Source organism: Marisediminicola sp. LYQ134 (assembly GCF_046599635.1).
Classification (GTDB): domain Bacteria; phylum Actinomycetota; class Actinomycetes; order Actinomycetales; family Microbacteriaceae; genus Marisediminicola.
This window is the reverse complement of the sequence record NZ_JBKIWP010000002.1, coordinates 501817-615207: the sequence shown is the minus strand read 5'-3', so window position 1 is coordinate 615207 and position 113391 is coordinate 501817. Positions and strand designations below refer to the sequence as shown.

Sequence of the window (113391 nt, the reverse complement as noted above, 5' to 3'; positions counted from 1 at the left end):
GGGGCGTCGCCTAGGGACGGTGCGCAGGTCCGCGCGTCGGTCGGCCTCTCGTAGGTCGGCGCGCTCTTGCGCGATCAGCGACCGGTGCCCGAGCTCGCCCTACCGCCCCGCGGGCACGACCGAGACGGCGGCACGCGGCAACCGCACGGTGACCGAAGACCCGACCGCGACGCCCTGCCCGGGAGGAAGCTCGGCCCCCAGCCGCACCTCGCCGGCGGGGCCGAACGCGATCGTGAGGATGCGCCGCGGGCCCAGGTGCCGGATGTCGGCGACCGTGCCCTCGACTTCGTCGCCGCCGACCGCGCCGTCGCTCGACCGCACCCCGAGTGCCTCCTGACGCACGACGAGCACACCCGGGCCGTCGTCGACCGCGTCGCCGAGCTCGACGGCGCCCAGTGCGCTGTGGTGCACTCCCCCGCGCACCTCGCCCGCAACCTCGTTCGCACCGCCCATGAGTCGCGCCACGCGAACCGACGCGGGCCGGTTGTAGATGCGGTCGACGGTGTCGTGCTGCAGCAACTCGCCCTCGTGCAGGATCGCGATCTGGTCGGCGACCGCCGACGCCTCGTCGCGGTCGTGGGTCACGAGAACGATCGTGGGGGCGAGCGCCTCCCTGATGTCTCCGATGAGCACGTGCATGTCTTCGCGCAGCGCGGGGTCGAGCGCGCTGAACGGTTCGTCGAGCAGAAGCACGTCGGGTTTCGCCGCGAGCGCTCGGGCGATCGCGACCCTCTGCTCCTGACCGCCCGAGAGCGCCGTGATCGGCCTCTTGCCGTAGCCCCCGAGCTGGACCATCTCGAGATACCGCTCGGCGTTCGATCGTGCCGTCGCTCGCGGAACACCCGCGACCCGGTCTGCAAAAGCGACGTTGTCGAGAACGCTCAAGTGAGGGAAGAGGAGGGGGCGTTGGAAGACCATGCCCATTCCCCGGCGCTCGGGGGCGAGGCCCGCGACATCCTTTCCGTCGACGAGCACTTGACCGTCGCTCACGTGATCGAGGCCGGCCATCACGCGCAGGATGGTGCTCTTGCCCGAGCCGCTCGGCCCGAGGATGGCGGTGCACGACGACGCCGCGACCGTGAGCGTCACGCCGTCGAGGGCGGGAGCGTGGGCGTCGGAGAACGACTTCGAGACGCAGTCGAGGGTGAGGTGAGCGCTCAACGCGGCTCCTCCGTTCGGTCGGTGCCCGCGGGCCGGCGGCCGGCGAGGCCGGTGAGCACGAGCAGTGCGAGCGGCGGCAGAACCGCGGCGAGAGACAGGATGGCGGTGTTGGAGTCGTTGCCGATGCCCGACGCGGTCGAGGCGATCACGAGCGGCAGCGACACGACGGTGCCGCCGCCGATGATGACGGTGACGATGTAGTCGCTCCACCCGACGAGGAACGCGAGGAACGCGGCGCGCGCGAGCGCGGGGGCCACGAGCGGGATGTGCACGCGCCACAGCACCTGGAACGGCGAGGCGCCGAGGGTGCGCGCCTCCTCCTCGTAGTGGATGTCGTGGGCGGCGTAGGCGACCCGCATCGCGAAGGTCGTGTACGGCAGCGAGACGACCACGAGCACGAGCACGAGCCCGACGAGGGGCGGGATGTAGGCACGCAAGAGGATGACATTGAGGCCCATGACCGCGGCGAACGCGGGCAGCGCGATCGGCGCGAGGAGGATGACGCTCACCGCGCGCGGCCACCGCACGCGACCGAGGGTGAGCGCTCGAGCGGCCATCGCGCCGATCGGTGTCGCGATCGCCGCGACGAGGAGCCCGAGCATGAGGGAGCGGCCGAACGCGGGCACCGCGCCCTGGGCGAGCGCCGTCTCGAGCCCGCGCGTGCCCCAATCGGTGGGGAAGACGGCGGGAAACGACCAGCGGTCGGCGAAGGCCCACAGCACGAGAGGCGCGAACGGGAGCACGAACCACACGGTCAGGAGCACCGCGCCCGAGATGCGCGCGACACGACCGGCACCGCGCGAGACCGTGAGTCTCGTGCCGGGGTCGCCGGGGAGCCTGAGGGTGCCGCGGGGGCGGTCGGGGACATCCGCCGTGAGGGAGCGAGTGGAGAGCGTCATGTCAGCGCCACACCGCCGTTCGACGGAGGGCGAAGAACGCGAGAGCCACGACCACGAGCGAGATGAGGGTCGTGACGACGGCGACGGCGGCCGCCTCGGGGCGGGACGCGAGCGAGATGGACCCGAAGAGGCGGAGCGCCATCACGGGCAGAGGCTCGGGGTAGGTGCGCCCGAGTAGCCACGCGACCTCGTAGGAGCCGAGGGTGAAGACGAAGGTGATCGTGCACGAGATCACGAGGGCCGGCATAGCGAGGGGCACCATGACGAAGCGCAGACGCTTGGCGCGACTCGCGCCGAGGAGCGCGGCCGTCTCGTCGTATCGGGCCACGCGTGTCGCGAGCGTGCCGGCGACGACGAGGGCGACGAACGCCGACTCCTTCCACGCGTATTCGGCGATCACGGCGACCCACCACGGTCCGCCGACGAGGCGGGGCCACGCGTCGGACGGAATGCCGAGCAGGCGCGGCAGAAACCCGGAGTCGGCGAGCAGCAGGCCGATCGCGGCGGCGCCGACAAGGTGCGGCACCGTGACCGACGAGGCGCTGATGAGGGCGATGAGCCGGCCGCCGAAACGCCCGGAGACGATCACGAGGGCGGCCGCGAACCCGACGACCGCCGAGATGAGGGTCGACGCCGCGGCGATACCGAGAGAGACCCCGATCGCGGTCGGAAGGGCCGACGCCTGCGCGGTGTAGGCATCCAGCCCGAACGTGATCGGCCCGATGAGCGGCATGAGACCGAGGCTCTGGATGATCGCGGCCCCCGTTCCTCCGACGACCACGAAGAGCGCGGGGATGAGGGCGGGCATCACCATGAGGGTGCCGACGACGCGGGACTTCGCGCCCGCGGCCCGAGCGGCGTCGGAGCGGGTGGGCAGCGGAGCGAGGCTCATCCGTTCGCGGGCCCGACGACCGGGGAGCGCCCCGTCGCGAACGACTCGAGCACGGTCCAGAGGTCGTCGATGATGGCGCGCTCGTCGACGTCGACGCACACGTCCGCCGATCGTGCCGGTCGGGAGTAATCGGGGGCGCCGGCCGCATCGAGGGTCGGCAGGTCGCGGTGCTCGAGGGTGACCCACGCGGGGTTGCGCAGAATCGCGACGTTGACGACATCCCACAGGATCTTGTGGCGCTGCGCCTCCTCGCTGCCGAGCCACCACGAGCTGCGGGAGGCCGAGTACTCCTCGATGATCGTCGCGAGGAACTCGCTCAGCTCGCCCCCGAGGTCACGCAATTGCGCGGAGTAGTCGCGCCAGGGCACCGCGACGCGCGCGATGGCGGGCCAGCCCGGCAGGAGCGTGAGCCGGATGTCGCTCGAGTAGAGCGCTCTCCAGGCGGCGATGTCGGCGCGCGCGTTGAGTTCGCCGAGCCGGAAGCGGTTCCACGTGGCCTCGTCGGGAAAGGCACCGGCCCACACGACGTGAACGCGCTCGACGAGATCCGGTCGCTGCAGAACGAGCGATGCGACATCGGTGATCGGGCCGGTCGCGAGGAGGGTCAGCGGAGCGATCTGCGCGTGCTCGACGATGAAGTCGAGCCCGGCACTGCCGACGGGCGTCGACGGCGTCTCCATCGGGGCGCGGGCACCGGGCAGGCACGGCAGATCGGGCCGACCGCACAGGTCGGCCACGAGCCGCGCCTCCGCGGTGTAGACGTCGACGGATGCCACACCCGACGCGGTTGTGTTCTGCACCGAGACGACGCCGAGCACGTCGAGCTCGGGGCTTCCGAGCGCATAGGCGATAGCGAGCTGATCGTCGATCTCGTTCTTCGTGTCGCAGTCGAGGATGACCCTCATGGCGTCCGACACCTCGAGCTACTCGGCGCCCAGGACGCTCGAGCGCCAGCCCTCTTCGATCTCGGGCACCCAGCCCGCCGACAGCTCGGGGTTGGCGTTCTCCGAGAGCACCTCGAACGACGGCACGACGGGCGACTCGGGGAGCGCGTCGAACAGAGCCTGCTCGTCGGCGGTGAGCGAGTCGTAGTCGAGCACGGTGAACGGCCCCCACACGTCGGGGTCGGCCTTCTGCACCTGCTGGTCGACCGAGAGCGCCACGTTCGCGACGACCATGGCGCCGGCCGCCGACTCCGCGTTCGACGGGATGCCGAGGAAGCTCACGTTGCCGACGGTGCCCTCGTCGAGGGTCAGGATGCGCGTGCCCTCGGGGTAGGTTCCGTCTTCGACGAGCTCCGTGAGCGTCGACGGTCCGTAGGTCATCGTCATGTCGATCTGGCCGTCGGCGTAGAGCTGGTTGAGCTCGTCGGCCGTGGTCGGATAGGTGTCGCCCTCGCGCCACAGCGACGGCGCGAGCTCGGTCAGCCGCTCGTAGAGCGCCGGAGTCAACTCGTCGTATGCGGCCTGGTCGAACTCGAGCGGCACGTTCTCATAGCCACCCGAGACGCTGTAGAGCACCTCGCGAGTGAACACCGATCCCGTGAAGTCCGGCGGTGCCGGGTAGGTGAAACGGCCGGGGTTCTCCTCGGCCCACTCGAGCACCCCCTCGAGGGTCGAGGGCGGGTCGTCGATGACGTCGGAGTTGTAGACGAGGCTGAACTGCGCCTTCGACCACGGCGCCTCGCACCCGTCGACCGGTGTGCCGAAATCGCTCGTGAGCAGCGGGTCGTCGGGGTCGGTGCGCTCCATGTTGGGCAGCATGCTCGTCCAGTCGCACAACCACGCCCCCGCCTCCTTGCCGGTGCCGAAGTTCTCGCCGTTGACCCAGATGAGGTCGACGGAGCCGTCGTCGTCGCGACCGGCCTGCAGTTCGGAGAGCACGCGGTTGAGGGCATCCGCGGTGTCGGTGACGGGCACGCGCTCGAGGGTGACCCCTTCGTCCGCGACGGCGGGAGCGAGCACGTCGTCGATGTAGGCGTTGGCCCGGTCGTCGCCGCCGAACATCCACAGCGAGACCGTCTGACCGTCGGCCGCCTCGACGACCTCGTCCCAATTCTCGAACGCCGACGTGGCGCCGTCGGGCGACGGCGCCGCACACCCCGCGACCGTTGTGGCGAAGAGCGCTGCGGCGACCCCGGCTAGAGCGATTCTTCGTGTTCGCGGTGATCGACGGAAGATGGTCACGGGCAACTCCTCGGTGAGGTGTCATCGACGAGGTCGATGAGCAGGGACGTGAGTGGGCGGTGCGGTCGACAGGTCACAAGTGGTGCAAGACTTCTGACCCTAGATCACTCTGTCCACCCCCACGGTCTGTGCCGCGCGATGTACGAAAAACGAAAGAGGGCCGACGCCGATGGATGCGGAAAAGACGGGCGCACGTCGCCGGGCGCTCATCAAGCTCGTCATCCTCCTGGTCTTCGTAGCCATCGCCGTGGTGGTTGGGATCATCATCGACATCCCTCCCGTCGACGTCATCCGTGACACGGCAGCGCAGGCCGGAGCGTTCGGGATCGTGCTCTTCGTGCTCGCCTACGGGGTCGTGACACTCACGCCCATCCCCAAGAACCTCGTGGGCATCGCGGCGGGCGTGATCTGGGGGTTCGGCCTCGGGTCACTCGCCGTATACCTCGGCGCGCTCGTCGGCGCCGCGGCCGGATTCGTCATCGGCCGGGCTCTCGGCAGGGACGCCGTCGAGCGGTTCACGGGCTCGCGCGTCGCGCGCGTCGACGCGGTGCTGCGCGAGCGCGGGCTCGGCGCCATGATCGGCATGCGACTCATCCCCGTGCTCCCCTTCACCGTCATCAACTACAGCGCGGGGCTCACCGGGGTCAGCCGGCGCAACTACGCGATCGGTACGGCCGTGGGGATCATCCCCGGCACCCTCGCCTACGTGGCGCTCGGAGCGTTCGGCCTCGAGATGGGGTGGCAGCTCTACCTGTCCCTCGGCATCCTCGGCGTGCTCACGATCGTGGGGGCCCTCTTCGGCGTGCGGGCGCGAAAGAAAGCCCACGAAGACGACGATGCGCCCGCCGGCGGCGCCCGCGTCGCCGACACCTCCGCAGATGGCGTCACCTCAGCGGATGCTTGACGCTCCCGTTCGGCGCGTGCTCGACCCTGTGCTCGCCGGGGTTGCTGCCGCGATCGACCGTCCCGGCATCACCCCCGATCGGCTGACCGTCGCGGGACTCGTGCTCGGACTCGGGAGCGCGGGCGCGGCTGCCGCCGGTCTGTGGCCGCTCGCCCTCGTGCTGTGGCTCGTCTCCCGCGTCGCGGACGGACTCGACGGCACGCTCGCCCGCCGCCGGCGAGCGACGATCGCGGCGACATCCGCCGGCGTCGTGGGTTCGGAGTCGGGGCCGGGGTCGGCGACGGTCGGGCGCGCGAGCGAAGCGGGCGGTTTTCTCGACATCGTCGCCGACTTCGTGGTCTACGGCGCGACCGTCGTCGGAGTCGCCGTCGGCGTGACCACCGCGTTCGACGCCCCGTGGTGGCCGTTTCTGCTCGTGCTCTTCGCCTACTACGTCAACGGCACCGCTTTTCTCGCGTTCTCGTCGATCGCGGAACGCACGGGGCGCACCCTCGACGACGGCCGCTCACTGTCGTTCCTCGGGCGAATCGCCGAAGGCACCGAGACGATCGTCGTGCACAGCGCGTGGCTCATCCTGCCTTTCGTCGCGTGGCAGATCGCCGCGGTGTGGGCGCTCTTCGTCGTCGCGAGTGCCGTGCAGCGCATCGTGAGCGGCTACCGCCGGTTGCGGTGAGCGCGGCCTAGGGGCGCAAGAGATCCACGATCGGGTCGAGGAGACCGCCGAGCAGGCCGCCGCCCTGACCGCCGCCACCCGGGGTCGAGTCCTCCGGGTCGGGTGCCGGCGAAACAGGCGACTCCCCCGCGGGAGGGTCGGTCGGAACCGACGGAGTGGTCGGGGTGCTCGGTGTGGTCGGGGTGCTCGGCGTGTCCGGTGTCGAGGGTGGTGTGGGCACCGCCGGCACGGTCGGTGTGGAGGGAACGCTCGGCGACGCCGGCCGCACGGGTGGCACCGGGTTCGACTGCGGCGGCCGCGAGGGTGCGGGCCGAGACGGTGTCGCGCGCGGCGGGGTCGGTGTTCTCGTGGCGTTCGGCCTGCGATCGGCACTCGACGACGGGGGCGACGATGCCGAGGGCTGCGAGCCCGGCTGCATGCCCGGGAAGAATCGTGCGGCACGCTGCTCGAACGCGTCGAGCGACCCCGATCTCTGCCAGGAATCGGTGCCGGAACCCGAACCGTGTGCCGCGTCCCCCGCGGAGGGCGCATCGGAGCGCCCATCGGAGTCGAGCCGGTCCTGCGCGTCGCCGTCGCCCGGCCCGGTGCCACCCCGACCCGAGCGGTTCTCGCCCGCGGCGTTCTCACCGACGCCCTGTCGGGTGCCGTCACCCGTCGACCCGGAGCGCGACGGGTCGAGGGTCGACGACGAACTCGAGGCACCCGAGGGGTCGGGTTGCATCTCGACGGCGCGACCGGAGAAACCACCACTCACCCCCGCGATCACGACTGCGGCGAGCGCACCCCCGGCGAGGATCGCGACGGCGAGACGCTCTCGCGTCGCCGTCATGAGCACTCCCCTCGCAGGCGGCGGAGGTGTGAGGGGCACGGGCGCGTTCGCGACGGGAACCGCGGGCCGATGGGCGACACGCGGCGGTGCCGCGGTGCGGTCGGCGCGAGGGGGGACCGGCGAGGGCTCAACAGGGTCGGAGAAAAGCGCTGCCACCGCGTCGACATCCGTGAGGGCTTCCCCCGTCGATTCCGGACCGGAGGTCGACTCTGATTCCAGCCCCGAGTCGGCGCCCGACACCGGAGGCGAAACAGCCTCCGAGTCCGCGGCCGAGCCCGCGGCAGCCAGTGGTGTGGCGGCGCGCGGACGGGGTCGCGAAGCCCGCTCCGGCTGCGGCGGAGCGCTCGGGATCGCAGGCGACGACCCGTCGGAACGCGGCGCGGGTCGAGACGCGGGGCGCGACGTCTGGCGGGGGGTGCGGGCGCGCGGCGCAGCGCCGCCGGACGTGGCACCACCCGACGGTGCGGGCGCGCGCTTGGCGGGCGGGGGTGCGAGCGGCCGGGTCACTCGAGTCGTGGCCTCGTCGCGTGGCGCGGCATCCGTACTCTCGCTCTTCGTCGTCGTCGACGGCGTGTCTGGCTGCTCCGCACGAGATTCGGGTTCGTTGCGGACCATACCTCGACGGTACGTCGCCGTGACCCTCGAACGGGGGTGACTGGAGGGCGAAAAGGCTGACAGTCCTCCGCCGCGATAGCGTGGGACCATGCGTGTCGCCACCTGGAATGTCAACTCGATCCGCACGAGAGCGGCCAGGGTCGTCGATTGGCTCGTGCGCGAAGACGTCGACGTTCTCGGCATGCAAGAGATCAAGTGCAAAGAGAGCCAGTTTCCGTTCGAGGTCTTCGAGGAGGCGGGCTACGACGTCGTTCTGCACGGACTCAACCAGTGGAACGGCGTCGCGTTCGCGAGTCGACTGCCGATGGATGACGTGCAGCGCGGGTTCGCGAACGCCCCGGGGTTCGGCAAGCCCGACGACACCGGCGCACTGCCCGTCGAGGCTCGCGCGATCGCCGTGACCGTCGACGGGGTGCGTTTGTGGAGCCTCTACGTGCCCAACGGTCGAGAACTCGACAACCCCCACTACGCCTACAAACTCGAGTGGCTCAAGACGCTCAACGACGAGACCACGGCGTGGCTCGCCGCCCACCCCGATGCTCCGCTGGCCCTCATGGGCGACTTCAACATCGCCCCGTTCGACCACGACGTCTGGGACAGGTCGGTGTTCGAGGGGCGCACCCACGTGAGCGAGCCCGAGCGCGACGCCTTCCGCGCGTTCGAAGCCTCGGGGCTCATCGACGCTCTGCGCTCGCGCGGCATCGAGGGATACACCTACTGGGACTATCAGCAGCTGCGGTTCCCCCGCAACGAGGGCATGCGCATCGACTTCATCCTCGGCTCGACAGCGTTCGACGAGCTCGTGACGTCGGCCCACATCGACCGCGAGGAACGCAAGGGCGACGGGCCGAGCGACCACGTTCCCGTCGTCGTCGATCTCGCCCTCGAGGGCGACGACGACGATCGCCCGATGATCTTCTAGCGCCGCACACTCAACTCAGCAACGCCGCCACGACGAGCAGAACCGGTAGCGACCCGACCGTCGTGATGAGCACGATGTCGCGCGCGATGATCTCGCCGCGCTCATACCGCTGCGCGTAGTTGAAGACGTTCTGAGCGCTCGGCAGCGACGCCATCACGACGACGGCGAAGAGCGCCTGGCCTTCGAGCCCGAACACGAAGTGGCCGAACACCCACGCGAGCACGGGCATCACGAGGAGCTTGATCGCCGATGCGAAGAGGATGTCGCGACGCCCCGACCCGGCGACGAGCAACCGCTGCCCGCTGAGCGACATGCCGAACGCGATGAGCACCACGGGAACGGCCGCGGCACCCACGAGGCGGAACGGCTCCATGACGGGTTCCGGGATCTCGAGCTCGAACACCGAGACGAGGGCACCGAGAGCCGAACCGATGATGATCGGGTTGCGGAACGGTTGCGAGAGCACGCGCCCGACAGAGGTGCGTCCGCTCGTGGCGAGGTCGAGCATCGTGAGCACGATCGGGGTGAACACGATGAGCTGCACGAGGATCACCGGCGCGGCGAACGCGGGGTCGCCGATGACGTAGACGGCCACGGGGATGCCGATGTTGTTCGAGTTGACCCACCCCGCACCCGCGGTGGCGATGAGACCCTCCGGCAGGGGGCGTCGCCAGACGGCGAACGCGACGATCGCATAGATCGCGAACGAGGCGACGGCCGCGACGATCGACACGACGAGCAGGGAGGAGAAGAGCACCGAGACCTCGGCGTCGGCGAGCACGGTGAAGAGCAGAAACGGCGAGAGCACGAAGAAGACGATGCGGCCGAGCACGAAACCGGCGTGCTCGCCGAGCACCCCGCTGCGACCGACGACATACCCGAGGGCGATGACCGAGCCGATGATCGCGAACCCGACCAGAACTCCGCCCATCCGTCCAGTCTGCTCTACGCAGAGGACGCCATCGACCGGAGGGCGGTCGGCTCCGGCGAGCGGCGGTCAGCCGAGGTCGGCGTGAGTCGACTCAGATGCTGTCGAGGATGCGTCGTCGCGCTTCGGCGTATTCGTCTGCCGTGATGGTGCGTGCGACAAGGAGCTGCTCGAGGTCGGCGAGGCGCGATTCGACGCTCTCATCCGGCGCGAGAGCCTTGCTCTCCATGGCCCTCACGGCGAGGTCGCTGTCGAGGGTCAGGGGGTCGTGACCGGCGTCACGCACCTTCTTCGCAGCCCGCACCCGGGAGACGATGACGAACACGAAGACGAGCACGATGAACGCGGCGACGACCGAGAACACGTAGGGGAACACTGCGGAGAGTCCCGCATCACCGAAAACACTGGACGCCATGGCGCACCTCCTGAGCGGCCCAGTCTGTCACGCGTTCCGGTTGCGGGCCCTGGCTCTCGGCAACCTAGATGTCGGCGATGAGGATGTCGGCGAGCGCGAGTCTCGTGCGAGGTGCACCCTCGCGCGCTCGCGCACGCTCGGGCAGCGCGTCGGGGGATCCGAGCGAGCCGACCGCGATCACCGTGAGCGGCTCGAAGCGGTCGTCGAGCGCGAACGCGGCGCTGACGCGGGAGCGATCGAATCCGCCGATCTGGTGCACGTGCACACCGTCGGAGTGCGCTTGCACCGTGAAGTGGGCCACAGCCTGGCCGACGTCGTAGTGCGACCAGACGGCGGGCTGCCCCGCAGCGTCGAGAGTGTCGGCCACCGCGACGACGAGGGCACCCGCGGCACCCGCCCACTCGGCGTTGAAACCGACGAGCGTCTGCATCACCGCGCCGAAAGCCTCGGTGCCGCGGCGCGCGACGATGAACCGCCAGGGCTGCGAGTTGCCGGCGGACGGCGCCCAGCGTGCCGCTTCGAGCGCGGCGGTGAGGGTCTGCTCGTCGATCTCGACGGTGCTGTCGAACGCGCGCGGGCTCCAGCGCTCGGCGAGAACGGGATGCAGGGGCGTGCTCGTCTCCGCGGATCGGGATGCGGCGGGGGTCGCCGCCGTGGGGTCGGCCGATCCGTGCTGTCGAAGCGGGGCGAGAGAGCTCACGGGTGACGTCCTTTCCGAGCGTTCACCGGCGGCGGACGCACGACCGGTGCGGCCACGCTGCCACCGTCGAGCAACCGCGACGTCGCCGCAGACATTCCCGCGACGCGTGACGCTCGGGCGGTCGGCGCGCGCACGCGTTTCGCGGCGACAGCCCCCCGACGCGGGAAATCCGCGTGAGCGACAACTTTTCGGCTGACCGGCGTCGTTAGGCTCGCGATGAGCGCACCCTTCGCGCTCGCGGCACCCACGGCACGGTTCTCGCTCGCCGCGCGCACCGCACCACACGCATCACCCGCACCACACGACGAACGGAGGTCGACCCATGTCACAGCTCACGAACCCCGTGCAGCCCACCATCATCGGGGAACCCGAGGTCGTCGAAGACGCAGCAACCGCCGCAACCGCCCCCGACCACGCCGCAAGCGCAACCACGGCCACCGCGGGCACGGCCACCGCGGGCACGGCCACCGCAGGCACCGACCTCGCCGCGCACCCCGCGTGGCTCGACCTCAAAGCGGCGGCGACCGCCCTGCAGCAGCACCAGTCGAAAGACGGCAGCGTCGCGGATGCCGCCGACCACGGTGATGCGCGAGCCCGGGTCGATACGATCCGCGCGAGCATCCGCGCTCTCGCCCCGCTCTTCGCGCACGACGCCGACTATCTCGAGGCGCTCGACCGCGATTTCGCGCGGTGGGCCACCGCGGGCTTCGGTGTTCCCGACTTTCTCGACTCGCTCGTCGCCTTCCAACCGCAACGCGCTCGGCAGAACGGGGTGCGGCACCTCGTCGTCTTTCCGATGGTCACCCAGAACGGCTCGCCCGACCGCCTCGTCGAGGCGGTTATCGTCGAGGTGATCTGGCCGCAGTTCGTCGCCGACCTCGAGGCCGGCGCCTACTCGAACGCCCTCTTCGTGCCCATCCGCTTTCTCGATTTCACGCCCGGCTACGACACCAACTCGGCCGTGCTGTTTCCGGAGACCGTCGCGATGCGCGAGATCCCGGCTTTCACGTGGGGGGCGATCTTCGCCGACCGCGAGGCGGCGCGCTTTCGGCGGGTGGTGCGGGAGGCGGCATCCATCACGCGCCTCGCTCTGCCCGACGACGCCGCGGCGCTTCTCGACGACCAGCGACTCGCCGAAGAGACGTTCGTGCTGTGGGACCTCATCCACGACCGCACCCACATGCGCGGCGACCTGCCGTTCGATCCGTTCATGATCAAGCAGCGGATGCCGTTCTTCCTCTACTCGCTCGAAGAGCTGCGGTGCGACCTCACCGCCTACCGCGAGGCGGTGCGTCTGGCCCGTGACGAGCAGACCGACGCCGTGACGCGCGAACGCGCGACGCTCGTGCAGTACGCCGTGCTCTTCGATCGCGTCTTCCGGTTCGCCCTCACCGGGTCGCGCGTGCGCAACTACGACGGTCTCGGCGGACAACTGCTCTTCGCCTGGCTGCACCAGCATCGGGTGCTGCACTGGACCGACACGCGTCTCACGATCGACTGGGACGACGTGCCCGACGTCGTGATGGCCCTCGGCGCGCAGATCGACGAGCTCTACTGGCGGTCGATCGATCGGCCGAAGGTCGCGCACTGGCTCGCCGCCTATGCGCTCGTGTCGTCGACGGTCACGCCGCACCCGGCATCGCGCTGGGCGACGGGCGACCTGCCCCTCGACGGTCCGCCCAAGCTCCTGACCGATGCCGTGATGGACGACGAGTTTCCGCTCTCGATGTTCTACGAGGCCCTCGCGAAGAAGCTCGCGCCCGTGATCGAGTCGACGGAGGGGATCACGGGGGCGACGGGGTGACGGCGTAGCTGCCGCATCCCCCGCCCGACGGATGTCGCGACGCGGCGCCCTCGCTAACCTGGGCGCGTGACCCCCACCGAGCCCTTCCGCGCCATCTCGGGAGGGGGCGACCCCGAAACCGAGTGGCGTCGGCCGGCGCCGTCACGCCGGGAGTCGCGTCGCGACATCCTTCTCGCGGTCGTGATGTTCGCGGCGACGCTCGTGAGCACCGCGCTCTACTCGACGATCTCGTACACCGACGACACGGCCGAACCGTGGGTGATCGTGCTGTGGGCTGCAGCCCTCAACCTGCCTCTCGCGGCGCGGCGACGCTACCCCGAGGTCGTCGCCGTCATCGCGTCGATCAGTTTCATGGGCATGGTGCCGCTCGTGATTCCCGAGCTGCTCTTCAGCACCATCAGCCTCTTCATCGCCTTCTACTCGATCGGCGCATGGAGCACCAACCGGCGACGCGCCCTCATCGTGCGCACCGTCATCGTGATCGGGATGTTCGCGTGGTTGTTCGGTGACCTCTACTTCAGGTCGCTCGACCCCGAGATGCTGCCGATGCTCTCGCGCGTCGGAACGGTGTCGCCCTACGCCGCGTTCGGCCTCATCAACGTCATCGTGAACCTGCTCTACTTCTGGGGTGGGTGGTACTTCGGCGACACCGCCTACGCGGCCGCCCGGCAGCGACACGAGCTCGAGCAGCGCACCATCGAGCTCGCCGACGAACGTGAACGCACCGCGGTTCAAGCGGTCACGCGCGAGCGACTGCGCATCGCGCGCGAACTTCACGATGTCGTCGCCCACCACGTGTCGGTCATGGGTGTGCAGGCCGGGGCGGCGAGGCGCATCATCGACCGTGACCCTGCCGGCGCGACGACCGCGCTCACCGCGATCGAGGGAAGCGCTCGCAGCGCCATCGACGACCTGCACCGGATGCTCGGAACCCTCCGCGACGAGGGCGCTGTCACGAGTGGCGGCACCGGCCGGTCGGCCAGCGGTTCAGCCAGCGGCGCGACCGGTGACGGCGTGCCCGCGGGGAGCGCCTCCGACGAGTCGAGCACGCGAGGGATCGAGCAGCTGAGCGAACTCGTGGACGCGGCCGTCGCGGCGGGGCTGCCGACATCCCTCACGATCGTCGGAGTGCCCCGCGAGGTTCCGACGACGATCGGTTTGACCGTGTATCGCATCACCCAGGAGGCCCTCACGAACGCGCGCAAGCACGCCGGTGCCGCGGCGACCGCCGAGGTGAGGGTGCGCTTCGAGGCCGACGCCGTCGAAATCGAGGTGAGCGACACGGGTGTCGGTGCGCGGGCGGCGAGCAGGGACACGAGCCGGGGTTCGAGCGGCGGGCTCGGGCTCGTGGGTATGCGCGAGCGTGTGGACGCGACGGGCGGCACCCTCGAGACCGGACCGCGCCCGCGCGGTGGGTTTCTCGTGCGCGCACGCTTCGCGACCGCCGACGCGGCGCGCGGCACGGCGGGCGGTGCGGCGTGACCGACGAGCTCGAAGCGACCGTGACGGATGCCCCCGTGCGCGTGCTCATCGTCGACGATCAGCACCTCGTGCGAGCGGGGTTCCGCGTGATCCTCGGCAGCGAGCCCGGCTTCGAGGTCGTCGGCGAAGCGGGAACCGGCGGCGACGCCGTGACCCTCGTGCGCGAGTTGCGCCCCGACGTCGTGTGCATGGACGTGCAGATGCCCGGGATGGACGGCCTCGAAGCGACCCGCCTCATCGTCGCCGACCGGGATGTCTCGACCCGCGTTCTCGTGCTGACCACGTTCGATCGCGACGACTACCTCTTCTCGGCACTGCAGGCCGGGGCGAGCGGGTTTCTGCTCAAGAATTCGAGCCCCGAGGCGCTCATCGACGCCGTGAGGGTGGTCGCTCGCGGTGACGCGCTCCTCGCGCCCGAGGTGACGCGGCGCGTGCTCGAGAGGTTCGCGATGCCGGGCGGCGACCCCGTGAATGCGCGGGAACCGCACGGCGATGTTCCAGATGCCGACGCGCTCGAGCAGCTCGAACGCTTGAGCGCCCGCGAGCGCGAAGTGCTCGACCTCCTCGCCCAGGGCGCATCGAACGCCGAGATCGCGACGCGGCTGTTCGTCGGCGAGGCGACCGTCAAGACCCACGTGTCGAACGTGCTGCTCAAGCTCGCCGTGCGCGACCGCATCGAAGCGGTCGTGTGGGCATACGAGCACGGCATCGTGAAGCCGGGTCGTCGCGACTGAGGGTCGTCGCGACTGAGGATGGGCGCCTGGGCCAGAGACTGGGCCAGGCGCTTGGCAAGAGACCCCGCCCGAGACCTCACCCGAGCGCCGGAGCGGGAACCCGTCTGCGGGGGGAGGCCGCGAACATCCTCGCGCTCCTAGTGTGAGATCGCGGGCCAGAAGACGCCCGCGCACCACGGAGGCAGTCCACACGAGAGGGGCACGAGTTGCTCGAAGTTCAAGGGGTGAGCAGGTCGTTCGGCGACCGTCGCGTGCTCGACGACGTGACGTTCGAGGTGAAACCGGGTCGCATGACCGGTTTCGTCGGAAGCAACGGGGCGGGCAAGACGACGACGATGCGCATCATCCTCGGCGTGCTGAGCGCCGACACCGGGTCGGTGTCGCTCGACGGTCGACGCCTCGGCGCCGACGACCGACGTCGATTCGGCTACATGCCCGAAGAGCGCGGCCTGTACCCGAAGATGAAGGTCGCCGAACAGCTCGTCTATCTCGCGCGGCTCCACGGGCTCAGTGCTGCCGACGCGAAGAGCAACACCGCCGAGCTTCTCGAACAGTTGAGCCTCGAGGCGCGCGCCAACGACACCGTCGAGGCGCTGTCGCTCGGAAACCAGCAGCGAGCGCAGATCGCGGCGGCGCTCGTGCACTCCCCCGAGGTGCTCGTTCTCGACGAACCGTTCTCCGGACTCGACCCCGTCGCGGTCGAAAGCGTTCTCGCGGTGCTCAAGTCGCGCGCCGCTGCGGGAGCTCCCGTGCTGTTCTCGTCGCACCAGCTCGACATCGTCGAGCGCCTGTGCGACGACCTCGTCGTCATCGCCGACGGGAGCATCCGAGCGCGCGGGTCGCGTGAGCAACTGCGCAACGAGCGAAGCGGTCAGCGCTACGAACTCACCGTCGCGGGCGACGCGGGGTGGGTGCGCGACATCCCCGGAGTCACCGTCGTCGACTTCAGCGGGGGCTACGCCCTCTTCGACGTCGACAGTGAGGCGACGAGCCAAGAGGTGCTGCGCCGAGCCACGACCACCGACACCGTCACCGGTTTCCAGCGCCAGCAGCCGTCGCTGGCCCAGATCTTCAGAGAGGTCATCGAATGAGCACGCCACGCACCGCAACGCCCACAGCCACCGCCACCGGGACCGGGGCGGCCGGGTCGGGGCCGCACGCCATCTCGTCGAGCATGGCCGTGCGCCTCGTCGCGATGCGCGAGGTCACCACGCGGTTGCGCAGCAAGAGCTTCGTCATCTCCAGCGCGATCCTCATGCTCATGGTGCTCGCCTCCATCGTGATCGGCAGCATCGTCACCGCCAATGCCGAACTGCCGAGGGTCGCCGTCGAGCGGTCGGTGTCCAACGGGTTGCCGACGGTCGAGACCTACGAGACGGTGCTCGTCGACACGGCCGGTGAAGCCGAAGACCTCGTTCGAGAGGGGGATGTCGACGCCGCCGTTGTCGCCGGGTCGACCGACTCCGAACTCGGCTTCACCGTCATCGGGTTGGACGAAGCGCCCACCTCGATCGTCACCTCGCTGAGCACGCTCCCGGATGTGAGCATCCTCGAGCCGACGAGCACCGACCCCCTCTTGGCGAGCTTCGTCGCGCTCGGGTTGGGTCTGCTGTTCTTCATGTCGTCGATCACCTTCGGGTCGACGATCGCGCAGAGCGTCGTGGAGGAGAAGCAGACGCGCATCGTCGAGATTCTGCTCGCCACCATCTCGGCTCGCCTCCTGCTCGCCGGCAAAGTGATCGGCAACTCGCTGCTCGCGTTCGGTCAGATCCTCCTGCTCGCGGCGATCGCGGCGATCGGGTTGCTCGTGACCGGGCAGAACGTGCTCTTCGGCCAGATCGGACCGGTGATCGCGTGGTTCGTCGTGTTCTTCGTGTTCGGGTTCGTGCTTCTCGCGGCACTGTTCGCGGCGAGCGCGTCACTCGTGTCACGCGTCGAAGACGTCGGAACGGTGACATCCCCCGTCATGACCCTCGTGATGATCCCCTACTTCGCGGTCATCTTCTTCTCCGACAACGACCTCGTGCTCACGATCATGTCGTACGTGCCGTTCGCGGCCCCCGTCGGCATGCCCATGCGGTTGTTCCTCGGGACCGCGGAGTGGTGGGAGCCGCTCGTGTCACTCGCGATCCTGCTCCTCACGACGGTCGGAGCGATCGTGCTCGGTGCCCGCATCTACTCGAACGCGCTCTTGCGCACGGGAACGCGGGTCAAGCTCCGCGACGCGATCGCGGGCTGAGCGAGGCGTCGAGGGCTGGCGACTGACAGCGGCCGGCGCCGGGCGGCGGATCGGAGCATCCGTCGCCCGGTGTCAGACTGAGGGCATGACCGTCTTGCATGACACCGGATACCGCGGCTTCGCTTCAGACAACTACGCGGGGGCTCACCCCGAAGTGCTCCAGGCGATCGCCGACGCCAACGGCGGGCACCAGGTGTCGTACGGCGAAGACGCCTACACCGCACGGTTGCAGCAGGTCATGAAGCAGCACTTCGGCGATCAGGCCGAGGCGTTTCCGGTCTTCAACGGCACCGGCGCCAACGTGCTGAGTCTCCAGTCGATGCTCCCCCGGTGGGGTGCGGTCATCTGTTCGGCGAACGCGCACATCCACCTCGACGAGAACGCGGCGCCGGAGCGTGTCGGCGGACTCAAGCTCCTCCCGGTCGCGGTGCCCGACGGCAAACTCACTCCGGCCCTCATCGACACCGAGGCCTGGGGGTGGGGTGACGCGCACCGCGCCCAGCCGCTCGCCGTGAGCCTCACCCAGTCGACCGAACTCGGCACGGCATACACCGTCGACGAGATCCGGGCGATCACGGAGCACGCTCACGAGCGGGGCATGCGGGTGCACATGGACGGCGCTCGGCTGTCGAATGCGGCAGCGAGCCTGGGCAAGAGTTTTCGCGAATTCACGACCGACGCGGGTGTCGACATCGTCAGTTTCGGTGGCACCAAGAACGGCCTCGTGTTCGGTGAGGCTGTCGTCGTGCTCGACCCCGAGGCATCCGAGGGGCTGCACTTCTTGCGCAAGATCGACATGCAGCTCGCGTCGAAGATGCGTTTCGTGTCGGCGCAGCTCGTCGCGCTGCTCGAAGGCGACCTGTGGTTGCGGTCGGCGCAGCACTCCAACGCGATGGCGCAGCGTCTCCGGGCTGCCGTCGAGGGCATCGACGGGGTGACGATCACGCAGCCGACCGAGGCGAACGCGGTGTTCGCCATCCTTCCCGCGGGGGTCGCCGACCGTGTGCGGGCGCAGTTCCGCTTCTACGACTGGGATGTCGCGACGGGTGAGGTGCGGTGGATGTGTGCGTTCGACACCACCGAGGCAGACATCGACGCGTTCGCCGACGCGATCCGTCGCGAGATTGCGGCCGCGGCCTGACCCGAGCGGGTCGCAGCGCGCACTCGCACTCGACCCGGATCGCGGTCGCATTCCGCGCGAATGCGCGCGGCGGAAGTGCGGATCGCGACCGCGATTCACCACGCGGGCGATCGGGGTAGCCAGCGATCGGGGCAGCCGGCGATCGGGGCAGCCGGCGGTCGCCCCTAGCGGCTGATGGCCGCCTCGAGCGCGTCACCGATGTAGGGCGCCATCGTGCCCGCGAAGGTGACCGTGAGGTGGTCCTGGTCGCGATAGACGTTGGCTCCCGAGATGACGACGGCGCACTCGTCGGCGCTGCAGAACGTGTCGGTGAAGTCGAGCAGGGTCGCCCCCGTCTGCTCGGCGGCGAGCGCGAGAGGGTCGGTTTCGGCGAGAACGTCGCCGCGGTCGACGGCGCAGTCTGCGGCATCCGAGGTGCGCAGGCATTTGTTGGGGTCGTCGAGGAGGTCGGGGTTGTCGACGATGGTCACGACGGGCGCCCCGCCTGCCTGTGTGGTCCACGCTTCCGCGTATCCGGCGGCGGCAGCCTCGACGGGGTCGTCGGCCACGATGGGGGTCGCGGCGAGACCCGCGGTGAAGATGGCGTCGTAAGGCTCTGCCTCGTCGAGCTCGTCGGCGAGGTTGCTGCGGAACTGCGCACACGAGTCGGTGAACGCGGCGCTCGGACCGCCGACATCCGCTGTCGTCCACGGGCATGCGCCCTTGAGGTAGGTCGTGAGGGCCCACCCGTTGGTGTCGGCGAGGTCGATCATCGCCTCGACGTACTGGTAGGCGTGGCTGTCACCGATGAGTGCGACCCGGGGTGCAGCGGTGTCGCTAGACCCGAACTCGCACGCGACGACCTCCGAGCCGTTGAGCTGCACGAAACACTCGTCGCGGTCGGGTTCGTCGGCGTTGCCGAACCCGGGGCTCGGGATGATGACGTCGGCGAGTTCGGGGTTGTCGCAGCCTTCAGACACGGCGGCACCGAAACACTCCGGAGGGTTCTCGGTGATCTGGGCGAGTTCGGTTGCGGCCGCTTCGTAGCGGGGGTTCTGGATCGCGAACACCCCGGCGACGAGAACGACCGACAGGGCCATCGATCCGACGACCCACGCGTAGGTCGTGCGGGGGCGGCGGGTGGTGAGGTAGGTCCAGGTGCGCGCCGGGTCTTCGACGAGTTTGGCGGTGAGCCAGGCGAGCACGAAGCACGCGGCGAAGAGGGCGAGCCGGTGGGCGGTGCTGAGCCCCCACCAGGGCACGTAGGGCGCGATGACGATGAGGGGCCAGTGCCAGAGGTAGAGCGAGTAGGAGATGTCGCCGACGAACCGCTGGGGGCGCCCGCTCAGGGCCGTGCCGATGTCGAACCAGCGCTCGCGGCGGTCGGAGACGAGCACGGCGGCCGTCGCGAGCACGGGGAGCAGGGCGGCGTATCCGGGGAACGGTGTGCTCGCGTCGTACAGGTAGCTGCACGCGAGGATGACGAACACGCCACCGAATCCGAGGATGTTGGTGAACACCGCACCGCGCGGGCGCAGTCGGGGCAGCAGGGCGAGGATCGCGCCGACCCCGAACTCCCAGATGCGGGTGAAGGTCACGAAGTAGGCCTCGGCGGGGTTGGTCGCCGTGTAGACGACCGAGGTGACGAGGGAGAGGATGCTCACGCCCACGACGACGGCGAGGAGGAAGGTCCACTTGCGTTCCGCGAAGTACTTCGCGCCGAGCCAGACCGCGCCGAGCAGGAGCAGGGGCCAGAAGATGTAGAACTGCTCTTCGAGGGAGAGCGACCAGTAGTGCTGCACCATCGTCTCGTCGCCTGCGGCGAGGTAGTCGACGGAGCTCGCGGCGAGCGCCCAGTTCTCGACGTAGAAGGTGGCCGCGAGGATTTCACGCAGTGACGCGACCATGCCTGACAGCGGCAGGAATACGAGCGTCGCGACGGTGGCGAAGATGAGCACGACGAGTGCGGCCGGAAGAAGTCGGCGCGCTCGTTTGGCCCAGAACGCGGGGAGGGCGATGCGGCCCGACCGGTGAAGTTCTCGCGCGAGTTGACCGGTGATGAGGTAGCCGGAGATGACGAAGAAGATGTCGACGCCGATGTAGCCGCCGCTGAGTCGGCCGGGCCAGAAGTGGTAGACGACGACGAGCAGAACGGCGATGGCTCGGAGGCCCTGGATGTGGGGCTGGAAGTGTGCGGGTTCGGCTATCCGCGCAGCCTTGCGCTCGGCGGCACGGGTCGTAGACATCGTTGGTCAGGCTACCCCACCGGTTGCCCGAGCCGGGTGAGGCTCGGCTCGCTCGTCGGAACGCGATCGCCCCCGGGAACGTGGTGTTCCCGGGGGCGATCCGTTCGTTCGGGCCGATGCCTAGACGAGGTCTCCCCGTCGGGCGATGCGCGAGATGCGGGCACTCAGGATGCCTGCACCGGCGAGCAGCAGGGCCAGGCCGAGCGCGAGGATCCCGGGAACTGCGGAACTCGCGCCCGTGTTGGCGAGGGCGCCGCCGGTGCTCGTGCCGTCGTCGTCGGTGGCGCCGGGAACGGCGACCGGGGTGGTGCCGTCGGAGTCTCCTCCGGTGTCGCCACCGGTGCCGGGCGCGGGTGCGGGGGTCTCGCCGTCGCCGGGTTCGGGCTGGGGCTCCGGCTCGGCGGCTGCCGCGTTCACGAGGTAGAGACCGTCGGCCCGGTAGTCGAGGGCGGCGTCGAATCCGGCGGGGAGTCCTCCGGCCACGATCGAGGTGAACGAGCTCCCTTCGGCGAGTGAGCCGTACTCCACGAGGAGCGTCTCGTCACCGGGTGCCGTGTCTCCGTCGAACTGCAGCGCGAGCGTTCCCCCGAGGGTGGCCTCGCCTGCGACGGTGACCGCTGCGGTCGAAGCGTCTGAGGTCAGCGAGAGCGTGCTGTCCTCCGCGATCTCGAGGTCGCCTCCGATGGAGAGTGCGGTGTCGGCGTTCTCGTAGAGCTCGCCGTCAGCGATCTGCAGGTCACCCGCGCCGAGAGCGGTCGCGTTGGCAGCGACGAGGGCTCCGCCGTCGACGACGGTGCCGCCGGTGTAGGTGTTGTCACCGGAGAGGATGAGTTCACCCGAACCGTCTTTCGTGAGCGAGCCTGCCCCGGTGATGTCGTTCGACCACTCGTCGAGCGCGCTGAATCCGCCGGCTGCGGCATCCATGGTCACCGCGACGTTCTCGTCGAATGCGGCGTATCCTTCGGCGGCCGCGACGGTGTTGAGGCGGCCCCAGCCTTCGGAGTCGTCGAGGAGGGCGTAGCCCGACTCGATGCCCGTGCTCTGCAGCACCCAGCGGCGCTGATCGTCGGTGAGGTACGGGAAGCGCGACTCGATGAGTGCTTCGGCACCCTTGGGCACGACGACGGGGAGTGTCGTGTCTCCGACGCGCGGGAGCCCGTAGGTGAGGCGCTCTTCGAAGAGGGCGCGGTTGGCGTCGGCATCGGCGAAGTCGTCGGCGCCCGTCTGCGGCTGCTCGAGAACGTTGAGCGCTTCGGCTCGCGCCTGCTCGAGGAGGGCGTCGTTGGCCGGGTCGTTGAGAACGGATGCCGCGATGGCCGTGGCGAGGATGCGTCCGCCGATGACGTCGGCGGGTGAGTGCATGCCGGCGACGATGCGGCTGTCGCCGAGGTCCGATGCGCTCGTGACCAGTTCGCTGTAGCGCTCGGGGAAGGCGGCGGCGAGGGCGTAGGAGGCGAGGTAGGCGGCGTTGGTGTGTCCGCTCGGGTAGCCTCCGTCGGTTTCGGCTTCTTCGACGGGCTTCATCACGGGCATCAGGGTCGGGAGGACTTCGACGTCGTCGCTCCAGCGGAACGGCCGTGCGTAGTTGTAGTAGGCCTTGGCGTTGTTGGATGTCGCGTAGCTGCCGCGTGCGGTGTTGACGAGGGTGACGATGCTGCCGGCATCCGAGTCGACGTCTGCCCAGGCGCCGTTGGAGTTGCCGGCGTCGTCGTATCTGACGGTGGTGGCGTCGGCGGGGATCGTGTCGGGGATGGTCGTGCCGGCGTTGCTCGCGGTGCGGAACGCGTCGGCGTGGGGGCCGAGGCCGTTGATCGACGAGTAGCTCTGGTGGCGCCGGTCGATGAGGTAGGCGTGTGCGGCGTCGGCGTCGGACCGTTCGCGTGTGGTGTCGATGCTGCGCTGGATGTTGGCGTCGAGCACGGACGGCATGAGGATGGTGCCGGTGTCGTAGGTTTCGCCGGGCGTCCAGTAGTCGAGCATGGTGTCGAGCACGCCGATGGCCGGGTTGGTCTCCGGCGTCTGGAGGGTGCTCGTGTTGGCCCGGTAGGTGTCGACGTAGTAGCCGTAGACGCCCGGTTGCGGGGCGATGGTGTCGCCGGGTGCGGCGTTCGCGGGAACGGCGGCGCCGCCCGCGAGTACGGCTGCGACTGCCGTCGAGGCTCCGAGGGCGAGGCGGCGTCGTCGGGCCGGTCGCGATGGTGTGGAGCGGAGGGGTGTGGTTCGATGCACGTCGTTACTCTTCCCGAGGGTGTTGGGTGTGGGTGTGGGTGTGGGCGGCTCAGGGTGATTCCCGGTCCGCCGACGGACGCTAACGACGGCGCGTGGCGGGTAAGCATCGAGAAGGTGAACAACGGGCGGAATGCGACGCTCGAGGCGCGACGCGGCTCTCGCCGCTACACGGCGATCTCGTGGCTGACCGGGCTCCGGGACGGCATCGGAATGAACACCAGCCCCGGATCAACCGCGGGTGGTGGTTCCAGAAAGTAGTCGGCTCGGTCTCGGTGCACCTGCCACCGGTTGTCGTGGATCAGCAGATGATGCCTCCGACACAGGAGTACTCCGTCGGCGATGTCGGTGCGGCCCTCGACACCAGCCCACGGGTTGATGTGGTGGGCCTCGCAATACGACGGAGGTCTCTCGCACCCGGGGAACCGGCATCCGCCGTCTCTGACCGTCAACCCGATGCGTTGCCGTTCGGTGAACAGGCGCCGGTCCCGTCCGACGTTCACGCACTGGCCGTCGCGGTCGAAGCCGACACTGATGACTCCGGTGTTGCAGATCGCCCGTTCGATCGTCGGAGCCGACACGGTGTCGGTGCGGCCCTCGAGGAACCCTGGACCTGTCCTGCCCTCGAGCCGGTCCGCGGTCACCACGATCCGCACGGCCGGGCGGCGCCCGCCGAACAGGGTTCCCGGATCCGCATCGACCGCGAGGCGCACCAGGTCGACGAACGCGTCGGCACTGACCTGCTCGTCGGTGCGGCCATCGTTCAGCAGCTCCTCCGCGGTCGCACGCGCGGCCGGGTCGACGAAGCGGGGACCACCCCGCCGCGGTGACAGGATCTGAGCGAACGCGTCCGCAACCAGAGCCCCGTCTTCGGGGGCGAGCCGCCACGACCCGCAGTGCATTCCGGTCGCAGTGTCCCACCAGGTGCGCACCGTCCTCAGGTCGCGGTGCTGTTTCTCCCGACGCTCGATCCCGTCAGCATCGAGGAGATCACGCACCTGCCTCGCACGGCGGTGGACCTGGTCCGGCGTCAACCCGGCAGCCGCCAAGACGAGTTCTGCCGCCGCAGCGCGAAGAACACCGTCGTCGACATGGGTGATATCGGAGAACACCCGCCGGATCGCGTCGACAGCATCGAGCGACAGGGTTCCCTCCCGCACGGCTGATGCGAGAACCTCGCGCCAGCGCTCTCCCGGCACCGGTGCGGTGTGGTCGGCGGAACCCGCAGAGGCGGCGAGCTCGGCCGCGGCTTCGGCCTCGGCGAGGAGCGCGCCCGTCTCGACAAGCCGGGTCGCTTCGATGCGACTCACGTGCGCAACCCGCTGAATCATCGCAACAGGGCTCACGAAACCCGCCTGTTGGGCCAAACCCTGGTGACCGAGCTCCGGGCGCGACCGGTGCGCCACCTCCCCCGCGATGACGGCAGCGAACTGATCGACACACTGCCTCAATGCGGTCACCGCCTCGACAGCCGCCGTCAGATCAGCGTGGCCGAGAGCCGCGATCGACTCCGCCGTGCCACCGAGATCGGCGACCACAGCGGCCCGATCGAGGAGGGAGGCGGCGAGGGTGGGCATGTATCGATTCTCCCGAATCGAACGCGTGTTCGAAAGAAGAACGAATCGTCTGCGGAGAGTGGGTTCTCCACACGGGGTGGGGAGGAGACGACGATCGTCAGGAGAGGAGAAGAGGAGAACGGCGCGGCCAGACAACCTCAGCGACCGACCTAACCAGCCGCCCCGAACCGCCCCCTAATCCGCCGTGTCGTTGTACCCCGGGTCTTCGTCGCTGCGCCAGCTCGTGGGTACCGTGGCGGTGATGACGCTGCCGTCGGCTCGCCGCCCGCCTTCGATGTTCTTCTGGCTCGGTGCTCCCACCCGGCGGGACCCCTGGTGGGCGAGGGCGATCGTGACCGGTTCGTCCGCCGTCACGGTCACGGCCCGGCCGCGCACCGAGAACGACACGCTCGAACCGGTTTCGATCGTGAACGTGACGATGTCCTGTTCGAGGTCGACGCGCATCCGGCTGCCCGAGACGGTCAGTTTGAAGCTGATGCCGTCCCACCCTTCGGGCAGTCGCGGGTCGAAGGTGAGATCGCCGTTGTGGTCGCGCATCCCCCCGAATCCGAAGACGACGGCACTCCACATTCCCCCGGTCGACGCCACGTGCACGCCGTCTGCGGTGTTGTGGTGCAGGTCGGCGAGGTCGACGAAGAGTCCGGCCAGGAAGTATTTGAGGGCGAGCTCCTGGTAGCCCACCTCGGCCGCGATGATCGACTGCACGACCGCGGAGAGCGACGAGTCGCCTGTGGTCAGCGGGTCGTAGTAGTCGAAGTCGGCGAGCTTCTGTTCGGGCGTGAAGAGGTCTCCGTGGAGGAACAGGGCGAGCACGACATCCGCTTGTTTGAGCACCTGGAAGCGGTAGATGACGAGCGGGTGGTAGTGCAGGAGGAGGGGGCGCTGGTCTTCGGGCGTCTTCGAGAGGTCCCAGAGTTCTTTCTCGAGGAAGGCCGCGTCTTGGGGATGCACGCCGAGCGCTTCGTCGTAGGGGATGAACATCTTCTCGGCGGCGTCGAGCCACTCCTGCACTTCGCCGTCTTTGAGGCCCAGTCGACTGACCATGCGCTCGTAAGCCCACTCGTTGGTCGACTGCAGGTTGAGCACGGCGTGTGCGGCCGCTCCGAGGTTGGAGCGCGCCATGACGTTCGTGTACATGTTGTCGTTGACGACGGTCGTGTACTCGTCCGGCCCCGTGACACCGTGGATGTGGAACGCCGACTTGCCGTTCGCCCGCCAGAACCCGAGGTCGGCCCACATGCGTGCGGTCTCGACGAGGATGTCGATGGCCCCGCGGGCGACGAAGTCCCGGTCTCCGGTGGCGAGCACGTATTGGCTGAGCGCATAGGAGATGTCGGCGTCGATGTGGTACTGCGCCGTGCCCGCCGCGTAGTACGCCGACGACTCCTGCCCACTGATGGTGCGCCACGGGAAGAGTGCGCCGTCTTGGTTGAGTTCGGCCGCGCGCGTGCGCGCTTCACCGAGGATCGACTGTCGGAACCGCAGAGCATTGCGCGCGGCGATGGGCGACGTGTAGCTGAGCACGGGGAGCACGTAGATCTCGGTGTCCCAGAAGTAGTGGCCGCCGTAGCCCGTGCCGGTCACCCCTTTGGCGGCGACGCCTTTGCCGTCGGCGCGCGCCGACGCCTGGGCGAGCTGGAACAGGTTCCAGCGCATGGCCTGCTGCAGTTCGGGCTGGCCGTGGATGACGACATCCGTGCGATCCCAGTAGGCGTCGAGCCACTCGGACTGGCGTTCTTTGAGCACCACGACGCCGTCGGCCCGGGCACGGTCGAGGGTGCGGTCGCAGCGGTCGGCGAGTTCGCGCGTGGGGATGCCCCGCGAGGAGTGGTAGGTCACGGTCTTGACGACACGGATGGGCTTGCCGCGCTTCGCTTTGACGCGATACACGTGCTTGGCGAGGTCGTCGTCGATCTGCGACGACTCCTCCCACTGGTTCTCGGTCTCCATCGAGTGCTCGGCGCCGACCGCGAGAGACATCCCGGAGTGGGTGCAGCGGTAGCCGAGCATGTATCGCCCGCCTTCGGCACGCTTCAGCCGCGGCTGCAGCACGCGTTCGGTGAGCTCTTCGGCTTTGCGCGGGTCGAACGCGCCGGGGCCGGATGACGGCGCCACGTCGTATTCGTCGATGCCGTCTTGGCGGTTGATGATCTGGCTCGAGATGACGACGGAGGCGTCGTGGTCGGGCAGGGTGACGGTGTATTCGATGACGGCGAGGTGACGGTCTTCGAACGACACCATTCGGGTGGCGTCGATGATCACGCGCTTGCCCGACGGCGTGATCCATTCGAGCTGACGCGAGAGCACCCCGGTGCGGAAGTCGAGTTTGCGCTCGTATCCGGCGATGTCGGCTTCGGAGAGGATGAACGGCTCATCGTCGACGTAGACGCGCACGATCTTGGCGTCGGGCGCGTTGACGATCGTCTGGCCGACGCGAGCGAAACCGAACGCCTCTTCGGCGTGACGGATGGGCCAGGTCTCGTGGAGCCCGTTGATGAACGTGCCGTGCACGTGGCCGTCGCGGCCTTCGACGACGTTGCCGCGGAGGCCGAAATAGCCGTTGCCGACGGCGAAGAGGGTCTCGGTGCGACCGAGGTCGCCCTGCTCGAACTCCTGCTCGACGAGCGCCCACTCGTCGACGGGGTAGCGGTGGCGGTCGAGCGGGTCGTCGAACCCGGGGGCGTTGGAGCTGCCTTCGCCGGTCAAGCGGATGACGTCGGGTGCCTCGGTGTCGGGAGCGTCGGTCGCCGAGGCGGTGCCGTTCGGCTCATCCTCGACGGGCGAGCGCAGGGGTGACGACTGACTCATCGGCCGGCCTCCTCGGTGTTCGTCGCGCCAGTGTTCGTTGCGCCAGTATTCGTCGCGCCGGTGTCGGTCGCACCCGCGGCGCGCACGTAGGGAATGAGGGTCGCGAGGTCGTCCACGACGAAGTCTGCACCGGATTCGAGCAGTCCCGCTGCTCCCACCCCGCGGTCGACGCCGACGACGAGGCCGAAGTCTCCGGCCCGGCCCGCCTGCACGCCGGAGTGAGCGTCTTCGACGACGACGCACTCGGCGGGGGTGAGTCCGAGGAGCTCGGCACCGCGGATGTAGGTGTCGGGCGACGGCTTGCCGGCGATGCTCTCGTCGGCGGCGACGACACCGTCGACGACGACGTCGAACCGGTCGGCGATTCCGGCGGCCTCGAGCACGGGGCGCGCGTTGCGCGAGCTCGACACGACCGCCACCTGGAGGCCCGCCGCGATCGCCGCGTCGAGAAAGGCGAGGGAGCCGGCGTATGGCGCGACTCCGTCGTCGGCGAGCACCTCGTTGAAGGTGAGGTTCTTGCGGTTGCCGAGGGCCGCGACGGTGGCGTCGCCCGGCTCGTCTGTCACGTCGCCGTCGGGGAGGTGGATGCCTCGCGATTCGAGAAGCGACCGCACACCGTCGTATCGCTGCTTGCCGTCGATGTAGGCGAAGTAGTCCGCCTCGGTGTATCTCTCGGTCACTCCGCGCTCGTCGAGGAAGGGCTCGAACAGGCGTTGCCACGCGTGCATGTGCACGTCGGCCGTCGGGGTGAGCACGCCGTCGAGGTCGAAGAGGATGGCGCGCACGCGGGCGAAGCGGGCGCGCTGCTCTGCGGCGTCGAGGGGGCTGGGTACGTCGGGCACGTGTCGGTCCTTTCAGGACGGAGTGGGTGGCGACGTCGTCGGGCCGGGTTCGACACTAGGGCCTTATGCGCGCGCATGCATAGCGGCTCGGCAAACCCGTGAGCACACCGAGCATCCGCGCGCGCCGACTGAGCAGAACTCCGTTCTCAGACGACGATGGGCGGTGCTTTCGACACGGCGAGGCCGGTGCCGGCAGTGTCGATGTCGACCCTCACGGTATCCCCGTCGAGGATGTCGCCCGCGAGCAGTGCGGTCGCGAGTTTGTCGTCGATTTCGCGCTGCATGAGCCTGCGCAGTGGGCGGGCACCGTAGAGAGGATCGTGGCCGCGCTCGGCGAGCCACGACCGGGCGTCGGGCGTGACGGCGAGCTGGAGCCGGCGCTCCGACAGTCGGCGCGAGAGTCTGTCGATGTTGAGTTCGACGATCTGCCCGAGGTCGTCGGTCGAGAGGGTCGAGAACACCACGATGTCGTCGAGCCTGTTGATGAACTCGGGCTTGAAGGCCTGGCGCACCATCGCTCCGACGGCCGCCTCCTTCTCGACCTGGCCGAGCTGCGGGTCGACGAGAAACTGGCTGCCGAGGTTCGACGTGAGGATGATGATGGTGTTGCGGAAGTCGACCGTGCGGCCCTGCCCGTCGGTGAGCCGGCCGTCATCCAGCACCTGCAGGAGCACGTCGAAGACCTCGGGGTGCGCTTTCTCGATCTCGTCGAGGAGGAGCACGGAGTACGGGCGCCGACGCACGGCCTCGGTGAGCTGCCCGCCCTGCTCGTAGCCGACGTAGCCGGGCGGGGCTCCGAGCAGGCGCGACACGGAGTGCTTCTCCCCGTATTCGCTCATGTCGATCCGGATCATCGCTTTCTCGTCGTCGAAGAGGAACTCGGCGAGGGCCTTCGCGAGTTCCGTCTTGCCGACGCCTGTCGGGCCGAGGAAGAGGAAGGAGCCCGTGGGGCGATCGGCGTCGGAGATTCCCGCGCGGGTGCGGCGCACGGCATCCGCGACCGCGCGCACCGCGGGCTTCTGACCGATGAGGCGGCGACCGAGTTCGGCTTCGAGGGCGAGGAGCTTCTCGGTCTCGCCCTGCAGCAGCCGGCCCATCGGGATTCCCGTCCACGCGGCGATGACGGCGGCGATGTCTTCGGCCGTCACCTCTTCGCCGACCATGGGTTCGTGCTCGGGAACGTAGTTCTCGGCCTCCTCGAGCTCGCGCTCGATGAGGGGGATCTCGCCATAGAGCAGCCGGCTGGCTTCGGTGAGGTTGCCGTCGCGCTGGGCGCGGTCGGCTTGCACTTGCAGCGCGTCGACCCGCTTCTTGAGGTTGCCGACGCGGTTGATCGCCGTCTTCTCCTTGTTCCACCGCGTCTCGAGCTGGGCGAGGTCGGCCGCGCGATCGGCGAGGTCGGCACGCAGTTTCTCGAGTCTCGCCTTCGAGGCGTCGTCTTTCTCACGCTTGAGCGCGAGCTCTTCGATGCGCATGCGGTCGACGCCGCGCCGCAGCTCATCGATCTCCACGGGCGCCGAGTCGATCTCCATGCGCAGTCTGCTCGCCGCCTCGTCGATGAGGTCGATCGCTTTGTCGGGCAGTTGACGACCGCTGATGTAGCGGTTCGAGAGGGATGCCGCGGCCACGAGCGCCGCGTCGGAGATGGGCACTTCGTGGTGGCTCTCATATCGCGGGTTGAGCCCGCGCAGAATGGCGATGGTGTCTTCGACCGTGGGTTCGCCGACGTACACCTGCTGGAAGCGGCGTTCGAGAGCGGCATCCTTCTCGATGTACTGACGGTATTCGTCGAGCGTCGTCGCGCCGATGAGGCGAAGCTCCCCCCGCGCGAGCATGGGCTTGAGCATGTTGGATGCGGCGACCGAGCCTTCGCCGCCGCCCGCGCCCATGAGCGTGTGGAGTTCGTCGACGAACGTGATGATCTCGCCGTCGGCGGCGTTGATCTCGGCGAGCACGGCTTTGAGTCGCTCTTCGAACTCGCCGCGGTATTTGGCTCCGGCGACGAGCGCCGCGAGGTCGAGTGACACGAGCCGCTTGTTCTTGAGCGAGTCGGCGACGTCTCCGGCGACGATGCGCTGCGCGAGCCCTTCGACGACGGCGGTCTTGCCGACGCCGGGTTCTCCGATGAGCACGGGGTTGTTCTTGGTGCGCCTCGTGAGCACCTGGCTCACACGGCGGATCTCGGCGTCTCGCCCGATCACGGGGTCGAGCTTGCCGAGGCGGGCGATCTCGGTGAGATCGACGCCGTATTGCTGGAGCGCCGTCTTCTGGTCGCTCTGCGATGCGGGTGCGCCCTGCATGTTCGCCATGTGTCATCCTCCGAAAGACTTGAGTCTTGCCGACTCAAGTTTACGCTCCCCCGTCGGCCGACGGTGACACAGCGCTATCGCTGTGAGCGAACCCCGGCTCCGCGAGCGGCACCCGGTACCGGGGTACTGGGCACTCGAGAAGTCGGTACCGGGGTCTGCTGTCGCGCGCGTCGCGGTTCCGTAGCGTCGCCCTCAGACGAAAGGACAGCACATGATCTACGCACGCTCGCTCACGAAACGCTACGGAAAACGCACGGCCGTCGACTCCCTCGACTTCGACGTGCTTCCGGGAAAGGTCACGGGATTCCTCGGGCCGAACGGCGCGGGAAAGTCGACGACGATGAGGATGATCGTGGGGCTCGACCGCCCGACGAGCGGCCGCGTCGAGGTCAACGGACTCCCCTACCGCGAGCACCAGGCGCCGCTGAGGCAGGTCGGGGTGCTGCTCGACGCGAAGGCGGCCCACCCGGGTCGCACGGCATACAAGCACCTGCTCGCGATCGCCGCGACACACGGCATCGGTGCCGCCCGAGTGCACGAGGTCATCGGATTCTCCGGTCTCGATGCGGTCGCGGGCAGAAGGGTCGGCAAGTTCTCGCTCGGGATGGGCCAGCGTCTGGGAATCGCCGCGGCGCTCATCGGCGACCCCGCAACGGTCATCCTCGACGAGCCCATCAACGGCCTCGACCCCGAGGGCGTGCGCTGGGTGCGCACCCTCGTTCGGAGTCTCGCCGCCGAGGGCCGCACGGTCTTGCTCTCCTCTCACCTCATGGCCGAGATGGCGCAGACCGCCGACCACCTCATCGTCATCGGGCGCGGGCGCGTTCTGGCAGACGCGCCGCTCGTCGACGTCGTCGCGCGCAACGCGTCGCTCGAAGACGCCTATCTCGCGCTCACGTCCGACGACGTCGAGTACCACTCGTCGTCTCCCGCGACGGAGGCCACCCGATGAGCGCGACAGTGCTGCGACGCAGTTCGCACATCCCCACCCCCGCGCCCGCGCGATTGCGGCTCTTGCACATCGTCCGCTCGGAGTTCATCAAACTCGCGAGCCTGCGGTCGATCGTGCTCTCGCTCGCCACGATCGTGGTGACCGGCCTCGGAATCAGCCTCGCCCTCGCGCTCACCATGGAGTCGGCGGGCGTGCCGTCTCAACCGAGCGCGGAGTTCCTGCTCTGGACGGTCACGTTCGGGGCGTACATGCTCGGTCAACTCGTCGCCGCGCTCCTCGGCGTGCTCGCGGTGAGCGGCGAGTATTCGGCGGGAACCATCCAGCCGGCGCTCCTCTCGGTGCCGAGCAGGCTCCCGGTGCTCGCCGCGAAAGCCCTCGCCGTCTTCACCGTGTCGACGGGCGCCGGTCTCGTGGCGACGGTCGGGTCGTGGGCGGTCACCTATCCCCTCTTCGACGAGCTCGGCCTCGCCGTCGGCCTCGGCGAACCGGGGGTCGCGCTCGCTCTCGCGGGAACAGCCGTCTACCTCGGCCTCGTCTCGGTGTTCGCGCTCGGGGTCGCCACGGCCGTGCGCTCCGCCGCCGGGGGTATCACGATCGTCGTGATGGTGCTCCTCATTTTGCCGGTCGCGGTCGGAATGCTCGGCGGCGCCGTGCAGTGGGTGAGCGACGCGACCCCCTACCTCCTGTCGAACGCGGGCGAGTCGATGACGTTCATCGCCGACACCGCCGCGACGTCCGACCCCGACTGGTCCGGCCCGCTGAGCCCCTCACTCGGCGCACTCGTGGTGTTAGCGTGGAGCGCCATTTCGCTCGCGATCGGCGCGGCGCTGCTTCGGGGGAGAGACGTCTGACACTCGCATCATCGGGATCATCCGGCGGCTCGATCGAGTCGCCGGATGCTTTCGTGGCTCCGCCCCCTCCGGGGTTCGTCGGTCGGCTCCTGCGCCGCCTACCGTGGCTCACCGACGCCATCGTCGGCACCGTATACGGCTGCGTCGCCGTGCTGCTCGCCACGATCTCGGCCTACCCTCCCCTCCGCACTCCACTGTGGTTCACGCTCGCGCTCCTCGCCGGGGGGATCGTCGTTGTCACGTTGCGCCGTCGCTACCCCGTTCCCACCTTCATCGCGGCGCTCGCGCTCTTCGTGCTCTCCGCGCTCGCGGGCACGGGGGCCGAGAGCATCGTCGCGGTCGTCACGATCTTCACGGTGGGAGCGCTCCGGTCGACCGCCGTCGCGTGGGCGGGCTTCGCGCTCGCGACGGGAGTCGGATGCCTCGCCGCGGTCATCCTCGTGCTGCGGGGCCGTGACGGACTCCCGCTGTGGGAGCCGACCCAGCTCGCCGTGACAGCCGACCCCGTGAACGACTGGTTCAACGCCGCCATCCTCATCCTCGTGCCGTTTCTCGTCGCCGCACTCATGGGGGTCAACGCCGGGCAACGGCGCCGCTACGTCGACACGCTCGTCGACCGCGCGGCCCAGCTCGAGCGCGAGCGCGACCAGCAGGCCGAGATCGCGAGCGCCGCCGAGCGCGAGCGCATCTCGAGGGAGATGCACGACGTGATGGCGCACAGCGTCTCGGTCATGGTCGCGCTCTCCGAGGGAGCGCGCGCGACCGTCACCGAGCGGCCCGCCGAGTCGAGCGAGGTCATGTCTCGCGTGGCCGAGACCGGTCGACGCACCCTCGCCGAACTGCGGCGGCTGCTCGGGGCCGTGCCGGAAGCGGCAGATTCGACGTCGCCCGCGCACTCGCCGCAACCCGACGCGTCGCACGTGCCCGACCTGGCCGCCGATTTCCGGCACGCCGGACTGCCCGTCGAACTCACCGTCGAGGGGACTCCGGCAGCCGACCCCGCTCTCGGACTCACGGTGTTCCGCATCGTGCAAGAGGCACTCACGAATGCCCTGCGGCACGCGGAGGGGGCGACGGAGGTCACCGCGACGATCACCTGGTCGTCAGAGGATGTCACCATCGTCGTGCTCGACGATGCGCCGCACTCCGCGCGCACGAGCCCGGCCGGGGCTTCGGCGGAAGCCCGGCAGACCGCGGCGACGACCGGCCGCGGGCTCGTCGGCATCCGGGAGCGGGTCGCGCTCTACGGCGGCTCGGTCGAATCCGGACCCGCCGAAGGACGAGGGTGGCGGGTCGCCGCGAGGCTGCGCTGGGCGGAGGAGCAACGATGAGCGGCGACATCCGTCTGCTGATCGTCGACGACCAGGAGCTCGTGCGCTACGGGTTCCGGCTCGTGCTCGACGCCGAACCCGACATGACCGTGGTCGGCGAGGCCGCGGAGGGCGGTCACGCTCTCGAGGCCGCGCACCGATTGCGGCCCGACGTCGTCTTGATGGATGTGCGCATGCCGGGAGTCGGGGGCATCGAAGCCACTCGGCGCATCACGTCCCTTCTGCCCGACACCCGTGTGCTCGTGCTCACGACCTTCGACCTCGACGAGTACGCCTTCGGGGCCCTGCGCGCCGGGGCCTCCGGTTTTCTCCTCAAAGACACCCGACCGGCCGAACTCACCGGCGCGATCCGGGCGGTGAACGCTGGGGACGCCGTGGTCTCCCCGCGCATCACCGCGAAACTCATCGAGGTGGGCACCCCTCACCTCGCGGGCGATCCCGCACCCGCCGCAGCGAGCGCGCTCGACACCCTCACCCCGCGGGAACGCGAGGTGCTGCGTCTCATCGGGCTCGGGGCGACCAACGGCGAGATCGCCTCGACCCTCCACCTGAGCGAGTCCACCGTCAAAGCCCACGTCGGGCGAGTGCTGCTCAAGCAGGGCCTGCGCGACCGCGTGCAAGCCGTGATCCTCGCCTACGAGCTCGGCATCGTCGGGCGCTAAGTCGCCGCGGCTCGAGCGCGACGCCCCGGGCGTCGGGATCAGACCCGGGCGATCCGGCCGGCGTGGTCGGGGACGAACTGGTAGAGCTCGCGGGCGGGTCGGTCGTAGTCGTCGGACGTCGGCCGGTCGGGGATCTCGATGGCCTCGGGCTCGCGGTGCTCGTAGGGGATCTGCGACAGCAAGTGGGCGATCGCGTTGAGGCGCGACGAGCGTTTGTCGTCGCTCTCGATGGTCCACCACGGTGCGGCGGCGTGATCGGTCGCCTCGAACATCGCGTCTTTCGCCCGCGAGTAGTCCTCCCAGCGCGTGATCGAGAGCACATCGGTGTCGGAGAGCTTCCAGCGGCGCATCGGGTCGTCGAGACGCGACCGGAACCGATCCTCCTGAACGTCGTCCGACACGGAGAACCAGTACTTGATCAGGGTGATGCCGTCGTCGACGAGCATCCTCTCGAACTCCGGCGTCTGCGTGAGGAAGAGTCGGTACTGCTCGGGCGTGCAGTAGTCCATGACCTTCTCGACGCCGGCGCGGTTGTACCAGGAGCGGTCCATGAGAACGATCTCGCCCTTCGTCGGCAGGTGCTCGACATACCGCTGGAAGTACCACTGGCCTTTCTCGCGCTCGCTCGGGGTCGGAAGCGCGACCACGCGCGTCGACCTCGGGTTGAGGTACTGAACGATGCGCTTGATCGCCCCACCCTTGCCCGCCGCGTCGCGGCCCTCGAAGATGACGACGACGCGCGCGCCGGTCTCGATGACCCAGCGCTGCATCGCCACGAGCTCGATCTGCAGGCGCTCGAGTTCGGCCTCGTAGACCTTCTTCTTGATGCGCTTGGGAGTCTTGGTGGTGCTCGTGCCCGACTTCTTCTTCGACATCGTTCGCTGTCCTTGCCGCTCCCCGGGGAGCCTCGACGGACGCCGACCCGGCGCACACGCCACACCATACGCGCGCCCAGGCAGATTCTCGCCGGGGTTGCAATGGGTCGTGTGAGCCCCGTGCCCCGCCGCATACTCGTAGTCGCGCCACCCCGGCACTCCGCGGGCGGCATCCGACACGAGGACTCCTACATGACCGACCAGCCCGCGAAGATCGCCGCGATCATCTACAACCCCATCAAGGTCGACCTCGATGCCCTCCGGGAGGCCATCACGACCGAGGCGGATGCCGCGGGCTGGGGCGAGACGCTGTGGTTCGAGACATCCGTCGAAGACGAGGGGCAGGGTGTCACGCGCGAGGCTCTCGACAAGAAGGTCGACCTCGTGATCGCGGCGGGCGGCGACGGCACCGTTCGCGCGGTCGCCGAAGCCGTGCGCGGCAGCGGCACACCCGTGGCACTGCTCCCGTCGGGCACCGGCAATCTGCTCGCGCGCAACCTCAAACTGACGCTCGACAACATGCCGAACTCGGTGCGCTCCGCCTTCACGGGCGTCGACCGCGCGATCGACCTCGGGGTCATCGACATCGAGCGTGCCGACACCTCACGTGACCGCCACGTCTACGTCGTGATGGCGGGAATGGGCATCGACGCGAAGATGATCGAGAACACCGACGACGACCTCAAGAAGAAGGCCGGATGGGTCGCCTACGTCGACGCGATCGTCAAGTCGCTGCGCGACCCGAACGAACTCCAGATGCGCTTCAAGCTCGACGACGGCCAGACCAAGCGCGCGACCGTGCACACCGTCATGCTCGGCAATTGCGGATCACTGCCCGCCAACGTGCTCCTCATGCCGGACGCCGTCGTGGACGACGGATTGCTCGACCTCCTGCTCATGCGCCCCGGCGGGGTGCTCGGCTGGATCCGCGTCTGGACCAAGATCGTCTGGACCAACGGGGTGCTGCGCCGCACGAAGGCGGGCGAGATGGTCGCCGGCGAGCGCCGCAACGACGGCGACCTGCACTACGAGACCACCAAGCGTTTCGTGGCCCGCCTGTCGCGGCCCGAGGTCATCGAACTCGACGGTGACAGCTTCGGCAAAGCCGTGGCGTTCAAGTCGTGGGTCGAGCCCGGAGCCCTCACCGTGCGAGTGCCCGCCGACGCCTGACGGCGCGTGACCGCGCAACAGGCCGCGCGGTGCAGAGAACGAGGGGGCGCCGGACATCCGGCGCCCCCTCGTCGTTGCGGGGTGTTACTCGATCGCGCCGTCGTGTGAGCGGTTGCGGCGGCGGGCCACGAGCAGGCCACCCCCGAGCACGAGCATGAGCGCGGCGGCGACGATGAGCCCGACGGGCACGGTCGAGCCCGTGAACGCGAGGTCGTCGCGGTCGCCTCCACTGTCGCCGGCTCCGTCGCCCCCGATGACCTCCGACCCGGTGTCGGCCGGTTGGGCGGCGGCCACGATGTCGATCATCGACCACCCGATCACCGCACCGTCGGCATCCTGAACGACGAGGCGATACTCACCCAGGGGCAGATCCGAGGGGATGACCGCGTTGATGAGTCCATCGGTCGAGACGCGAGTCCAGGTTCCGAGGGCCACGTCGCCGGGCTGGAGCCACGCTTGCACCCAGTCGCCCGCGCGGCCCGCGTCCATGCCGATCGTGATCGGGTCGCCCGGTCGAGCCGAGTCGGGCGCGGTGATGCCGCCCTCGAGCGAGTCGTCGAGGTCGTCACCCGGAACCGGCTGCGACGGCACCGTGGGTGCGCCGTCATCCGGAACACCAGGGTCGGTCGGATCGGTCGGATCGGTCGGGTCGGTCGGATCGGTCGGGTCGGTCGGATCGGTCGGGTCCGTCGGATCGGTCGGCTCTTCGGTGGCCTCGACGAACGTCACCGAGCGCACCTCGGAATAGGAGGTCGCTCCGTAAGGGTCGCTCGACGACACGAACCAGGAGTGCTCTCCGAGGCCCGGCGCCCAGGTGGCGGTGGGCTCGGAGCCGCTCTCGAGGTCGTCGAACGTCTCGATCGCCTCCGTCGTGAACACGTCGGCACGGAAGGCGTCGGTCGCGAGTTGCTTCACGACGGGCACGATGCCGGCTTGCGCGAACGGGATGTCGAACTCCTGGTGCTCGATGGCGAGCGTCGGGTCGTCGGCGTTGTAGTCCTTCAGGTAGTCGGAGTACGTGCGCACCATGATCTGCTCGGCCTCGGTGTCGAAGTGGAGGAGACGCAGGTAGCCCTCGCCGCCGTTCGGCAGGCCCTGGTAGTCGAAGAGCATCTGCGTGACCGTGCGGTCGTCGACGCCGTCGCCGTCGTCGTCGAACGAATCGAGTCGCGTGAACGCGTCGTGGTAGTGGCCCGAACTCACGAACTTGACGTTCGGATTCGTCGCGATGACCTCGTCGTACATGCGCTGCGGGATCGGGCCGAGGCCACCCGTCGTGAGCATGTACTCGTGCAGGTTGAGGAACGCGGTGCGCTCGGGGTACTGCGCGAGCACCTCGTTGAGCCACTCGATCTGCTCGTCGCCCGGCGCCCACCCCATGTAGATCATGAGGAAGTCGATGCCGCCGGCGGTGATGAGGTCGTAGTGACCGCGGTTGTCGAGGTGACTGCCGCCGTACCAGGGGTTGTCGGCGAACCGTGCCTCGCCGAACCACTGGCTGAACTCGGTGTAATCGTCGGTCTGCTGGTCGACGTCGTGGTTGCCGGCGAGCACGCCGTACGGCAGCCCGGCGGCGTCGAGCGTCGCGTAGGTCGGGTCGGCCCGCAACCACTGCTCGGGATCCTTCGACTGGTCGACGATGTCGCCCGTGTGCGTGACGTACTGCAGGTTGAGGTCGGCCCGCTCGCGCAGGAAGAACTCGTGGATCGAGGTCTGGCGGTCGTAGATGTCGGGGTCGCCGTTGTAGTACTGCGTGTCCGACTCCCACCCGAGTGTGAAGTCGTACGCGGAGCGCACGACGTCGTCGGGGTGGTTGGGCTCGACGACGGTGTCGCGCGTCGACAGGTCGTCGCCCGCGAACCCCTCGGAATGCTGCACGAGCACCGTGATCTCATCGTTCTCGGCGTAGTCGGCCGCGGCGACGAGAGCCTCGAGCGAGAACTCGGTCTCCCCGCCGTCGGTCGTGAGGTGACGGTCGAGTTCGACCCACTCGGCCGCGTCGGGATCGAGCGCGTAGAGCAGGATCTTGGCCTCGGCGTTGGCCGAGCCATCCCATCGCACTCGCACCGTCGCGTCGTCGGCGCCCGCGGGCACCGCCACGGTGAACAGCTGGTACGGCAGCTTCGCGTCGCTCTCGGCCACGACCGAGTCGTCGTCTTTCGAGCCGAGCTGCGCGACCTCGTCGTCGTCGAGCAGCACGGCGTCTGCTCGGTCGATGTCGAGCGAGTCGGTCGCCGATCCGGTCGCCGCCTCGACGCCGTCGCCGGGGGTCAGCTCGTATCCGCGCCCGAAGGTCACGTCGAGACGGTCCCCGCTCGGGTCGACCGCTCGCGCGGTGAGGTCCACGGACTCCTCATCGGTCTCGAAGCCGTCTTCAGGGCTCATGAGCTCGTTGCCGGGCTCCTCGACGGGCGTCGTGAAGCGGATCTCGCGAGTCGCCTCGTTGCCGGCGAGGTCGGCGGCGGTGAACACCACGACGTGCTCGGCCGCATCGAGCTGCAGCGACGAGGTCGCGTACGGCAACTCGATCTCTTCGCCGTCGAGCGTCGCTGTCACACCGTCGTCGGTGAGCCCGGCCCCCGCGTCGGAGGCGGAACCGTCGATCGTGAACTCCCCCTGATACAGGCGCTCTTCGAGAGCCGTCTCGATGACGGGGGCGGTGTTGTCGACGATCACGTCGGCGCTCGCGCTGCCCTCGGCGGATGTCGCCACGATCGAGTGCGCGCCGTCGCTCACCGCCGTGGTGTCCCACGGGCCCGCGACCGCGGTGAACGCGTCGTCCGGAACCGTGAACGTCGCCTCCACGAAGTCGACCGCGTTGCCGCTGTCGCCGAGCGCGATCGAGGCCGTGGGGTTGTATCCCTCCTCCGGCCGCAGGGTGCGACCGTCGGGGAGGATGAGCCTCATGTTCGAGAGCGAGAAGTTGTCGTTGTTCTCGTCGAGGTCGATCTCGGGGGCGGCCTTGGTGCCCGCGTAGACGCGCACCGAGAACTCCTGACCCGGGTTGACCCTCTCGAGGGGGACGTCGCTCGGCACGGTGACCGTCGCGCCGTAGTAGCCCTCGTCGAAGACCGTGAGGATGTCGCCGGCCTCGCCGTCGTCGACGAGACGCACGCCGTTGCGGAAGTACGCATCCGTCGCGGTCGCCTCGAACGCGAACACGGGGGAGGCTTCGAGCTCGGGCTCCGCCGCGAACGGGGCACCGTCGATCGTGAGGCCGAGGGTCGGCGGGTAGACATCGCCCGCGGCCGAGACATCGACCGTGTCGGAGACGTACTGCCCGCTCTCGAGGTTGAGGCGCACGTCGTCGGCAGGCTGCGACGTCGACACCGTGAGCTCACCGGAGTCGCTCACCTGGCTGCCGTCGGAAGCGGTGAGGCGGTAGGTGAAACTCTCCTTGCCCGCCGTGTCGACCGCGGCGACCGAGACGCGGTAGAGGCCGTCGGCCCCCGGAACGAGGTTGCGCGTGCCCATGTCGCCGTCGACGTCGTTCTCGAGCTCGATGGCGACGGTGCGCACCTCGGCGTCGTCGGTCACGGCCGCGACGAACTCGATGGCCTCCCCCGGCTCGAACGTGCTCGGCGTGCGGTTGTCGATGACGGGCGCGACGGTGTCGTCGGGAACATCCTTGAGGGCGAGAGGCACCTGGGTGTCGCTCACGGAACCGGGCGTCGGTGCTCCGACGGATTCGATGATCTGGAGCGTGGGGTCGCCCTCGGTCGAGGCGAAGTGGATGCCCTGGTTCTCGCGGACATCCGTCGCGCCGGCGAGGTTGTAGTAGGCCCGGTTCTGCGAGATCTCGGTGTTGGTGATGATCTCGATGCCGCGCGGGGAGCCGTTGGCCATTCCGCCGACGAAGAGTTCGAGGAGGTCGTCGCCGAGGGTGAGGTCGGTGCCGAACTCGGTGTTGAAGTCACCCGCGGTGAGGGCGTCGTTGCCGCCGTTCTTGACCCACAGAACGATCGTCTCGCCCGCGCCGATCTCGGCGTCGCGCGGAACCGACGGCCACAGCGCGGTCGACGAGTTGGTGAGGTCGGCGAGCGGGTAGAGGTAGCGGATCGTGTAGTCGGCCCACTGCACCGGCGCGTCGCTCGCGTTGTAGACCTCGATGTACTCGTAGCCGTCGCCACTGCCGACGTTGCGCGAGTTGACCATGAGTTCGGTCACGTGCAGGGTCGCGGTGTCGAGATCGGGGTCGGACGGACGCGTGAGGTCACTCTGCAGGGCGTCGGGGTCGACGACACCGGGGGTCGGTGCCGCGAACGTCGTGAGCACCGACATCGAGAGCTCGCCGCGCACGTCGGGCACCGCGTAGTCGTTGCCCGAGCCGCCCGAGTACGACCCCGCCGCGTAATACGACCACCCGACGGTCTCGTCGTTCTCGTCGACGACGCGGATGCCGCGGTCTCCCCCGTTCGCGAAACCGGCCTGGCCGGTCGCACGCACGAGGGTGTAGTCGCTCGATCCGCCGTAGAAGGTGCGGAACTGCTCGTCGGTCATCGTCAGCGAGGTGCCGTAGGTGAGCCAGAACACGGTCACGCCGTTCGCCGCGATGACGGTGCCCGCGGGCACGGTCAGCGGCACATCGCGCGAGCGGTCGTTCGAGTCGACGTAGGTGTAGGCGAAGCGGTAGCCGTCGGCCCCCACCACGATGTCGTCACCGGTCGTGTTGGCGACCTCGAAGAACTCGTAGGTGTCGGCCCCCGTATTGTCTGGCTGGATCTCGGTGACCACGAGGGGCCACTCGGCCGCAACGCCCTCGGAGGGTGCCGACGGGTCGGTGGGGTCGGGGGTCGGCTCGGGGTCGGGAGTCGGCTCGGGCTCGGCGGGCACGGCGGGCTCGAGAACGGCCGGGTCGATGGCACCGGGGGTCGGTGCCGTCGTCGCGCGGAACTCGGCATCCGTTCCGGTCGCCGCGACGCCGAAGTTGGCGCCGCGGTTCTCGCCCACCTGCGCCGCCGTGTAGAACGATTCGGTGATCTCGGCGCCGGCGCCGTCGACCGCGCGGATGCCGCGAGCCGACGCGTTGGCCATGCCCGCCTGACCGGTGATGCGCACGATGTCGTAGTCGGTGGCGCCGCCCTCGAATTCGGCGCGGAAGTCGTCTTCGGTGTAGGCGAAGCTGTCGAGGGTGCCGCTGTCGTTCGTGTAGCTCAACCAGAACACCGTCGAGGCGCCGGGAGCGATGACCACGCCAGGCTCGAAGTCGAGGAGCGGCTCCGACGCGACACCCGTGTAGCGGAAGCTCACCCCCTCGGCGTCGAGGTCGATCGCGTCGCCCGAGGTGCTGGTCACCTCGAAGAACTCGAAGTTGTCGTCACCGACCGTGTTCGGCACGATCTCGCTGATGAGCAGCGGCGGTGCATCCGCGGGCAGCGGGGCAGCGGTCGCGGCGGTCGCACCGAAAGCGGGTGCTGCGGCGAGAGCGACGATGACGGTGGTTGCGGCGAGGGTGCGGGCCGACCGGGTGGAGCGCATGGTGAAGCTGCTTTCGTTGGGGGGACTCAGCGAAACTAAGCGGCGCTCACGACCAGATGACGACGACGAGGTGAACGGCAGACGGCGAAATCCGCCCCGCGGCGAACCCGGTCTCACTCACCCCCGCGTAGGGGCACTGCGCCGCGAGCGCAACCCCCATGCCTCCCAGCCAGCACGCGGTTAGCGTGGACAGCGCTCGTGACGAACTCACGGGCCACCCCCAAACGAGAACAGTCCGCCGACGCGCGGACGGGATCGAGCACACCATGGCTACTGACCAATACGCATTCACCAACCCCGCCGAGATGTACAGCGACTTCGAGCCGAGCGCGCAGTACCAAGAGGGCGCCGGCCTCGACGCCAACCTCCGCGACAAGGCCGACCTCGGCGAAGACACCTACCGGGGCACCGGTCGCCTCGAGGGCCGCAAAGCCCTCATCACCGGTGGTGACTCCGGCATCGGTGGCGCCGTCGCGATCGCCTACGCCCGCGAGGGTGCGGATGTCGCGATCTCCTACCTGCCCGAAGAGGAAGAGGATGCCCAGCGCATCGTCTCGCTCATCGAAGCGGCCGGCCGCACCGCCGTCGCCCTTCCCGGCGACATCACCGACGCCGCGTTCAGCCGCGAGCTCGTCGCGACGGCCGTCGAGAAGCTCGGCGGACTCGACATCCTCATCAACAACGCGGGCAAGCAGCAGTTCCACGAGGACATCCTCGAGATCAGCGACGACGAGTTCGACGCGACCTTCAAAACCAACATCTACGCGATGTTCTGGATCACGAAGGCGGCGCTCGCGCACCTCAAGCCCGGCTCGACGATCATCAACACGTCGTCGATCCAGGGGTACTCGCCGGCACCGCACCTCGTCGACTATGCGACCACCAAGGCCGCGATCAACACGTTCTCGAAGGCGCTCGCGCAGCAGCTCGCACCGAAGGGCATCCGCGTGAACGTTGTCGCACCCGGCCCGATCTGGACTCCGCTCCAGACCGCCGGCGGACAGCCGACCGACCAGCTGCCCGACGCCGGCTCGCAGACGCCGCTCGGCCGCTGGGGCCAGCCCGCCGAACTCGCCCCCGCCTACGTGTTCCTCGCGTCGGGTGAATCGAGCTACGTCGTCGGCGAAACGCTCAACGTCAACGGCGGAATGCCCACCCCGTAATCACCGCCGCTGAGCACAGCGCGCTGACCTCGGTCGGCCTCTGAACGTGCCAAGCGGAGGAGATCGCACCCGACGACCACCGTCTCCCAGAACGGTGGACCTGCGGGTCCCGATCCCCTTCGCTTGGCACTTCTGTGTTTGCGGGCGGGGCGGGGTCGGGCGGATGTCGGCACGCCGGCCCGCATCGCGGTCGCGAACGGCTGTTCCGGCGCGCGCGAGACGACACATCGCGACCGCGACCGCGCGAAAACGGGTGCTCGGTGCTCGGCGCTCGGCGCTCGGTGCTCGGTGCTCGGTGCTCGCGTCAGCTGAGCGTGTGCGCCCCGATGACCGAGAGCAACCGGAGCTTCTCCGCGCTCTCGCTGCCGGGAACAGCCGTGTAGATCATGAGCGAGTGCGCGTGCCCGGGGTCGACGAGGCGCTGGCAGTGCAGCTCGAGTGCGCCGACCTCCGGGTGCACGAAGTGTTTGACGTCGTGGGGCCGGATGCCGACCTCGTGCGTGGCCCAGAGCTCCCGAAACTCCGCGCTGCGCTCGAGCAGCAGCTCGGCCAACCGGGCGGCGCGTGATTCGGGGCCCCGGAGCGCCGCGATCTCACGGAGTCCCGACGCATACATCCGACTCAAGAACCGGTGCTCCTCGGGGGCGTAGAAGTTGCGCGCCGACGGGTCGGTGAACCACCGGTAGCCGAGGCTGCGCTCGGGCCCCTGGAGCATCGACTTGTCGCCCGTGAGCGCGGCACCCAATCGGGACTGCCGCAGCGTCTCGCCGATCTCGGTGACGATCTCCGCCGGGGTGTCGTCGAGTCGATCGAGCACGCGCAGCAGCCCCGGGCTGATGTGCTCCGAGCTCGTGCCGCGCGCCGGCGGGGTGTGCCCCGCGAGGTGGAAGAGGTGGTCTCGCTCCTCATGCGAAAGGTGCAGACCCTGCGCGATGGAGGCGAGCATCTGCTCCGACGGCTGAGGCCCGCGCTCCCGTTCGAGCCTCGCGTAGTAGTCGGTCGACATGTGCGAGAGCACCGCGACCTCCTCCCGGCGCAAACCGGATGTGCGGCGCCGAGACCCGCGCGTCAGCCCGACATCCTCGGGCTGCAGGGCCTCGCGGCGGTGGCGGAGGAACTCGGCGAGTCCCGGGCGGTCGATCACGGCGGTCTCCTTCATGGCGGGTGAACACATGTCTACCGCGTGCGGGTGGGGGGAGCCACGACCCGCCGATCCCCCTCTCGCGCAGCCACGGATCGGGAGGCCGTGGCTCCTGCGGCCGACACCCGCGACGGTGGAGGAACACACGACATCCGAGGAGCACACCATGGCACGCAGAACATTCGACATCACCATTCCGAACCTCCGGGGCACCCGCGCCCTCGTCACCGGCGCGAGCGACGGGATGGGCGTCATCATCGCTCGGCGCCTCGCCGCGGCCGGGGCGGAGGTCGTCATCCCGGTGCGCAACCGGGCCAAAGGAGACGCGGCGGTCGCCGGCATCCGCTCGGCTGTTCCGCACGCCGAGATCTCGGTTCGCGACCTCGACCTCTCGTCGCTCGAGTCGGTCGAAGCGCTCGGTGCGACGCTCCTCGGCGAGGGTGACCCGATCCACCTGCTCATCAACAACGCGGGCGTCATGACGCCGCCGAGCCGGCAGACGACCGCCGACGGCTTCGAGCTGCAGTTCGGAACCAACCACCTGGGGCACTTCGCCCTCGTCGGCCACCTTCTGCCGCTGCTGCGCGAGGGCCGCGCGCGAGTGACCTCGCAAGTGAGCGTCGCGGCGCGGTCGGGCCGCATCAACTGGGACGACCTCAACTCGGAGCGCGCCTACGACGGCATGAAGGCCTACAGTCAGTCGAAGATCGCGTTCGGCCTGTTCGGGCTCGAACTCGACCGTCGCAGCGAGGCGGGCGGCTGGGGCATCACGAGCAACCTGTCGCACCCCGGTGTCGCGCCCACCAACCTGCTCGCGGCGCGCCCCGAGATCGGGCGCGGAGGCGACACCCCGCAGGTGCGGGTGATCCGCTGGCTGTCGGCGCGCGGGATCCTCGCCGGAACGCCCGAGACCGCCGGGCACTCGGCACTCATGGCCGCGACCGACCCGAGCGCCAAGCGCGGTGTGCTCTACGGTCCGAGCGGACTCGGAAACACGAGTGGCGCTCCGGCGGAGCAGCGGATGTACGCGCCCCTGCGCAGCGGCGACGACGCCGCCCGCCTCTGGCAGGTCTCGCAGCAACTCACGAGGGTCGCGCTGCCGGCCGTGTGACCCCGCGCACCCCGCCGGCCCCGGCGCACCCCGCCCCGGCGCACCCCGCCCCGCCAAAGTACGCAGTTTCCGCGAGGGTGCGCCGGATCCCGCGCACCCTCGCGGAAACTGCGTTCTCTCGGGGTGGCGGTTAGGCCCGGGTCGAGACCGTCACGGTGAACTTGGCGTTGCGGCCCGCCTGCCTCGTGGGCCCGACCGTGCGGGTGAGCGCTGCACGGTAGGCGAGGTGCGAGTTGAACACCGTCCACAGTTCGCCGCCCGGTTTGAGCACGCGCGCCGCCTCCTCGAAGAGGCTCCCCGCGAGCCCGGAGTGCACGGTCGCCCCGGTGTGGAACGGCGGGTTGAGCAGCACGAGGTCGGCGCAGCCATCCGGCTGCTTCGACAATCCGACGTCGCGCTCGACCGTGAGCGCGATGCCGTTCGCCTCAGCCGTAGCGCGGGCGGATGCCACGGCCGCGGCCGATTCGTCGGATGCGAGCACCGCGACCCGCGGGTTCGTTCGCGCGAGAACGCACGCGAGGATGCCGGTGCCGCACCCGAGGTCGACGGCGGTCGCGGCATCCGCTCTCATCTCGGGCAGGAAGCTCAGCAGGTAGCGCGTTCCGATGTCGACCTTGGTGCCCGCGAAGACGGCGCCGTGCGCGCACACGGTGAGGTCGAGGTCGGCGTGATGCTCCCGTCGGGGAAACGCTCGAGCATCGCCCGCCTCCTCGGCGCGCGGTCCGCGCGCGGTGATCACGCGGGACTTCTGCCTCCCCAGGGAGGCGCGCACGTCGCCGAAATGCTTAGCGAGCACCTCGTTCATGGCCCTCGACATGTGTTTGAGACGCCCGCCGCCGACGAACACGACGTCGGGGTTGGCGTGCCGGGCGACCGCCGCGGCGATCTCGTCGAGCGCGTCGAGGCTGCGCGGCAACTGCGCGAGAACGACTCGGGCTCCGGCCAGCAGTGACGCGTCGAGCGGATGGTGCGTGAACGACTCGATGCCCTGGTCGGCCGCATTGAGCGCGAGCGCCCGCTCCCCCGTGAGCGGATCCTGGTGCACGCGCACGTCGAGCGCCCCGTGCACGGCGATCGCGCCGAGGGTGAGCGCGCCGTAGTGGTCGCCGATCACGACCATTCCGCGCGGTCCGGCGGCCGCGACATCCGCTGCAGCCTCGTCGAGGATGAGCCGGTCGCTCGCGTCGACGGCGAAGAGGTTGTCGGCTTCGACGTCGGGGCGTCGGCGCAAGGCGTCGAAGGAGAACGGGGATTCGGGCACAGTCGAGGGTACCCGCGACACGGGCGCGGATCGCGGTCGCAAACGGTCCTTCAACGATGGGCGGTGCAGCGTTTTGCGACCGCGATGCGCCGAGTTGCCGGATGCGCGCACGCGCGCCCGCCGGCCCGCGCCCGCGCCCGCCCTCGCAAACAGACCTACTCCTCGAGCTCCCGCCACCGCGGCCGCCACACGACCACTTCGGTGCTGCGCTGGGCGCGTGTGCCGGCGCGCAGCGAGATGACGTCGCCCGATTCCCGCGCCGCGAACACGCGTCGCCCCGGCCGGTTGAGCATCTCGTCGGCGAGCGCAGACTCGAGTTGGCGCACGCGCCCCGAGAGCTCGGTCACCTGGTTCTCGAGCTCGAGGATGCGGCGGATGCCCTCGAGGTTGAGCCCTTCGGCGCTCAGCCGGCCGACTTCGCGCAGCTGTTCGACGTCACGCATCGAGTAGCGCCGCGACTTGCCGGCGGTGCGGTCGGGGCTCACGAGCCCGAGTCGGTCGTACTGCCGCAGTGTCTGCGGGTGCATTCCGGCGAGCTCGGCTGCCATCGCTATCGCGAAGATCGGCGTGTGCTCGTTCATGCGCGCTCGTTATCCCTTCGCGCGATCCAGCAGGTCGAGCCGCGGGTTCTCGTCGGGCAGTTCTGCGGCGAAGGCTTCGAGCGCTTTCTCCGCCGCGGGGCTGAGCCTCGACGGCACCGCGACGAGCACGGTTGCGAGCAGGTCGCCCGTGCCCTTGGATGTCTCGACGCCGCGCCCTTTGACGCGCAGTACGCGCCCGCTCGGCGTTCCGGGGGCCACGCGCAGGCGCACGGGCTCTCCGCCGAGTGTCGGCACCTCGATCGTCGCGCCGAGTGTGGCCTCCATGAAGGTCACGGGAACGTCGACGCGCAGGTTGATTCCGTCGCGCTCGAACACCGGATGCCTGCGAACGGCGACGGTGAGCACGAGGTCTCCCGCGGCACCACCGTCGATGCTCTGCTCGCCTTTGCCGCGAAGACGGATCTTCTGGCCGTCGGCGACGCCCGCAGGGATCTTGACGCTGAGGGGGCGCCCTTCCGACGGCTGCAGCCGGATGGTGTCGCCTTTGATCGCGGTGATGAAGTCGAGGGTCGTCGACGCGGTGTAGTCGCGCCCTTTCGAGGGGGCACCCGAGCCCCGGAACCCGCCGGTCGACTGCCCGAAGCCTCCGCCACCGAACATCCCACCGAAGAGGTCTTCGAATCCGGCGCCCTGCTGGGAGTAGGTGGTGCGCTGGTTCGCGCCGCCACCTCCCCCGCCGAACATGCCGCCGAAGACGTCGTCGAACCCGCCAGGCTGACCGCCCGCGGCGAAGCGCGCTCGACCGGCACCCATTGCTCGCATCTGGTCGTACTCCGAGCGCTGCTCGGGGTCGCTCAGCACCGCGTTGGCTTCGCTGATCTCTTTGAAGCGCGCCTCGGCCGCAGCGTCACCCGGGTTGGCGTCGGGGTGATACTTGCGGGCGAGTTTGCGGTAGGCCTTCTTGAGGTCGGCCGGGGTCGCGTCTTTCGCGACCCCGAGCACGGCGTAGAAGTCCTTGTCGAACCAATCCTGGCTGGCCATCCGGCGCCTTACTCTGCAGGAACGTGGACAGCGACCTTGGCGGCGCGGATGAGGCGGTCGCCGAGGGCGTAGCCCGGTTCGATCACGTCGGCGACCGTGTTGGTCGTGACGTCGGGCGACGGCAGCTGCACGAGGGCCTCGTGGAAGTTGGGGTCGAACGGTTCGCCCTTGACCCCCACCGACCGTAAGCCGTATTTCTCGAACCCGCCGCGCAGTTTCTGCGCGACGAGGGCGAGGGGCGACCCCTCGAGGTCGCCGTGCGTCTCGGCGCGCGTGAGGTCGTCCATCGCCGGGAGCAGCGTGCGGATGACTTCGGCGATGACCGCGTCGCGGTTGGCCGCGCGGTCGCGCTCGACCCGGTTGCGGAAGTTCACGAGCTCGGCTTGCGCGCGCAACATGTCGGTGCGCATGTCGGCCACGAGGTCGCGTTCGGCGTCGTCGAGCATCGCCTGGTCGGCTTCGCTCAGCGGCACGGCTCCGGCCGGCGGCGCGTCGTCGAGGGATGTCTCGACGTCGGCGTCTTCGGCCTGGATGAGGTCTTCGGCGCCGCCGTCGATGTCAGCCGTGTCGCCGTCTTCCGACGGAACGCCCGTCGACTCGGCGTCGGTTGCACCGCCCGAGGCGGGCGAGGAACGAACCTCGCCCGTCTCAGGGTCGATCCGGCGGTTGTCGCGCACGACGGGCTCGTCGCCCGCTTCGTTCGGAGTGTCTGCCATGGTGTCTTATTTCTTGGTGTCGTCGGTCGGCTCGTCGTCGACAACCTCGGCGTCGACGATGTCTTCGTCGTTGCTGTCGGTGCTGTCGCCGGTGGGGGCGTCGGTCGGGGCGCCCTCGGCGCCTTCGGATGCCTGCGACTGGGCGTAGATCGCCTGGCCGAGTTTCTGCTGCGACTCGTTGAGCTTGTCGAACGCGGTCTTCACGGCTGCGTCGTCGTCGCCGGCGAGCGCGGTCTTGAGGGCGTCGACGTCGGCCTGGACCTCGGTCTTGACGTCTTCGGGCAACTTGTCTTCGTTGTCCTTGATGAGCTTGTCGGTCGAGTAGGCGAGCTGCTCGGAGGTGTTGCGGATCTCCGCGGCCTCACGGCGCTGCTTGTCTTCGGCGGCGTGCTCTTCGGCTTCGCGCACCATGCGCTCGATGTCTTCCTTCGGCAGCGACGAGCCACCGGTGATCGTCATCGACTGCTCCTTGCCCGTGCCCTTGTCTTTCGCAGACACGTGCACGATGCCGTTGGCGTCGATGTCGAAGGTGACCTCCACCTGCGGGATGCCGCGCGGCGCCGGGGCGATGCCCTGGAGCTCGAAGGTTCCGAGGTTCTTGTTGTCGCGAGTGAACTCGCGCTCACCCTGGAACACCTGGATCGCGACCGACGGCTGGTTGTCGTCGGCGGTCGTGAAGGTCTCGCTGCGCTTGGTCGGGATGGCGGTGTTGCGCTCGATGAGCTTCGTCATGATGCCACCCTTGGTCTCGATTCCGAGGCTCAGGGGGGTCACGTCGATGAGCAGAACGTCTTTGCGCTCACCCTTCAGCACGCCGGCCTGGAGTGCGGCACCCACGGCGACGACCTCGTCGGGGTTCACACCCTTGTTGGCGTCCTTGCCGCCGAGGAGCTTCTTGACGAGCTCGGCCACGGCGGGCATACGGGTCGATCCGCCGACGAGAACCACGTGGGCGACGTCGTTGACCGAAACGCCGGCCTCCTTGATGACGTCGTTGAAGGGCTTCTTCGTGCGGTCGAGCAGGTCGGCCGTGAGCTCTTCGAACTTGGCACGCGAGAGGGTCTCGTCGAGGTTGGCGGGGCCGTTCTCGGTGAGCGAGAGGTAGGGAAGCTGGATGCTCGTGCTCATGTTCGAGCTGAGTTCCTTCTTCGCCTGCTCCGCAGCCTCTTTGAGGCGCTGCTTCGCGATCTTGTCGCCCGAGACGTCGACACCGGTCGAGTCCTTGAAGCGCTTGATCAGGTAGTCGACGACGCGCTGGTCCCAGTCGTCTCCACCGAGGCGGTTGTCACCGGAGGTGGAGCGCACCTGGATGGTCGAGAAGTCGTCGTCTTTGCCCACTTCGAGCAGGCTCACGTCGAACGTTCCGCCACCGAGGTCGAAGACGAGGATGAGCTCGTCTTCTTTACCCTTGTCGAGGCCGTAGGCGAGAGCCGCGGCGGTGGGCTCGTTGATGATGCGCAGCACGTTGAGACCGGCGACCTCACCGGCATCCTTCGTGGCCTGGCGCTCGGCGTCGTTGAAGTAGGCGGGAACCGTGATGACCGCGTCGGTCACGGGCTCACCGAGGTACTGCTCGGCGTCGCGCTTGAGCTTGGCGAGGATGCGGGCCGAGATCTCCTGAGGCGTGTAGTTCTTGCCGTCGATTCCGGTGGTCCAGTCGGTGCCCATGTGGCGCTTGACGCTCGAGATGGTGCGGTCGACGTTGGTGACGGCCTGGCGCTTCGCGGTCTCACCGACGAGCACCTCGCCGTCTTTCGTGAAGGCGACGACCGACGGGGTCGTGCGGAGGCCTTCGGCGTTGGCGATGACGGTGGGTTCTCCACCTTCGAGAACCGAGACCACGCTGTTGGTGGTTCCGAGGTCGATTCCTACTGCTCGAGCCATGTGCTCAGTGCTCCTTCTCAAAAACGTGTCGAGACCCGGTACTTGAGCCTCGTTGGGTCAAGTCTGCGATCTGAGTCGGGTCGTGTCAAGTTGAGTCGGCGCAAACTTGAGTCAGTCAGGCTCAACTCTCAGTTTCGGCCGGAGATACCGACAAATATTCGGCTCGCCACTCGATGCGGAACTCGGAATTCGATAGTTCGAGTCCCGACTCACTGATCGCGTCGGGCCTCGCGCACGTCCACGAATAGCCGGATTCCCCTTCGCTCGTTTCGAGAATCAGGCAGTACCGCTCGCCCCGGCCCTTCGCCATCCACGCCTCGTCGACATAGTCCATAGTGTCGAGCGCTCGGGTTGACTCCGGATCGATCAACGGCAGCTCGGCGCCGAGCTCGTCCGCCGGCATTTGCTGGCCCTCGAACCAGAGATCGAAGCTGTCCTCCACGGAGGTGGCACTGTTTCCGGCGATCTCGGATGTCGCATCCTCGGCTGACCGGTCCGCGAAACCCGCCGCCACGAGAGAGCCACTCGCCGCGAGCTCAGGAGGGTGCCCACGGCCATAGGCAACGCGTTCGAGCTGCTCGTCACTGCCGGTATCGAAGTCCATCGACCGTGAGTCTTGCAGTGCCCGTCGCGGATGCGCAGCCGACCCGCCCTCCTGCCCGATCACCTTCCCCGAGGTCCGTTGAGCACGATCCCCCCGGCGATGAGGATGCACACCCCCACGAACATCACGACCAGCGCGCCCTCCATCACCGCGGCATCGGCGGGAAGCATCGCGCACCCTGCCGGCACGTCGTCGTAAGGGCATGTGCGCCACGGCTGGAGAAAAAACACGACGGCGGTGATGAGGCCGACCATCGTGACGACGCCGCCGCCGGCAAGAAGGCCGACACCGATTCCTCTGCGAGTCATGACGTCGACCTCACGCCCCCGCGCGATCCCGCGTGGATGCGCGCCGCCTTCCACACCCCGTCGGAATACGTGGGATACGGATGCGTGGCGCTCGCGAGATCCGCCGTCGTCACCCCGAGGCGCACCGCGAGACACGCCTCCCCGAGCGACTCCCCCGCCCGGGGCCCCACGATGGTCGCGCCGCGGACGCGCCCCGACCCGTCGACGATAATCGAGGTGTAGCCGCCGACATCCGCCTCGCACACCGCCCGGTCGAGGTCGCGGTGGTCGACCGTGACCACGTCGAAGCCGTGCGTTTCGGCGTCGTCGCACCGGATGCCCACGGCCGCGACCTCAGGCCTCGTGAACGTGACGCGCGGCACGACACCGTGCGCGTTCGACCGCCGCTCGCCTGTCGCCGCGTTCGCGGCCGCCACCCGACCGTCGACGTTGGCGATGTGCGTCAGTTGCGGCCGACCCGTGACGTCGCCGGCAGCCCAGATCGCCGGGTTCGTGGTGCGCATCGTGTCGTCGACGCGCACGAAGCCGCGGCTGTCGAGCTCGACCCCCACGACCTCCAGACCGAGCGCCGCCGTGTTCGGGGCACGGCCCACCGCCACGAGGATGCGGTCGGCCGTGACGGCCTCGACGGCGGCCGCACCGGAGTCGCCGATCTCGAGCGTCACCGTCGCGCCGTCGACATCCGCCACGGTGGTCGCGAGCCGCACATCGACACCGTCTGCGGCGAGCGCTGCGCGCACGATCTCGGCCGCGCGGGCGTCGTCTCTCGGCAGCAGACGGTCGCCGCGGTGGACCAGCGTGACGGCCGACCCGAGCCTGGCCATCGCCCCGGCGAGCTCGCATCCGACAGCCCCGCCGCCGATCACCAGCAGACGCTCGGGGAGCTCGGTGAGCGACCAGAACGACTCGCTTGTGAGCACGACATCGTCGTCGTCTGCGTCAGCGTCAGCGTCAGCGTCAGCGCGATCGGTCAGACCGGGGAGCGCGGCGGGCGACGCTCCCGTCGCGATGATGGCGCGCGCGAATCGGATGCGAGCGCCCTCGACCTCGAGTTCGCCCGGCCCCGTGAAGCGTGCTCGGCCCTCCATCACCACGACCCCCGCGCGCTCGAGCGACTCCCGCGAGTCGTCGGGCTCGATGAGGGCGATGGCCTGGCGCACGTGCCCCATGACTTTTGCGAAGTCGATGACGACCTCGGGGCTCCGAACACCGAGCGCCGCGGATGTGCGCGCGGTCGCTGCCGCGAGCGATGCGGCGATGAGCGCTTTCGACGGCACGCATCCGGTGTTGAGGCAGTCGCCCCCGAGCCTGTGCGCCTCGACGAGCAGCACCCGTCGCCCCTCGGCGGCGGCCGCGCGGCTCGCCACGAGCCCCGCCGTCCCCCCGCCGAGCACGACCAGATCCCACGGTTCCGTTGCATCCATAGGCCGAGGCTATGCGCTCGCAGTGCTCACATCGCGTTCCGCACGGGGGTGCCTACTATGGGCGGGACCCCCAAGGAGACAAATGGCACTCGACCGCCGCACGTCCGCTTCACCGGGGCGCACCACCGCCCGCATCGCGCTCGGCACGATTCTGGTGTTCGCCGGGGTGAGCCACCTCACGTTCGCTCGAGACGACTTCCGCGCCCAGGTGCCGGAGTTCGTTCCGCTTCCCGAAGACACCACGGTCGTGCTGTCGGGCGTGGCCGAGATCTCGCTCGGGTCAGCCCTCCTGTTCGCGCCCATCTCGCTGCGCGCGAAGGTCGGCCTCGTCGCCGCCGCGTTCTTCACCGCCATTTTTCCGGGCAACATCGCACAAGCCGTGCACCGTCGCCCCGCGTTCGGTCTCGACACCGACCGCAAGCGCATCGGCCGGCTCTTCGGCCAGCCGCTGCTCATCGCGTGGGCCCTCTGGTCGACCGGCGCGTTGCTCCGACGCGGGTCGCGCGGCTGATCGCCGCTCCTTTCAGGGCTGACAACGGGGCGGCGGGGGCCACTCTGCTGCCAGCGAGCCCGCCGAGCTCCGGATTCTCTCCGTCATCACGCACGGCCGCGAGGCGAGGCTCGACGGCGAGACCCGGGAGGCGAACGGCGAAGCGACCGCGATCTGCCACGTCGTCCACTTCGCCACCACGGTGAAGACCGCGCGAGCGACTCGCGTCCGCACCGATCGCGCGACCCTCGACCGAGCGACGAGAACCACCGTCGGAGCGGGGTTCCTCATCGCGCGGGAGTTGTCGTCGCCCGCGCCTCGATGCCGCTCCAGGCCTGTCGAACTGCGTCGATCACGTCTTCGAGGTCGTCCGCAACGCATCTAACCTCGTCGACGAACGCCGAAGCCGCCCGACTCATCTCGTCGCCAGACGCCCATCCTTCACGCACGACCGTTCCCTGCGATCCGCGCGTGGCAACCATTCCGGCTTCTTCGAGTTCTCGGTACGCGCGGGCGACAGTGCCCGGGGCAACGCGCAAATCTCCAGCAAGCTGCCTCACGCTCGGAAGACGGTGGCCCGCTGAGGCTCGACCCGACCTGATCTCGCGAGCGAGACCCGCACGGATCTGCTCATAGGGCGGCGTCGGGTCGTCGGCGTCGACGTGAATCACAGCACTGACCCCAGGCTGACCACACGCGGAGCACGCGGGAGGCGAACGGCACCGACCACAGCGATGACCGCCAACACCGCCCCCCACAGAAGCTTCGCCACCGTCACGGCGAACAGCAGCCACCCAACGAGGGGCGCGATCGTTGCGACAGCCGACATTTGACTGTCTCCGAGTGCGGCCGCGTTGATGAAGGGGAACGCCGCCACGCCGAGAAACATCGCCCCCGCGAGCACGAATGCCGAGGTGGTCACGCGATAGACGAGTCTGATCGCGCCGACACGAAGGGCGCCATCAGCAGAGCTCAGCTCCGGCCAAGATGCGGCTGGAGCGTCGACGATCTGCCTCAGCACCGCACGCATGCTGAGGGCGACTGCCGCGCTAAGCACGAGCGCAGGAACCCCGAACATCCACCCCGGGAACAGAAGTGCACCTCCCCCGGCACAGGGGGCGGAGATGAAACTCGGGCAGATCCATCGTCCGTCCAGCGAGGGTCTCGATAGAACGCCGCACACGACCACGATGAGCACAGTGGTGACTGCGGATGCTTGGAACACTCGGCGTTGCGCGGCAGTCGAGTAGTCCTGAAGCGTTCGCCGGTCGACGCTGGCCACACGACGCCGGGTCGGCGCGTCGATGGACGGGGTCGGCATGAGCCTGAATGCGATCAGGCCGGCGGCCGCCGCAACGAGAGGCCCGAGTACGTAAGGGATCGATTGGAGCCGCGGGTCGAGACGGTGCGCGAGCACAGCGAGCGCGAATGCAGCCAGGGCAACGCCAACCGCGACCAGCGATCTCAAGGCGGATCGACGTCGAGCCCGGTTCACCACGAGCGGATGCCGCGACGTTCCCACGAGCGCAAGGCCCGCCGCAGCTAGCGCGATGAAGGCGAGAGAGCCGACGACGACGAGCGTGATGTCGGTCAAGCTGACGTCGAGCACTCGAACCTCCTTGTATCAACTGAACGGTACAAAGGATGTGTGGTGCTGTCAACGCCCCGACGCGGACGGGTTCGGTCAGCTCGAACGTCGACGCCGAACGATGATCACGAGGTTGATGACCGCGATCCCGATGTAGATCGCGCCGACCACCCACGCGGCGAGCGCCAGGAGCCCCGTCGAGAACAGAGCGATGATGCCCACCACGAGGATGACGACGTAGGCGACCCAGTGCTCCGTGGCGACCCCCGCCGCCATCACAACGACGGCCGCGACCGACAGCCAGCTCCCGAGGGTGCTTCCGAGAGAGCCGGAGATCGTCCCGAGCACCACGAGCAGGGCGGGGAGCGCGACCAGGAACGCCTCGATCACCCTCTTCGCAAGGCGTCGGCCACCCGAGGGGCGCTCACCATGCGCGGTTCCTTTCGTGGCTGCAGACATGCCATCCCCTCGTTGTCGCGCCCTCTTCGGCTCTGTTGATGATGGCCGAAAGGGGCCGTCACCGCCACGATGGGCCACCGCGCGCCGCGCTACCCTGCACTCATGGACGAGACTGCCGCGAGCGCGACACTCACCGCGTCGCTCGAACCCCGGCGCGGCCACCCCGCCGCCAAGGCCGGCAGGTTTTTGGCCAACGTCGTCGGCGCGGCCGTGTTCGGCTCGGTCGACACGGTCGCCGACACCGACCTCGTGGTGCGCCGGACGAGCACGGGAGAGGTCGTGCTGCGCACGGCGGCGGATGTCGGCGTCCCCGAGCACCTCCTCGACGAGGCGAACAAAGACCTCGACGAGCTCACCGAAGAAGGCTTTCTCCGAGAGTGGTCGGCGACCCCCGACGCGTGAGTCGACGCTCGGGCGCCGGGCCGACAACGACGAAGGTGGCACCCCACCGTTGGGATGCCACCTCGCCGCTCTGTGGATCTACTTGAAGACGTCTTTGACGTTCTCGCCGGCCTTCTTGAGCGAGGCCTCCGACTGGTCCTGCTGACCCTCGGCCTTCAGGTCTTCGTCGTTGCGGTGATCGCCAACCGCTTCCTTGACCTTGCCCGCGACATCCTGCGCGGCGTTCTTGATCTTGTCGTCGAGTCCCATGGTTTCCTCCCTTGATGGTTTCTCACGAGAGAGGCTAGACCTCCCGCGCACCTCGCGGGCAGGTCATTTGCTGAGAATTCGGGTGTCGCTAGACCTCACCCAGGAGCCCGGGCAGGTCGGCCATGTCCGTGACCCGCCATCGCTCGCGAACGCCCCCGGCTGTTCACGACGCCTTGTTATCGTGCACGCGCCTTGCCAGACCGGCGCGGCGTCACGGATGAAGCAGGGCGGGGCAGGCCGGATGAGCGGTGCGGGCGCAGTCGCGACATCCGCTCGCGCACGGCCTGCCGAGGTGCGGTTCCGCCCCGACATCCAGGGGCTGCGGGCGGTCGCCGTCGGGTTGGTGCTGCTCGAGCACGCGGGTGTCGGCGCGGTCGCGGGGGGTTTCGTCGGCGTCGACGTGTTCTTCGTCATCTCCGGTTTTCTCATCACCGCGCACCTGCTCGCCACCCTTGCGGAGCGCGGGCGCATCGACTTCACCGCGTTCTACGCGGCTCGAGCTCGACGCATTCTTCCCGCGTCGCTCGCGGTCATCGCGCTCACGGCTGTGGCATCGGTGATCCTCGTGTCGCCCTTGCGCCTCGAACAGATCCTGGCTGACGCCATCGCGTCGGCGCTCTACGTGCCCAACGTCGCGTTCGCGGTGGCGCAGACCGACTACCTCGCGGGCACCGAGCCGTCGCCGTTCCAACACTTCTGGTCGCTCGGGGTGGAGGAGCAGTTCTATCTGCTGTGGCCGGCCCTGCTGCTCGGGCTCTTCGTGGTCGCGCGGCGCTCCCCGCGAGGTGTCGTCATCGGGATGGGCGCCGTCGCCCTGCTCTCGTTCGCCGCGTGCCTCGTCGTTCTGCCGCAATCACAACCGTGGGCGTTCTTCTCGCTCCCCACCCGCGCGTGGGAGCTCGCGGTCGGCGGGGTGCTCGCCGGGGTGATCACGTCGATGCAGCGCACGCCCGCCGTGGTCGCCCGCATCCTCACCTGGGCGGGTCTCGCGCTCATTGTCGTGAGCGCGGTCACCATCACGGCCGAGACGAGCTTTCCGGGGTTCGCGACCCTCGCCCCCGTCACCGGAACGCTTCTCGTGATCGCTTTCGGTCGCCCCCGCGACGGGGGAGCGTCGTGGCTGCTGCGGTCGCGCCCGTTCCAGTTCGTGGGCCTCATCTCCTACTCGCTCTACCTCGTGCACTGGCCGATCCTCGTGCTCGTCCAAGAGCACACCGCGCCGGGTGTCGCGCTGCCGATGGGGCTCGGGGTGGCCCTCGTCGTCGTCGCAGTTCCGGTGGCGTGGTTGCTCTATCGCTTCGTCGAGACGCCGTTCCGGCGCGGCTCTCGCGCGCGCCGGTCGAGCCCAGGACGCTCGCTCGGCCTCGCCGCGGTCGGCTCGGTCGCTCTCGCGGCGCTCCTCGCGGGGGGCAGCGCCGCCGCCGCGCTCATGCCCCTGCACTCCGATCGAGCCGCGGGCGAAACGGTCGCGACCCTTCTGCCCGAGTCCGCGCAATTCGTGCCCTCCGACGTCTCTCCCCCGCTCGACGAGGCCGTCGCCGACACGGGCGAGATCTACTCCAACGGATGCCAGCAATCCGTCGGCGAAGCGGAGGTGACGACGTGCTCGTTCGGCGACCTCGACTCACCCGTCACCGTGGCGCTCTTCGGCGACTCGCACGCCGGACGCTGGTTTCCGGCACTGCAGGTCGCCGCCGAGGAGGAGGGGTTCCGGCTGGAGACGTTCACCAAGTCGGAGTGCCGATCGCAAGACACCGACATCGCGTGGGCCAACGCCGCCAACCCCACGTGCGCGGCCTGGCGCGACGGCGTGATCGAGCACCTGCGCGACGATCCGCCCGACGTCGTCGTCATGACGAACCACATCGCACCGCGCCCCGACCGCGACCAGGAGCTCATCGCCCGGGACTGGGAGGAGGGCACGGTGTCGAGCATCGAGCGGATGCCCGCCGACACCCGCGTGGTGACGATCGCCGACACCCCGGAGTTCAGCAGCTCCCCCGTGCTGTGCCTCGCGTCACACCTCGAGTCGGCCGCCGAGTGCGCCGTGCCGCGCAGCGAGGCCATCAACACGACGGTGCTCGAGGCGCAGGAGGCGGCCGCGCGCACCACCGGTTCGGGCTTCATCACCATGACCGACACCGTGTGCAACGCCGAGACCTGCCCCGCGCTCATCGGGTCGACACTCGTCTACTCCGACACACACCACATGACCGCGACCTGGAGCCGCCTGCTCGGCCCGGCGCTCGCGCTGCAACTCGCGCCGTTTCTCGAGCCCGGAGACGTGGCATCCGTTCATGTCGACGCCGACCTCGCCTACGGAACGCACCCCGACCAGACGCTGGATGTCTGCGTGCCGGTCGACGAGGTCACCTCGAGTGACGCTCCCGCCCGCCCCGCGATCCTGTCGGTGCACGGGGGCGGGTGGCACAGCGGCGACAAGCAGGGGCGACAGTGGCGCGAGTCGTGCGAGTGGCTCGCATCGGAGGGGTTCGTGGTGTTCCAGGTGAACTACCGCCTCGCGCCCGAGCATCCCTTTCCGGCAGCCATCGACGACGTGCGCTCGGCGCTCGCGTGGGCCCGCGATCCCGAGCAGGTCGCGAGCTACCGCATCGACCCCGCTCGAGTCGCGGCGTTCGGCGATTCCGCGGGCGGCAACCTCGCCGCGCTGCTCGCGCTCGACGGCGGGGCCCCGACATCCGCCGCCACGGACGGCGGCGAGGTGGCCGCGGTCGTCACCGTCAGCGCCCCCTTCGACCTGACCGAGCCGGCGTCGGCGCACGTGGGCCGCGGATTCGAGCGCGTGCAACTCGACTACCTCGGGTGCGCCGACTACGGCGATTGCCCCGCGGCCTCAGCAGCATCGCCGATCACGTTCGCGGATGCGGGCAGCCCGCCGTTCTACCTCGTGCACGCTCGGGACGACGACCTCATCCCCTTCGACCAGGCCGAGGCTCTCGCGACCGCACTCGAGGCGAGCAAACCGGATGATGATGCCGCCGGTGCCCCCAACCCTGCTACCGCCTCGGCCGACGTGACGGTGCGACCGATCGATGGAGCCGGCCACGCCCTCTCGCTGCTGGACGCCGAGGTGCGGGCCGACATCGTCGAGTGGCTCACCACGAGGATGTCGTCGCGCGAGAACGAGAACGAGGGCTCCGGCTAGAGCGCCGCGCGCAGAAGCGGCAGGAGGGCATCACCGTCGGGGCCGTGCAGCACCGGCACCCCGTTGACCGACTCCTGTTCGGTCGCCCCGCGCTTGGTCGGCGTCAGCGTCGGCGCCGTCTGACGGAGGGCGATAGCCGCCACCCGCCCAGGGTGAGACTCGGCGAGGTCGCGGTACAGCTGCGGATCGTGCTCGCCGTCGTCGCCGACGAGAACCCACGTCACGTGCGGAAAATCGTCGAGAAGTCGCGCGAGCGACGACGACTTGTGTTTCTGGCCGTCGCGAAACCACCGGTCGGGCGTGATCCCCCAGTCGGTCATGAGCACGGCGCCCGCCGGGAAGTGGTTCTTGCCGAGAAACCGGGTGACCGGGCCGACCAGGTTCCAGGGTCCGTTGCTCAAATACACGACACCCGGTAGGTGGTCTCCCTCGACGGCGGCCTGGAGCAGCCTGCCCATGCCGGGCACGGTCTTCCGCGTCGAGCTCGTTCCTCGCAGGGTGCGCCACGCCGCCCGGATCGGGTGCGAGATTCCGGTCACCCACGCCGTGTCGTCGATGTCGCACACGACGCCGCGCACCGGCTTCTCGCTCACGACGTGGATGCTCGCGACGATCGCGTCTCGAGCGCCCACAGTCAGCGTCGCATCCGCCGTGCTCGAGTCGACGGGACTGTCGAAGTCGATGCGAGCGTCGATGATGCCGGCCTCGTTGCTTCTCACGGTCGTCGTGCTCCCCGCGAGCTCGACGTGCACCTCGGCACCGGGGCTCTCGAGGGTGAGAAGCCGTCGCCATCCCCGCACGTCACGTCGCCCCGAGGGGTCGACGCTCGCGGGCGCGAGAACGACCCGACCGAGCACTCGCGCGTGGCCGCCGCTCGCGTAGCCGGAGTAAGGGATGACCGCCGGAGTCCACCCTCGTCGCACCGCACGGCGTGACAACCAGTCACGCACCCCCGTTTCGGTGCGGTAGGCGACCGTGATGGAGGCGCGGCGAAGGCGACCGGACGAAGGAGGGGTGGAGGGCATCGACACACGGTAGCCCGCCCGCCTTCGGGTAGCGACCGAGCCCTCCGGCGCACTGCAGAGCGGCGGTTCAACCGCGGCGGCTACCACAGCCAGCGGGAGCCTTCAAGGGACGCGACTGTCGGCGCCCCGTGGCGCTCGCGCTCGCGATGCTCGCAACCGTCGGCTACGACTTCGATGTGTTGTGCCACCGCGTGCGCTCGGCGCTCGCGTGCGCAGGGGCATCCGTGTGACCATCCCCGGCCGCACGAGCCTGGTCTCCGGAAACACCGGGCCCCGCGTCTACATGGATATCTCGCACACACCCGACTCGACCGAGAAGACGCTCGCCGCGCTTCGGGCGATATCCCCCGGACCGCTCATCGTTCTGCTTGGTGCGGACGGCGACAAGGATGCCTCCAAACGCGGGCCGATGGGAGCAGCAGGAGCCGACGGCACCGTGCTGTGGTCGGGCACCGGGGCCTACGACTATCGCGTGGTGGGGGGCGAAGACATCCCCTACTCGCCTCGGAGCGACACGGCTCGCGCCCTTGTCGAGGCCGGGTGGCCGACGGCCGACCCCCAGCCGTCGGGCGACGCCGAGCGTGCGCTACTCGGACCCGCCCGGGTGCGTGCCCATTCTGTCGTCGCGGCGGGCACGTGACTCCGCCTCCTGCTGGTGTTGCAGCGGACTCTTCTGGGCCGACCCGACTATCGCCACGACGATCAGTAGGACGACGAGAAGCATCCCGGCGGGGAACACGACCATGGAGAGAAGCACGGTTGTCATACTGACAGGTTCGGCGATTGGTGACGAGGATGTCGGCATCCAAGCTTGTCGGCGGCTACAGTGACCGTCGTGATCGAGTCGGCGCCTGGTGATGCAGCACGAATAGACGAAGCGATCAGGCGGATGCGCAGGTGGAACGTCGAGGGGCAGCCGGTGCGCTTCGTCTCCACGCAAAGCGCGGCGATCGTGGTCGTCGGCGTGATGCTCGCATCCACCATCGTGATCAACACTGAGGACCCGCGACCTGCTCCCGCGCTCATGTGGCTCCAGGGCGCGGCATTCGCGGCCGCTCTCGCCCTGTGTATCGCGGGATATGTGTCGGCTCGCCGCAGTCGGCGACTTCTCCCTCAACCTCCGTTCGGCCCACGAGAAACACCGATGGGCGCATTGACGGCCGCGCAGCGGCGAAGCTTCGCCCGTCTGGCCCGCGAGGAAGAGCCCCTGTCACCCGGGGTGGCGGAACTACTCGTCGAAGCGATCGAGTTTCGGCGCTCGACGTCGCGCGCTATTCTTCCCTCTCTGCTCGGGCTGTTTTCGGGGCTCCTTGCGGCGAGCATGAGCCTGCCGTGGCAGGTCGCCGCCCTGGTTGCGGTGGCCGTGATCTTCCTCGCCGTCGCGACACCGTTCGAGACTCGGCGAGACGCTCGTCTGCTCGCGCGGGCCCGCCGGCACGGCTGAGCAACACGCCCGCAGCGGGCCCCTCCCTAGTAATGGGGCACCGCTTCATGCCAGACTTGTATGAGCTTGCATGTTCACTCGCCGTCGGCGAGAGACCCAGTCCCTGTCACGATCAATGACAATTCGGCGACCGGGGTGACAATGGGCGAACACAGTTCGCACAGCGACACAGCCGATATCGGCGAGCCGGGCCCGCCCTCCCCCAGCGCTATGATCGCGCCTTTTCTGGAGGGTCTCGCGATCGCGGGGGCAGCGATCTCGATCTTCCGATCCTCGGGGTACGGCGCCATCCTCGCCTCGAGCGACGACGTCGCGCGGCGCATCGAAGACCTCCAGTTCGAACTCGGCGAAGGCCCCGGGTTCACGGTGCGGCGCACCGGCCGACCGGTGCAGATCGACACCGGCGGCGACCCGCAATACGTGCAGTTCTGCGCGAGCGTCAACAAGCTCGGCGTCGGCATGGTCATCACCCTGCCCCTCACGATCGGGAGCGTTCCCGTCGGCGTGACGACGCTCTACCGAACCGAACGCGACTTCATGACGCCATCTGAGATGGTCGACGCGGCGACCCTCGTCGGTTCTGTCGTGGCCCCCGCGACCGAGCGCGCGATGCTTCTCGCCGCCCGCAACGTGGCGACCCCCGCGGAGCCGGAAGGCGAGCTGCGGAGGGAAGTGCACCAGGCGACGGGGATGATCCTCGCGCAACTCGGGTGTTCGACATCCGATGCCCTCCTCCTTATGCGCGCTCACGCATACGCCCGAGATCGCACGATGCAAGCGGTCGCGCACGACGTCGTCACTCGTCAACTCGACTTTCGCACTCTGACCGGCAACACCCCTCAATGAACACCAAGCAGGAAGGGCTCCCCCGTGACTGACCCGTCTCGAGAACAACGCCTCAACCAGACCTTCGTCCGCCTCGCCGACACCCTCGTGGAGGATTACGACGTCGTCAACATGCTGCACGTGCTCGTCGAGGAATGCGCCGACCTCTTCGACACCAACGCGGGGGGCCTCATGCTCGCCGACAAACAGGGCGACCTGCATTTGGTCGCCTCCACGAGCGAGTCGGCCGAGCTCGTGGAGATCATGCAGCTCAACGCCGGCGCCGGCCCCTGTGTGGAGTGCTTCCACACCGGGGTCGCCGTGAGCGTTCCCGATATCGACCTCACCCACGATCGGTGGCCGCAGTTCTCGCGGGTGGCCGCCGGGCAGGGCTACCGTTCGATGTATGCGACGCCGCTCCGCCTGCGCGGCCGGACCCTCGGCGCGATGAACCTGTTCAGCACCCAGGTCGGCGCGCTCAACGAACGCGATGTCACGGCCGCGCGCGCACTCGCAGACGTCGCGACGATCGGCATCGTGCAGGAGCGTGTGATCCGCGAGGGAAACATCGTCGCGACACAGCTGCAGCACGCCCTCGACAGTCGCGTGGTCATCGAGCAGGCCAAGGGCGTGCTCTACGAGATCCGGGGCTACGACATGGATGAGGCGTTCAACGCCCTTCGCCGATACGCGCGCAGCCACAACCTGAGCTTGCGCTCGGTGGCGGCGGCGATCATCTCGAAACGGCTCGACCCGTCAGAGCTTCAATCCGCACCCGTGCCCCACAAGAGGCCTGTGAGCTGAGGGTGAGCGGCGGCGACCGCGGTGTCGCCCGCCGTCACTTCGCCATCTCGCGAGCCGGGGCATCCGCCATCGCCGGCACATCACCGGGGTCGGGCACGATCTGGAGCCCGAGCGCGTTGAAGGTCGTGGCGGTGAGTTCGTCGATCCAACGTCGACTGATCGGCGCCATCGTGCTCGTGAGGTAGTCGAACGCGACCGGCACTCTGCGGTCGATCCACACACTCGTGCGCCCACCGCCGGCCTCGGCCGGTTTGGTCCACGTGAAGATGAACGACTCGTCGCGTCGCAGCTTGGCCGAGATCACCAGCTGCAGGTGGATGAGAACGCGATCGTCGAAATCGACTCGCACTGACGTGTCATACGTGAAGGTGCCCATGATCAACCCGTCCCTTCGTTGCAAAGTGGAGACGGGGTCAGGGTCGCTCGCGCGGTGCGAGAGTGCAACTGACTCCAGGCTAGCAACTCGTCGCCGTGACGTGTCAAGCGGATGCTCGCAGCTACCCCAGCTCCGACGGATGCGTGAGCCGCCACCACGCGCTGGGCGGCTCGATCTCGCCCTCGATCTCGATCGCGGCCGACGTCGTGTGCGGCCCGGCGACCCAGTCGATCGTTCCGACCTGTTCGCCGTCGTCGTAGGTCACCGTCGCTGAGGGCGTCATCGACGCCTCGATGGGCGTGTCTGACCACGTGAAGATCGACGCGTTCTCGGCGATCACCATCTGCACTGTGGCCCCCCACGGGGTCGTATAGGTGCCGATGTCCTGGCCCTTGTTCGCGACGACGACCTCGTGGAACCCGGCGCGGATGCTGTCCAACAGCGCGCGGACACCCTGCCCCACGGTGTCGCGTGAGAACCCACCCAGCACGACCCCGGTCACGCTCAGCGGAGCATCCGCCCCCACCTCCACGGTCGCGGTGTAGAGCAGGTTGTGGGTGCCCTCGCCCAGGTTTCCGGTCTTGAGGCCCGTGATCTCCCCGCCCAGAAGCGTGTTCGTGTTCGACAGGGAGCCCGGACCGGGCAGCGCGATCGACGGCGTCGCGGCGATCGCGGCGACCACCGGGTTCGCGGCGGCAAGCTTTCCGATCGCCAGGAGATCGGTCACGGTGCTCGTGTTCTGTGCGCTGATGCCCGTCGGCTCGACGACGGTGGTGCCGCCGAGACCGTTCGCCGCGAGCCACGTCTGCGTCGCCGCGAGGAACGCGCCCTGTGAACCGAACGCCCAGGTCGACACTGCCTCGGCGTAGTTGCTCGCCGACGGCACGAGCATGGTCGAGAGCGCGTCGTACTGCGACATCGAACTGCCGGTCGGCATCTCGGCGGTCGTCGCGCCCAGCACGTAGTACTTGTCGTAGAGGTCGTTGTCGGACTCGCTGAATGTGAGGGTGGGCCCGGGGTCGTCGGGGGTCGCGAGAGGGCGGGCCTCGAGAATCACGAGGGCGGTGATGAGCTTCGTGATGCTGCCGATGGGACGCCGTTCGTCTGCCGCGCCCGCCGCCCAGCCTCCGCTGACGTCGGCGGTGAAGTAGTCGTCGGCGCCCGCGATGCTGATGGCCGAGACCCCCTCCGGCGGCACGGCGATCGCAGCCGCAGCGGGCGGTTCGACCTGCGGCACCTGGGAGGTGACGCTCGGAGCACTCAGCGGCGCGTTCAGCGCCCAGACGACATATGCTCCGACGGCCGCGAGCACGAGCATCATCACCGTCACTACGGCGATGAGACCGCGACGACGACGGATGCGACGAGCGCGCGCCTCGGCGGGGGCACGGCGTTCGGCGCTCTTCCGCTCGTCTCGCATCAGCTCGGCGAGCTCGGCGAAGTCGTCTGTCGAGTGATGATGCGTGGTCATTGCGGGGATCCCGTCCGTGATGCTGCTCACATCATGCCCGAGCGGGCACCCACGGTGGGAGGTTATTTGAGCAAAAGTTCGACCTCGGGGCTGGCGCTGCTATCCCGGCCCCGGTGCGTCGTCGTGGGTCTCCACCCGCCCTCGGCGATCGTGGTTCATCTTGCGGCTGGCGGCCATGAGCACCGCGGTGAGGAAGAACGGCGTCAGAACTATCTGCCCGAGCAAAGGAATCGCAGCCGAGTATCCGAAGATCGTGGATCCGAGAACCAGAAGCCCCAAGACGATGAGCATGATGCTCAGTCCGATGATCACGGTTTTGTTCGGGCTGCGTCGAATCGGCGCGCGCGGAGGAGTCATCCGATCGTCGTCCGGAATTCACTGTCGCGCTCGGCCGTCCGACGCCGGCGCCGACGCCGAATGGTCAGCGTGAGCATCGTCGCGGCGACGGACGCCAGAATCACGCCCACGACCAAGAGAACGGTCGGTCCCCGCTCCGAGATGACCTGTGAGATAACCAAGAGCACCGCGGTGACGGTCTGAACAGCCCACATCCACGCGGGATCGCTCAAGGTTCGCTCGCTCAGCCTCATCCCGTCAGTCTGACAGCGCGCGGCACCCGCGCGCGGCACCCGCGCGCGGCACCCGCGCTATGGATCCACCGCCGCGTCGCGAAGGGCGGCCGCTTACGCCGAGTGCGCTCCCATTGCGGCACTGCGTCGCCACAACGCCGCGATGCAGAACGACCCCAGTGCAAGGGCGAATGCCCCGCCCAAGGCGACCCCGGCCTCGTCCGCGTATCGCGCCACAACCGCGGCCGCGAAGGCGAAGCACCCCGACGCTACGACGATGCTGGCGTCCTGCCGCCGCGTCACCGACCGCCGACGCGTGCTGTCGATCCTGTCGAGATGGTGCGGGAGGACGCTACCGAGCACGATGCCGATCCCGAGGAGAACCAGCGTGTGCCACGCCGACCAGAAGTCCACGAGAGAGAACTCCACTGCCGCGAAGGCTCCCAACACGACCGCGAATACGAAGACTCTGCTCGACAATCCGAGTGCGGACTCCGCGTGCGGCATCTCAAAGCCGTTGGTCGTCATGGTCGGGGTCCGTCGACGGCGCTACGCGTCGGTCCGGATGAGGCACCACGCCTGGTCGAAAGCTCGCGCCTCGAGGTCGGACTGCCTCATCCAGACCTCGAGGGGTTTGGCGTCGCCGAACCACGCGTCGAGAGTCGTCCAGCTCTCGATGTCCACGATCAGGCGGTGCTCGTCACCGGCCGCCGTGAGCGGCAGAGCCGCGGACAGAACTGCACTGACGTCACCGTCGACGCCGGATTGGCTGTGGCCGAACAGGTGGGTGACCGGAACCACGGCGGCATCCGGGTCGCCGGTGCGTTGGCGCGTCCACGCTCGGTTGATCTCCTCGCCCGCGCGCTCGACGGCGTCGAACACGTCGAAGCTCTCGTGTGCGAACTCCATGGAGCTGGGGATCGAGTGCGACCCGACCACGGCATACGCCTGACACGCGGCAGTCGGGAGGTCGACGTCGTCGGGCGAGTCGGTGAGGTGGGTGAAGTCGGGGCTCTCGAGCCACCGCACAACCCACCCTCGCGCGTCACGGTCGGCTGGCTCCCATCCGTAGGTCTCGGTGAGGTCGTGGAATATCTGCAGCACTCCCGTCGCGGGCAAGCCGGGCTTGCCCTCCGGCTGCCCCCCGCGAGCCGCCTCGAGGGCGTCATTCACGGCGGCGAGGCTCAGGGTGGCCACGTGCGCGAGGCGCGTGCCGTTGGCATTGCGGGGCCATTCTGCGGCAGTGATGCCGACCGCCGGGCCGCCGAGCAGGGAGAGCCTGTCGACGGGAAACGTCTCGGTGTGGAGACCGGCGATGCCCGGCGGCAAGCCCCGCTCCGTCAGCACGGCTCGCGGTTCGAGGCGGGAGGCGAGGTGGGCGATCCCGTATGGCTCGGATTCGAGCCACTCGGCGAACTCGGCGCGGCCGCCCGCGATCGGCGCTGGGGTCGCGGGTTCCGGCTCCGGCTCTCGCTCCACGACCTGCTCGTCGAACGGCGTGGTGTCGTCGCGGAGAGGTTCGTGCTTCAGGCGCACGGGCTCCTCGTCGACGAGTAGGGCGACGACGCGCGGCACGGTCGCCGGCCAGCCATCCTTGCCCTGCTCGGTCACGAGCACGCACGCGCGCGACACGCCCGCATCCTCGACGCTGAATCGGAGGGTGTTCCCCCACTTGACCCGCAGCTTCTGGCCGTCGACGAAGACGGGTGCAGAGAACACCGAGACACGACTCTCGATGAGGTGCTCCTGCTCGAGTTGCAGGCGGATGCTCGTCGACCCCTTCAGCTGAGACGCTCGGTGGTAGCTCACCGTCGCCGTGGGAACTACCGGGTCCGGGGTCTGGGAGTCGCCGTTCACGAGGTCAGAGTACCGGCAGGGAGGCCGCCGCGCTGGTGAAGCGGAGCCGCGGAGGAGCACAATAGGTGCCACGAAACGACCACCGTCTTCGCGCGACGACAGACGAACGGTGGCCCCCTCGGAGCGGGAGGCGTTCGATGCTCGACCAGGTCGCCGACGGTGTGTTCGTGCACGTGAGCGAGTTCATCCAGAGCAACGCCGTCGTGGTGCAGGGGGCGAGCGGTGTGCTGCTCGTCGACCCCGGCATCACCCGCGACGAGATGGCAGCGCTCGGCGACGACATCCGCGAGCTCGGGCAGGCCGTCGTCGCCGGGTTCTCCACACACCCCGACTGGGACCACGTGCTCTGGCATTCCCGGTTCGGCGATGCTCCGCGGTACGGCACCGCCCGATGCGCCGCGTCGATCGCCGACCAGCTCTCGACAGCGGACTGGGTCGACCGCATGGCGGAGGGCTTGCCGCCGGAGTACGCCGCAGACATCCCCATGGAGCTGCTCGGACTTCTCACGGCGCTGCCCGCCGGCGCGACGCGGGTTCCGTGGAACGGCCCCGACGTGCGCATCATCGAGCACCGGGCGCACGCCCCGGGGCACGCGGCGCTGCTCGTCGAGGGGCGCGGCGTGCTCGTGGCGGGCGACATGCTCTCCGACATCCTCATGCCGTTTCTCGATGCCGACGCCGCGCACCCGATCGACGACTACCTCGCCGCGCTCGCGATCTTCGACGCGGTGGCAGGCGAGGCGGATGTCGTCGTTCCCGGCCACGGCTCGGTCGGTGGGGCCGAGCAGCTCCGGCACCGCATCGAACTCGACCGTGCCTACGTGACCGCCCTGCGCGACGGGGGCCCGTTCGATGACCCCCGACTCGGGCCCGCCGCTCCGCTCGAGTGGCTACCCGACGTGCACCGCTGGCAAGTGCGGCGGCTCGGCGATCGCAGGCGATAGTTCCGCACCGATCGAATATGTGCATTCGCATGTACCTGCGAGGGTCGGTGCGCTAGGAATGACGGATGCGCACAGACGAGTTCGACGCCTTCGGGCCGTGGATCGACGACGTCACCACGGTCGAAGGCACGCCGCGACTGTTCCGCAGTTTCGCGATCGACTTCACCGAGACGCTCCTGGTGCTCAAAGTGCCCCGCAACATCGCCCGCCGTGACGCGACCCCCGACATGAACCTCTACGACCAGCTCATCGTCGTGACCGCCGAAACCCTCACCGTTCTCACGCGCGCCGAGGATGTCTACGGGGTGCGGGCCGCGCCCCACGGCGAGGTTCTGGCGCTCCAAGACACCGTGCACCTGCTCGACGGCCGACTCGTCGTGCACCTCACGTCGGGGCCCTCCGTCGCGATCTCCTACAACGGGGCCGCGCGCGACACCATCACGCGACTCGTGACCCTCCTCCGCAGACTCGCGGTCCCCGCGACGTCAGACAGCGCTTCGGCCACAGCACCCGCGGCGCCCGAGCCGACCGCGCCGGCCACGCAGCTCAGCGCCACGTCGCGGTCACGTCCGATTGAGCAGATCCTGCGCGACAAGCGCGATCACGGTCTGCGCAGCGACTGCGTGCAGGCCCTCCGATCCGATCCCGGCACGACGGTCGTGGCGGGGCACTCCACCACTCTCGTGCGCCCGTCGGCCGGCCCGCTCGCGGCGCTCTCCCACCGGTTGCACCCGGCGTTCGTGCAGGGCGCGGTGGTTCTGGGCGACACGGGCGGGGAGACATCCGTTCTGCATCGTCGCGACTGGATCGCGCGCGGGCGGGCCGACGACCTCTCCCACGGGCGCACGACCATCTTCGCGGGGCGCGCGACCACGGTGGCGACGACCGAGCACCCGGTCTACCCCGCGGCGTCGGTCGTCAACATCACGTCGGGCGCCGGTGCGGTGCAATTCGTCGTGCCGATGGGGTCACCCACGGGCGACGCCCTCGAGAACGGCCGAACTACGACAGCCCCGGCCGCCTGAGCGGGACCGGTTCGCCGACGCGGCCCGACTGACCGGGGCGGCGGCCGCTGCCCGCGCGTGCCCCGTGTTCGCCGTCGGACCTAGCCGACGACGAACGGGTAGAGCACCGAGAAGAGCACCCCGTTGATGGCGCTCGCGAGAATCGCGACGGCGATGCCGACCCCGACGCCTGCGGCGCCCCGCGCCAGACCCCGCCGTTGCAGCGCGATGAGTCCCGTGATGAGCCCGGCGATACCGAGGAGCAACGACACGACACTCTGCAGGAGCCCGATGATCTCGAAGGCGGCCGTGCCACTGCCACTGATGGCGAACACCTGCACGACGGCGAGGATCAACAGGAGAACGAGGGCCACGACGCCGAGCACCATCGACACGACGCCGAGCCCGTTGCGCGGCGCGCTGCCGTCGGCCGGCGCGGCGCCGCCGACATCAGCGGCGGGTGCGGTGGGTGCGGCGGTGTGGGACTGGTCGGGTCCGTAGGCAGCAGTCATGACATTTCCTCCTGATCGTGGTGGGCCCCAGCCTAGGCCGCGACCCCTCCTGCCCCGACCCCGCGCGTTCACCGCCGGACACTAGCCTGTGACCATGCCGGACACGACCCCCGCCAACGACGCCGACCGACCCGACACCCCCGCGGTTCCCCGCGTCGCGAACACGAGGGCGATCGGCACCGTCGGGCACGGTCAGATCGCGCAGGGACTCGCGGATGACGCGCCCATCCCCAAATCGCGCGTGCGCGCCTGGGCGCTCTGGGACTGGGGCTCGGCATCGTTCAACGCCGTCGTCACGACGTTCGTCTTCAGCACCTACCTCGCGAGCAGCCTCTTCTTCGACCCCGAAATCGTCGCCGAACGCGGCGAAGGCGCGGCCGAAGCGGCGAGCGCGAGTGTGGTGTCGGGAGCCCTCACGATCGCGGGCGTGCTCGTGGCCCTACTCGCACCCATCCTCGGTCAACGGTCCGACGGCTCTGGCCGTCGCAAGCTGTGGCTCGGAGTCAACACTGGTCTCGTGATCGCCGCGATGCTCGCGATGTTCTTCGTCGCGCCCGTGCCGAGCTACATCTACCTGGGCGCCGCCCTCCTCGCGGTCGGAAACATCTTCTTCGAGTTCGCCGGCGTCAACTACAACGCCATGCTCGTGCAGGTGTCGACGCCGAAAACGGTCGGACGCGTCTCCGGCTTCGGCTGGGGCATGGGGTATGTCGGCGGCATCGTGTTGCTCGTCATCCTTCTCGTGCTGTTCATCCAGAACTTCGGCAGCGACACGGGCAACGGCGTGCTCAACGTGCCATTCGGCGCGGAGGGCGGCTCGCTCGACATCCGCTTCGCCATCGTGGTCTCCGCCCTGTGGTTCGCGATCTTCGCCATCCCGGTGCTGCTCAAGGTTCCCGAGATTCCGGCCCGAGCGCGCGAGAACCGCGTGAGCTTCTTCGGCAGTTACCGCCAGCTGTTCCGCACCGTCGCGGCCCTCGCCAAGAAGAGCCCGCAAGTGCTGCTCTTCCTGCTCGCGAGCGCGGTCTTCCGCGACGGCCTCGCCGCGGTCTTCACCTTCGGCGCCATCATCGCGGCGCAAGTGTTCGGGTTCAGCCCGTCGGAGGTCATCTACTTCGCCGTCGCCGCGAACGTCTCGGCCGGCATCGGAACCTTCATCGGCGGATGGCTCGACGACCGCATCGGCGCCAAGCGCGTGATCCTCGGAGGGCTCCTCGGACTCGTTCTCGCGGGCGGGTCGGTGATCTTCATCGGCGACGGCAAGACGGGCTTCTGGATCGCCGGGCTCATCCTGTGCCTCTTCGTCGGACCGGTGCAGGCCGCGAGCCGCAGCTTTCTCGCGCGCATCACCCCGCCCGGGCGCGAAGGGGAGATCTTCGGGCTCTACGCGACCACCGGCCGCGCCGTGAGCTTTCTCGCCCCCGGGCTCTTCACCCTCTTCGTGGTGCTCACCGAAGACACCCGTTACGGCATCATCGGCATCGTGCTCGTGCTTCTCGCCGGACTACTGCTCATGCTCCCGGTGAAGGCGCGACCGTCGGTCATCGAGTAGCGGGGCTTCGGGGGCCGGCGGGGTAGCCGGGCCTGCACGGGTTGTCGGGGCCGCCCTGCCGCTCGCCCCTGCCGCTCGCCCGCGACCCCGGCGTATCGTGGAGACATGGCTGACTTCATCGCCGATCAACGACCGATCGGATACTGGCTCAAGCTCGTCGACCGCATGATCGACGAGCGCTTCGACTCCACCATCGACGAGCACGGGGTCACGCGCCGACAGTGGCAGGTGCTCAACGTGCTGAGTGTCGGAACCACCACCCGCGACGAGCTGTTCGTGGCGATCGAGCCGTTTCTTCCGGCCCGCACGCGAGCCGCCGACATCCGCCCGCCGGTCGCCGACGGTCTCGACGAGGCCGCTCCCGTGGAACCCGCGGATGCCGACGGCCTCACCGTGTCGAGCGAGGTCGACGAGCTCATCGAGAGCGAGTGGGTCGCCGACTCGCCGAGCGGCCTCGTGCTGACCCCGACCGGGCGCGCCGCGTTCGAGCGGATCGCCGACGTCGTCGCGGGCATCCGCGCCTCCGTCACCGAGGGCGTCGGCGACGACGACTATGCGACGACCGTGCGTTCCCTCGAGCGCATGGCCGCCAACCTCGGGTGGCGCGGCTGACCCTGTCAACCGGGCGGCGACGGATGGTCGCGGCGCATACGATCAGCAGATGTTTCTCCTCTTCGGCACGAGCGCACGCGACACCGTTCTGACGATCGTGCACTTCGTGTGCGGCTACTGCTCGAAAGCGGTCGCCCAGCGCGTGATCAAGAACACGAACCGCTTCACGCTCTTCTTCATCCCGCTGTTTCCGGTGTCGACGTCTTATGTCAACGTGTGCACGAACTGCGGCGGCGTCACCAAGATCACGAAAGACCAGGCCGACAACGCCCTGCAGTGGGTGGGCGCGCACGCGCAGTAGGCGCGGTGGTGCGTGTGCGTGTGCGGGGGCGCGGCGCCCGGTGGGTGGGCGCGGGGTGTCCGCTGGGCAGGCCCGGGGTGCGCGGGCGTGGGATGCGGCGGCGTTGGATGCGGCGACACCCGCTCGGCCTTGCATCCGCTCGGCCAGGGATCGCGGACGCAATCGGTCGTCACTGACCCGCCCATTCGCCACATGCGACCGCGATCGGTCCCAACGGGATGTCTGCGCCCGGCGCGAACGCCCGCCCACGACGATCCTCGCCACCGCGCCACCGCGCCACCCCGACACCCCGACACCGCGCCACCCAGACACCGATCGCGGACGCAAATCGTCGTTCTCGGCGGTGCAGAACAGCAGTTTGCGACCGCGCGGCGCTCGGATGTCGCGACGGGGCGCGTGGGCGCGAGATCTCGGCTCGGCGCGCTCGCTAGGAGTTCGTGAGCACGTAGACGATGAGCAGCATCGTGACGACGAAGCCGCTCGCGAAGTTGAACCAGAGGAAGCGCTTCCAGCCGCGGTTGGCGCTTTCGGCTTCGGCGTCGCTGATAGACCAGAACGGCAGCACGCTCGCCGCATACGGGATGGCGAGAACCGCTGCGATCGCGCTCGGCAGCCCGAGGAACAGCAGCAGAACGCCCGCGAGAGCGTAGGCGACGAAGGCGAGGCGCACAGTGGCGCGGCCGCCGATGACGGTCGCGATCGAGGAGATCCCTCCCTCCCGGTCGGCCACGATGTCTTGCACTGCACCGAACGCGTGAGAGGCGACACCCCACAGGAAGAACGAGACGAGGATGGCGACGAGCCCCGGCGTCACGATGGCATCAGCGATCGCGAGCCCGAACACGGCAGGAGACACGAAATGGATGCTTGACGTGATCGAGTCGAGAAACGGCTTCTCTTTGAACCGCAGCCCTTTGGCCGAGTAGGCGACGACCGCGAAGACGCTCACCACGAGCACGACGGCGGAGAGGGGCGAGCCGACGGCGAAGAGGTAGACGAGGAACGGCACATTCGTCGCGACCGCCGCGATGAGCGTGACGCGGTGCACACGCGGGTCGAGCAACGCGCCTTCGACGCCACCCTTGCGCGGGTTGCGGAGGTCGGACTCGTAGTCGAACACGTCGTTGATGCCGTACATGGCGAGGTTGTAGGGGATCAGAAAGTAGAGGGTTCCGAGCACGAGCACGAGGTCGACCTCGCATGTCGTGACGAAGTAGGCGGCGGCGAAGGGGAACGCCGTGTTGATCCAGCTCAGCGGCCGCGACGACACGAAGAGGGATGCGAGCACGCTCATGTTCGCGACCCCGAACCCGCATCCACGCGCGGCGACAGGATGACCCACAGCGCGGGCAGCATGACGACCGCGGCGACCGCGTAGGCGAAATCTTCGAGCGGGGCGATGCCGATGAACTGACCCGAGATGCGGTCGGTGTCGTAGCCGACGAGGCCGACCCCAATCATGATGTTGTCGAAGATCGCGGTCATGATGAGCACGATACCGAGCGTGAGAGCCACCGCGACCGCGCGGAAACCCTCCCGACGTCGACGCGCGACGAGCGCGACAGCGATGACCGCCACCACGGCGGCGAAGACGAGAAAGGGAACGTTGATGAGCCAGTAGGTCACGATCGCGACCCCGAGGGTCCGTGCGAGGAGCTCGCCAGCCGGGCATCCTTCTTCGGCGAGCGGGCGACGACGACCCGCTGCGCCGCCGCCACGAGGTTCATCGTGAGGTAGCACAGCAGCACGAGAAAGAAGACCTCCTCGACGGGGAGCTCCGGGGCGATCTGGAGCCCCGTCATGAAGTCGGTCTCGCCGCGAAAGAACACTCCGGCTCCGATTCCGACGAGGTCCCAGACGAGGAAGTAGACGACCCCCGCCACGAGCACGATCGCCGCCCGGCGGGGTGCTCGCCAGAAGAACAGGGTGAAGCGTCGGTCGAGCACGACCATCCCGGTGATCGAGATGGCGAGCGCGACGAGGTAGAGGATGCCCACTAGCGCGACTCGGGCACACCCGACGCGGCAGCACCAGCCGCTCCACCAGCTCCGCCACCACCTGAAACGCCCGCACCCGGAGCCGCCCCACCAGAAGCTCCAGCACCCGAAGCCGCCGCGCCGTCCACGACGGCGGGCTGCTCCGCCGTCGGCAGGCCGACGGGCGCGAGCGAGCTCACGAGGGGTTCGGGCAGCGGCTCGGTCGAGGTGTCGCCGCGCAGTCGCTTGAGCAGCACCTCGGCGCTGATGATGCACATCGGCAACCCGATGCCGGGGATGGTCGAGCCGCCGACGTAATAGAGGCCGTCGACTTTCTTGCTCACGTTGCCCGCACGGAAGAGCGCGCTCTGAGACAGGATGTGCGCGGGCCCGAGCAGGGTGCCGCTCCAGGAGTTGAGGTCGCTCGCGAAGTCGCCGGGGCCCATGGTGCGGCGCACGACGATGCGGTCGGCGAGGTCGGGGATGTTCGCCCATGAGGCGATCTGCTCGATCACGAGGTCGGCGGCCGCCTCGATGCGGGGGTCGCCGTCGCCGTCGATCTCGCCCTTGCCGAGCAGCGGGTCCGAGGGGATCGGCACGAGCACGAAGAGGTTCTCGTGGCCTTCGGGGGCGACCGACGGGTCGATGCCGCTCGGTTTGCACACGTAGAGCGACGCGGGGTTGGGGATCGACGGGGTCGGCCCGAAGATCGCGTCGAAGCCCTTCTTCCAGTCTTCGGTGAACATGAGGTTGTGGTGCTCGAGCTGCGGGAGCTCGCCCTCCACACCCAGGTAGAGCAGCAGGGCGCCGGGGCCGGGCGTGCGCTTGTTCCAGTACTCCTGTGGGTAGGTCTGCAGTTCGCGCGGCAGCAGCGTGGTCTCGGTGTGGTGCAGATCGGCCGCCGAGACGACGATGTCGGCGTCGTGCGCGTGGGGGATGCCCGCGGCATCCGTGTATTCGACTCCCGAGGCGACCGGCTTCCGGCCGGCACCGTCGCGAGTGACGATGCGCGTGACCCGCGCGTTGGTGACGATCTCGACGCCTTCGGCCCGGGCGAGGTTCTCGACGCTGTCGATGAGGCGGATGAGTCCGCCCATCGGGTAGAGCACGCCGTCGTCGAGGTCGAGGTGGCTCATGAGGTGGTACATGCTCGGCGTGATGAACGGCGAGGAGCCGAGGAACACGGCGGGGAACCCCAGAATCTGGCGCAGCCGGTCGTCTTTGACGGTTCTCGCGGCGAGGGTGGAGAGCGGCTGGAGCAGCAGTCGCGCGAGGCGCGGCAGTCGGGAGAGAACGTCCCCCCGCAGAAGAGGGAGGAGGCTCTCGAAGCTCGTGTAGAGAAAGCGGCGCTTCGCCATCTCGTAGGTGTCGGCGGCCGACGCGAGGTATTTGACGATCTTCTTGCGCGAACCGGGTTCGATGCGCTCGAAGATCTCGAGGTTCTCGTCGGGGTCGGCGGCGATGTCGATCGACTCGGCGTTCTCGAACAGCACCCGGTAGCCGGGGTCGAGGGTCACCAGTGTGAGCTGCTCTTCGGCACTCGTGCCGAGCAGCTTGTAGAAGTGGTCGAAGACTTCGGGCATGAGGTACCAGCTCGGGCCGAGGTCGAAGCGGAACCCCTCGTGCTCCCACGAGCCCGCGCGGCCGCCGACCTGGTCGCGCCCCTCGAGCACGGTCACGCTGTGGCCTTCGCGAGCGAGGAGCGCCGCCGACGCGAGCCCGCTGATTCCTCCACCGATGATGACGATGCGGCTCATGGGGTGCCCTTTCTCGGTAGTCGACCGGATGCTGCGGCTGCGGCGATCCGCAGCTTCACCGGGTTGGGCACACGAACGCGCGACCGGATGAGCTGCTGCGCCGGGGTCGCCCGGAGGCGCACCGACAGCTCGGAGAATAGCGCTTGCGCCAGAGCAACAGCCCGGCGCGAACTGCGAGGGAGCATGGGGATGACCGCCGCCGACTCGGCAAGGTCGGCGTCGATGTCGTCGAGCAGCCGGTTCTTGTCTTCCTCGGTGAGGTTCGGCACGTCGATGTCGGGAAAGTAGCTGCGGCCGAGCTGCTCGTAGTCGGCGGCGAGGTCGCGCAGAAAGTTGACCTTCTGGAACGCCGCACCGAGCCGCCTGGCCCCGTGCACGAGGGTCGCGTCATCCGCTGCGCTCACGGTCTCGTGCTGCAGGAACGCGCGCAGACACATGAGGCCCACGACTTCGGCCGACCCGTAGACGTAGTCGTCGAAGCTCGCGGTGTCGTGTTCGGTCGCGCTGAGGTCGGCGCGCATCGAGGCGAAGAACGGCGCGGTGAGGTCGGTGCCGAAGCCCGTCTCGCGCGCGGTGAGGGCGAACGCGTGCACGACGAGGTTGGCGCTGTAGCCCTGCTGCATGGCGTCGTCGGTGTCGCGCTCGAGGTCGTTGAGGATGCGCGCGACCGTCATCTGGTCGGCCCCCGCGCCCGACGCGCTGCCGTCGACGATCTCGTCGGCGACCCTCACGAGGGCGTAGATGTTCTCGACGTGCTGCCTCACGTCGGGCCCGAGCAGTCGGGAGGCGAGCCCGAACGACGTGGAGTAGCGCCGGATGACGACACCGGCGGTCTCTTCGGCGACGCGGTCGTAGAGGCTCTCACGGCGCGGTCGCGGGCGGGGTCGTGAAGCGCGGCGGTCGGCCGCGGGGCGTTGCCGTGCCATCACTTCACTCGACTGAGCACGTCGGCGGCGACCGCGGTGAGCTCGGCGGTGAGCTGATCGGGGATCTCCGGGTTCTCGAGGCTCTCGAGCGCGCGTTCGGCGTGGTCGCGCGCGAGCTGCTGGGTGAAGCGGCGGCTGCCGCCCTCCTCGAGTGCCGCACGCACGGCCGCGGCTTCGTCGAGGGTGAGGTCGGGTTTGCCGACGAAGTCTTTGATGAAGCCCCACTGCGCGGTCGACGTCGCGTGCGCGATGAGCACGGTGCGCTTGCCCTCCCGCAGGTCGCCGATCGTGGTCTTGCCCGTCTCGGTTTCGAGGCCGAACACCCCGAGGAGGTCGTCGACGATCTGGTAGGCGATGCCCACTTCGCGCCCGAACCGGCCGAGCGCGATGACGACGGATTCCGGGGCATCCGCGAGCACGGCCCCGGCCTGCAGCGGCCCCTCGAACGAGTAGACGGCGGTCTTGAGTCGCTCCATCGAGAGCACGTCGTCGACCGCGGGCATCGATGCGGAGATGGAGAAGTCGACGTCGATGAGCTCGCCTGCCGCCGATGCGAAGAGCGCGTCATCCATGATCTCGAGGATGCGTTCGCGAGTGCCGTCGTCGACACCGCTGCGGTCGATGAGTCGGTAGGAGTTGAAGAGCGCGAGGTCGCCCGCGATGACCGCGGCGGAGAGCCCGCGGTGTTCGGCCGTCGGCACGGGGATGCCCGCCGTGGTGGCGATGTCGCGGTAGCTTCCGGAGACGTTGGGGATGCCACGGCGACTGAAATCCCGGTCGATGACGTCGTCGTGCACGATGAGCGCGGTGTGCAGCAGCTCGAAAGCCGCGCCCACGTAGGCGGCGGCCTGGTCGTCGGTTCCGCCGAGGCCCTGGTAGGCGGCCATGACCATGCGCGGACGAAAACGCTTGCCCCCGATGGTGTTCGATTCGAGGGTCTGCCAGAGCTTGACGTATTCGGCGCCGAAGCTCGCCGCGCGGTTCTTGGCTAGGCTGAAGAACCGATCCAGCACGGCGTCGACCTGAGCCTGCCTCTCCACCGAGAGGTCGTGCAGCCGCTGTGCATTCACCCGGTAAGGCTATCTGACGAGCATGAGCACAACGACGGAGTACGTGGTGCTCGTCACCGACGACGGTGCCCCCATCGGCCGGGCAGACAAAGCCACGGTGCACACGCACGACACCCCCCTGCACGCCGCGTTCTCGTGCCACGTCTACGACGCCGACGGGCGCGTGCTCGTGACGCGCCGCGCGCTCGGCAAGCGCACGTGGCCCGGCGTGTGGACCAACTCGTTCTGCGGGCACCCCGCCCCCGGCGAGACACCCTCCGACGCCCTCGCGCGGCGCGCACTCGTGGAACTGGGCATCACCGTGACCGATGTCACGCCCGTGATACCCGATTTTCGCTACCGTGCGGTGGATGCATCCGGAATCGTCGAGAACGAGATCTGCCCGGTGTTCACGGCGGTGACGACGGATGCTGTCGCCCCCAACCCCGAGGAGGTCGCCGAGTTCGCGTGGCTGACCCCCGACGAGCTGCGTGCCTCTGTGGCCGCTGCGCCGTTCGCGTTCAGCCCGTGGCTCGGGTGGCAGTTGGAGCGCTGGCCGGCGTAGCTGCACGGCGCCACCGCATCGCCGCAACCGTTGCTGCGAGAGTCACGACGGCGCCCACGATGAATGCGGGCACGAGTCCGGCACCCGCGGCGACGACGCCGAGCACCGCAGCACCCAGCGCTTGCCCGAACACGAGCACGACGAAGAGCAGTGCCGTGCCGCTCGGGGCGCGCTCGGGGTCGATCTCGGTGGTCCAGGCGATGAGCGCCCCGGTCGCGGCGACGTAGGCCCAGCCGAACGCGGCGAAGGCGACGAGGCTCGGGATGAGCGCACCCGGAACGACCGCGAGCATCGCCGTCGAGGCGCCGACCGTGAGCGTCGTGATGGTCCAGGCGGCGCGCGGCCCGCGAGAGGCGAGCCACCGTGCCGTGCCGATGACGGCCGCACCGCCGGCACCGATCGCGATCCATGCCACCGCCGAGGTCTCGTCTGACGCCCCCGCTTCGACGATGAGGGTGCGCCCGAAGTTCCAACCCGCGGCCGAGCCCGCGCCGAGGAGCAGGGCCGCCACGATGACGCGCGCGTGGTGCGCGAACCACGAGCGTGAGGGCAGACCGGGGCGGGTGCGGGCATCCGGTGCGGCGGCGTCGGCGCCGATGGTGGTCTCGGCCTTTCCCGCGTGGTCGAGCACGAGAACCGCGGCGGTCGCGAGCACCCCGATCACCGCGACCACGGCCCACGCGAGCCTCCAGTCGGGCAGCAGCACGAGGGCGAGGATGCCTGCGGCCGCGAGCCCCGGGCCGGTGCCCGAGTTGACGATCGCCTGGCTGCGGTCGTTCGCTGCCGCGGCCACGTTGCGCCCGACGAGCCTCACGAGGCCCGGGGACGCGAGGCCGGCACCGAGGGATCCGGCCACGGCGGAGGCGGCGAACATCCCGACGCCGTTCGAGCCGGCCATGCCCGCGGCGCCGAGAACGGCGCTCGCCCCTGCCGCCGCGACGAGCAGTCGGGGGTGCCGCGCGGCGATGAAGAACCCGACGATCGCTCCCCCGCAGTATCCGACCGAGGCGGCGGACGAGATGAAGCCGGCGACGGCGGCGTCGACGCCGAGATCGGCCTGGATGTCGGGCAGAAACAATCCGTAGGCGAGGCGCACGAGGCCGTAGGTCACGGCGATGAGCGCGGTGCCCGCGATGACGACACCGGTCGCCCGAGACACTATAAACAAAAACGGTCGTTTCATATTGAGAGAGTCTAGGGTGCTGGCATGGCTATTCGCGCGTCGACCGAGACGAAGTTGCTCGATGCCGCCGACGAGCTGTTCTTCACCGCCGGAATCGCGGCGACACCGATCGACGCGGTGCTCGCTCGCGCGGGTGTTTCGGCGGCGACCCTCTATCGCGGCTACCCCAGCAAGGAGGCGCTCGTGGCGGCCGCCCTCGAGCGCAGGCATCGCGCGTGGATGGATGCGTGGGATGCCGCCATCGCCCGCCGCACGACGCCGCGGGGCAGGCTGCTCGCCATCTTCGACGCCCTCGACGAGTTCCGCGTGCGCCCGGAGGGGTCACGGTGGTGCGCTTTTCTCGGGTCGTCGGCCGAGTACGCCGACCCACCGGAGGAGATCCGCGCCGCGGTGGCTCGCGACACCGACACGATGCGCTCCCGTCTCAGCGAGCTCGCCGCGGCCGCGGGCCTCACCGCACCGAAGTCGATCGCCGACCAGCTCGTGCTCGTCATCTCGGGCTACCTCGCCATGCGCTTGCGCGAGCCGCAGCATCCGACCGACACGGCGCGGGCGGTCGCGGCGGCGCTCGTGAAGACGGCGTGACGACTGCCAGCTAGTCTCGGCACCACCCGTCGTTGATTCGTGACCATCTCTCGACGATCGCGTCGGCTCCGTCGTCGAGGCGCACCCGGTCGGTGAGCCACCAGGTCTGGTCGGGGTCCCACCCTGCGAGCACCGTCGATAGGTCGTCGGTGACGCGGATGTCGCGGCCCGCCGTCTCGAGGTAGCCCGCGACCGTGAGGTGCACGCCGTCGAAGTCGGCGGCGACGCGCTGCCAGTCGGGGATGACCCAACGACGGTCGACCCCTGTGGTGCGGAACCAGTCGTGGCGGCGCGACGCGGTGACCTCGAACGGGTATTGCGCGCAGAGTTCGGCGAGGGCGGCGGGCCCGTCGATCTCGTAGATGCGCAAGCCCTCGGGGACCAGCGCGCGATGCACCGCCGCGTGGTCGAACATGGCGTCCTCGACCAGGTGCAGTCCGGCAGGGCCGAGGTCGGTCGGGATGCCGACGTCGTTAGCGACCTTCCCGGCACTCAAGCGCCGGGTTGTGCTCAGCAACGACCGCGGCGGTATCGACCACCAGCTGCCGCCCCAGCTCGCCGCGGGGTCGATGGGGCGTTCCCGCTGCGCACGCTCTTCCTCGGCACCGATTTCAGTTCTCCACCGCTCAAGCGCGCCCTCGACATCGCCCGCCACGGGCGCCTTCATCCCGTCGAAAAGCACGAACCACTGCGAGTCGATGTCGACCGGTGCCGTCCACCACCGAGCGAGCGAATGCTCGCTGATCATCTGCGCAAGCTGATTCAACGCAGCCCGAACGTCACGAGTGGTGGTCAATACGTCTTCGCCGTCGGGTTCCTGCCAGTAGCGCGCGCTATCAACCGACGCCTGCAGCGCCGCGAGGAGCTCTTCGACGCCCGCCACTTCGAGCGGGCTGGCGCGCAGCAGGTCGGCCACGCCCGCCGGGGTGGTGATTTCCGGGGCAGCAGGCTTCAACGGGTCGTCTGCACCTCGCTCGCTCACGAAGGCGAAGAAAGCGCTAGATGAACTCGATGCCGGATCGAGCTTGTGGGCTGTACCTCGAATTGCAATGCGGAGCTCCGGCCTCACGCCCGCACTTTCTGCCCGGCGCGCGTCTTTGGCCATCGCGTACTCGAGGCACAGGCGCCTGCCGCGAGGACCGTTGAGAATCACCGCAGGTTCACGTCAGTCGAGGCGGCTCTCGTCGCGGTGCGAGGTTTCGGTGCGGTGGAAGTTCTGGAACGACCGCGACGCCGTGGGCCCGCGCTGGCCCTGGTAGCGAGAGCTGTAGGCCGCCGACCCGTACGGGTGCTCGGCGGGCGACGACAGACGGATGAAGCAGAGCTGCCCGATCTTCATGCCCGGCCACAGCTTGATCGGCAGTGTCGCGACGTTGCTGAGCTCGAGCGTGACGTGCCCGGTGAACCCGGGGTCGACGAAACCCGCCGTGGAATGGGTAAGGAGGCCCAGTCGCCCGAGCGAGGATTTTCCCTCGAGGCGTGCGGCGAGATCATCCGGCAGTGTGACCTTCTCGAAGGTGGATCCGAGCACGAACTCGCCGGGGTGCAGGATGAACGGCTCGTCACCCTTCGCCTCGACGAGGCGCGTGAGGTCGGGCTGGTCTTCGGCCGGGTCGATGAACGGGTACTTGTGGTTGTCGAAGAGCCGGAAGTAGCGGTCGAGCCGCACGTCGATGCTCGACGGCTGCACCATCTCGGGGGCGTAGGGCTCGAGGGCCACCCGCTTCGCGTCGATCTCGGCTTTGATGTCGCGGTCGGAGAGCAGCATGGCGCAATGGTATCGGCGCGCGGTGACGTCAGCGGCGCCGGGGGTCGCGCGGCGCCGCTTGGCGTCTCGTGGCGTGGCGTGGCGTCGGGGCTGGCGCGGAGGGCGCCGCCGCGACATCCGCCGCCGGTTTCGGCATCCGCGCACCAAATCTGCGCTGCGGACGCAAATCAGACGCGCGGATGTCGCGAGCCCCGCTGCCGAGCACGGCCGCTCGCCGCCCATCCCGGGCCGACGAGCGCACACAGCCGGTAGAGTGGACCCCAGTTCCGCGGCCTCAGGCAGCGGACGCGCGAGTGTAGTTCAGTGGCAGAACTTCAGCTTCCCAAGCTGATAGCGCGGGTTCGATTCCCGTCACTCGCTCTCTTGTCAGTTCTCAAACTAGTGTCCGGTCTCACCGAAGTTGAGACTCGTCTCACAGAATCGAGACCAGTGCCTGTCGTTCTTCAGGTTTCGATCGGACGAACCGGGGCTGACCGAGCACCGAGCTTTCAACTCCCTGCTCGACAATGCGGATTCGAGAGGCGAGCTACCCGAGCTCCGCCCGGGGGCGAGGTGAACCAAGCGTCGCTTGGTTGTCGACTATCTCCCTAACCTTCCCGTGGCCCGATCGCTTCTTCGCTCGCTTCCTGGACGGCGGACCCCAGATACTCTCGCGCTTGCGGCGCTCCTGCGGGGCCGATGCTCGGATGTCAGCCGGGCTCGAGGCCAACCTCGGGGACGCTCTGGGATTTCTCACCGAAACGACCGTCGATTTCCCTGGGTTGGCCCGCTGGCGATGTAGCCGGGATCCGTCTCTTCTGCGGGGCCATCCGCTCCACCTCATCACGGTTTGGGCTATCGAACGCCGCCTGCATGGCGTTCGCTCCTTCTGGTGTGATGCCAAACTTCGCGGCCACGGATCGCCAGTTCCCCGTCACTTTCTCGACTTCGCGGATGATCTGTAGAGCCTCTGACTCGCTGACGCTGAAAGCGTCCGAGGAGCTCAGCAAGTTGCGTATGTCCCGATCGCTCGGATCATCCGCATCCGAAATGGGTGTCGATGGCGCGGTTCCGTGTCGGTAGAACGGGTTGATATCGAAGGCCGGGGACAGCCGCCACCCATTTCGCTCGCGAAGTAGCCCGTGGTTCCTCATGTGGTCGTCGAAGTTGTTCACGAGGAGCGTCACAGCGACTCGGCGAAGAAGTTCGCGGCCGTCGCGTTTCGGATTTGAGCTCACCAGCGCCATTGCGTGTGCGAGTTGCGTGTAGCTCGTGATCTCACCCTGCTGCTTCACCAGGAGACTGTCAGCACTCAAGTACCCGATCCGTTGGCCGTCAGCACGATCGAATCGCTCGATAACAAGTACCGACCGATCCCCCAGCCGGTGGAGTTCGAACCTCGGCACTGTGACTCCGGAGAGTCGGGCGAGTTCGAGCGCCGTCGCTTCCCATGCCATGGCGTCACCGAAATCACCCTCGCGGGGCAGTTTGGCGATCGCGAGGTTGCCATCATTCATCTGCACTGTCGCTTTCGGTCGAGCACCGCCCATTGGGCTTCCCGCGTCGAGGAGAGCAAGGAATCGACCGTCGACTTCCTCATCGGCCTCGAACGCTCGTGCGGCCTCAACCAGATCGGGTAACTCGGGGACTTGAGGGGCAGCCGACACGTGGGACACGTACGTGCCGTCGGCGATTACCCGAAGAGCGCCTTGACGTGTTCTGTCCGGTACCGCCGCCAACACGTCCATCTCTGTGGCTCGGGTGTATCTGGCTCCGGAGAGACGCGCGGTTCGTTTGCGCTGAAATTCGATGAGTCGGCGGCCCCACGCGTCGGGCTGAGCGTCGGAAATTCCCCCAAGCATCGTTCTCGTACCGGAAGCCGTGAACCGGCCCGACCCCAATCGGAGTTCAGGGCTGAGGTCGTAGGCGAGCGGGTTCCGTAGAAACGAATCGGCGTAGCGGAACTCGACTGTTTCGCGTCCAGGCGAACCGATCGACTCGATCTCGCCGGCGGCCACTTCCGAACCGTCCGGCAGGACGACCGCGATAACGAGCTTCACGACCGAACCCTTGTGGGCAGACCGCGCTCCAGTAGCGCCCGGCCCCGATCGTCGCCGGTCGGATCAGTGGCTCGAACTACGGCCGCATCCAACCCCAGAGCCTCAAGCACGGCGAAGAGATTCTCGACCTTCACCGAACCAGACCCGGTCTCAATCGCGCGCAACGTATCGCGGGTGATCCCTGCCCGCTGAGCCAGAAGGTCAGCTGTGATTCGGCTTGCCTTGCGCCACGCACTGACATGTGCACCTAGCTCGGCAATGCGCCGATCGCGTACAGCGGAGGACCGAGAAGCCATAAAGTGCCTTTCTAGTGGCGGCTACAGTCGCCGCAAATCGAGCTAATGAGTAGCCTAGCCGTCATTATTGACACACGGTAGTAGCCGATACATGCGCGGACGGACACCCAGCGGCGAATCTCTCGACCGCACAGCAGCCCGGATCGACCGCCTGTCGTCGTTTCAAAATGAGTTGGTACGTGTCTCACGCTAGCTAGCACCGCGCACCTCAAGCATGGATGACCGCGCCTGGCGGGCGCGAACATGCGGAGACTGGCGCACAGCTACCCGTACAGCTCGGATGCATGATTCGACTGCATCAACGTCATTGCCCACCCCCGAGGGAGCTCCGGCCTTGGCCATGGCTATTCGCCTGCAGACTTTTGGGGACGGGGAACTCGCCGCCTCCCATGAGCGGGACGGCACTGTGGGCGGGTACGACAGAATATGTCGAACGCCGACGCGCTTGATCAAGCGGATGCAGTGGGCGCGAGAGGAGAACACCGTGGCATTCGTCGGCAAGACCAAGAAGGCTACTCAGCAGTTCGAAACTCCCGAGGAAATGTACCTGAGCCCAATGCCGCGGACCGGCAAAGCTGCGCAAGGGTTGTGGGTACATCAGGGCGACGTGATCAGGTCATACGCCGAGAACCACACAGAGACTGCGGACCTCGCGCTCGAGCTCCCGACAGGTACCGGGAAGACGCTGCCAGGTCTGCTGATCGGAGAGTGGGTGCGCCGAAAGGGTGAAGGTCCAGTCCTATACGCAACGCCCACCACACAGCTGGCGAAGCAGGTTGAGAAGACGGCGAAGCGCGAGGGGATCCCTGTCGCTTTGCTCATCGGAAAGCATGAAGACTGGGATCCCGCCGACGAGATGGCCGTCGAAGCCGGAGAGATGGTTGGGCTCACCACCTACAGTTCCATATTCAACACTCGTCCGTACGTGCCTGCCCCTCGACTCCTCATTTTCGATGACGCGCACGCAGGTGAGCAGTTCGTGGGCCACAAGCACGGTGTCGACATTCGCCGGTCGCGGGACGAAACGGCCTATCTTTCGGTACTGACGGCCCTGAAGCCGTTTCTGTCCGGGCTGCAATTCCAGCGGCTTGAAGGGCCCCCGGACCCTGGCTCGCACCACGCGGTTCGCCTCATCGCCCCAGCCGTCGACCGGGAAGCGCTGGCGGTGCTGGACTCGACGCTGGCGAAGCTGGGGAGGCCCCACAAGTACGATCACGCGATGATTCGCGCGGGTTTCGACGCGAGTCTCGTTTACCTGTCGTACAGCGGAATTCAGATCCGCCCGATGATCCCTCCGACATCTGAGAACAAGGTGTTCGCGCAAGCTAGGCAGCGCATATACCTGTCGGCGACCCTTGGATCTGGTGGCGAGCTGGAGCGCGCATTCGGGCGCACGTCGATCGTGCGCATGCCGCTGAAGTCAAAGACGGCGCCGCGGTCGGGTCGCCGGCTGTTCGTTTTTCCCGACCTGGTTGCTGGAGGTGGCAGCCTTGCCCTCACGAAGCGAATCGTGGCGCTGACCAACAAGGCGCTGGTTCTCAGCCAGGACACGGTCGAACGTGCAGAGGATGCGGCCTCCCAGCTCGCCGGTGAGGGTATTCCCGTGTCGGGCAGGGACGAGCTCGACTCGCAGGGACTCCGTGCGTTCGCGAAAGCAACGACTGGCCTACTCGGCCTCGCGAACCGGTATGACGGGATGGACCTTCCCGACGACGCGTGCCGGGTCGTAGTGCTGGACGGCAAGCCGGACGCGGTGGGTTTGCAAGAAAGGTTCTTGAGCGAGCGCGCGGAGGCGAACTCTGCGCTCTTGGAGCGGATCCGCACTCGGATCGTACAGGGGGCTGGCCGCAGCACCCGGGGACCGAACGACTTCGCCGTTGTTGTCATAAGGGGGGCGGATCTCACAAAGTACTTCGCGCGGCCGGAGAACATTGCGGCTCTCGATCCGGAGTTACAGGCGGAGGTACAGTTCGGCTGGGAGAACAGCCGCGGTGTAGACGCGGATGTCATCGTTGAGAACGTCCAGACTTTTCTAGAGCACGATGAAGGCTGGCGCACGGGTGGCGAAGAGAAGGTCGCCGAGTTCCTCGAGGACGCCAAGAAGGTCGAGCCCGCGGCTGCCGAGCCGCTAGGCAAGGCCGCGCCGCTTGAGGTGGAGGCGTGGCAGCTCGCCTATGCCAGCGAATGGGTCGCGGCTAGCAAGAAGCTGCAGGAGGCAGTCGCGCAGGTCGGCCCGGAAGCCACGCGCGGATACCGAGGCCTGCTGCTGTACATCGCGGGCGTATGGATGCACTTGGGCGCGAAGGACGAGACGCAACGCGCGAAGGCTCGTGACCTGGTCAGAGAGGCGGGAATGGCCGCCAACCGTGGGACATGGTTGCGCGAAATGATGCCTCTGCCTGGCGCGCCCGACATCGACCTGGCACCGATGGACGTGATCGCCGTGAACGAGATAGTGGCGCGGTTGCGCGGCAAGCTCAAGTCCGGTGTTCTTAGGAACGAGCTCCTTGAGATGCAGGCGGCGCTTGGACAGGACGAAGCGAAGCGGTACGAACGCGGCCTGACCTCGCTGGGGTCGTTCCTTGGCGCCTCCGCCGAAAAGCCGAAGGGTCAGGCGCGTGCGGACTCTGCATGGGAGTGGGGAAACGCAATGTGGTTGACGGTCGAGGCGAAGTCGGAAGGACACGACGACGGCCTGCTACCTGTAAAGGACATTCGGCAGGCAAACACGCAGATGGATCAGCTCGCTGCTGACCGAGAGATGGACAGTGCGCCCGCCAACAGTCCCATAGTCCTCCTGTCCGACAAGCTCACGGTCGATCCCCGGCACGCACCAATTGCCAACCGGAACGTCTACCTGAGTTCGCCTGCCGTGGTCAGCACGATTGCGGGCGATGTAGCTGCCGTTTGGGCGGACCTGCTGTCCACCGCAACTGGGAAGCTGTCAGAGCCAGACCAGAAGAAGCATGTTCGTGCCGCGCTCGCCGACAACGGCTGTCTGCCGAGCCAGGTCATCGACCGCCTCACACAGAGCCGCATTCGTCCAGGGGATTGACCCCCGTCCCAAAGGTCGGGCCGAGAGGGTCGCACCAATGTCTGAGTGCGGGACGGGACAGGTACATTCTCACTGAAGAGCTAGGAGCTTCGAGTGGTTGATGAGAGCCGTTATGTCGTGCTGATAGGGGCTGACAGCGACGCAACGATTTCGCGGTTGCGTGCGCGTCGGGTTCGGTACGTCATAAAGAGGCTCAATTCACGCCCCAGTAATTGGGAATCAGCGGCTCGGTTGATCGAAGCTGACGGCGCTCTTGCGGTGATCGTCAAACTGAACCGCCACAATCTCGAGCAGATGACGGCAGTTGGAGGATGGACCTCCCGCGAGCTCTATGCCGCTCACTCCGATGTAGCGCCTCGACTCCTTCGCGCTATCGCCTCAATCCCGCATCTCGTCATGCTGCATGAGGACATAGGTCAAGGAGCAGATTGGGCTTCAGAGACTCCTGCGGGCTGGATGTACGCAGGAGACGAATACGAAGAAACCCTGGCGCCCGAAACGCAACGCGCTGCGTTCCGCCTTTTCGAGTCGTGCGAGACCGTACCGACCTTCTATCGACGTAACGCCGAGGCGGACGAACTTGCCGCCCTCTTCGTCGAAGACGTCGAAAGCAACCTGCTCCTGAGGCTCTACATTCCTGCGGACCGTCTTTACGCGGATGAGGCATCTCGGCTGCTTGACATGTTTCGCGATTGGTTGGTGACCGCCCAGCGGCTGCAGATTCGCCGGTCCGGGTACCGAACTTCTCGCGGCGAGGTTGTCGAGTTCTACTCGGAGAGTGAGTTGACTCGGGAAGGAATGCAGGCTCGCGTTGGCGACTTCCGTCAGTTCATTGATCTGCTGTCGGAACCCGAGGCTGCCGCGGTAGCGCTGGAGGCCGTCGGGGTTGAGCGCGATCGGGCCCGCACATTTGTCGACAAGAATGCACGCGCCCTTCGCCGCATGCAGACCGACATGCGGCACGAACACGAGCGCCGAACGCTTGCTCTTCGTCAGTCCGCTGAAGCCGACTTGCTCGAAGAGGTCGGCCTGAAAGTCCCGCTCGAGAGTGTCGGTTTCCTCGTGGAGCGACTATTCGGCAATAGCCCGAACACGATCGCCCGCGGCCAGGGCGACGAGCTCAAACCTGTGTCGATTCATCATCAAGTCGTCCATGTAGCCGGATCGATGTACCAATTCACCGGCGATACTGCAGCGGCCGATCTCGTCAAAGCGATAGAAGAGTTGAAGGCGGACAATGGACTCGTAACCATGGTTCATGAACTTGGGGATTCGGAGACACCAGGAGACCGACGCGCGGCAGCGGCAGCGGGTCTCAGGAGCTTCCTCCTTCGAAGCCGCGACCGAATTGAAGCAGAAGCGTTCAAGGTGTTGTCTCGTTGGGTCGAATCTCAGACTGGCTTTTGAGTCCGCGTTTTCCTCACCCGTTTCCGCTAGTTGCACCTTTGTAGGCTTCGCCTGAGCAGTCCCGCATCGCGCGTTTGCTTGGCTAGGTCGACCCGGCCGCATGAACTGACAGCGCGGGCCCTACCGTTGTAATCCGTCCGTCGCCTCGCGCAGCGAACCGTCCGTCGTTACTCCAGCTCCTCCCAGCCAGTCCTCATCACCGTTGAGCGGCATGACAGGCTCATCCGGCATTGAGTTGAGGGCCACCGGTTCCCTGATCATGCCGAGAATGTACGCGACGCAGAAGCTGACGACCGACATCATCCACAGTTGTCACCGCACTGCTTCGCTCTTACGCACGTTATCTGTCGCGTCGGCGCGCGGTACCTTCTTCGCGCACCCACGGCGGCGGGACTATGCGCTGTCCTGAGCCGCAGCATCACCATGGAGCTCAGATGCGATCGCGCTCATTGCTCTCTCCGCCTCGACGGCGTCCCGGAGAAACTGCTCCTTGCTCTCGTCTGCTACGAACTCGCTGAGTTCCTGATCCGTTTTTCCTACCTTTCGCGCCCACAGGTTCGGGACCCGTTTGGGGCCCAGGAGCGCGACAAGGGCCAGTGCCTCTGCGCCCATGTCACTTCTGATGACGGGGGCGGTGTGGCCACCGCGGGCGAGGTTGACGGCGAGGCGCTGTGCTGCTTCCCACTCGAACATCAGGCGAGCCTGTCGGGTACTGGCGCGGCGGTCGTCCTCTGCGATGCGGAGCGCGCTGCGCCGGTCCACGATTCCCGTCACGACGCCAATGATCGCGGTGACGACCGCAGCTACAACTGCCGCAGCTGCAATCCAGTCGCCGATGGTCATCGGCCGGCCCGGTGGTCTCGGATAGTTGTATATGCCTGGAGCGCCGCATCACCTTGCAGCAACGGACCCCTCGCCCACCTAGTCGGGGGAAAGACGAATTCATGACCGGCGATCTGAATCTTCAGCTCAATACCCTGATGGCGCATCTGCTGCGACGTGCCGTCAAAGTAGTTGTGGGTTGTGCTGATCTGCAGTTCGTCGATCGCGCCGAAACCGTGGACGGTCACAGTGGTCCCCCCGTTCTGCTCGGACAACGTGACAACGTCGACGAGAACGATGAACTGGTCGTAGATAATCGCCAGGTTGCCCGCTTCTTGTCGATTCAGGACCCCGGTGACGGCGAGGGGCTCTCGGTCCTCGCCCGCGGCGACGAGCACTGACGACAGAATCCGACCAAATCGCCACGCGTAGCTTTCGCCAAGGTTGCGCGCCTGTTCTGATACCTCGTCCCAGCCGGGCAGGGCGGCGATCGCGTAGTAGAGCCGGTCAGAGGGCTTCAAATTGTCGTCGGACATGCGCTCAGAATATGGGTACTTTCAAGCAGTTGTCGCTTTCGCATCAGCCGTCGATTCTGCGTTTCGGGCGAGGCAGCTAGGCAGCCATACGTTCCGGAGGACGCCTACTTCCGGCTGGTCACTGCACTGCTCCACACCCACGCACGGTGGGTTCCGTCGCCCGCCACATCCCACTCGACCGCCACGGCACGAGGGGTCCACGCGACCGCTCGTCCGTCAACCCGCATCACAACATGTGTGCCGTAGCGAACCCACGCCGTCACCGCTTCAGGTGACGGAGTTCGGGTCAGCGGTAGTTTGTCGAGCTCGAGCCCTTCGTCTGTCAGCAATTGAGGCTCCCGCCCTGCGACTGCGGTCTGGTCAGCTCGCCTACTCATCTGCTCGTCGACGCGATGGGCGTACCTCCGTAATGTACCCACCCAACTCCATCCCTTCTTCGCATCGCCCGCTGCGATCGAAGAATAGGCACCGCCACTGTCTTCCGGCTCGACCTTGACCCCCGATGCGATTCTCGATCAAACCGGGAGAGGCGTGCGGACAAGCCTCGGAGATCGGCTTCATTCACGACGGCCAATGCGTCTCGTGAGCTGGTCAGATGAAAGGTTTGTACCGGGTAATGCCTACCGGTGACGTCTCCGAGCTAGCTCGAGCTGAACCTTGCGACAGGTCAACTCGAGGACTCCGTCGGGCCCGCGGTTGGCAAGCAGTTGAAGCGTCGGCGCTCAGACATCACACAGCGACGGCCGCGGGACAGCCCGTGAGCACCGACTACGAGTACGAGAACCGGCCCGTTTGACGAAGCCAGGCATCGAAGTCCATGAGCCGAGTGCGACGAGCCGGCCGAGCGTCGTAGTGCTCCTGCCACTGCTCAATTCGGAAGGTCGTGTAGCCGACGTACGCCGCGCCATGCTCGATCCATAGCGCATCGAAGGAAGCGACCTCCGATGGTTTGCCGCCCAAAACCTCGCCCCATCCCAGGCCCGTCGCTTCGCCCACCGCAGCACGAATACTCACGTAGAGGTGTCTCCACTCCGGGGGCGTAGCCGACCTTTCCGCTTCGATGGTGCGAAGTGCTCGTTCGATATCCCGAGTCCATTTCTCGGCATTCCGCGAGAAATCGATTCGCCGCATCCGTCGGTGAAGTGGTCGAAGGTCGCGGAGGAGGCGTTCCGCGCTGGCGCGGCGCCGCTCTCTACGGTCCTGCGCGCGATCTCGGCGCACGTCCGTGAACCACCCGAACAGGGCCTGTGTTGAAGATCCCACCGTCAACGAAATGACCTCTGACATTCCGCCTCCTCTCCGTTGCAGGATCTCTTGTGGGACCGACATTGCGACGTCGGCCCCATGTGAGCGAGTCACGCCTGTCACTCCCCACAGCGAATCGTCCGCCGTCTCCGCTGACCTACCTAGCAAGTCCTCATTGGGCGGACGGCGCCTATGGTGTGTTCATGGTGCCTGAACTCGAACTGCCGGAGCGGGTCGAGACGCATGCTCGTTCTACTTGGTCCACAAGGACATTCGCTTCAATCGTGCCTGCAGCCTGGCTTGTTCACGAGCTCGAGGAAGACTTGGGAATCGACTGTCGCGTGGAGGTCTTCGAGGACGGGCGAACAACCGGCATCTTCTTCAATGTTCAATTGAAAGCAACGAAGACCGGGAGCGGGCAACAGCCGGCTGAAACTATCAAGCGAAGAACCCTGAACTACTGGGCACAAACACCCGACCCGACTCTCGTCGTGATCGGGCATGAGCCGACGGGGACGCTCTGGTATCGATGGGCGCACCTGTTGCCTTTCGATGCAAACCCGCAAACGAAAAGTCGACAAGTGCGTTGCGAGGAGGTCCTGAGCCGGGAGGCCGCAGAGCGCCTGGTCGACGAGGCCAAAGCTTGGCGACTGGCGCGAGAACTCACCCGTCATCTACCGGTCGACGTGTACCTGACGGGAACCCTGTTGTATGGCGAGAGCGCTGGCCCGCTCAAGGCTGCTGTGTCCCGGAAGCTCGCCGCGCTTCCGTCATTCGTGCGCGTCGTGCACAGCCTGCCCTCTCTTCCTTACCTGAAGGTTTCGATAGAAGACACACGCGTGATGGTCGGATTGCGAGGCGATTCTGCTCGCCAACTCACGTGGGACCTTCACGGGCCGACTGATCACGGCGCACTCGCGTCCGATGTGATCTCGGCGCTAGCTTTGGCCTGCGCCAGCGTTGGCGCCGAAGACCTATGCGTCCGGATACTCAAACTGGCCGCCTCTGACACCCTGATGCTTTTCGAAGCCGAAGCCTTCGGGTACGCCGTCGCCCTGCTCACGAGACACGAAGCTAACGACACCGTCCTGACGCTCATGCGGCGAGCCTTTGCCGCCGAAAATCATCCAGCGCGCGACGTTGCGCTCACAGCATTCTCGTCCGCAAGTCCCGGTCCCGAGCTTCGCGCGGCGGTCGCCCATGTCATTCAGGAAGCAGCGAGAAATTGGTCTCAACCTGCGATGGGCATATACAACGCGGCAAACATCTTCCGAGGAGCAGACGACGAACTGGCTGTCCGCATGTTTGAAGAAGCGGCAACTGCAGACCCTCGCTATCGCACACGCGGGTACTGGTGGCGGGAGAAGGGAACCATCCATTGGTCCCTGAACGACACGGTCAACGCCGAGGCTTGCTATCGAGAAGCGATTGAACATGGAGATACCAGGGCCCGCGCATTGCTAGGAGACGTCCTCATGAGGACGGGGAGGTATCGACAGGCGCGCGAGGAGTTCTCGCTGGCGGACATCTGGACCTCCCCCCATGACGCTCAATGGCGTTTGTCGAGCAGAGCTCTCGACCACATCGTTGGAGTCTTGGGCATCGAAGCGCAGGAGAGGACCACGCTCGGGACTCCCGAATTCCTAGCTCTGGAGAACGCAGACGCCGAGGCACTCGCATCTGTCGCCATGACCGCAATCAAGGAAGACGCATTGGACGGCTGGGCGCACTCCGTTCTCGCCGATTCTCTAGCCTTGTCGGGGGGCCAGCCGATTCTCGCCGCGATAACCGCTGCGGTGACCGTAAACGTCGACCCAGTGCTCTGGATAGACCTTCTCCGCTGGTCTGTGATCGACACCACGCTGGACGAAACGGAGAGGGCCGGTATCGGGCAGGACGCGATGATCTGCGCATGGGAATACTTCGGGTCCTCGTTTGCGGACATCATCGTCGAAGAGGACCTCATCGAGGACGACGAGCTTCGGGCGGAGGTCCTCAGCTTGTTCGAATTCTTCCGTCAGCCATCTCCTCCGATGGAGCTGAGAGAGCACTCGAATGAAGGCAGCTTCGAGTCATTCTTCATCCCGACCGCTCCTTCGTGAGGCGTCGGGAGCCTTGGAAAGGGTGACGATCCATTCCGGCGTCTGCCTGCCCACCCTCTTGTCCGCGTTAACTCGTACTCGCGCGGCTACCGCTCGCGCTCGCGCTGTCGGTTTCTTGTTCGGATTCTGGCGCTGCGGCACGTTCTTCATGTCCACGCTCTACCCACCCTGTTCCTCCTCGCCGCAGTGCACCGAATCGCACTGCTCAACTCCGACGGTGCGGTCCGGGGATGATGACCCGCATCGACCACATTCCATCAATCTCGTGCCCGTTGAGCCAGCTCCAGACCGCACGCGCAGCGACCTCTGGGTGCACGAGCCCGTGCTTGTACACCGGAATGACGTCGGCGGTGTTCCACGGAGCCACGATCTCGACTTGAATGTCTGACTCGCCGGCGATCACCAGGGCGAGCAGTTCGTTGTGGCCAATTCGGCCAAGTTCGGTGAAGACCAGCCCAGACTCTCCGTCAACGACGACCTGCGCCCAGGGGCTTCCGGGCGCCTCATCCGAAACGAAGTACTCCTGTCCGTCTGCGACATGAGCACCCATCAGAGCGCGGACCTGAAACTCGCTGAAGCAGCGCCCGCGGCAGTTCGAGGCGTAGGACCGCCACATGAACTCCTGAGCCGCCGCTACAGGCGCTTCGAGCACTCGCACCTCAGCCAGCAGATCCGCTTGTAGGCGAGACGTTGGCGCAGTGGCAGTCGACACCACCGGATCCACCGAGTGCGACACCGGTAGTGCAGAGCGATCTGGTTCCGAGGTAGCCTGCGGCATCATCGCTCCTGCAACCGGATCAACGGTCGTCCGAGCTCGCCCCCCAGGTTCGACGCGCTCTCTCCCGGCACGAAGGTCCATCTCACGGCGGCAGATGCGGGTCGTCTCGACCTGCAGACCAGACGAGACCACCAGCGCGGACGAACAGATGCCACCAAGATGGGACGGTTACCGGCGCCGAGACCTGCACTGCCGCTCGTGTAGTCGTCTGCGACAGCACTCGTCTCCGCGTTTCGCCCGTTCGCTCGAAGTAGTTCGATCGCGATGTCACGCGCTGCGTGAAGCAGTTGGGCGTCCGAGATGTGTACTAGCGGCGGCGGGTGTGGCGCGCGTCGTAAGTTCTCTTTCACACGCTTGACCGTACGGACGGGCCAAGAAGGGGTCGATACGCTCATGCGCTTTCGTCTCAGGCTCGGCGAATTCACACGAGCGCGACGAGCTCCTCCAGTCGGCGCGTCCGACTCACCGAAAGCGTGCCGCGCCGCCGGTGCCCGAGCTGGCGGTTCAGCCATCGCGCAAGCACGAACTCCTTCTCATCAAACTGAGCTAGCGCGGCGACGGACAACCACGAAGGCGGCGACTTCGCCAGCCCGGAGATGCCACGCATCCTCGGGCAGATCCCCTTTGAAGTAGGGCGAAACGTCGAGGCGCGCGCTGAAAAGCGGCCAGGGTCGTCTCGTGACCGCGCTGGTACGTCGCCCACCCACCAAGATGCCGCTCTTCCTCAGGCACGCTTCCTCGTCTGCGAAAGTTCTCACTCAGGGTCTTGTCGTGGCCTCCGCGTGCCGCCCGCTTTTGCGAAGTAGCGCGATCTCGAGTTCCCGCGCCAGGAGGACGAGCTCGGCATCGGATACGAACATGTTCGTTACTCACTGCCGTCAATGGGGCGCAGGCTGTCCTTCTCGGTGGGCCCCTCCGCGCATGCCGATTGGACCGTCGAGGACTTTGTGACGGCCGGGTCGTCGGTGATTCGAATAATCGTGGCAGTTCGGTGCCAAGTTGCGCCGGACAAGTAGGTCTCGTCGGCGCAGACGAGGTAACCCTGTTGCCCTACGCGCCACCCCTCGTCGAGCTGAGAGATGATTTTCTCCGAGCCAGACCCGAGCGCGTCTTCACCCGGTGCAGGCAATCTCGTCCAGGCCGGACGCCCTTTGAAGTTCATGACATGAATCGTTCCCGAGGCGGTCAGAACGTAGAACGTTGCATTGTCGCGGTCTTGGGGCAGTACATCGAAATCTTGCATGAGATCCTCACCTACTTCGGTCCGGCGCAACCCTTCTAGGGCGTCGGGAGCCGTCAGCGCTCTGCGATGGCGGACATCGAGATGTCGCCAACCACGTGCATCGTCACAGGTTCGACCGTAGGAAGGTCGGTGCACTCAGTCGAGGCGAGACCGCATCGTTGTCGTAGGCTCGGCGAATTCAGCGGTGCGCGATGACCTCCTCTAGACGGCGAGCGCGACTCGACGGCAACGTTCCGCGCCGAAGGCTACCGAGCTGCCTGTTCAACCACCGAGCCAGAGCGAATTCCGCCTGGTCAGCCTGACGCAACGCCGGGAGCCGTCCGCGCTCCATGACGAATTTCACGACTTCGTCGGACTGCCTCCACCAGGCATCCTCGAGCAGATCCCAGGCGAAAACAGGAGAAGCATCGAGGCGCGCACGCTGGAAAGGCGTCAGGTTCGTCTCGTGTCGGCGCTGGTATCGCGCCCATTCTCCGAGATGCCGTTCGTCCTGCGGGACGGTGCTGCGCAGGCGAGAGTTTTCCCTGGGCGTCACGCCCCGCTCAAGCGCCCATGCCTCGTAGGCCAGCAGAGCCTTCGCCCAGTTGAGCGGGCGCCGCATTGCCGCCTGGCCTCCCACGGTTTTGCCAATCGCGGCTGCGCTGGCGAGGACGTACCGCTCCGACTCGACATCATCACCTGCCGTGTCGGACAGCCACGCGGCAACCGCCACATCATGAAGCTCGCGAGCGCGTCGGTGTTCGGATGTGCTGTCGTCCATTGGGGACCTCTCCGGGCCGCCTGTATGGCGGCCTCGGGGAGGTCATGCGCGGACACAACGCGATGTTGAGAAACGACTCGCTCTCGGTACCTTCCCGCCGGATAAAAGCGGTCGGACCAGTCGCCCCGCTCTCAGGTATCGAGTGGCTGCTCCAGCTCGAAACCGCGCATCCGGCCGGCTGCGAGAGCGATCAAGGCCAGCGCGGGCGGCACGATCCCGGCGACGATGAAGATGGTTTCCACCGGAACGATCAACGACAGCGGCCCGGCGACCGCGATCGAGACGGGCATGAACGCGATCGAGACGAAGAAATCGAGGCTAGCGACTCGACCGATCATGTTCGGCGAGACCAGTCGTTGCAGAAGTGTGCCCCAGATCACGACGCCCGCCCCGGTCGCTGCGCCGACGACAAACAATGCGGCCAGCATGATCCACAGGTTGTCGGCCACGCCGAGCACGACGAGGGGAAGTGTTCCGCCGCCCCAGCAGAGGATCATGAACGTGAGATAGCGGCGCGGCAGTTTCAGCGACGAGATGACCAGCGAGCCGGCCGCGCCACCGACCCCGAACGCTGCCAGGAGAATTCCGAAGGTTGCTTCGGCGTCCTCGAACCGGTCGCGGGTGAGGAATGGCAGGAGGACGTCGATCGGCCCTTGGATGATGAGCGCGAGCGATGACCCAAAGATCAGCGTCCAGAGCAGCCAACGAGTGCTGGCGACGTACCGGACGCCCGCACGAAGGTCGCCCCACACGTTGGTCTTCTCTCCTGCCGGTGTGGGCACGGTTGTCTCCTCGTCACGGCTCAGGAAGAGCACGATGACGAATGCGACCGCGTAGGACGCGGCCACGATCACCGCGCCGATCGCGGGGAAGAACGCCCCGACGATGATCCCGCCGAGCGCCGGCCCGAGCCCCTGCCCCATTGAGGGGCGCAACGCGCCTTCAAGACCGTTCGCGGCGAGGAGCTGCTCGGGCGGGAGCACCTGGGGCAGGTAGGCGCTGTAAGCGGGGTAGAAGAACGCGCTGCCCGCCCCCATCGCGAACGAGGCGACGCCGACGTGCCACAGCTCGATTGTCCCGGTGAGGGACAGGGCCGCGACGGCGGCCATCACGACGGCCGTGCATCCCTGCACGGTGATGATGATGCGTCTTTTCGAGAACCGGTCAGCGACGACCCCGCCAAGGATCGAGAACGCGAACAGACCGAGACTCATCCCTGTGGCGACCGCGGAAAGAGCCAGCGGGCTGTCATTGAGAGCGAGTACCTGGAAAACCATGACGATGGTCCACATGCCGGTACCGAACACCTCGATACCGACGGCGGCGAACAGCAGTCGGTAGTCGCGGGTCGCGAGGGGTCGCAGCGCACGGAGGGCGCCAGGGTTCTTCTTGCTCATGCCCGTGCCTCACTCTCAGTCATCGAGCCGAGGCGCAGCGGCGGCCAGTCGTCGACGTCGCCAAGGAGCTGCCGGTCATGGGTGGAGAGCACCACGGCCGCTTCCGTCGCGCCAAGGGCGTCGGTGAGCTCGTCAACGAGCGCGATCGACAGATGGTTGGTGGGCTCATCCAGCAACAGGACGAGTGGTTGCGTCGCAAGTACCATCGCCAGGTCGAGCCGGCGTTGCTGTCCCATCGACAGCTCACCGATGTGTTTGCTCGACTCCCGAGCGCGGAGGAGGCCGAGCTGCGAGAGCCCGACCGCTTCGGAGGCGCTGAGTGTCCCCGCCGCCACGAGGGCGTCGACGTGGGCGGCGTAAACCTCGCTCGCTCGCCGGTGCAGCGGCAGATCAGTCTCCTGTCGCAGGAAGCCGAGACGGGCGCTCTGCGACATCCGCACCGAACCGGTATCGGGGTGCAGCTCGCCCGCGATGACGGCGAGAAGGGTCGATTTACCGGCCCCGTTCGGGCCGGTCACGACGAGACGACCGCGGTGCAAGAGCGAGAACGACACCGGATGCACCAGGCGTCCGGCCACGCTAACGCGATCCGCGCTCAGCAGTACCGCGCCCGTTCTGGTTGGCAGATCGGGGAACCGGAAGTGCTGGGGCGGTTCAGGCACGGTGATGGCGTGCGCTTCGAGCTGTTCCTGACGGCGATGGACGCTTTGCACGAGCCCGCCCGCGCGGGTCGCGCGGCCGTGCTTGTTGGTTCCTTTCTCCGGGCGCCACCCGGAAACGAGGCGGTTCTGCGCGGAGCTGAGACTGTCTTGCAGTCGGGCGTGCTCGGCTTGTTGCCGGTCGTACTCCTGTTCCCACCGTTCCCGTTCGGCCTGCCGGCCTTCGCGATACCCGGCGTACCCGTTCCCGTAAACCCGCACCCGATCGTCAGGAGTCGGGTCCAGGTCGACGATGGTCTCTGCGACGTCGGAGAGCAGTACGCGATCGTGCGTGACGATGACAACCCCGCCGACGCGGGACCGGAGCTGCGCACTCAAGAACTCGAGACCGGATCGGTCGAGGTGGTTTGTCGGTTCGTCAAGCAGCAGGAAGTCATGATCCGCGCCGAGCAGGCACGCCAGGCGCACCCGATACCGCTGCCCCACGGAAAGGTCACCGAGCAGGCGCGTCGGGTCGGTTTCAGCGTCGAGCGCTTCGAGCGCGATCTGCACCCGTCGTTCGGCATCCCACGCAACGACCAGTTCGGCATACTCCAACGCGGCCGTGTAGCGCTCCTCGGCGCCGACCACATGGTCCGAGAGTGCACGAGCGGCGTCGTCAAGGGATGCCAACGCCGCGAGCGGTTCGGTGATCGCTTCCGCGATCGCGTGGCCGACGGTGCGGTCGTCGTCCGCGGACATCTCCTGTTGCGCAACACCGAGTGTTCCGGTGCGCTGCACGGTGCCGGCGTCAGGAGTGAGTGTGCCGTCGAGCACGTGGAGGAGCGTGGACTTGCCGCGCCCGTTCTCCCCGACGATCGCCAGCCGGGAGTCGGGTGTCACGGTGAGGTCGACATGGTTGAGGACGGGGGTAGCTCCGCGCATTACGGATACGTCGGTGGCGATGAGTTGGGCGCGTTGGCGCGCCGGTAGATGGTTGGTGGGGGTGAGCATTTGAATCCTTCGAGACGACGCACCAAAGGGCCCGCGAGAGGCGGGGAGGGTGCGTGGATGACGGCGACCCACGGAGGGTCGGGAACGAGCGGCCGCCGCAGGCTCGGATTACTCAACGAGCGCGGTGGGCCTAACTCAGCCGTCAGAGGAAGTACAAATGCACCCGTCGATCGTACGGGGCCGTCGCAGCGTCTCGCAAATGACGGATGGATACTCGCTACGGGTCGCAGCTCCGGAGGATGCGCCCGACGTGGGCGCTGACCCATTCCGAATCGAGCGGTCGAGTGCGAAGCAGCCAGCGGTAGAAGATCGGTCCGACGAACAGCTCCGCGACGTCGCCGGATGCAGGCACTCCGGCCTCATCGAGCCGAGCGGAGATAGCGCTCAGTTGAGGCCCCAGCAGCAGCTCTCGGTACTGCGCGGCAAGAGCAGCGTCCGATTGCAGGTCGGCCGTGACGGCGCGCAGCAAAGCCTCCTCGATCGGGTCTGTCAGCTCCGCGATCATTCCGGTCGCCAGAGCCAGGAGGTCGGTCGCCAGATCGCCAGAGTTCGGCACCACTACGCGGCCGCTCTCGTCGGCGCTGCGCGCCAGGAGCGCATCGAAAAGGACGGCTCCGATCGATGGCCACGAGCGGTAGACGGTCTGCTTGCTGACGCCCGCTCGCGCTGCGATGCCCTCCATCGTGAGCGCCCCGGTCGCGCTCTCCCCGAGTGCCAGCGAGAGCGCGGCTGCATGCACCTTCGTGCGGGTTCGGTCGCGGGCCATGCTCCATACGATACCCGAGCAAACGAGACGGTGCGTCCAGTTTTGAGGTACGATCGGTCTATGACTTCACCGCAGACCTGGATGATCACTGGAGCCAACCGCGGCCTAGGCCGCGCCCTCGTTGACGCCGCCCTGGAAGCCGGGCACACCGTCATCGCTACCGTCAGGGGAGAGAGCGCGCTACCCGAACGCGATCGCCTGAGGGTGCTGAATCTCGACGTGCGGGATCGCTCGGCGGCACAGGCCACAGTGCTGCGCGCGGCCGACATGCTCGGAAGAATCGACGTGCTCGTGAACAACGCCGGCTATGGCCTCATTGGCGCGATCGAGGAGGCGACCGAGGAGGACGCCCGCGCGATCGTCGACACGAATCTGCTCGGCCCGCTCTGGCTGAGCCAAGCCGTGATTCCCGTCATGCGACGCCAAGGCGCCGGGCACATTGTCCAGATTTCCAGCGTGGGCGCGGTCGGCACGATGCCGATGCTCGGGCTCTACAACTCCACCAAGTGGGGACTGGAAGCGTTCAGCGAGGCAATGGCCGGGGAGGTCGAGCGCTTCGGTATCCGCGTATCCCTGATCGAGCCAGGAGCCCTCGATACCGACTGGGCTGGCGGCAGCATGCGATTCAGCTCACCGCTAGACGCCTACAAAGCGCAGCGGATCGAGATGTTCGGGACAGCGGAGGTTCCCTGGCCGCCAGGGGGAGAATCGGCCGGCGGAACTGCCCCACGCGACGCCGCGACAGCAATCCTCGAACGGGTGGCCGCAGCGGATGACCGACGACTCCGGGTGCTCATCGGTGACGACGCTCCCGAGCAGGTTCGGCAGGCACTCGATCTACGCCAGCAGGACTACACGCGCGATCCCCGCTTCGCGGGCACGGCCCAATAACGATCAGTTTCGAGCGATTGCGGGAACCTACAAAGAGATGCTGGCAACGGGCACGACTCATCGACGCGGTACTGTTCGCAAGCAACGACTCTTAAAGGACGACGATGAGCATTGCATTCCTGCTGACAACCCTTGTGGTGGTTGCCACCCCCGGCACGGGAGCGGTGTTCTCCATCGCCGCCGGCCTCTCCCGTGGCACCAAGGCCGGGATCGTGGCTGCGTTCGGCTGCACGCTCGGCGTGGTCCCTCACATGGTTGCCGCAATCACGGGGCTTGCCGCAATCCTGAATGCCTCCGCGATCGCGTTCCAGACGATCAAGTGGCTCGGCGTCGCGTATCTGCTCTACCTGGCGTGGAAAACCTTCCGCGACAAGTCGCTGATTGACGTTGACGCCAGCGCCGCTCCGGCGTCGTTCTGGTCGGTGATCCGCACCGCGATTCTGATCAACCTCCTCAACCCGAAGCTGACGATCTTCTTCTTCGCATTCCTGCCCCAGTTCGTGCCCGCGGGCGAGGCGAACGGCACCTGGCACATGGTCGGGCTGAGCCTGGTCTTTATGGCGCTGACGTTCGTCGTGTTCGCTCTCTACGGGGTGTTCGCCGCGACGATGCGTAACCAGGTCATCACCCGCCCGAAGGTCATGGCGTGGCTGCGCCGCACCTTCGCCGCGACGTACATCCTGCTCGCTGGCCGCCTCGCCCTCGAAACCCGATAGCCGTCCGATGCAGTTCAGCCATGATCCGGCGATGCGCGCCGAATTCCCGCAGCTCGACGTCGCCACGCTCACCCTCGACGGCGTGACCGGCACCGCGGACGTCGCCGCCACCGCGGCACCGTTTCTCGAGCGGGCTTCCGCGCGCCTCGCAGAACGGCCGGAGAGCGAAATTCCCGAGATAGCGGCCTGGCGACGCACCTTCAGGCAGATGGGTTTGAAACCCACCCAATACCGGTGCGCGTCGGAGGCGCTGCTGCGCCGCTTCAAGAAGGACGGAGAGTTGCCTATCCGCTCGTCGACCTCTGTAACGCCATGTCCGTCGCCTACGCGATCCCGGTCGCGGTGTTCGACCTCGACCAAGTGACCGGCGATCTGACCGTCATCCACGCGGCAGGCACCGAGACCTACCAGCGCTTCGGCGGAACGACCGAGACGCCCGAGCCCGCCGAAGTGATCTTCTGAGACGACGCCGGCAACGCCCACGCCCGCCGATGGACAAACCGGCAGAGCGCCCTCTCAGCCATCCGGCCCGACACTCGCCGCGCCCTCATCGTGAGCGAAGCACTCCACGACACCTCGGCCGCCGACGTCGACGCGCTACGAACCGAATTGGCCGGAGCACTCGCGGAGCACTGGTAGACGGACCGAAACTCGGCCCCGAAACCAATCGTCCCGTCACCGGGTTTCGACACGGCACACGTTTGTGGGCCCGCTAAAGCGCCCCCTGCGAGAAGCCCCCGCAATCGATAGTTCGCGGGACGCTGCATCAGTATTCATGGCGGTGTCCTCACCAAACGCTGAGGCGCTCACGATCCTTCTTTCCCTCACGTCGCCTATTCGTGTGCGCGAGCTGTCTTGGGTAGCAGCAACATGACCACCGCCGTCAGGAGGTAGATGCCGGCGGAGATAAGGAGGACCGTGCCCAGCGCTGGTCCGAACGCTGCGAGCCCGCGGCCGCCGGCCTGCTGCACAAGGGTGAAGAAGGTTGTGGTGAGGGTCGCGATGCCAACTGCCCCTCCAATCTGGATGACCGTCGATAGCACGCCCCCCGCCGCCCCTGCGGTGCGTCCCGGGACTCCGGCGAGGACGACGTTGACAAGGATGGGCACGACGAGCCCGAGCCCCAGCCCGCCGACGAAGAGCCCGCCGGCCAGCGGCCAGTATCCGGGATCGGCACCGTCGTGCACCACAGCCCACAGGATGACGTAGGACGCGGCGACGACGACGGAACCGCTCACCAGCAGCGCTCGTCCGGCGCGCGCTGCAAGCGCAACGCCAACTCCCGAGGTGACCATCGAGCCGAGCGCGTAGGGCAGGATCACCAATCCGGTGTCGAGGGCTGTGCGGCCACCCGCGTCCTGCAGGTAGACCGACAGCATCAGGAACAGCGAGCCGATTCCCGAGAAGAACAGCAGTGCGGCGATCAGTCCGGCGGTGAACGAGCGGTTTCGCAGCAGGGCGGGGTCGAAGACGGGTTCGCCTTCGCCACGCACGATGCGCCGCTCCACGATCATGAACACGCCGAGCACGCCCACGCCGGCCGCGAGCAGCAGCCAGCTGTGCACGCCCCAACCCCAGGACGTGGTTTGGATCAGCGGCAGCAGGATGAGGAGGACGCCGCCTGCGGCAAGCAGTACGCCTGCGACGTCAATCAAAGCACGCCTGTCCGACTTGGACTCCGGCAGCACCTTGATGCCGATCAGCAGTGCCGCGAGGCAGATCGGGATGTTGATCCAGAAGATGCTGCGCCAGCCGAGACCGAAGAGATCGGCCGAGACCAGCAGGCCGCCGAGCAGTGGACCGGCCACCGAAGCAAGCCCCTGCACTGCCCCGTAGGCACCGAATGCCTTGGCACGCTGGGCTGGGGGGAACGAGCCCTGGATGATGCCGAACACCTGCGGCACCATGACACCGGCCGCGAGGCCCTGCAACGCTCGGAACGCGACGAGCATGTTGGGATCTGCGGCTGTGGCGCAGAGTGCTGACGTCACTCCGAAAGCGGCGAGACCGATGAGGAAGATGCGCTTGCGGCCGAGTGCGTCGCCGAGTCTGCCGCCGGTGATGAGACCGGCGCCGAGTGCCAGGGTGTACGCGGCGATGATCCACTGCAACTGCGATGAAGTGGCGCCGATGGACGCTTCGATGGCTGGGGCGGCGACGACGACGATCGTGCCGTCGACGAGATCGATGAACGATCCGAAGAGGACCACGAGTAGCGGCAGAGTGGTCCTTGCCGACGGGGACGTCGGGGCGGGTGTTGCGGTGGGCTGATTCGACATGGTCGACACTCTGACGACACATCCGGCCTTCGAGTGGCCACTATTTGTGCTGTGATCGAGCATGGCAACCACGTCTGCTCGCGCGCTGCGGCTCCTGTCCATCCTCAGCGGAGGCGCGACGGTCGCATCGAGCGAGCTGACGGCGAAGCTCGAGGTCGCTGAACGGACGGTCCGTCGGGACGTGGAGACTCTGCGCGGCCTTGGATACGAGATCGAGGCGATCACTGGCGCCGGTGGCGGCTACCGCATGCGCGGTGGCTCTCGGCTCCCCCCGATGCTGTTCGATGAGGACCAGGTAGTTGCGATCGCTCTCGCCTTGCAGACGGTGCCGGGCGTGCTCGACGGGATTGCCGACTCCAGTGCTCGAGCCCTCCGCACCGTCCGGCAGGTGATGCCCGAGCGGCTGCAATTCGAGTCCGACGCCTTCACCGTCACATCCGTGGCCAACTCCTGGGAGTTCGCCGCGCCGCCGATTGACGCCAGCGTGGTTCGGGACGTCGGCGCGGCCATCCGCCGCAGACACGTGCTGCGCGCCACGTATGCATCAGACGAGGAGGGGCGACCCCTCCAGCTCCGAGTCGAGCCGCACCGCATGGTCGTGTGGGCGGGGCGGTGGTACCTGCTTGCCTACGACCTCCACAGGGAGTCCTGGAGGGTGCTCCGTCTCGACCGCCTGAGCGCCAAGCCCCCGACCTACGTCTCATTCGGCGAACGCCCGCTTCCCGACGGGGACCCGGAGAACTTCGTCAAGCGCACCTACGATCGTGGGGACACGCTCGCGGGATGGCCCTGTCAGGGCTCTGTCGTGCTCGACGTACCGCCCGGGATCACGGCCGAGTTCGCCCCAGGGGGCGCAGTCGTCGAACGCGTCAACGACGGCCGCTCCCGCCTTCGCATGGGGGCATGGTCCTGGACCGGACTTGCCGGCCTGTACATCACCTTCGCGGCAGACATGCACGACGTGGAACCGGCCGAGCTCAGCGAGGCACTCGATCGTGTACGGCGTCGGCTCGGACGCATCACGGCCAGCGAACGACCATAGTGGCCACTCGAAGGCCGGTACGAGGTGCACGCTCGCTGCATGACCCCAAAACAGCACCAGACCGAACTTCGCGTGATCGTCGCCGGTGGAGGCCTGGGCGGCCTTGCTCTCGCCGCCGGTCTCCGCACGCGAGGCATCAACGTCTCCGTGTTCGAGCGAGACACCGACCTGGCACAGACGGGCGGCTACCACATCCATCTCGACGAGGCAGCGACCGGTGCACTGCGTGACCTCCTCGATCCCGAGCCGTTCGAGGAGGTCCTCGCGTCGTCAGCCACCACCCGCCTGCAAGGTGGCGACATCATGCGCGACATGCGAGGACGACTGCTTTACCGCAGCGCCGCCGCAGACGACGACGGCGGCGTAAACATCGATCGGATCACACTCCGACTGATCCTCGCGGATGCCGTCGGCGACGCGCTTCACCAAGGGGCGACAGTGCAGGACTTCGCTCGCAACGACGACGGAACCAACACCGTCACCCTCGCCGACGGATCCACCCACGATTGCGACCTGCTGGTTGGTGCCGAAGGCGTGCACTCGCAGATCGCGCGGTCGCTGGCCGGCCGCCCCACCAGCAAGCCAACCGGACTGCTCGGCATCTGCGGACGCACCACCGTCGCGGACCTCCCTGGCACTGCGCAGCGACTCTTCGGTCAGGACTCCGGCCTCGCCATCGGCCCCGATGGCACCGGCCTGTACATCGGGTACCACGATCCCGCCAACCAGGCTGCGGTGCGCTCCCCCGCTCGCGCACGATCCGTGACGCTCGAGCCGATCTACATCTGGGGCGCCGTGCTGTCTGAGTCGGCAGCGACCGAACGACTCCGCCCCCTCACCGGCTCCGCTCTCCGGGACGCGACGGCCGCGCTGCTGCAGGACGCCGGATGGACCTCGCCGATGCTCGACGTGATCGCCGAGTCCGAGACGGATGGCATCGCCCCGTTTCGCTTCCACGCGGGACCGCCCTATGCGAACCAGCTCGCACCCTGGCCAGCGGGCACCGTCACCGCCCTCGGGGATGCCGTCCACGCGATGCCTCCTACCGCCGGCATGGGCGCCGCCACCGCCATCCGCGACGCAGCAGACCTCGCCACACGACTCGAGGCCGCGCGCGACCAGCAGGCAACCATCCCAGCAGCCGTCCACCGCTTCGAACACGGCATGCGCATCCGCGGCGCCGCAGCCATCACCGCATCCCTCGGTCCCGTACGGATGATCCACGCATCCGCGACGCCGATCGGCCGCGTCGCCGCGCGGCTTGGACTCCCCATCGGAGCGGCACTCGCTCGCCTTCGCCAACGGACCCGCTGACACCCACAACAGCCTTCGACATGAGGAAGACCACCATGCGAGCAGCACCCACCCCCGCCTACGCGGATGCGATCGTCGTCCGCGACGCGCGTACCAACAACTTGCGCGGCATCGACGTCGACATCCCCAAGCGCCAGCTGGTCGTGTTCACCGGCGTTTCCGGCTCCGGCAAGTCCTCGCTCGCGTTCGACACGATCGCGGCCGAATCCCAGCGCCTCCTCACCGAGACCTACCCCGCCTACCTCCAGAATCAGCTGCCGCATGCCCCCCGCCCCGACGTCGCCAGCCTGCAGAACCTGACTGCAACGATCGCCGTCACCCAAAGCCCCATGGGCGTCAACCCACGCTCTACCGTGGGAACTGCGACTGACACCATCAGCCTCCTCCGTCAGCTGTTCGCCGGATGCGGATCCCCTACCGTGAGGTCACCACAGGCGCTGAGCTTCAACAGCGCCGAAGGGGTCTGCCTCCACTGCGACGGCACCGGTCACGAAGCCAGCCTCGACACCGGACGGCTCGTCAACGCGCGGAAGAGCCTGAACGAGGGCGCCATCGACTTCCCGAACTTCACCCCAGGCTCCCTCTTCTGGAAGGTGTACACACGATCGGGCCACTTCGACAACGACAAGCCGATCGGTCGCTTCACCGAGGACGAACGGCAGATGCTGCTCCACGGGACCGGCCCCAACGTCGACACCGGCAGCTACCCCATGGCATACGAGGGTGTCCTGCTCAAAATCCGGCGCCTGTACGTCAGCAAGACCCCCGAAGCACTCAAGCCGAAAGTCCGCGAAGCGCTTGCAGCGATCGCGACCGTCACCGCCTGTGCCACCTGTGACGGCACCCGACTCAACGAAGCAGCCCGAGCCTGCATGATCGGTGAGCACAGCATCGCCACAGCAGCGCGTCTCGAGACCAATGACCTCAGGGACTGGATTGCCACGCTCGAGATCCCCGAACGCCTCGAGGAGCTTCAGAAGCGACTGATATCGATCCTGACCGGCATGCAGCACGTCGGGCTCGGGTACCTCGGGCTGGATCGACCCACCAGCACCCTCTCCGGAGGAGAGGCGCAACGCATCCGTACCGTCATGCACCTCGACTCCGCACTCAGCGAGCTCACCTACGTCTTCGACGAACCCGCCGCTGGCTTGCACGCCCATGACACTGCCCGCGTCGTCGAGCTCCTGCACCGTCTCCGCGACAAGGGCAACACCGTCCTGGTCGTCGAGCACCACCCCGACGTGATCCGAGCCGCCGACCACGTCATCGACGTCGGGCCAGGCGCTGGCGCCCATGGCGGAACGATCCTGTTCGAGGGAACGCCCTCAGCCCTGATCGACGCTGGCACCCCCACCGCCGAAGGGCTCTCCAACAAGCCCACTCCGAAAACGACACCTCGACCCAAAACCGGAACAATCCCCGTCCGAGGCGCCACCGTCAACAACCTGCAGGATCTCAGCCTCGACATCCCAACAGGCTGTCTCGTCGCCGTGACCGGGGTCGCCGGCGCAGGGAAGACGAGCCTCCTCAGCAGCATTCCCCGCTCCCCGGATCTCGTGGCACTGGACCAGTCGCCCATCCGTGGCTCGCGTCGCTCAAGCATCGCCACGTTTACCGGAGCACTCGACGACATCCGCAGCCAGTTCGCGAAAGCCAACGGCGTATCGGCCAGCCTGTTCAGCCCGAACGGTGCGGGAGGCTGCCCCGAGTGCAATGGCCTGGGCGTCATCACCACCTCGACGCCCCTTGGAGACTCGCTCAGCGCGGTCTGCAGCGTGTGCAGGGGACGCAGGTTTGAAAGCGACGCGCTAGTGCATCAACTTGCGGGCCGCTCCATCGCAGATGTCCTTGACCTCTCCGTCGAGGCTGCGGCCCAAGCGTTCGAAGGAACTCGGGCCGGCGACATCCTCCGCCGCGTCGTGGACGTCGGCATCGGCTATGTCTCGATCGGTCAACCGCTTACTCAACTCTCGGGCGGGGAACGTCAGCGACTCCGCCTCGCCATCGAGCTACGACAGGCTGCCACCACCTACGTCCTAGACGAACCCACCACAGGGCTGCACGCCAGTGACGTCCAGACGCTCATCAAAGTCCTCGACGGGCTCGTCGATGAGGGCGCAACCGTCATCGTCGCCGACCACAACCTGCATCTCATAGCTCGGGCGGACCACATCATCGAACTGGGCCCCGAAGCAGGTAGCGGCGGGGGACAGCTCTCCTTCCAGGGCACTCCCCAAAGCCTGCTTCAGGCCAGGACCCACACTGGGCACGCCCTGCACCGGGTAACGCGTTGAGACCCTCTGACGGATGTGAGTGGCTGGATCAACGCCTCGAACCAGGGATCGGGGCTGATGCGGTTGAGGGACGGGGGCTGGGGCGACGTGGACCGTGACTCCAGCGCACTCGTGAGATCCGCGGCCGGTGCCGGCGTCACGCTGCTGGACACCGCCGAGATGTACAGCAATGAGGAGGTCGTAGGGAGAGCCGTCGCGGGGCTGCGTGACGAGATCACACTCTGCACGAAGTTCAGCGTGTACTGGGGTCCGTCGGGTCGATTCGACGACTGGAACGTGAGAGCCGATCCCGCTACCGCTCGCTTGGCGGTCGAAGGCAGCCTTCGACGCCTGGGCGTTGACGTGGTCGACCTCTACTACCTGCACCATCGCAGCGACGAGACCCCCATCGAAGAGACGGTCGGCGCGATGGCGGACCTTTGACAGGCCGGGAAGATTCGCACGTTGGGGTTGTCGAACGTCACGGCGGAGGACGTTCGACGAGCTCAGGCGACGCATCCGATCGCGGCAGTGCAGGAGCACTTGTCGCTGTCCGAGCGCACGGTGGAGTCGATGCTGCCGGTGCTCGTCGAGCACGGCATCACACTGGCGGCACACTCCCCGATGGGCCATGGCGACACGACAGCCGCATGGACGGTGCGGCTCCTCGCGGCGTCCGAGCTCGAAGGATTGACGCCCAACAGGTCGCCCTCGCATGGGTGCACAACCGAGGCCGCCAACTCGGCCACCCGGCAATCCCAATCCCGGGCATCACCCACCGGGGCCACTTCCTCGATAACTTCGCTGCAAGCCAGGTCACGCTCGCCGACACGAGCGTCAAACCGAAGCGTCCAAGCGACAGATAACGTCGCGAAGAGACGACTACTGTCTCCAGTCGCAGAGGTAAGCCTCGTGCACGTGCGGCCGTACCGAAACTCCTATCCAGAACCCCGGTTCGATTGCTTTGCGTACCGAAACCACCCGAAGTTGTGGCCCCACGTTCCGGTTCATACGTCGACTGAACTCCAGAAACAATCGTTTGTGGACGAAAAAGCGAGGCGAGAATTGGGCTACTCGCAACTTGATCAAAACCGATGATCGAGAGTCTGCTCGAAATCAGAATGTGTTTCGAGCAGGTCCAAACGGCGGGTGGCTTTAGAACCGTTTTCGGCCGGAGATCTCGAGCCCGCGGTGGGTCCTCGAGATTGTGCCCGTGAAGCGATCCGTCAGCGGGCGGCTTCGAGCCGACCAAATGGCGTTTTTTTGGCGGGCCCTCGCTGCTATCCGTAGGCCCTAGGCCCCTGCAACACCTGGCCGCGATAGCGTTCCATAGATGGACCACGGATGGCTCTCTACCCTTCGGAAGGACGGCTCGCCACGTCTGGCGCGCGTCTGGTTCGTGGAACACAACGGTGCTGTCTGGATGGCGAGCGGACACACCACTCTGAAGGTTGCGGACATTCTGCGCGACAAGCGAGTGGGTTTCGCGCGCGAGGGCCAACACGAAGCCATGCGCGGGGTAGCGGCCATCGTCTCCATAGATTCCGAGCCCGAGGTACAAGACCTTTTCAAGGCGGGATACGAGGGATGGGACGTTGCTGACCCCGCCATCGACGGCACGCGAGTGCTGATTCGCGCGCACCCTTGGTCGGACCCCACTCGATAAGCCGAGTGTCTGCGGCTGCTGACAGGGAATATCTCTCGAAGACAGCATCGCGTCGATCGTGCACTCGCTGTCCGTCGCCGCTGCCGGCGCGTAGTTCCCCTTTTTAAGCCGCAGCAGCGGCGGTCACCTTCGGGAGACCGGCGGCGTCCTGAAACCATCTAGGCATCTCCTTGCGTAGAGGTCTGCCCGGGGGGTGGTCCCCATCGGGCGCCGCGCCTTTATCGACGCGCCATGGCGCTGTCGATAGCGTTGGGCTCGTGCAGACCAACGATTACGACAGCTTCGCCGAGGCCTACGCTGCGGAGAATGAGAGCAACTTCGTCAATGCCTGCTATGAACGGCCGGCTGTCCTCGCGCTAGCGGGTGACGTCAGTGGCCGCGCCGTCCTCGACGCCGGATGCGGTGCGGGCCCGCTCACTGCAGCTCTCCGTGAACGTGGTGCCACGGTCACCGGTTTGGACATCAGTGCCGAGATGATTTCTCTGGCTAGGCGGCGACTGGGGAGCGATGCAGACTTGCACGTAGGGGACTTGGGTGATCCGCTGCCATTTGCGGACGCATCGTTCGACGTCGTGACCGCCTCGTTGGTGCTGCATTACCTGGAGGACTGGGCGCCAACCCTCCAGGAGTTCCGACGAGTCCTTCGGCCCGGTGGACGTCTGATCGCATCGGTTGATCACCCGATCGTGGCGTACACATTTCGGCAGCCGTGGCCGAACTACTTCACCCCCGCCAGCTACACGTTCACCTGGACGATTGGTGGGCATTCCGCTCCGATGAAGTTCTGGCGGAAGTCCTTCGGAGCGATGACCGGCGCGTTCAACGATGCAGGATTTCGACTGTCGGTCATCAGCGAGCCCCAACCCGAACCGAGTGCGCGCGAGCTGTTTCCCGATGACTTTGAGCGGCAGTCATCCACGCCTGGATTCCTCTTCTTCTTGGTAGAACTGCCGCCAATCGGCAACGAGGGTGAGCGCCCGTAAGCCGGTCGGCGTACGAACACTGACTCGTCTGCAACGTCACACCGCAGGGGGTTGTGTTTGTAGTAGCAGGGGTGCGCACAGCAGGGTAATGACGGCGGCAACTCCGGCGCTGATCACAAGCGCGAGCCCGGGGCCCGTCATGTCCGTATGTGAGCCGTATAGCGCTGCGCCGAGTGCAGCGCCAAGGTTGATTGCGGTGTTGATCCAGCTACTCGCTTCGGTCCGCACGCGCGGATCAGCGCGAGCGTCCGCCGCCAGATACCCGACGATGAGCAATGGCGCCAGAAACAAACCACTGATCGCGAAACCAACCAACGCTGCAGTCGTTCCACCGACCAGGCCGGTGGCAGCCGAAACGAGAAGCAGCACCGCAACCATCACCAGGAGCTGGCGTTCGAGTCGAAGTTGGACGACCACCCGTCCGTAAAGCAGGCCACCGGTTGCGCTAAGGGCCGAGAACAACGCCAGCAGCACGCCGCCGAGGAACGGCGCAGATTCGCTGGCCGCGATAGCCGGTGCGGCAATCTCGATGCAGCCGAGGATGATCCCCGGCGCGATCATGGCCACCACGATCGTCGGGAATCCCCGGGAGCGAAGCGGTGAGGTTGCACGCCCCGCCGCCTTATCGCCCATGATGATCGACCCGCGCTGCTGGCGCGAAAGTGGGCTCGAGACGAAGAGGACAGTACCCCCGGCCACGCAACAGGCAGACAGCACGAGGGCGGCGAGCGGGCTGACGGTGACAGCCAACGATGCGGCCAGTAGCGGACCTACCGCGAAGGTGAGCTCCTCGGCTACCGCGTCGAGGCTGAAACCGCGCGACCGCGATCCGCCTTCCGCCAGTGCTGTGGACCACACCACTCTCATCGTCGCCCCGAACGGTGGGGACGTTGCGCCGGCGGCCGCACCGAGAACCACCAGCCATGGCAGGCCCGCATGAGGGAGCATGCCCAGGGCGATCAATGCGCTGGCGTGGGTCAGGCCCAGCACCGTGAGCATTGCGCTCTGGCCGTGTCGGTCGATGATGCGTGCCCGCCAGGGTGTGGCCACGACATTGGCGAGGCCGAGTACCGCGGTGATCCCTCCAGCGATCGCGAATGAGCCGGTGGATTGCTCCAGGAGCAGCACCAGGGCAAGTCCCGAGGTCGCAAGAGACAACCGCCCCAGGATGCTCGGGAAGAACGAGCGAATGGCGTGCTGCGTGCGTAGAACTGTCAGATAGGACGGTCGATTAGAGGGCATAACGGTCTCCGGTATAGAGAGCCTCGACGCGCGCTACAAGCAGCGCGGAGGGTCATCTTCGAATGGGGCATCTGCGCGCAAGATGGCGCGCTACAGCCCGCCCGGGCCGGTGCCAAGATCTGCGAGGGGCGGGTCGCAGGACCGTTAGATAAAGGCGACGATGAAGCCGATCATGCTGGACAGGCTAGCCTGCGCGGTATTCGGCTGCGAACGAACCGCCCGTTACGGGATCCAGGAACGCACGTCGGTGAGTGTGATGTGGAGTTTCAGCGCTCGGGGAGGAGCCCGTCCACGAGGCGGGCGATAGTTGTTGAAACCTCGGTCGCCGGATCGATGGGAACGGTCAGCTGGTCGAGGATCAGGCCGGTGATCGCGTAGTGGAACAGAACGACGTGCTCAC

The 113391-nt window shown here is 67.7% G+C and carries 103 protein-coding genes, 1 tRNA gene and 1 pseudogene (1 of these 105 only partly in view); 44 read left to right on the top strand and 61 right to left on the bottom strand.

The window, feature by feature from the left end; genetic code table 11:
• Positions 1 to 99: 99 nt before the first annotated feature.
• From ACLHIH_RS11510 to ACLHIH_RS11490, 5 genes are read right to left on the bottom strand one after another with little or no spacing between them, the layout of a single operon-like run.
• Positions 100 to 1161 (bottom strand): ABC transporter ATP-binding protein, encoded by a 1062-nt coding sequence (locus ACLHIH_RS11510; RefSeq protein ID WP_411316957.1) that lies wholly within the window; start codon positions 1159 to 1161, stop codon positions 100 to 102.
• Positions 1158 to 2060 (bottom strand): ABC transporter permease, encoded by a 903-nt coding sequence (locus ACLHIH_RS11505; RefSeq protein WP_411316956.1) that lies wholly within the window; start codon positions 2058 to 2060, stop codon positions 1158 to 1160. The genes ACLHIH_RS11510 and ACLHIH_RS11505 overlap by 4 nt, the downstream gene beginning before the upstream one ends.
• 1 nt (position 2061) lies before the next feature.
• Positions 2062 to 2952 carry an ABC transporter permease gene (locus ACLHIH_RS11500; RefSeq protein WP_411316955.1) on the bottom strand — a complete coding sequence of 297 codons (891 nt, stop codon included), beginning with the start codon at positions 2950 to 2952 and terminating at the stop codon, positions 2062 to 2064.
• The gene (locus tag ACLHIH_RS11495; protein WP_411316954.1) at positions 2949 to 3857 is read right to left on the bottom strand and encodes a nucleoside hydrolase; all 909 of its coding nucleotides are present in this window, start codon (positions 3855 to 3857) and stop codon (positions 2949 to 2951) included. Before ACLHIH_RS11495 ends, ACLHIH_RS11500 begins: the two co-directional genes overlap by 4 nt.
• An 18-nt stretch (positions 3858 to 3875) precedes the next feature.
• Positions 3876 to 5138, bottom strand: a complete 1263-nt coding sequence (locus ACLHIH_RS11490; RefSeq protein ID WP_411316953.1) for an ABC transporter substrate-binding protein — start codon at positions 5136 to 5138, stop codon at positions 3876 to 3878.
• A gap of 169 nt (positions 5139 to 5307) precedes the next feature.
• On the opposite strand from ACLHIH_RS11490, the gene ACLHIH_RS11485 reads away from it, so the two are divergent.
• Positions 5308 to 6042, top strand: coding sequence for a TVP38/TMEM64 family protein (locus ACLHIH_RS11485; protein ID WP_411316952.1), 735 nt, complete (start codon positions 5308 to 5310; stop codon positions 6040 to 6042).
• Complete coding sequence (locus tag ACLHIH_RS11480; protein ID WP_411316951.1) at positions 6035 to 6715, top strand: CDP-alcohol phosphatidyltransferase family protein; 681 nt, start codon at positions 6035 to 6037, stop codon at positions 6713 to 6715. The genes ACLHIH_RS11485 and ACLHIH_RS11480 overlap by 8 nt, the downstream gene beginning before the upstream one ends.
• 7 nt (positions 6716 to 6722) lie before the next feature.
• Here the strand turns inward: ACLHIH_RS11480 and ACLHIH_RS11475 are convergent, their stop codons facing one another.
• Positions 6723 to 7544, bottom strand: coding sequence for a hypothetical protein (locus tag ACLHIH_RS11475; RefSeq protein ID WP_411316950.1), 822 nt, complete (start codon positions 7542 to 7544; stop codon positions 6723 to 6725).
• 703 nt (positions 7545 to 8247) lie between these two features.
• On the opposite strand from ACLHIH_RS11475, the gene ACLHIH_RS11470 reads away from it, so the two are divergent.
• Complete coding sequence (locus ACLHIH_RS11470; RefSeq protein WP_411316949.1) at positions 8248 to 9081, top strand: exodeoxyribonuclease III; 834 nt, start codon at positions 8248 to 8250, stop codon at positions 9079 to 9081.
• 10 nt (positions 9082 to 9091) lie between these two features.
• On the opposite strand, the gene ACLHIH_RS11465 is transcribed toward ACLHIH_RS11470, so the two are convergent.
• The 3 genes from ACLHIH_RS11465 to ACLHIH_RS11455 all read right to left on the bottom strand — a co-directional run bounded on the left by ACLHIH_RS11465 (position 9092) and on the right by ACLHIH_RS11455 (position 11124).
• The gene (locus tag ACLHIH_RS11465) at positions 9092 to 10012 is read right to left on the bottom strand and encodes an AEC family transporter (RefSeq protein ID WP_411316948.1); all 921 of its coding nucleotides are present in this window, start codon (positions 10010 to 10012) and stop codon (positions 9092 to 9094) included.
• Positions 10013 to 10103: 91 nt separating this feature from the next.
• Complete coding sequence (locus tag ACLHIH_RS11460; RefSeq protein WP_411316947.1) at positions 10104 to 10424, bottom strand: SHOCT domain-containing protein; 321 nt, start codon at positions 10422 to 10424, stop codon at positions 10104 to 10106.
• A gap of 64 nt (positions 10425 to 10488) precedes the next feature.
• Complete coding sequence (locus ACLHIH_RS11455) at positions 10489 to 11124, bottom strand: nitroreductase family protein (protein WP_411316946.1); 636 nt, start codon at positions 11122 to 11124, stop codon at positions 10489 to 10491.
• Positions 11125 to 11446: 322 nt separating this feature from the next.
• On the opposite strand from ACLHIH_RS11455, the gene ACLHIH_RS11450 reads away from it, so the two are divergent.
• From ACLHIH_RS11450 to ACLHIH_RS11425, 6 genes are all read left to right on the top strand, one after another.
• Positions 11447 to 12928, top strand: a complete 1482-nt coding sequence (locus ACLHIH_RS11450) for a DUF6421 family protein (RefSeq protein ID WP_411316945.1) — start codon at positions 11447 to 11449, stop codon at positions 12926 to 12928.
• Between the two features lie 66 nt (positions 12929 to 12994).
• The gene (locus tag ACLHIH_RS11445; protein WP_411316944.1) at positions 12995 to 14410 is read left to right on the top strand and encodes a sensor histidine kinase; all 1416 of its coding nucleotides are present in this window, start codon (positions 12995 to 12997) and stop codon (positions 14408 to 14410) included.
• A complete protein-coding gene (locus ACLHIH_RS11440) occupies positions 14407 to 15144 on the top strand; it encodes a response regulator (protein WP_411316943.1) in 738 nt (245 codons plus the stop codon). Before ACLHIH_RS11445 ends, ACLHIH_RS11440 begins: the two co-directional genes overlap by 4 nt.
• A 206-nt stretch (positions 15145 to 15350) precedes the next feature.
• The gene (locus ACLHIH_RS11435) at positions 15351 to 16235 is read left to right on the top strand and encodes an ABC transporter ATP-binding protein (RefSeq protein ID WP_411316942.1); all 885 of its coding nucleotides are present in this window, start codon (positions 15351 to 15353) and stop codon (positions 16233 to 16235) included.
• On the top strand, positions 16232 to 17383 hold the full coding sequence (locus ACLHIH_RS11430) for an ABC transporter permease (protein ID WP_411316941.1): 1152 nt from the start codon (positions 16232 to 16234) through the stop codon (positions 17381 to 17383). Before ACLHIH_RS11435 ends, ACLHIH_RS11430 begins: the two co-directional genes overlap by 4 nt.
• An 85-nt stretch (positions 17384 to 17468) precedes the next feature.
• On the top strand, positions 17469 to 18524 hold the full coding sequence (locus ACLHIH_RS11425) for a threonine aldolase family protein (RefSeq protein WP_411316940.1): 1056 nt from the start codon (positions 17469 to 17471) through the stop codon (positions 18522 to 18524).
• A gap of 164 nt (positions 18525 to 18688) precedes the next feature.
• Here the strand turns inward: ACLHIH_RS11425 and ACLHIH_RS11420 are convergent, their stop codons facing one another.
• The 6 genes from ACLHIH_RS11420 to ACLHIH_RS11395 all read right to left on the bottom strand — a co-directional run bounded on the left by ACLHIH_RS11420 (position 18689) and on the right by ACLHIH_RS11395 (position 30511).
• Positions 18689 to 20749 carry an acyltransferase family protein gene (locus ACLHIH_RS11420; RefSeq protein WP_411316939.1) on the bottom strand — a complete coding sequence of 687 codons (2061 nt, stop codon included), beginning with the start codon at positions 20747 to 20749 and terminating at the stop codon, positions 18689 to 18691.
• 120 nt (positions 20750 to 20869) lie between these two features.
• On the bottom strand, positions 20870 to 22978 hold the full coding sequence (locus tag ACLHIH_RS11415) for a phosphatase PAP2 family protein (RefSeq protein WP_411316938.1): 2109 nt from the start codon (positions 22976 to 22978) through the stop codon (positions 20870 to 20872).
• Positions 22979 to 23142: 164 nt separating this feature from the next.
• Positions 23143 to 24552: a DUF222 domain-containing protein gene (locus ACLHIH_RS11410; protein WP_411316937.1), complete on the bottom strand. Its 1410-nt coding sequence runs from the start codon at positions 24550 to 24552 to the stop codon at positions 23143 to 23145.
• Positions 24553 to 24726: 174 nt separating this feature from the next.
• Positions 24727 to 27360 (bottom strand): glycoside hydrolase family 65 protein, encoded by a 2634-nt coding sequence (locus ACLHIH_RS11405; RefSeq protein ID WP_411316936.1) that lies wholly within the window; start codon positions 27358 to 27360, stop codon positions 24727 to 24729.
• Positions 27357 to 28202, bottom strand: a complete 846-nt coding sequence (locus ACLHIH_RS11400) for an HAD family hydrolase (protein WP_411316935.1) — start codon at positions 28200 to 28202, stop codon at positions 27357 to 27359. The genes ACLHIH_RS11405 and ACLHIH_RS11400 overlap by 4 nt, the downstream gene beginning before the upstream one ends.
• Before the next feature lie 146 nt (positions 28203 to 28348).
• Positions 28349 to 30511, bottom strand: coding sequence for an ATP-dependent Clp protease ATP-binding subunit (locus tag ACLHIH_RS11395; RefSeq protein ID WP_411316934.1), 2163 nt, complete (start codon positions 30509 to 30511; stop codon positions 28349 to 28351).
• Positions 30512 to 30722: 211 nt separating this feature from the next.
• Between ACLHIH_RS11395 and ACLHIH_RS11390 the strand changes: the two genes are divergently transcribed.
• From ACLHIH_RS11390 to ACLHIH_RS11375, 4 genes are read left to right on the top strand one after another with little or no spacing between them, the layout of a single operon-like run.
• Entirely contained in the window at positions 30723 to 31463 is a 741-nt protein-coding gene (locus ACLHIH_RS11390) for an ABC transporter ATP-binding protein (RefSeq protein ID WP_411316933.1), read from the top strand.
• Positions 31460 to 32314, top strand: a complete 855-nt coding sequence (locus ACLHIH_RS11385) for an ABC transporter permease subunit (protein WP_411316932.1) — start codon at positions 31460 to 31462, stop codon at positions 32312 to 32314. Before ACLHIH_RS11390 ends, ACLHIH_RS11385 begins: the two co-directional genes overlap by 4 nt.
• Positions 32315 to 32367: 53 nt before the next feature.
• On the top strand, positions 32368 to 33645 hold the full coding sequence (locus ACLHIH_RS11380; protein WP_411316931.1) for a histidine kinase: 1278 nt from the start codon (positions 32368 to 32370) through the stop codon (positions 33643 to 33645).
• Positions 33642 to 34307: a response regulator gene (locus tag ACLHIH_RS11375; RefSeq protein ID WP_411316930.1), complete on the top strand. Its 666-nt coding sequence runs from the start codon at positions 33642 to 33644 to the stop codon at positions 34305 to 34307. Before ACLHIH_RS11380 ends, ACLHIH_RS11375 begins: the two co-directional genes overlap by 4 nt.
• A gap of 38 nt (positions 34308 to 34345) precedes the next feature.
• Here the strand turns inward: ACLHIH_RS11375 and ppk2 are convergent, their stop codons facing one another.
• Positions 34346 to 35182 (bottom strand): polyphosphate kinase 2, encoded by an 837-nt coding sequence (gene ppk2 / locus ACLHIH_RS11370; RefSeq protein WP_411316929.1) that lies wholly within the window; start codon positions 35180 to 35182, stop codon positions 34346 to 34348.
• Positions 35183 to 35374: 192 nt separating this feature from the next.
• Between ppk2 and ACLHIH_RS11365 the strand changes: the two genes are divergently transcribed.
• Positions 35375 to 36352, top strand: coding sequence for a diacylglycerol/lipid kinase family protein (locus ACLHIH_RS11365; protein ID WP_411316928.1), 978 nt, complete (start codon positions 35375 to 35377; stop codon positions 36350 to 36352).
• 84 nt (positions 36353 to 36436) lie between these two features.
• Here ACLHIH_RS11365 and ACLHIH_RS11360 read toward each other — a convergent pair whose 3' ends face one another.
• Complete coding sequence (locus tag ACLHIH_RS11360) at positions 36437 to 41830, bottom strand: metallophosphoesterase (RefSeq protein WP_411316927.1); 5394 nt, start codon at positions 41828 to 41830, stop codon at positions 36437 to 36439.
• Between the two features lie 266 nt (positions 41831 to 42096).
• Between ACLHIH_RS11360 and ACLHIH_RS11355 the strand changes: the two genes are divergently transcribed.
• Positions 42097 to 42993 carry a glucose 1-dehydrogenase gene (locus ACLHIH_RS11355; RefSeq protein WP_411316926.1) on the top strand — a complete coding sequence of 299 codons (897 nt, stop codon included), beginning with the start codon at positions 42097 to 42099 and terminating at the stop codon, positions 42991 to 42993.
• Positions 42994 to 43297: 304 nt separating this feature from the next.
• Here the strand turns inward: ACLHIH_RS11355 and ACLHIH_RS11350 are convergent, their stop codons facing one another.
• Positions 43298 to 44137, bottom strand: a complete 840-nt coding sequence (locus ACLHIH_RS11350; RefSeq protein WP_411316925.1) for a helix-turn-helix transcriptional regulator — start codon at positions 44135 to 44137, stop codon at positions 43298 to 43300.
• Positions 44138 to 44300: 163 nt separating this feature from the next.
• Here ACLHIH_RS11350 and ACLHIH_RS11345 point away from each other — a divergent pair, with 163 nt between their 5' ends.
• Complete coding sequence (locus ACLHIH_RS11345) at positions 44301 to 45245, top strand: SDR family oxidoreductase (RefSeq protein ID WP_411316924.1); 945 nt, start codon at positions 44301 to 44303, stop codon at positions 45243 to 45245.
• A 130-nt stretch (positions 45246 to 45375) separates the two neighbouring features.
• Here the strand turns inward: ACLHIH_RS11345 and ACLHIH_RS11340 are convergent, their stop codons facing one another.
• From ACLHIH_RS11340 to ACLHIH_RS11305, 8 genes are all read right to left on the bottom strand, one after another.
• Positions 45376 to 46506 (bottom strand): class I SAM-dependent methyltransferase, encoded by a 1131-nt coding sequence (locus ACLHIH_RS11340; RefSeq protein ID WP_411316923.1) that lies wholly within the window; start codon positions 46504 to 46506, stop codon positions 45376 to 45378.
• Positions 46507 to 46661: 155 nt separating this feature from the next.
• Positions 46662 to 47087 (bottom strand): heat shock protein transcriptional repressor HspR, encoded by a 426-nt coding sequence (locus ACLHIH_RS11335; RefSeq protein ID WP_411316922.1) that lies wholly within the window; start codon positions 47085 to 47087, stop codon positions 46662 to 46664.
• A gap of 9 nt (positions 47088 to 47096) precedes the next feature.
• Positions 47097 to 48089, bottom strand: a complete 993-nt coding sequence (locus ACLHIH_RS11330; protein ID WP_411316921.1) for a DnaJ C-terminal domain-containing protein — start codon at positions 48087 to 48089, stop codon at positions 47097 to 47099.
• A gap of 8 nt (positions 48090 to 48097) precedes the next feature.
• Positions 48098 to 48805 (bottom strand): nucleotide exchange factor GrpE, encoded by a 708-nt coding sequence (locus ACLHIH_RS11325; protein ID WP_411316920.1) that lies wholly within the window; start codon positions 48803 to 48805, stop codon positions 48098 to 48100.
• 6 nt (positions 48806 to 48811) lie between these two features.
• The gene (gene dnaK / locus ACLHIH_RS11320) at positions 48812 to 50689 is read right to left on the bottom strand and encodes a molecular chaperone DnaK (protein WP_411316919.1); all 1878 of its coding nucleotides are present in this window, start codon (positions 50687 to 50689) and stop codon (positions 48812 to 48814) included.
• A 121-nt stretch (positions 50690 to 50810) separates the two neighbouring features.
• The gene (locus ACLHIH_RS11315; RefSeq protein ID WP_411316918.1) at positions 50811 to 51293 is read right to left on the bottom strand and encodes a hypothetical protein; all 483 of its coding nucleotides are present in this window, start codon (positions 51291 to 51293) and stop codon (positions 50811 to 50813) included.
• A gap of 59 nt (positions 51294 to 51352) precedes the next feature.
• Positions 51353 to 51601, bottom strand: a complete 249-nt coding sequence (locus tag ACLHIH_RS11310) for a hypothetical protein (RefSeq protein ID WP_411316917.1) — start codon at positions 51599 to 51601, stop codon at positions 51353 to 51355.
• Complete coding sequence (locus ACLHIH_RS11305) at positions 51598 to 53025, bottom strand: dihydrolipoyl dehydrogenase family protein (protein WP_411316916.1); 1428 nt, start codon at positions 53023 to 53025, stop codon at positions 51598 to 51600. Before ACLHIH_RS11305 ends, ACLHIH_RS11310 begins: the two co-directional genes overlap by 4 nt.
• 82 nt (positions 53026 to 53107) lie before the next feature.
• Between ACLHIH_RS11305 and ACLHIH_RS11300 the strand changes: the two genes are divergently transcribed.
• On the top strand, positions 53108 to 53536 hold the full coding sequence (locus ACLHIH_RS11300; protein WP_411316915.1) for a MauE/DoxX family redox-associated membrane protein: 429 nt from the start codon (positions 53108 to 53110) through the stop codon (positions 53534 to 53536).
• 266 nt (positions 53537 to 53802) lie between these two features.
• On the opposite strand, the gene ACLHIH_RS11295 is transcribed toward ACLHIH_RS11300, so the two are convergent.
• The 3 genes from ACLHIH_RS11295 to ACLHIH_RS11285 form a co-directional block, all read right to left on the bottom strand.
• Positions 53803 to 54186, bottom strand: a complete 384-nt coding sequence (locus ACLHIH_RS11295) for a GntR family transcriptional regulator (protein ID WP_411316914.1) — start codon at positions 54184 to 54186, stop codon at positions 53803 to 53805.
• Positions 54183 to 55124, bottom strand: a complete 942-nt coding sequence (locus ACLHIH_RS11290; protein WP_411316913.1) for a hypothetical protein — start codon at positions 55122 to 55124, stop codon at positions 54183 to 54185. Before ACLHIH_RS11290 ends, ACLHIH_RS11295 begins: the two co-directional genes overlap by 4 nt.
• A 75-nt stretch (positions 55125 to 55199) precedes the next feature.
• Entirely contained in the window at positions 55200 to 55562 is a 363-nt protein-coding gene (locus ACLHIH_RS11285; RefSeq protein WP_411316912.1) for a hypothetical protein, read from the bottom strand.
• Positions 55563 to 55664: 102 nt separating this feature from the next.
• On the opposite strand from ACLHIH_RS11285, the gene ACLHIH_RS11280 reads away from it, so the two are divergent.
• Positions 55665 to 55964: a hypothetical protein gene (locus ACLHIH_RS11280; RefSeq protein ID WP_411316911.1), complete on the top strand. Its 300-nt coding sequence runs from the start codon at positions 55665 to 55667 to the stop codon at positions 55962 to 55964.
• Between the two features lie 78 nt (positions 55965 to 56042).
• Here ACLHIH_RS11280 and ACLHIH_RS11275 read toward each other — a convergent pair whose 3' ends face one another.
• On the bottom strand, positions 56043 to 56213 hold the full coding sequence (locus ACLHIH_RS11275) for a CsbD family protein (protein ID WP_411316910.1): 171 nt from the start codon (positions 56211 to 56213) through the stop codon (positions 56043 to 56045).
• Between the two features lie 217 nt (positions 56214 to 56430).
• On the opposite strand from ACLHIH_RS11275, the gene ACLHIH_RS11270 reads away from it, so the two are divergent.
• On the top strand, positions 56431 to 59379 hold the full coding sequence (locus tag ACLHIH_RS11270) for an SGNH hydrolase domain-containing protein (protein ID WP_411316909.1): 2949 nt from the start codon (positions 56431 to 56433) through the stop codon (positions 59377 to 59379).
• On the opposite strand, the gene ACLHIH_RS11265 is transcribed toward ACLHIH_RS11270, so the two are convergent.
• Positions 59376 to 60404, bottom strand: coding sequence for an App1 family protein (locus ACLHIH_RS11265; RefSeq protein ID WP_411316908.1), 1029 nt, complete (start codon positions 60402 to 60404; stop codon positions 59376 to 59378). The genes ACLHIH_RS11270 and ACLHIH_RS11265 overlap by 4 nt on opposite strands.
• Before the next feature lie 226 nt (positions 60405 to 60630).
• Between ACLHIH_RS11265 and ACLHIH_RS11260 the strand changes: the two genes are divergently transcribed.
• The 4 genes from ACLHIH_RS11260 (at position 60631) to ACLHIH_RS11245 (ending at position 63477) form a co-directional block, all read left to right on the top strand.
• Complete coding sequence (locus ACLHIH_RS11260; RefSeq protein ID WP_411316907.1) at positions 60631 to 61044, top strand: glutamate ligase domain-containing protein; 414 nt, start codon at positions 60631 to 60633, stop codon at positions 61042 to 61044.
• 186 nt (positions 61045 to 61230) lie between these two features.
• Positions 61231 to 61848, top strand: coding sequence for a hypothetical protein (locus ACLHIH_RS11255; protein WP_411316906.1), 618 nt, complete (start codon positions 61231 to 61233; stop codon positions 61846 to 61848).
• A 210-nt stretch (positions 61849 to 62058) separates the two neighbouring features.
• Complete coding sequence (locus ACLHIH_RS11250; protein ID WP_411316905.1) at positions 62059 to 62694, top strand: GAF and ANTAR domain-containing protein; 636 nt, start codon at positions 62059 to 62061, stop codon at positions 62692 to 62694.
• A gap of 24 nt (positions 62695 to 62718) precedes the next feature.
• On the top strand, positions 62719 to 63477 hold the full coding sequence (locus ACLHIH_RS11245) for an ANTAR domain-containing protein (RefSeq protein WP_411316904.1): 759 nt from the start codon (positions 62719 to 62721) through the stop codon (positions 63475 to 63477).
• A gap of 34 nt (positions 63478 to 63511) precedes the next feature.
• On the opposite strand, the gene ACLHIH_RS11240 is transcribed toward ACLHIH_RS11245, so the two are convergent.
• The 5 genes from ACLHIH_RS11240 to ACLHIH_RS11220 all read right to left on the bottom strand — a co-directional run bounded on the left by ACLHIH_RS11240 (position 63512) and on the right by ACLHIH_RS11220 (position 67750).
• Complete coding sequence (locus tag ACLHIH_RS11240; protein ID WP_411316903.1) at positions 63512 to 63853, bottom strand: ATP-dependent DNA ligase; 342 nt, start codon at positions 63851 to 63853, stop codon at positions 63512 to 63514.
• Positions 63854 to 63974: 121 nt separating this feature from the next.
• Positions 63975 to 65324, bottom strand: coding sequence for a D-alanyl-D-alanine carboxypeptidase family protein (locus ACLHIH_RS11235; protein ID WP_411316902.1), 1350 nt, complete (start codon positions 65322 to 65324; stop codon positions 63975 to 63977).
• 99 nt (positions 65325 to 65423) lie between these two features.
• Positions 65424 to 65636 (bottom strand): hypothetical protein, encoded by a 213-nt coding sequence (locus tag ACLHIH_RS11230; protein ID WP_411316901.1) that lies wholly within the window; start codon positions 65634 to 65636, stop codon positions 65424 to 65426.
• Positions 65637 to 66007: 371 nt separating this feature from the next.
• The gene (locus tag ACLHIH_RS11225) at positions 66008 to 66421 is read right to left on the bottom strand and encodes a hypothetical protein (RefSeq protein WP_411316900.1); all 414 of its coding nucleotides are present in this window, start codon (positions 66419 to 66421) and stop codon (positions 66008 to 66010) included.
• A 21-nt stretch (positions 66422 to 66442) separates the two neighbouring features.
• Positions 66443 to 67750, bottom strand: coding sequence for a DUF1963 domain-containing protein (locus ACLHIH_RS11220; protein ID WP_411316899.1), 1308 nt, complete (start codon positions 67748 to 67750; stop codon positions 66443 to 66445).
• Between the two features lie 137 nt (positions 67751 to 67887).
• Here ACLHIH_RS11220 and ACLHIH_RS11215 point away from each other — a divergent pair, with 137 nt between their 5' ends.
• Together ACLHIH_RS11215 and ACLHIH_RS11210 are read left to right on the top strand one after the other, a co-directional pair.
• Complete coding sequence (locus ACLHIH_RS11215; protein WP_411316898.1) at positions 67888 to 68694, top strand: MBL fold metallo-hydrolase; 807 nt, start codon at positions 67888 to 67890, stop codon at positions 68692 to 68694.
• Between the two features lie 65 nt (positions 68695 to 68759).
• Complete coding sequence (locus ACLHIH_RS11210) at positions 68760 to 69719, top strand: hypothetical protein (protein WP_411316897.1); 960 nt, start codon at positions 68760 to 68762, stop codon at positions 69717 to 69719.
• Positions 69720 to 69799: 80 nt separating this feature from the next.
• Here ACLHIH_RS11210 and ACLHIH_RS11205 read toward each other — a convergent pair whose 3' ends face one another.
• Positions 69800 to 70210 (bottom strand): hypothetical protein, encoded by a 411-nt coding sequence (locus tag ACLHIH_RS11205; RefSeq protein WP_411316896.1) that lies wholly within the window; start codon positions 70208 to 70210, stop codon positions 69800 to 69802.
• Positions 70211 to 70304: 94 nt separating this feature from the next.
• On the opposite strand from ACLHIH_RS11205, the gene ACLHIH_RS11200 reads away from it, so the two are divergent.
• The 3 genes from ACLHIH_RS11200 (at position 70305) to ACLHIH_RS11190 (ending at position 72675) form a co-directional block, all read left to right on the top strand.
• The gene (locus ACLHIH_RS11200) at positions 70305 to 71762 is read left to right on the top strand and encodes an MFS transporter (protein ID WP_411316895.1); all 1458 of its coding nucleotides are present in this window, start codon (positions 70305 to 70307) and stop codon (positions 71760 to 71762) included.
• A 105-nt stretch (positions 71763 to 71867) separates the two neighbouring features.
• Positions 71868 to 72374 carry a MarR family winged helix-turn-helix transcriptional regulator gene (locus ACLHIH_RS11195; RefSeq protein ID WP_411316894.1) on the top strand — a complete coding sequence of 169 codons (507 nt, stop codon included), beginning with the start codon at positions 71868 to 71870 and terminating at the stop codon, positions 72372 to 72374.
• 49 nt (positions 72375 to 72423) lie between these two features.
• Positions 72424 to 72675 (top strand): zinc-ribbon domain-containing protein, encoded by a 252-nt coding sequence (locus ACLHIH_RS11190; RefSeq protein ID WP_411316893.1) that lies wholly within the window; start codon positions 72424 to 72426, stop codon positions 72673 to 72675.
• A 427-nt stretch (positions 72676 to 73102) separates the two neighbouring features.
• Here the strand turns inward: ACLHIH_RS11190 and ACLHIH_RS11185 are convergent, their stop codons facing one another.
• Genes ACLHIH_RS11185 through ACLHIH_RS11160 form a run of 6 tightly spaced genes read right to left on the bottom strand, consistent with a single transcriptional unit; the run spans position 73103 to position 78404 of the window.
• Complete coding sequence (locus ACLHIH_RS11185) at positions 73103 to 73969, bottom strand: prenyltransferase (protein ID WP_411316892.1); 867 nt, start codon at positions 73967 to 73969, stop codon at positions 73103 to 73105.
• Entirely contained in the window at positions 73966 to 74301 is a 336-nt protein-coding gene (locus ACLHIH_RS11180; RefSeq protein WP_411316891.1) for a lycopene cyclase domain-containing protein, read from the bottom strand. The genes ACLHIH_RS11185 and ACLHIH_RS11180 overlap by 4 nt, the downstream gene beginning before the upstream one ends.
• Positions 74298 to 74672 carry a lycopene cyclase domain-containing protein gene (locus ACLHIH_RS11175; protein ID WP_411316890.1) on the bottom strand — a complete coding sequence of 125 codons (375 nt, stop codon included), beginning with the start codon at positions 74670 to 74672 and terminating at the stop codon, positions 74298 to 74300. Before ACLHIH_RS11175 ends, ACLHIH_RS11180 begins: the two co-directional genes overlap by 4 nt.
• The gene (gene crtI, locus ACLHIH_RS11170) at positions 74672 to 76408 is read right to left on the bottom strand and encodes a phytoene desaturase family protein (protein WP_411316889.1); all 1737 of its coding nucleotides are present in this window, start codon (positions 76406 to 76408) and stop codon (positions 74672 to 74674) included. Before crtI ends, ACLHIH_RS11175 begins: the two co-directional genes overlap by 1 nt.
• Positions 76405 to 77334 carry a phytoene/squalene synthase family protein gene (locus tag ACLHIH_RS11165; protein WP_411316888.1) on the bottom strand — a complete coding sequence of 310 codons (930 nt, stop codon included), beginning with the start codon at positions 77332 to 77334 and terminating at the stop codon, positions 76405 to 76407. Before ACLHIH_RS11165 ends, crtI begins: the two co-directional genes overlap by 4 nt.
• Positions 77334 to 78404 carry a polyprenyl synthetase family protein gene (locus tag ACLHIH_RS11160; protein WP_411316887.1) on the bottom strand — a complete coding sequence of 357 codons (1071 nt, stop codon included), beginning with the start codon at positions 78402 to 78404 and terminating at the stop codon, positions 77334 to 77336. Before ACLHIH_RS11160 ends, ACLHIH_RS11165 begins: the two co-directional genes overlap by 1 nt.
• A 22-nt stretch (positions 78405 to 78426) precedes the next feature.
• Between ACLHIH_RS11160 and idi the strand changes: the two genes are divergently transcribed.
• Positions 78427 to 78948, top strand: coding sequence for an isopentenyl-diphosphate Delta-isomerase (gene idi / locus ACLHIH_RS11155; protein WP_411316886.1), 522 nt, complete (start codon positions 78427 to 78429; stop codon positions 78946 to 78948).
• Here the strand turns inward: idi and ACLHIH_RS11150 are convergent.
• Entirely contained in the window at positions 78905 to 80131 is a 1227-nt protein-coding gene (locus ACLHIH_RS11150; RefSeq protein WP_411316885.1) for an MFS transporter, read from the bottom strand. The genes idi and ACLHIH_RS11150 overlap by 44 nt on opposite strands.
• A gap of 24 nt (positions 80132 to 80155) precedes the next feature.
• Here ACLHIH_RS11150 and ACLHIH_RS11145 point away from each other — a divergent pair, with 24 nt between their 5' ends.
• Positions 80156 to 80716, top strand: coding sequence for a TetR/AcrR family transcriptional regulator (locus tag ACLHIH_RS11145; RefSeq protein WP_411316884.1), 561 nt, complete (start codon positions 80156 to 80158; stop codon positions 80714 to 80716).
• 10 nt (positions 80717 to 80726) lie between these two features.
• Here ACLHIH_RS11145 and ACLHIH_RS11140 read toward each other — a convergent pair whose 3' ends face one another.
• Positions 80727 to 81632 carry a hypothetical protein gene (locus ACLHIH_RS11140; RefSeq protein WP_411316883.1) on the bottom strand — a complete coding sequence of 302 codons (906 nt, stop codon included), beginning with the start codon at positions 81630 to 81632 and terminating at the stop codon, positions 80727 to 80729.
• 249 nt (positions 81633 to 81881) lie between these two features.
• The gene (gene dcd, locus ACLHIH_RS11135; protein WP_411316882.1) at positions 81882 to 82484 is read right to left on the bottom strand and encodes a dCTP deaminase; all 603 of its coding nucleotides are present in this window, start codon (positions 82482 to 82484) and stop codon (positions 81882 to 81884) included.
• Between the two features lie 289 nt (positions 82485 to 82773).
• On the opposite strand from dcd, the gene ACLHIH_RS11130 reads away from it, so the two are divergent.
• Positions 82774 to 82844 (top strand) — tRNA-Gly (locus tag ACLHIH_RS11130).
• Positions 82845 to 83173: 329 nt separating this feature from the next.
• Here ACLHIH_RS11130 and ACLHIH_RS11125 read toward each other — a convergent pair.
• Positions 83174 to 84523 carry a type II toxin-antitoxin system HipA family toxin gene (locus tag ACLHIH_RS11125; RefSeq protein ID WP_411316881.1) on the bottom strand — a complete coding sequence of 450 codons (1350 nt, stop codon included), beginning with the start codon at positions 84521 to 84523 and terminating at the stop codon, positions 83174 to 83176.
• Entirely contained in the window at positions 84520 to 84819 is a 300-nt protein-coding gene (locus tag ACLHIH_RS11120; RefSeq protein ID WP_411316880.1) for a helix-turn-helix domain-containing protein, read from the bottom strand. Before ACLHIH_RS11120 ends, ACLHIH_RS11125 begins: the two co-directional genes overlap by 4 nt.
• 484 nt (positions 84820 to 85303) lie before the next feature.
• Between ACLHIH_RS11120 and ACLHIH_RS11115 the strand changes: the two genes are divergently transcribed.
• Together ACLHIH_RS11115 and ACLHIH_RS11110 are read left to right on the top strand one after the other, a co-directional pair.
• A complete protein-coding gene (locus tag ACLHIH_RS11115; RefSeq protein WP_411316879.1) occupies positions 85304 to 87874 on the top strand; it encodes a DEAD/DEAH box helicase in 2571 nt (856 codons plus the stop codon).
• A gap of 93 nt (positions 87875 to 87967) precedes the next feature.
• On the top strand, positions 87968 to 89281 hold the full coding sequence (locus ACLHIH_RS11110) for a hypothetical protein (RefSeq protein WP_411316878.1): 1314 nt from the start codon (positions 87968 to 87970) through the stop codon (positions 89279 to 89281).
• Between the two features lie 120 nt (positions 89282 to 89401).
• Here ACLHIH_RS11110 and ACLHIH_RS11105 read toward each other — a convergent pair whose 3' ends face one another.
• The 4 genes from ACLHIH_RS11105 to ACLHIH_RS11090 all read right to left on the bottom strand — a co-directional run bounded on the left by ACLHIH_RS11105 (position 89402) and on the right by ACLHIH_RS11090 (position 91653).
• Complete coding sequence (locus ACLHIH_RS11105; RefSeq protein WP_411316877.1) at positions 89402 to 89584, bottom strand: hypothetical protein; 183 nt, start codon at positions 89582 to 89584, stop codon at positions 89402 to 89404.
• 90 nt (positions 89585 to 89674) lie between these two features.
• The gene (locus ACLHIH_RS11100; protein ID WP_411316876.1) at positions 89675 to 90124 is read right to left on the bottom strand and encodes a hypothetical protein; all 450 of its coding nucleotides are present in this window, start codon (positions 90122 to 90124) and stop codon (positions 89675 to 89677) included.
• Entirely contained in the window at positions 90121 to 90639 is a 519-nt protein-coding gene (locus ACLHIH_RS11095; protein WP_411316875.1) for a hypothetical protein, read from the bottom strand. The genes ACLHIH_RS11100 and ACLHIH_RS11095 overlap by 4 nt, the downstream gene beginning before the upstream one ends.
• A gap of 768 nt (positions 90640 to 91407) precedes the next feature.
• Positions 91408 to 91653: a hypothetical protein gene (locus ACLHIH_RS11090; RefSeq protein ID WP_411316874.1), complete on the bottom strand. Its 246-nt coding sequence runs from the start codon at positions 91651 to 91653 to the stop codon at positions 91408 to 91410.
• A 434-nt stretch (positions 91654 to 92087) separates the two neighbouring features.
• On the opposite strand from ACLHIH_RS11090, the gene ACLHIH_RS11085 reads away from it, so the two are divergent.
• Entirely contained in the window at positions 92088 to 93986 is a 1899-nt protein-coding gene (locus ACLHIH_RS11085) for a DUF4365 domain-containing protein (protein WP_411316873.1), read from the top strand.
• 205 nt (positions 93987 to 94191) lie between these two features.
• Here ACLHIH_RS11085 and ACLHIH_RS11080 read toward each other — a convergent pair whose 3' ends face one another.
• From ACLHIH_RS11080 to ACLHIH_RS11055, 6 genes are all read right to left on the bottom strand, one after another.
• Positions 94192 to 94698: a hypothetical protein gene (locus ACLHIH_RS11080; RefSeq protein WP_411316872.1), complete on the bottom strand. Its 507-nt coding sequence runs from the start codon at positions 94696 to 94698 to the stop codon at positions 94192 to 94194.
• A gap of 931 nt (positions 94699 to 95629) precedes the next feature.
• On the bottom strand, positions 95630 to 96007 hold the full coding sequence (locus ACLHIH_RS11075) for a hypothetical protein (protein WP_411316871.1): 378 nt from the start codon (positions 96005 to 96007) through the stop codon (positions 95630 to 95632).
• 178 nt (positions 96008 to 96185) lie between these two features.
• Positions 96186 to 96767, bottom strand: coding sequence for a helicase associated domain-containing protein (locus ACLHIH_RS11070; protein ID WP_411316870.1), 582 nt, complete (start codon positions 96765 to 96767; stop codon positions 96186 to 96188).
• Between the two features lie 131 nt (positions 96768 to 96898).
• Positions 96899 to 98164 carry an MFS transporter gene (locus ACLHIH_RS11065; protein WP_411316869.1) on the bottom strand — a complete coding sequence of 422 codons (1266 nt, stop codon included), beginning with the start codon at positions 98162 to 98164 and terminating at the stop codon, positions 96899 to 96901.
• A complete protein-coding gene (locus ACLHIH_RS11060) occupies positions 98161 to 99816 on the bottom strand; it encodes an ABC-F family ATP-binding cassette domain-containing protein (RefSeq protein ID WP_411316868.1) in 1656 nt (551 codons plus the stop codon). The genes ACLHIH_RS11065 and ACLHIH_RS11060 overlap by 4 nt, the downstream gene beginning before the upstream one ends.
• 217 nt (positions 99817 to 100033) lie before the next feature.
• Positions 100034 to 100582: a TetR/AcrR family transcriptional regulator C-terminal ligand-binding domain-containing protein gene (locus ACLHIH_RS11055; RefSeq protein WP_411316867.1), complete on the bottom strand. Its 549-nt coding sequence runs from the start codon at positions 100580 to 100582 to the stop codon at positions 100034 to 100036.
• 60 nt (positions 100583 to 100642) lie between these two features.
• On the opposite strand from ACLHIH_RS11055, the gene ACLHIH_RS11050 reads away from it, so the two are divergent.
• From ACLHIH_RS11050 to ACLHIH_RS11035, 4 genes are all read left to right on the top strand, one after another.
• Positions 100643 to 101473: an SDR family NAD(P)-dependent oxidoreductase gene (locus tag ACLHIH_RS11050; RefSeq protein ID WP_411316866.1), complete on the top strand. Its 831-nt coding sequence runs from the start codon at positions 100643 to 100645 to the stop codon at positions 101471 to 101473.
• Between the two features lie 104 nt (positions 101474 to 101577).
• Positions 101578 to 102189 carry a LysE family translocator gene (locus ACLHIH_RS11045; protein ID WP_411316865.1) on the top strand — a complete coding sequence of 204 codons (612 nt, stop codon included), beginning with the start codon at positions 101578 to 101580 and terminating at the stop codon, positions 102187 to 102189.
• Between the two features lie 7 nt (positions 102190 to 102196).
• Positions 102197 to 102553 (top strand): hypothetical protein, encoded by a 357-nt coding sequence (locus ACLHIH_RS11040; RefSeq protein ID WP_411316864.1) that lies wholly within the window; start codon positions 102197 to 102199, stop codon positions 102551 to 102553.
• Positions 102502 to 102651 (top strand): hypothetical protein, encoded by a 150-nt coding sequence (locus ACLHIH_RS11035; RefSeq protein ID WP_411316863.1) that lies wholly within the window; start codon positions 102502 to 102504, stop codon positions 102649 to 102651. Before ACLHIH_RS11040 ends, ACLHIH_RS11035 begins: the two co-directional genes overlap by 52 nt.
• Before the next feature lie 371 nt (positions 102652 to 103022).
• On the opposite strand, the gene ACLHIH_RS11030 is transcribed toward ACLHIH_RS11035, so the two are convergent.
• Positions 103023 to 104399, bottom strand: coding sequence for an MFS transporter (locus tag ACLHIH_RS11030; protein ID WP_411316862.1), 1377 nt, complete (start codon positions 104397 to 104399; stop codon positions 103023 to 103025).
• Between the two features lie 130 nt (positions 104400 to 104529).
• Here ACLHIH_RS11030 and ACLHIH_RS11025 point away from each other — a divergent pair, with 130 nt between their 5' ends.
• From ACLHIH_RS11025 to ACLHIH_RS11000, 6 genes and pseudogenes are all read left to right on the top strand, one after another.
• Positions 104530 to 105510 (top strand): helix-turn-helix transcriptional regulator, encoded by a 981-nt coding sequence (locus tag ACLHIH_RS11025; RefSeq protein ID WP_411316861.1) that lies wholly within the window; start codon positions 104530 to 104532, stop codon positions 105508 to 105510.
• Positions 105511 to 105549: 39 nt separating this feature from the next.
• Complete coding sequence (locus ACLHIH_RS11020) at positions 105550 to 106824, top strand: FAD-dependent oxidoreductase (protein WP_411316860.1); 1275 nt, start codon at positions 105550 to 105552, stop codon at positions 106822 to 106824.
• 20 nt (positions 106825 to 106844) lie between these two features.
• Complete coding sequence (locus ACLHIH_RS11015; RefSeq protein WP_411316859.1) at positions 106845 to 109121, top strand: ATP-binding cassette domain-containing protein; 2277 nt, start codon at positions 106845 to 106847, stop codon at positions 109119 to 109121.
• Positions 109122 to 109178: 57 nt separating this feature from the next.
• Positions 109179 to 110198, top strand: a pseudogene (locus ACLHIH_RS11010) (aldo/keto reductase).
• A 235-nt stretch (positions 110199 to 110433) separates the two neighbouring features.
• Positions 110434 to 110766: a pyridoxamine 5'-phosphate oxidase family protein gene (locus ACLHIH_RS11005; protein ID WP_411316858.1), complete on the top strand. Its 333-nt coding sequence runs from the start codon at positions 110434 to 110436 to the stop codon at positions 110764 to 110766.
• A 257-nt stretch (positions 110767 to 111023) separates the two neighbouring features.
• Entirely contained in the window at positions 111024 to 111749 is a 726-nt protein-coding gene (locus ACLHIH_RS11000; RefSeq protein ID WP_411316857.1) for a class I SAM-dependent methyltransferase, read from the top strand.
• A 36-nt stretch (positions 111750 to 111785) separates the two neighbouring features.
• On the opposite strand, the gene ACLHIH_RS10995 is transcribed toward ACLHIH_RS11000, so the two are convergent.
• A complete protein-coding gene (locus tag ACLHIH_RS10995; RefSeq protein ID WP_411316856.1) occupies positions 111786 to 112907 on the bottom strand; it encodes an MFS transporter in 1122 nt (373 codons plus the stop codon).
• Between the two features lie 350 nt (positions 112908 to 113257).
• Positions 113258 to 113391: the final stretch of a TetR/AcrR family transcriptional regulator gene (locus ACLHIH_RS10990; protein ID WP_411316855.1), read on the bottom strand. Its footprint extends 433 nt past the window's final position; 134 of the gene's 567 nt are visible here — the last part of the coding sequence; the start codon falls outside the window, past its right edge; it ends in the stop codon at positions 113258 to 113260.

Excerpts from the sequence above, each read along its gene's own strand:
- ACLHIH_RS11025 (WP_411316861.1), top strand. The coding sequence starts at position 104,530 with ATGGCAACCACGTCTGCTCGCGCGCTGCGGCTCCTGTCCATCCTCAGC.
- ACLHIH_RS11500 (WP_411316955.1), bottom strand. The coding sequence starts at position 2,952 with ATGAGCCTCGCTCCGCTGCCCACCCGCTCCGACGCCGCTCGGGCCGCG.
- ACLHIH_RS11150 (WP_411316885.1), bottom strand. The coding sequence starts at position 80,131 with ATGAAACGACCGTTTTTGTTTATAGTGTCTCGGGCGACCGGTGTCGTC.
- ACLHIH_RS11395 (WP_411316934.1), bottom strand. The coding sequence starts at position 30,511 with ATGGCGAACATGCAGGGCGCACCCGCATCGCAGAGCGACCAGAAGACG.
- ACLHIH_RS11070 (WP_411316870.1), bottom strand. The coding sequence starts at position 96,767 with ATGGACGACAGCACATCCGAACACCGACGCGCTCGCGAGCTTCATGAT.
- ACLHIH_RS11330 (WP_411316921.1), bottom strand. The coding sequence starts at position 48,089 with ATGGCCAGCCAGGATTGGTTCGACAAGGACTTCTACGCCGTGCTCGGG.
- ACLHIH_RS11460 (WP_411316947.1), bottom strand. The coding sequence starts at position 10,424 with ATGGCGTCCAGTGTTTTCGGTGATGCGGGACTCTCCGCAGTGTTCCCC.
- ACLHIH_RS11385 (WP_411316932.1), top strand. The coding sequence starts at position 31,460 with ATGAGCGCGACAGTGCTGCGACGCAGTTCGCACATCCCCACCCCCGCG.
- ACLHIH_RS11450 (WP_411316945.1), top strand. The coding sequence starts at position 11,447 with ATGTCACAGCTCACGAACCCCGTGCAGCCCACCATCATCGGGGAACCC.
- ACLHIH_RS11050 (WP_411316866.1), top strand. The coding sequence starts at position 100,643 with ATGACTTCACCGCAGACCTGGATGATCACTGGAGCCAACCGCGGCCTA.
- ACLHIH_RS11305 (WP_411316916.1), bottom strand. The coding sequence starts at position 53,025 with ATGGATGCAACGGAACCGTGGGATCTGGTCGTGCTCGGCGGGGGGACG.
- ACLHIH_RS11390 (WP_411316933.1), top strand. The coding sequence starts at position 30,723 with ATGATCTACGCACGCTCGCTCACGAAACGCTACGGAAAACGCACGGCC.
- ACLHIH_RS11345 (WP_411316924.1), top strand. The coding sequence starts at position 44,301 with ATGGCACGCAGAACATTCGACATCACCATTCCGAACCTCCGGGGCACC.
- ACLHIH_RS11185 (WP_411316892.1), bottom strand. The coding sequence starts at position 73,969 with ATGAGCGTGCTCGCATCCCTCTTCGTGTCGTCGCGGCCGCTGAGCTGG.
- ACLHIH_RS11285 (WP_411316912.1), bottom strand. The coding sequence starts at position 55,562 with ATGTCTGCAGCCACGAAAGGAACCGCGCATGGTGAGCGCCCCTCGGGT.
- ACLHIH_RS11035 (WP_411316863.1), top strand. The coding sequence starts at position 102,502 with ATGTCCGTCGCCTACGCGATCCCGGTCGCGGTGTTCGACCTCGACCAA.
- ACLHIH_RS11145 (WP_411316884.1), top strand. The coding sequence starts at position 80,156 with ATGGCTATTCGCGCGTCGACCGAGACGAAGTTGCTCGATGCCGCCGAC.
- ACLHIH_RS11275 (WP_411316910.1), bottom strand. The coding sequence starts at position 56,213 with ATGGGACTCGACGACAAGATCAAGAACGCCGCGCAGGATGTCGCGGGC.
- crtI (WP_411316889.1), bottom strand. The coding sequence starts at position 76,408 with ATGAGCCGCATCGTCATCATCGGTGGAGGAATCAGCGGGCTCGCGTCG.
- ACLHIH_RS11360 (WP_411316927.1), bottom strand. The coding sequence starts at position 41,830 with ATGCGCTCCACCCGGTCGGCCCGCACCCTCGCCGCAACCACCGTCATC.
- ACLHIH_RS11205 (WP_411316896.1), bottom strand. The coding sequence starts at position 70,210 with ATGACTGCTGCCTACGGACCCGACCAGTCCCACACCGCCGCACCCACC.
- ACLHIH_RS11015 (WP_411316859.1), top strand. The coding sequence starts at position 106,845 with ATGAGGAAGACCACCATGCGAGCAGCACCCACCCCCGCCTACGCGGAT.
- ACLHIH_RS11075 (WP_411316871.1), bottom strand. The coding sequence starts at position 96,007 with ATGCAAGATTTCGATGTACTGCCCCAAGACCGCGACAATGCAACGTTC.
- ACLHIH_RS11485 (WP_411316952.1), top strand. The coding sequence starts at position 5,308 with ATGGATGCGGAAAAGACGGGCGCACGTCGCCGGGCGCTCATCAAGCTC.
- ACLHIH_RS11410 (WP_411316937.1), bottom strand. The coding sequence starts at position 24,552 with ATGCCCACCCTCGCCGCCTCCCTCCTCGATCGGGCCGCTGTGGTCGCC.
- ACLHIH_RS11430 (WP_411316941.1), top strand. The coding sequence starts at position 16,232 with ATGAGCACGCCACGCACCGCAACGCCCACAGCCACCGCCACCGGGACC.
- ACLHIH_RS11225 (WP_411316900.1), bottom strand. The coding sequence starts at position 66,421 with ATGACGACCAACGGCTTTGAGATGCCGCACGCGGAGTCCGCACTCGGA.
- ACLHIH_RS11480 (WP_411316951.1), top strand. The coding sequence starts at position 6,035 with ATGCTTGACGCTCCCGTTCGGCGCGTGCTCGACCCTGTGCTCGCCGGG.
- ACLHIH_RS11165 (WP_411316888.1), bottom strand. The coding sequence starts at position 77,334 with ATGGCACGGCAACGCCCCGCGGCCGACCGCCGCGCTTCACGACCCCGC.
- ACLHIH_RS11465 (WP_411316948.1), bottom strand. The coding sequence starts at position 10,012 with ATGGGCGGAGTTCTGGTCGGGTTCGCGATCATCGGCTCGGTCATCGCC.
- ACLHIH_RS11270 (WP_411316909.1), top strand. The coding sequence starts at position 56,431 with ATGAAGCAGGGCGGGGCAGGCCGGATGAGCGGTGCGGGCGCAGTCGCG.
- ACLHIH_RS11210 (WP_411316897.1), top strand. The coding sequence starts at position 68,760 with ATGCGCACAGACGAGTTCGACGCCTTCGGGCCGTGGATCGACGACGTC.
- ACLHIH_RS11495 (WP_411316954.1), bottom strand. The coding sequence starts at position 3,857 with ATGAGGGTCATCCTCGACTGCGACACGAAGAACGAGATCGACGATCAG.
- ACLHIH_RS11060 (WP_411316868.1), bottom strand. The coding sequence starts at position 99,816 with ATGCTCACCCCCACCAACCATCTACCGGCGCGCCAACGCGCCCAACTC.
- ACLHIH_RS11250 (WP_411316905.1), top strand. The coding sequence starts at position 62,059 with ATGATCGCGCCTTTTCTGGAGGGTCTCGCGATCGCGGGGGCAGCGATC.
- ACLHIH_RS11235 (WP_411316902.1), bottom strand. The coding sequence starts at position 65,324 with ATGACCACGCATCATCACTCGACAGACGACTTCGCCGAGCTCGCCGAG.
- ACLHIH_RS11505 (WP_411316956.1), bottom strand. The coding sequence starts at position 2,060 with ATGACGCTCTCCACTCGCTCCCTCACGGCGGATGTCCCCGACCGCCCC.
- ACLHIH_RS11425 (WP_411316940.1), top strand. The coding sequence starts at position 17,469 with ATGACCGTCTTGCATGACACCGGATACCGCGGCTTCGCTTCAGACAAC.
- ACLHIH_RS11020 (WP_411316860.1), top strand. The coding sequence starts at position 105,550 with ATGACCCCAAAACAGCACCAGACCGAACTTCGCGTGATCGTCGCCGGT.
- ACLHIH_RS11300 (WP_411316915.1), top strand. The coding sequence starts at position 53,108 with ATGGCACTCGACCGCCGCACGTCCGCTTCACCGGGGCGCACCACCGCC.
- ACLHIH_RS11195 (WP_411316894.1), top strand. The coding sequence starts at position 71,868 with ATGGCTGACTTCATCGCCGATCAACGACCGATCGGATACTGGCTCAAG.
- ACLHIH_RS11310 (WP_411316917.1), bottom strand. The coding sequence starts at position 51,601 with ATGACTCGCAGAGGAATCGGTGTCGGCCTTCTTGCCGGCGGCGGCGTC.
- ACLHIH_RS11055 (WP_411316867.1), bottom strand. The coding sequence starts at position 100,582 with ATGGCCCGCGACCGAACCCGCACGAAGGTGCATGCAGCCGCGCTCTCG.
- ACLHIH_RS11045 (WP_411316865.1), top strand. The coding sequence starts at position 101,578 with ATGAGCATTGCATTCCTGCTGACAACCCTTGTGGTGGTTGCCACCCCC.
- ACLHIH_RS11040 (WP_411316864.1), top strand. The coding sequence starts at position 102,197 with ATGCAGTTCAGCCATGATCCGGCGATGCGCGCCGAATTCCCGCAGCTC.
- idi (WP_411316886.1), top strand. The coding sequence starts at position 78,427 with ATGAGCACAACGACGGAGTACGTGGTGCTCGTCACCGACGACGGTGCC.
- ACLHIH_RS11470 (WP_411316949.1), top strand. The coding sequence starts at position 8,248 with ATGCGTGTCGCCACCTGGAATGTCAACTCGATCCGCACGAGAGCGGCC.
- ACLHIH_RS11405 (WP_411316936.1), bottom strand. The coding sequence starts at position 27,360 with ATGAGTCAGTCGTCACCCCTGCGCTCGCCCGTCGAGGATGAGCCGAAC.
- ACLHIH_RS11120 (WP_411316880.1), bottom strand. The coding sequence starts at position 84,819 with ATGGCTTCTCGGTCCTCCGCTGTACGCGATCGGCGCATTGCCGAGCTA.
- ACLHIH_RS11365 (WP_411316928.1), top strand. The coding sequence starts at position 35,375 with ATGACCGACCAGCCCGCGAAGATCGCCGCGATCATCTACAACCCCATC.
- ACLHIH_RS11200 (WP_411316895.1), top strand. The coding sequence starts at position 70,305 with ATGCCGGACACGACCCCCGCCAACGACGCCGACCGACCCGACACCCCC.
- ACLHIH_RS11215 (WP_411316898.1), top strand. The coding sequence starts at position 67,888 with ATGCTCGACCAGGTCGCCGACGGTGTGTTCGTGCACGTGAGCGAGTTC.
- ACLHIH_RS11265 (WP_411316908.1), bottom strand. The coding sequence starts at position 60,404 with ATGCCCTCCACCCCTCCTTCGTCCGGTCGCCTTCGCCGCGCCTCCATC.
- ACLHIH_RS11100 (WP_411316876.1), bottom strand. The coding sequence starts at position 90,124 with ATGACCATCGGCGACTGGATTGCAGCTGCGGCAGTTGTAGCTGCGGTC.
- dnaK (WP_411316919.1), bottom strand. The coding sequence starts at position 50,689 with ATGGCTCGAGCAGTAGGAATCGACCTCGGAACCACCAACAGCGTGGTC.
- ACLHIH_RS11315 (WP_411316918.1), bottom strand. The coding sequence starts at position 51,293 with ATGGACTTCGATACCGGCAGTGACGAGCAGCTCGAACGCGTTGCCTAT.
- ACLHIH_RS11420 (WP_411316939.1), bottom strand. The coding sequence starts at position 20,749 with ATGTCTACGACCCGTGCCGCCGAGCGCAAGGCTGCGCGGATAGCCGAA.
- ACLHIH_RS11325 (WP_411316920.1), bottom strand. The coding sequence starts at position 48,805 with ATGGCAGACACTCCGAACGAAGCGGGCGACGAGCCCGTCGTGCGCGAC.
- ACLHIH_RS11105 (WP_411316877.1), bottom strand. The coding sequence starts at position 89,584 with ATGATGTCGGTCGTCAGCTTCTGCGTCGCGTACATTCTCGGCATGATC.
- ACLHIH_RS11240 (WP_411316903.1), bottom strand. The coding sequence starts at position 63,853 with ATGGGCACCTTCACGTATGACACGTCAGTGCGAGTCGATTTCGACGAT.
- dcd (WP_411316882.1), bottom strand. The coding sequence starts at position 82,484 with ATGCTGCTCTCCGACCGCGACATCAAAGCCGAGATCGACGCGAAGCGG.
- ACLHIH_RS11085 (WP_411316873.1), top strand. The coding sequence starts at position 92,088 with ATGGTGCCTGAACTCGAACTGCCGGAGCGGGTCGAGACGCATGCTCGT.
- ACLHIH_RS11065 (WP_411316869.1), bottom strand. The coding sequence starts at position 98,164 with ATGAGCAAGAAGAACCCTGGCGCCCTCCGTGCGCTGCGACCCCTCGCG.
- ACLHIH_RS11335 (WP_411316922.1), bottom strand. The coding sequence starts at position 47,087 with ATGAACGAGCACACGCCGATCTTCGCGATAGCGATGGCAGCCGAGCTC.
- ACLHIH_RS11280 (WP_411316911.1), top strand. The coding sequence starts at position 55,665 with ATGGACGAGACTGCCGCGAGCGCGACACTCACCGCGTCGCTCGAACCC.
- ppk2 (WP_411316929.1), bottom strand. The coding sequence starts at position 35,182 with ATGTCGAAGAAGAAGTCGGGCACGAGCACCACCAAGACTCCCAAGCGC.
- ACLHIH_RS11005 (WP_411316858.1), top strand. The coding sequence starts at position 110,434 with ATGGACCACGGATGGCTCTCTACCCTTCGGAAGGACGGCTCGCCACGT.
- ACLHIH_RS11190 (WP_411316893.1), top strand. The coding sequence starts at position 72,424 with ATGTTTCTCCTCTTCGGCACGAGCGCACGCGACACCGTTCTGACGATC.
- ACLHIH_RS11355 (WP_411316926.1), top strand. The coding sequence starts at position 42,097 with ATGGCTACTGACCAATACGCATTCACCAACCCCGCCGAGATGTACAGC.
- ACLHIH_RS11095 (WP_411316875.1), bottom strand. The coding sequence starts at position 90,639 with ATGTCCGACGACAATTTGAAGCCCTCTGACCGGCTCTACTACGCGATC.
- ACLHIH_RS11475 (WP_411316950.1), bottom strand. The coding sequence starts at position 7,544 with ATGACGGCGACGCGAGAGCGTCTCGCCGTCGCGATCCTCGCCGGGGGT.
- ACLHIH_RS11375 (WP_411316930.1), top strand. The coding sequence starts at position 33,642 with ATGAGCGGCGACATCCGTCTGCTGATCGTCGACGACCAGGAGCTCGTG.